The sequence below is a fragment of the Agromyces sp. Leaf222 genome (genome assembly GCF_001421565.1).
GTDB lineage: Bacteria > Actinomycetota > Actinomycetes > Actinomycetales > Microbacteriaceae > Agromyces.
Genome location: NZ_LMKQ01000002.1, coordinates 341,904 through 455,691, shown reverse-complemented (window position 1 = coordinate 455,691; position 113,788 = coordinate 341,904). Strand labels below are relative to the sequence as shown.

Here is a 113,788-nt window from a genome sequence, read left to right as displayed (position 1 = left end):
TTCGCGAGGGCGTTCGTCCTGGACTGCGCACTCGGGTCGTCGTCGACCTCGACGAACTGCGCGAGCATCGTCGAGAACATTCCGGGCACGGCGACCATCACGATCGCCGCGAGCATGAGGCCGCCGATCACCACCCCGGTCCTCAACTTCCTCGACAGTGCCGGCAGCATGCCGACGATCGCCACGAGGAGGCCGAGCAGCGCGGAGCGCGAGGCCGAGATCAGGGTGGCAATGCTGATCAGGGCGAGTGGAAGCAACCGGACGGCGCGCGCGAACGACAGCCGCGGTCCCGGTCTCGTCCGCAAGGCGAACGCGAGCGCGAATGGGAAGACCATGCACAGGAGGGCCGCGTACTCGAGCGGGTTGATCGCGGTGCCCACCGCTCTGACGAACGCTCCTCGAACCTGCGCCCCTCCGGATTCGTTCACGCTCATGCCTGGGATCGTGATCGCGTCGATGATCTCCTGCCCGGTGACGAACTGGGCGAGGCCGAGCACGGCGACCAGCGAGACGACGACCACGAGCACGTTGACGAGTCGGCGGAGTTCCTCGAGCGTGCGGATGCCGTCGACGGCGACGAACAGGACACCGCCCAATGACACGAGCCGCAGCAGGCTCGTCATCGCGGGGCTCACCTGGTCCACGGGCTGGCCGCGCAGCATCGCGGCAGCGAAGCTCACCAGGGCGACCAGCACCAGCCCGGCGAACACCAGCCGGACCGGCTGGGAAGGATGCTCCACCGGGCGGGAGACGACCATGAGTTGATGCACGGCCCACCAGAAGGCGAGCAGCAACCCCCACAGCAGTGACGGCCAACCGAGCGACGCGAGGACCGTGATCGTCAGGCCCGACGGGATGACGCACAGCAGCACCACGTACACGCTCAGCATGAATACGGCGTCGGGCTGCCAGATTCGTCGATTGCCGACGTGCTGACGTGCCGTCCTCCGCTGCGTGGTGCGACTCGAGCTCATGTGCGGGTTCGTGGGTGGTGCTGCGGTCGCGCCGACTGCAGCGCTCGCTCGTGTTCGAGGGCTGTCTCACCTGCGGCGGGCGACCCGGCGGAGATCAGCGGCTCGTCCGGCAGTGGCGGCCCGGGGGCACGTTCGGCGGCGGGGGGTGCCGTCGAAACCCGGTCGAGTGCGCTCGCCCGGAGCCCTTGGGTTCCGCCGTCGGGTTCGCCCGCAGCATCCGCTTCGCCGCCCGCGTCGATCGCTGACGACCGACGGCGTCTGCGCACGCTCAACCCGTCGACCAGCGCGGCGACGACGATCGTGAGGAGGAGACCGCCCGCGAGCGCGATTGCGGCGAACGCGTACCGCGTCTTCTGGATCGTGATGCCCTGCTGGTCGACCGTCAAGGTCGACACGCGGATGCGGCTCCCGGGAGCGATGCCGTCGTCCTCCTGCATCTGGTCGAGCGTGTCCACCGTCTGCTCGATCATCGCCTCGAGGGCACGTCCCGCCTCGGCATCCTGAGCGGCGGTCGCGGTCACGACGATGATCGGACTCACCGTGCTCGGATCGCGCGCGACCTCGATCTCCACGCCCGGGAATCGTTCGGCCATCTCGTTGAGCGTGTTCTCGGATCCGACGGCACGGACGAGGACGTCGGCCGCGAGCGAGAGCCCCGAGATGTAGAGATAGGGGTTACCGTCGTCGGGAAGGCTCACCCGGTCCGGCAACAGGAGCTGGCTCGCCGACCGCTCATAGCTCGGCGGCGTCAGCACGAGGGCGGCCAGCGCGAGACCGAGCGCGATGATGATGCCGGGCAGGGTGATGTACCAGCGTCGGAGCAGGCCCCGCAGCGTCTCGAGTACGTTCATGTTCGCCGCCTCACTCCTCGGTACGCAGAGGGTATCGCGAAGGTATCGGCCCGGCCGCACTTCGCATGGGTTGCTGATGCCCGGTCGGCACGCGCCGCCGCGCCGAGGCCGACCGGCGTTCGAGGAGCACCGACACCCAGGCCCCAAGGATGAGCGCCGCGGCGAGCAGCGCGCCCATCGCGGCGAGCTCTGCGGTCCGTCCCGCCGAGACGTATTCGATCGCTGTCGTGAGCGGCATGACCTCGGTGTGGATGCGCTCGGTCTCCACGGCACCGATCGCGATCTGCTGCGCCTCGGAGATCGCGACGATCTTCTCGAGGTACTGACGCTGTGTCGCCTCGACCCACGCACGATCGGAGCCCACGATCGAGATCGCGATCTCGGCGCGCGGGAAGTTCGCACGCCACTGCGTGCCGTCGCTCGGCACCGAGATGCGGACGTCCTGACGGATGCCCGCCCCGTAGAGCGGCGCACTGTCGCGCGAGTAGCGCTCGGCCGGGCGGCCGTTGTTGATCGACTCGGCGACCGTCGCGGCGAACGAGATGACGGCCTCGTTCTCGAGTCCGTTGCCGGCCGCCAGGGACTCGCCGCCGGGCAGCAGGAATGCCACGACCGGCTTCGTCGAGTAGGTTCCGCCGTCGCGCTCGAGCAGCACGTACGCTCCGGCCGCGACCACGACCGCGAGGAGCATCACGTACCAGCGCCGGAAGATCGCGCGGAACAGCAGGCGAGTGGTCATCGCAGACCTCCCGCGACGACGTGACGATCCGCCCGCCCACCCGACCGCTCGACCAGGTCGACGAGCGACGCCCCGCGTCGGTCCCAGCTGTGAGCTCCGGCGAACTCGCGTCGATCCCGCTCGAGCGCCCGATCATCGCGCGCGGCGAGGGCCAGCTCGACCGCACAGGCGAACGAGGCGGGGCTCGTCTCGACCCGCACGTGCGGCGACGCGAACCACCGCGACGCCGGCAGTTCGGTCGACACCACGCCGACGCCCGCGGCGAGGTACTCGAGGGTCTTCAAGGGCGAGCTCGCCCGATTGAACGGCGTGTCCGCGTACGGCGTCAGCCCGACGCCGATCTCGGCGAGATGGTCGGGCACCTCCTCTCGAGCCACGGCGCCGCGCCAATCGACGAGCGGATGCCCCATCAATCGCGTGAGTTCCGCCGAGAACTCCGGCTGGCGATCGGTGCGCGGGCCGACGAGCCGCAGCGGAATCCCCGCGTCCACGACGGCCTTCAGGTAGGCGAGGTCGAGCCGTTCGTTGAGCTGGCCGATGACGCCGGCGATCGGGAGACGGCCGCGGTCGTGCAGGTCGGCAACCGTCGACGGCGCACCGTTCGGGATGACCGTGACGCGGCGCCCCTCGGTTACGCCGGGCACCAAGGCCTCGATTCGCGCCACGAGCTCTGGGCTCACGACCGCGATGGCGTCGGCCTCGCGGATGTTCCGGTGGAGCATGCGTTCGACGAACCGCCTGCTCACGCCCATCATCGACGCTCCCTCGATCCAATCGTCGGTGACGTACAGCACCCGGGTGAACCTGCCAGAGGACGGGAACCGGGTGAGCGGATTCGCGACGACCACGACTCCCCCGGAGAGGGCTCGCGTCGCACGCGCGAACGAGGCGTGCTGCAACCACCGCGACACCGCCCGCAGCGGCCAACGCGTGACACCGAGGGTCGCGGGCACCTGCACGCGCCTGACGGCGCCGATCGTCTGGAAGGCCGGCGCGGATCCGCGAAGCCAACCGTCCCATCCCGCGCGGTTGGGAGGGTCGAGCCAGATCACGGAACGCGTCCGGGCGATCGCTTCGACGATGAGCCGATCCGTACCGGTCACCTCATCCCATCCGACTCCGGGGAACCACACCAGGGGAACGGGATCGGCGGATGCCGAGTCAGTCGTGCCGCGCATCACGCACCTCGATCCCGGTTGCGTGCGGTGACGGGCCGCGAATTGAAGTCGTCCAGACGTTCACGACCGAGGGCCCGAAGCGCGCGCTTCTCCCCGTAGTATCGCGCGTACCGCGCGAGCGCAACCGACTCGGAGAGCACGGCGGAACCGCTGCCCCGGCCCTCGAGGGCCTGCAGGTAGACCTCGAGTTGAAGGCCGGCGGCGCGCTCGAGCGAGAAGCGCTCGCGCACCGTGCGCAGTCCGAATTCGCCGAGCTCCCGCCGCCGAGCGGGATCGGCGAGGAGCGGCCGCAGTGCATCCCGGAATGCACCCCCGCCTCCCTCGGCACCATCGCCGATGCCGTACCACCCGGTCCAGAGGAAGCCCGCGAGCGACTCCGGCGTGAGCGTCCGCCAGAATCCGCGCTCGCCCTGCACGATGAGCGGCTTGCCGTAGGCGAGGGCGCGCAACGCCGAACCGCCCATACCGAGCGCGACGTCCGCCGCCGCATATGCCGGGCGCGGGTCGTCGAGCTGCCCGGTGATCACCACCGTTCCGTCACCATGCCGTGCGTTGGCCTCGGATGCCGCGGCCTCGATCTCGGCACGCGCAGGTCCGTCCCCGACGAGCACGAGCGAGACGGGCGACAGCTCGCCCTCGGAGCTGTCCCGCCCCACCTCGCCGACGGAACGGATGGCCGTGAGCGTGCCCTCGAGCTTGAGCTCGTGTGCGAACCGTGCGACGGACACGACGACGAGCCGCGAGCCGTCGAGGCCGAACCGTGCCCGGAAGGCCTCGACACCCGGATCGGACGCGATTTCGTTGTGTCCGAGGTCGACGGGAGGTTCGAGGACGTGCACCCTGCGGCGGCCCGCCGTTCGCTCGGCCGCGCCGATCTCCTCGGTGCCGACGACCAGCTCGATGCTTCTCGGGATGAACGTCGGCACCGACATCGACATGACCGTGCCGACCACGGCCGCCTCACGGCCCATCGTCATCGAGAGCACGCCCTCGAGGATCGGCGGCCATTCGTAGCCGTGCACGAGGTCGATGCCCCGATCCCGCACCAGATGCGCGAGCGCGCGCGCGACCGACGGTGACGGACGCTTGCCCGGCGCGGGCGCCTCGACGAACTCGAGTCCGCACGCCTCGATACGCGCGACCAGGGCGCCGGGTCGCCCGAAGACGAGGACCTCGTGGCCGAGGGCACGCACCGCTGCGGCGAGCTCGATCGCATTGAGCTGGCTGCCGCCGATGCCGAGGTCGTGCGGGTAGACGACGATCCTCATGTCAGGGCCTCCGTCGCACTCGGCTCGGCCGTCGGATCTTCGCGCCGACGCCAGGAATGAAGCGCCTCGCGGAAGGCGGAACGATCGAGCGCGGCGGCGAGGACGAACCCGGTGAGCCCGATGACGCCCGAGACGACGCAGGCGACGACTACATCGGCGATGCTCGCCGACACGGCGTAGGTCGCCGCGAGCACCGCGAGGCCGACGGCGAGCGGCACCGAGCTTCGACGCAACGCGGCGCCGAGAGCGACCCCGCCACGGTGCAGACCCCACAGGTAGAGCGGCAGTACGACCACCACGCCGATCACGAGCTGCGCGATGGCGATGCCCGCTGCGCCGGCCCACGACGCGCCGAGCCAGACCGAGGGCACGAGCACCGCGAGCCAGACGACCTGCACGACCAGGATCCATCTCGTCCGGCCCACGACGACGAGGTAGTCGTAGCTCAACTCGAACACGATGCGCACGGCCGCGAAGATCGCGAGCCAGCGCAGGATCGCCGCCGCAGGCAGCCAGCTCTCGCCGTACACGAGCTCGACGATCGGTTCCGCAGCACCCGCGAGCAGAAAGCACACGGGGAGGGCGAGCGCGCAGAGCGCGCGGAAGACGGCGCCGAACGAGGCCGAGAGTTCATCGGGACGATCCTGCATGCGGGCGAACGCGGCGGGCGCCACGGCACGCAGCGGCTGCGAGAACATCGTGACCGGCCAGCTCGCGAGGTTGAACGCGAGCACGTAGTAGCCGAGTACGGTCGCGCCGAGCAGCGCGCCGGCCACGAACTGGTCGGCGTACCCGATCGCGAACACGATGATGCTCGCACCGGCGAGTGGCAGTCCGAACCGCAGCAGCCTGCCGGCGAGCTCTCGGTGCCATCCGAAGCGGTACGGCAGCGGCGAGACGATGAGGAACATCGCGCCGGAGACAACGGTCGCCACGACCCGGCCGATCGCGAGGCTCATCGCCCCCCAGCCGAGCAGGGCGAGCACGATCGAGATGATCGCCCCCAGCCAGGTGTTCACCTGGTCGATGATCGTTCGCGTGCCCTGCCGGAACTCGCGTTGGAGCAGGGCCGCTGGGGTGGCGACGACGCCGTTCACGAGCACGCTGACCAGCATCAGCTGCACGACGGGCGTCGCATCCGGTGCTCCCATCGCCACCGAGAAGCCGGGCGCCGCGACGAAGCCCGCAGCGAAGAACAGCGCGCTGCCGATCACCGAGATGGTGGTGACCGTCGGCGCGATCTCCCGTGGATCGCTCCTCCAGCGGACGATCGCGAGGCTGACGCCCAGCTCATTGAAACTCAGCACCGCGAGCAGCGCGACCATCGCCACTGCGAACGTGCCGAACGCCTCCGGCCCGAGCAGGCGCGCGAGCACGACACCGATGGCGAGCGTCGCGAGCTTGGAGATCGCGGTGTTGGCGAAGCTCCAGAGGAGGGCACGCGAGGCGCCGGGCGGTTTGGGGGCCATCGTCACGCTCCCGATCAGGCCACCGCCGAGATCGTCACGGCGGACGCCAGGGCTCGCACGACGTGAGACTGCTGCTCGGCCGTCAGGTGCGGGTGCATCGGCAGCGACAGGATGTCGCGTGCAGCCGCCTCGGCGACCGGGAACTGCCCTTCGCGGTAGCCGAGCGACGCGTAGGCGGCCGTGAGGTGCAGCGGGGTCGGATAGTGGATGGCCGCGCCGATGCCGGCCCGGCCGAGTTCGGCGAGCACCCGGTCGCGCTCGTCCACGCGCACGACGTAGAGATGCCAGACGTCGTCGTTGCCGGCTCGGGTGGACGGGACCCGGACGCCGGGCACATCGGACAGGAGTTCGCCGTAGCGGGCGGCCGCGGCGCGGCGCGCCGCGTTCCATCCCTCGAGGCGGCGCAGCTTGGCGCGGAGCACCGGCGCCTGCAGTGCGTCGAGACGCGAGTTGATGCCGGCGCGATCGTGCACGTACTTCACCGAACTGCCGTGCGCGGCGTAGTTGCGCACGAAGTCGGCGATCACGGGGTCATCGGTGAGCACCGCGCCCGCGTCTCCGGCGGCACCCAGGTTCTTGCCCGGGTAGAAGCTCGTCGCGGCGACGTGCCCGAGCGCACCGGCGCGGCCGAGCGTCGACGCGGCGCCCTGCGACTGGGCTGCGTCCTCGACGATCGCGAGGCCCTGTCGCGCCGCGAGCCCGACGAGCGCCTCGAGCGGCGCCGTCTGCCCGTAGAGGTGCACGGGCACGATCGCCCTCGTGCGGTGCGTGACCGCCGCCTCGACCGCGTCGGGGTCGATGAGCAGGTGCTCGTCGTCGACGTCGACGAAGACCGGCGTCGCGCCGATGCGGGTCACGGCCTCGGCCGTCGCGATGAACGTGTTCACGGGCACGATGACCTCGTCGCCCGGCCCGATGCCGACGGAGCGGAGGGCGAGTTCGACGGCATCCGTGCCGTTGGCCACGCCGATGCAGTGCTCGACGCCGATGTACTCGGCGTACTCGCGTTCGAATGCGGCCACCTCGGGTCCGCCGATGAACATCGCTCCGGTGAGCTGGGCCTGCCAGACCGGCAGCACCTCATCGGCGATCTCGGCCGACTGGGCCGCGAGGTCGAGGAACGGCACCTTCACGCGGATGTCGGCGCTCATGTCGTCACTCCCAGCTGTCGTGCGGGCACGCCGGCCCAGGTCTCGGATCCGGGCACGTCGGCGAGCACCACGGCCCCCATGCCGACGGTCGCAGCGGGCCCGACGGATGTCCCGGGCCGCACGGACGCGTTCATGCCGAGGTACGCGCCCCGGCCGACGCGCACGCCACCGCCCAGCGCGACCCCCGCCGCGAGCGTCGCGAAGTCGTCGACCAGGCAGTCGTGCGTGATCACGACGCCCGGCATGGCGACGACGTGCGCACCCACCACCGCGTCGGCCGTGATCGTCACGCCGGCGAGGAGGATGGAACCGACGCCGACGGGGCTTCCGGCCGGATTGCGCACCGACGGGTCGATCGCCGTCGCATACCGACCGGCATCGACGCCGAGGCGCGACATCCGCTCGACGATCGCGGCGCGCGCGAGCCCCGAACCGACGCACACGAGCACCTCGGCATCGGGGTACATCGCGACCTCGTCGATGCCGCCGAGCACGGGCGCGCCGGCGATCGTCCGCGGCAGCTCCGCGTGCCGGTCGTCGAGCACGCCGAGCAGGTCGCGGCCCGCCTCGCGCAGCACCGGTGCGACCTCCCGCGCCAGTCCGCTCGCGCCGACGAGCAGGACGGACGGCATCTCAGCGACCCCCGGCTTCGCGGACGACGGCGACGACGCGATCGAGCTCGGCTGCCTCCATCTGGTGGAAGAGCGGCAGGATGAGCGTGTGGTCGGTGAGTCGCTCGGTGACCTCGAGGCTCGCGGTGCCGCCGTCGTGGCCTGCATAGGCGGGCTGGCGGTGGGCGGCCATGATGCCGCGACGGGCGGAGACCCCGGCCTCGGCGAGCGCGACCAGGAGGCCCTCGCGATCGAGCGGGTACTCGTCGCCGACCTCGAGCCACAGCGACTGGAAGTTGCTCGTGCCCCACGCCGGGTCGTCCACGACCCGGATGCCCGCGACCCCGGCGAGCTCGGCACGGTACCGCGCGGCGTTCTCGCGCCGACGGGTCACGACGCCGTCGAGCTTGCCGAGCTGCACGATGCCGACCGCGGCCTGCAGGTCGGTCATGCGGAAGTTGAAGCCGATCTCGGCGTACTCCTCGGGCGGGGAGACGAGGCTCGCATGGCGGGCCGCCGCCGACACGCTCATCGCGTGCTCGCGCAGCCGACGAGCACGTGCGGCCCACTCGGGATTGCTCGTGGTGAGCATGCCGCCCTCGCCGGTCGTGAGGATCTTGCGAGGGTGGAACGACCACGCGGCGAGATCGGCGCCCGCACCGACCGGGCGACCGCGGTAGGTCGACCCGGCGCCGCACGCGGCATCCTCGATGACGACGATGCCCTTCGGGTCGCACAGCGCACGGATCGGGACGAGGTCGACCGGGATGCCGCCCTGGTCGACGACGATGACGGCGCGCGTCGCCGGGGTGAGCGCGGCGGCGATCGTCTCTGCGGTGACGTTGCCGGTCGACGCATCGACGTCGGCGAACACCGGTCGGGCGCCGACGTAGGTGGGCGCGTTCGAGGTCGCGACGAACGAGAAGCTCGGCACGACGACGTCGTCGCCGGCGCCGATGCCCGCGACCACGAGCGCGAGATGCAGCGCGGTGGTGCAGTTCGACACGGCGACGGCCTCTCCGGCCTGCATCGCCTCGGCGAAGGCCAGCTCGAACGCGGCGACCCTCGGCCCCTGCGCGACCCAGCCGGATTCGATCACCTCGGTGACCGCGGCGACCTCCTCGTCGCCGAGCCAGGGCTTCATCACGTTGATCCGCGGCAGCGCGGCGACGCTCATGCGACGGCCACCTGTCGGCCGGCGGCGATCTCGTCGCGCAACGGGGCCCACCACTCGACGAGCTGCCGCAGGCCGTCCTCGAGTCCGATCGTCGACTCGAACCCGAGATCCCGCCTCGCGGCGCCGGTGTCGGCGAGTCGGCGTGCGACGCCGTTGACCGCGCGCTCCGGGCCGTGCTCGACCCCGAGGTCGCTGCCCATCGCCCGCAGGAGCGCCTCGGCGAGCCCCAGCAGGCTCGTCTCGGTGCCACTCGCGATGTTGTAGGTGCCCTCGACGATGTCGCTGCGCGCGGCCAGCACGTTGGCGCGCGCGATGTCGGGCACGCACACGAAGTCCATGGTCTGCTGCCCGTCGCCGAAGATCAGCGGGGGCTTGCCATCGGCGATGCGCTCCATCCACCGCACCAGCACCTCGGTGTAGAGGCCGTGCACGTCCATGCGCGGGCCGTAGACGTTGAAGTACCTGAGCAGCACGTAGTCGAGGCCCTGCATCGCCCGGAAGCTGCGCACGAGGCCCTCGTTGAACGTCTTCGCCGCACCGTAGAGCGTGTCGTTGTTCTCGTGGTGGTGGCGTTCGTCGGTCGGGAACGTCTCGGCCATGCCGTACACCGAGGCGCTCGACGCGGCGATGAGCTTGCCGACCCGGTGCTCCGCAGCCGCCTCGACCACGTTGAACGTGCCGTCGACGAGCACCTCGAGGGCGAGCCGCGGCTCCTCGGCGCATTGCGTGATGCGGATCGCGGCCTGGTGGAACACGACGTCCTTGCCGCGCGTGAGGTCGTGCACGAGGTCGCGGTCGCGGATGTCCCCGTCGACGAGCGTGACGCGGCCGGTCGCGAGCGCGGGTTCGAGGTTCCCGATGCGACCGCGCACGAGGTTGTCGAGCACGTCGACGTGCTCGACGCCGGCCTCGAGGAGCTGGTCGACGAGCGTCGACCCGATCGTGCCTGCGCCACCGGTCACGAAGACGTTCGCACCCTGCAGTTCGGTCATGCCAGCTCTCCAGTCAGTTGAATCGCATCGACGATGGGCACCGCGCCGCCTCCCGATGCGAGGCTCCGGCTCGCGGCCTCGAGCACCGCGAGCACCCGGAGTCCGGCGTCGCCGTCGGTGCGCGGAGCGCGACCGCCGTGGATCGCCGCCGCGAACTCCGACACCATCGCGTCGAGCGCCTCCCGTTCGGTCAGCGCCGGCGCCCAGGTGTCGCCGAGCCGATACGACACGGTCGCGGTCGCACGCTCGATGCGGTCGAGCGCCTGCGTCTGCAGGTCGACGCCGCGGTCGTACACGCTCAGCCGCTGCTGCGGATTGAGGTCGTCCCAGACGAGCGTGCGGCGCGATCCGCCGATGATCATCTGGCGGATCTTGGTCGGGCTCAGCCAGTTGACGTGCACGTGGGCGACGGCGCCGTCGGCGAGGGGCAGCGCAAGGTACCCGACGCAGGCCTTGCCTGCACCGAGGGGATCGCCACCGGTCGCCGCCGCCGACTGCGGCACGAGGCCGCCGGGCAGCACGAAGTCGATGATCGAGAGATCGTGCGGCGCGAGATCCCAGAAGACGTCGACGTCGGGCTGCACGAGTCCGAGGTTCACGCGAACGGAGTCCACGAAGAGGATGTCGCCGAGCTCGCCCGCTTCGATCAGCTCGCGGATCTTCAGCACGGCCGGCGTGTAGCAGTACGTGTGGTCGGTCATCAGCACGAGGCCGGCGGTGCGAGCGGCGTCCACCATCTCCCGTGCCCGCTCGCTCGAGTCCGCGATCGGCTTCTCGACGACGACGTGCTTGCCCGCGGCGAGCGCGGCGAGCGCGATGCCGTGGTGGGTGCGGGCCGGCGTCGCGATGGCGACCGCGTCGATGGCGGGATCGGCGAGCACCTCGTCGATCGAGGATGAAGCGCGGGCGCCGTTGTAGCGCGCTGCGAGAGCCTGCGCGCGCTCGAGGTCGAGGTCGCAGATGGCGGCGAGGCGCCACTGGTCGTTCGCGTGGAAGTTCCGGGCGAGGTTGGGGCCCCAGTACCCGGCGCCGATGACGGCGACGGCAAGGCTGGTCACGAGTTCGGGCTCCTTGGTATGGCATCGGGTTGTCGGAGCGGCACCCGGACCGAGTGGGGTATCGGCCTCCCCCGGGTGTCTTCTGAACGGGGTGGGAGACCCGTCCAGAGTGTGAATACTGACAGGGCGCCAGAGCCACCGCGAGAACCCAGTTCGGGGGGCCGGGAGCTGGCTCCCGCGTGTCGCGGCGGGGCCCGAGCCCGCGTGCCCTCCGATCGGGGGGCTGCGGCGGCGTGCGGCGAGGACTATGACGGACAGTGGGGAGAAAACCCGCTCGCCCCGCCTGCAGTTCCGCCCGATGCTCCGCCCGCTGTTTCGCCCGCAGTTCCGCCCGTTCGCCCTGCGCCCCCGCCACTCGCCCCGCTCCAACCCGAGTCCTGAGGAATCCGCCCGTGACTGCACGAATGACCTCGATTCCCGATGACGGCGAACAGAGGATGCGGCTCCGTCGAGTGTTCGTCGCCGCGGCCGCGGTCGCCGCCCTCCTCGTGCCGCTCGGTCTCACCGCGACTCCCGGCGCGGTCGCCGCTACCTGCGCGAATGCGATCGTCTGCGAGAACGAACTGCCCGGAACCGACCCCGACGTCTGGGACATCACCGGCGCCGGCGACCCGACCATCCAGGGTTTCGCGACCGACATCAGCGTGAACGTCGGTGCACGCGTCGACTTCAAGGTCGACACCGATGCGCACGCCTACACGATCGACATCTACCGCACCGGCTGGTACCAGGGCCTCGGCGCCCGCAAGGTCACGAGCGTCACGCCGAGCGCGCCGTTGCCCCAGACCCAGCCCGAGTGCCGATCGGATGTCTCGACCGAGCTGTACGACTGCGGCAACTGGGCGGTCTCGGCGGGGTGGAACGTACCCTCGACCGCGGTCTCGGGCGTCTACGTCGCGAAGCTCACGCGCACGGACACCGGCGGCGCGAGCCACATCACGTTCATCGTGCGCAATGAGTCGAGCCACTCGAGCATCCTCTTCCAGACCTCGGATCCGACCTGGCACGCGTACAACACCTACGGCGGCTCGGACTTCTACCAGGGTGCGGCGAACGGCCGCGCGTTCAAGGTCAGCTACAACCGTCCGTTCGCGACCCGTGACGGCATCACTGCCCGTGACTTCTACTTCTCGGCCGAGTATCCGATGGTGCGGTTCATGGAGCGCAACGGCTACGACGTGTCGTACTTCTCGGGCGTCGACAGCGACCGCCGCGGATCGCTCCTGCAGAACCACGACGTGTTCCTCTCGGTCGGCCATGACGAGTACTGGTCGGGCGCCCAACGAGCCAACGTCGAGGCCGCGCGCGACGCGGGCGTGAACCTGCAGTTCCTGAGCGGGAACGCCATCTACTGGCGTACGCGGTACGAGCCGTCGACCGACGCTTCGGCGACGCCGTACCGGACGCTCGTCAGCTACAAGGAGACATGGTCGCAGGACAAGATCGACCCGAGTCCCGAATGGACCGGAACCTGGCGCGACCCGCGCTTCGCCCCGCGATCGGCCGGAGCCGACTCCCCCGAGAATGCGCTGATGGGCCAGCAGTACATGGTCAACTACTCCGACCTGGCCGTGACGGTATCGGCGGCGGAGGGCAAGACCAGGCTCTGGCGCGGGACCGACCTCACCGACCAGGCATCGGGCACCACGACCGCGCTGGCGCCGCACACCGTCGGCTACGAGTCCGACGAGGACCTCGACAACGGTCATCGGCCGCCCGGCCTCATCCGGCTCTCGACGACGGTCGGCCAGGTGCCCGAGTACCTGCAGGACTTCGGCAACACCGTCTCGCCCGGCAGTACGACGCACCATGTGACCCTCTACCGGGCGGAGAGCGGTGCGCTCGTGTTCTCTGCAGGCAGTATCCAGTGGACCTGGGGCCTCGACGCGACCCACGACGGCGACGGAGCGCCGGCCGACCCACGCATGCAGCAGGCGCAGGTCAACCTCTTCGCCGACATGGGCGTGCAGGCGGCGACGCTGCAGGGCGGTCTCGACCCGGCGGTCGCGAGCACCGACGCGATACCCCCCACGACCACGATCGACGCACCGGCCTCGGGGCAGCAGGTCGCCAACGGAGCGGTCATCACCGCGACGGGCACGGCTTCCGATGCCGGCGGCGTCGTCGCCGGCGTCGAGGCATCGACCGACGGCGGCGCGACCTGGCATCCCGTGACCGGCACGACCTCGTGGTCGTACCGGTTCGTCGTGCACGGCATGGGCTCTGGATCACTCCTGGTGCGCGCGATCGACGACAGCGCGAACATGGTCGATGCGACCGACGCGTCAACCCTCGCGTACTCGATCACCGGCCCGTATTCCGCGTTCGGCCAGGACAGCCCGGCTCGTGCCGACTCCGGCGACGGCGCGGCCGTGGAGCTCGGCGTGAGGTTCACGCCGCTGGTCGACGGTGCGGTTCGCGGCATCCGATTCTTCAAGAGCGCAGCCAACACCGGGACGCACACCGGCACGCTCTGGGGACCCGACGGCACCGAGCGGGCGAGCGGTGCATTCGTCGGCGAGACCGGGTCGGGATGGCAGACCCTCGAGCTCGCCGAACCCGTGCAGGTCACGGCCGGCACGACGTACACGGCGTCCTACACCGCCCCGAACGGCCATTACGCGGCCGATGACGGCACGTTTACGACGGGGGCCGTCGAGCGCGACCCGCTGCGGCTCTCCGGCGGCTACGGGGCGCCGAAGGCGGGCGTCTACGGTGCCCCCGGCACGATGCCGCTCAGCACCTACGCCGATACGAACTACTGGGTCGACGTGGTCTTCGACACGAGCGACGTCTCGCCGCTCGGCGCGGTGGACCGCTGGCCCCTCCCGGGGTCGGCGAGCGTGCCGACCGACACGGCCGTCTCGGCGACCCTCACGAAGCCTGTCATCTCGCACGAGGTGACGGTCGTCGACGAGATCGGGGGTGAGGTCGACGGCGAGACGGAGTACGACAGCACGACCCGCGAGCTGACGTTCACCCCCGACGAGCCGCTCGACGGATTCGTCACCTACACGGTCCATGTCGCGGCCGCGACCGCCGCGGGATCCTCGCTCTCGGTGGGCGGGACCTGGACGTTCCGCACGGCGAAGCCCGATCCCGTCGACGGCGCATGCCCGTGCGGCATCTTCAGCGAGTCGACCCTGCCCGGCATCCTCGAGGACCCCGACCGCGTCAGCCTCGTGCTCGGCACCGCGTTCACCCCGACGCGCGACGGCGTCGTGACCGGCGTCTCGTTCTACAAGAGCGTGGGCAACGCCGGTCCGCACACCGGGGCCCTCTGGACCGCCGCCGGCCAGCGGCTCGCGACCGGCACCTTCTCCGACGAGATCACGAGCGGATGGACGACCCTCGATTTCGACGAGCCGGTTCCCGTCTCGGCCGGCGTCGAGTACGTCGCGTCATACCGGGCTCCGGCAGGCCGCTACTCGGCGACCGTCGGTGCATTCACCGCTCCGCGCGACATCGGTCCGCTCTCGGTGGGCGCGAACGCGGGCGCCTACAGCTACGACGGGGACTTCCCGGCGTCGCGCAGCACGGCGAGCTACCTGGTCGACGTGGACTTCGTACCGGAGACCACCGAACCGGAGCCGACCCCCACGCCCACGCCGACTCCGACGCCCACGCCGACGCCCACGCCGGGCCCGGGAACCATCCCCGCCGACGCGATCACCCTCTTCGGCAACGTCGAGCCGAGCGTGCCGGCGGCCGACGACGACCCCTCGTCCGTCGCGCTCGGCGTCGCGTTCACCTCGTCCACTGCCGGCAAGGTGCTGGGGGTCCGGTTCTACAAGGGCCCCGGCAACACCGGCACGCACGTCGGCGCGCTCTGGAATGCCACGACGGGAGACCGGCTTGCGAGCGTGACCTTCCAATCGGAGACGGCGACCGGGTGGCAGTCGGCGCTCTTCTCCGCTCCCGTGGCGATCACGGCCGGCACCACGTACGTCGTCTCGTACCTGGCGCCGAACGGCCACTACGCCTACACGTCGAACGCATTCGCGGCGCCGATGACGAGCGGGCCGCTGACCGCACTCGCGGAGGCCAACGGCCGGTACCGGTACGGCGACGGCAGCGAGATCCCCGCGTTCAGCTGGGGACGTTCGAACTACTTCGTCGACGTCATCCTCGAGAAGCCGGCAGCCGTTCCGGCCGCGGTCGTCTCGAATCAGCCGATCGACGGTGCGACGCAGGTCGACCCGGGGGCGAGCCTCTCGGCGACGATCTCCGGCGATGTCTCCGCTGCCCCCGAGCTCCTGCTCAGCGGTCCCTCCGGGGCAGTGGCCGGCACGTCCACGTGGAACACCTCCACGAAGGTCGTCTCGTTCACCCCTGCGGCACCGCTCGCGAACGACACGGAGTACACCGCCGCGGTCCGAATCGCCGGCGCGACCATCGTCGATGGAACGTGGACCTTCGGGACGATCGGCACAGCCGTGACCGGTGCGCTCTTCGGCGCAGCGACCCCGGCCGGCGGCACGTTCGACGACGCGAGCCTCGTGCAGCTCGGCGTGCGGTTCACCACGACGGACACGACGGTCGTCCGCGGCATCCGGTTCTTCAAAGCACTCGGCGACGCAGACGTCCACGAGGTGCGACTGTGGGGCACCAGCACGACTGCACCACTCGCGGTCGCCTCAGCGCCCGACTCGTCGGCCCAGGGCTGGCAGACCGTGCTGTTCAGCAGCCCGGTCACGATCCAGCCGGGCACCGAGTACCGTGCGACCTACCTCACCACGCGCGGACGCTACGTCGCCGAGATCGGCACCTTGGCCGACCCGCTGCAGTCCGGCTCGCTCGTCATGCCCGGCTTCGGGGCGGTCTACGTGTACGGCACCGGGTTCCCGGCGGGCACCTCGCGCCACAACTACTGGGCGGACGTCGTCCTGGGCTGATCGAACGGACCTTGCTCCGCCACCACGCTCCGCCACGCCACGCCACGCCACGCCACGCCACGAGCCTTCGCCGTGTCAGGACGCCCCAGCATCGCCAGCGGCCGGAACGACCGCCACATGGTCGGCCTCATGCCGCCGGGACCACCGGTCGACGGTACGTCCGACGCCTTTCGACAGCGTGTGGGCCGGCTGTTCGACGAGCTTCGTGAATGCGGCGGCCAGAGCGAACGAGAGCGGCACGGACACGAGGATGGCGAGCCACCAGAGGTCCCAGCCGAACGCGTACGAGATCGCGATCATGAGCGGGACATGCACGAGATAGAGGCTGAACGAGAGCCGACCTGTCCATTGGACCGACCGCGACTCGAGAACCCGCCTCGCCGCGCCTGAGCCCATCGAGACGAACACCAGCCCCATGCAGCCGACAATGACGAACCCGCTGAGCACCGTCGTCACCCACGCGAACTCGGGGGCGAGCAGGGTCGACGAGGCTTTGAACGCGGTCATGAGCAGAGTGCTGGCGAGGAGGACGCTCGACCACAGCATCCGGTGCCGCGGAGCGTCGCTCAGCCGCCGGGCCGACGCCATCACGCCATCGATGTTCACCGCCGCCAGCGCCCCGATCAGGAACACCGGGAGGAACTTCAACGGAGAGATGTCCAAGACGACGCCGAGGTCCACCAGCAGGACGGCACCGATGACCGCCGCGATCCACCACCTGCCGACGCGGACGGCGATAAGCACGAAGAGCGGGAGCGCGAGCGAGAACGCCATCTCCCAGGTCAACGACCACAACGGGCCGTTGATCGCCGGCCGCGGGTTGACGAGCGCTGCGGCGGTCACCGCCCCGAGGGGGTCGAACGAGTGGGCGTTGTCGGTCCACTGCCAGGCGGCGATCGGGGTGGGTGCACGAGGCACGACGATGAGGAGGATCGCCGCGAGCACGACGGACACCACGACCGGAAGGTAGAGGCGCAGGATGCGCCGTGGATAGTAGGCGACCCAGTTGTACCGGGGTGTGCGGATCACCGGGAGCGTGAGCACGATGCCGCTCAGCAGGAAGAAGACCAGGACGGCCTGTTCACCGGCGATCAGGATCGAGAGCGGCGAATCGACCAGCCACCAGTACGGCGTGCCGGGAGCCGCCCCTCCCTCGTGGAGCCCGTCGGCCAGGTGCGGCTGCGCGATGAGGAAGGCATGCCACAACAGCACGACGACAGAGGCGAGGCCGCGCACGCCGTCGAGTGATCGAAGGCGCGAACTGTCGAATGAACTCGTCACGGCAGCTTCTCTCGGGTGGTTGGTGTAGCTCCGCGTTCGCCGGACCACCGACGATATCCGCCGTGCGAGCGCGCCGGAATCCCCCGGTTGGGGGTACGAGCCGCTGCCTGCCTGCTCCTCATCGCACGACCGAGGGCGACCACGCGTGCTCGAGGAACAGCGACGGGTCGGACGAGCCGTCGGCGGCGATCGACCAGACGTCGTAGTCGCCCGTCGAGCCGACTCGCGGCAGGCCGTAGAGGAGCGTCTCGTCGTCGAGCCACTCGACCTGGTCGTCGACGTTCCTCGACTCGGGCAGCTCGATGGTCCGGCCGGTTGCGAGGTCGAGCACCGCGACGGTCCATTCGGTCGTCGGTGTCGTGCGCACAATCTGCTTGAAGGCGATGCGCGTGCCGTCCGGCGAGAGCGACGGGCACTCGACGCCGTCGTGGATCGCCTCGAGCGTGCGGTCTCCGAGATCTCCGTGCACGAGCCAGGTGCGCTGCCCCGATGCGCCGGTGGCGTAGAACTCGTCGGTGCCGGGCACGAACGTGACGCCCCAGAAGTTGCGGTCGGCCGCGGCGAACGGCTCGCCGTTCACCGTGAAGGCGAACTCCTCGAGGTTGCCGTGGTCGGTGCCGTCGGAGCCGACCACGGTCGTCGCGGTCGAGAAGCCGATCGTCGCGTATCCGTGCCCGGTCACGAACGCCGTCGAGGCCTGGTAGCGCGAGTCGTCCGAGATGCGCGTCCGGCTGGGGATGCCCGGAAGCGGCGTGCTCCACTGCTCGTCGAACGACGCATCGAGCAGGTCCCACTCGAAGGTGGTGACCACGCCGCGGACCGTGCGCAGGCAGGAGACCGCGTCGGGCGTCGCATCCACTCGGTCGCACACCGCAGCTGACACCTCGCGAGCGGCTCCGGGGTCGTCGGCGGGCACCGCCGCCACATGCCCGTAATCCGAGCCGCTGGCCGTGGTGCGGAACACCAGTTGGCCCGCATCGACCCGTTCGAGCTTCGGGGCGGTGGAGACCGGTGCGCCGGCGGCCTGCTCCTGGTACCGCTCGAGCGCCGAGAGGCCGTACGCGAGCGCACCGCCGATGAGCAGCACCGCGGCGCCGACGACGAGCGCCCACCGCCATCGTGCGGTCACGCCGGGTTCCTGGATCCGCCGACCTCGGCGCCGGCCTCTGCGGCGTCGCGTGCATCGGCGCCATCAGCAGCACCGGCATCGGCGCCATCGTCAGTGCGGCGGAGCAGGATCCACGCCGCCACCGGAATCACGAGCACGAGCACGCCCGCGACGATCCAGAGCGCCTCCGCTCGTCCGAACGAGACCCACAGCAGGCCGAACCCGGTCGCCGCGACGAGCCTGGTGACGGCGACCACGGTCTGCGCTGCCGCGATGCCGCTCGCGCGGGCCGGCGCCGGGGTCGCCTGGCTCGCGAGTGCCGCCAGCACGCCGTCGGTCGACGCGTAGAAGAGGCCGAGGAGCGTCAGGCACAGGATGGTCGTCGCCGGCCCCGCGGCCGGAACCGATGCGATGACGTAGGTGGCGAGCAGCGCGAGATGCCCCGCGACGAACACGCGCCCGCTGCCGACCCGGTCGCTGAGGCGGCCCATCGGCACGGCGAACAGGAGGAATGCGACGTTCGTGCCGACGTAGAGCATCGGGAACCACTGGGTCGCGAACGTGTCGCCGTTCTGCAGCAGGGTGAGGTAGATGAAGCCGTCGCCGATCGAGAGCAGGCCGAACAGGCCGGCGACCACGAGCACCTTACGGAGTCGCGGGTTCGCGAGGTGCCGCCACCGGAACGGCGGCGCGGTCGCCGTCCGCACGGCCCTGGAGGCGTCCGCCGTGCCCGCCTGGCCGGCTCGCGGATGCACGTTCGGCACGAACAGCCCGAGCACGATCACGCCGAGCACCGCGAACGCGAGCGAGATGACGAACACCGTCGAGTACCCGTCGGGGATCACGAGCAGCACGACGAACGCGAGCAGCGGGCCGACGGCCGCGCCGATGTTGTCGAGCATGCGGTGCACGCCGAACGAGCGGCCGAGGTTCGCCGGGTCCGACGACGCCGTGATGAGCGCGTCGCGCGGGGCGGTCCTCGCGCCCTTGCCGAGCCGGTCGGCGACGACGACGGCCGTGATCGCCGCGAAGCCGCTCGCGAACAGCAGCCCGACCCGCGCGATCGCCGAGATGCCGTACCCGAACAGCGCGATCCACTTGGGGTTGTCGCCGCGGTCGGCGGCGTAGCCTGCGGCGATCCGCACGACCGCGCTCACGCCCTGGTAGAGCCCGTCGATCACGCCGTAGGCGACGACCGAGAGGCCGAGGGCGCCCGTGAGGTAGAGCGGCAGGATCGCCGCGGTCGACTCCGACGAGATGTCGGTCAGCATGCTCACGATGCCCAGCGCGATCACGACGGATGACACGCGCGCCGTCGTGCGTCGGCGCGCGCCGCCCGGGTCGACGCCCGTATCCGGGCCGAAGCCCGCATCCGCGTCGTCTGCTGCCTCGCCCGCGCCGTCGCCGTCGCCGCTGCCCTGTGCCTGCACGGCGGCGCGGCGCCGCTCGCGCAGCTCGGAGAACGAGAGGTACATGCGTCAGCCTTCCGCAGGGGTCAGGGTTCCGGAGAGCGTGTACCGGGTGCCCGAGTCCTCCGGCAGCACCGTCACGACGATGGAGTCGCCGCCGCGCACGAACTCGAGCGCCTTGGAGCCGCCGACCGCGGGTGATGCGGTGCCCTGCATGCCGAGCAGGCCGAACTCGACGAGGTAGGCGTCGAGCACGCGCTGGGGCGAGTCCTCGACCGTGGCGTCGAGCGTCACGAGCACGCGGACGCCGTCGGAGGCGACCGCGCTCGTCGTGATCGACGAGTCGTCGAGCACGGGGATCGTGGCGGGGAATCCGTCGACCAGACCGCCCTCGCGCGCGGCCGACTCGGGCAGGTCACCGGCCAGGAGCGGGTGGTACTCGACCGGAGCAGGCAGTCCCGCTTCGGGCTCGACCGGCGGCAGCACCTCGGATTTCGGGCCGCCATCGCCGGGCGACGCCGCTTCGCCATCCGCGCCGCCGGCTCCGTCCCCTGCGCCGTCGCCCCCGCCGTCAACAGCGGGCGCCGACGACGCGGCATCCGTCGCGGCGATCGAGTCCGAGGCAGCGCCGGATGCGAGCCGTTCCATCGTGAACGCCGCGACGACGATGAGCAGCCCGGCCACGAGCGCTCCGATGAGCACGAGCCTCATGTTGCGGGTCATCTCTCCGCCCTCCGGTCGCGCGGCACGCGAGCGCGCGGCGAATCTCGGGTGAGCGTCGCGGGTCGGGTCGGGTCGCGCGCTCGTTGCGCATCGCTCCGCGTGCTCCAACGGTAGATCTCCCGCGCCTCGCCCTCTCCCCCCAGTGCTGGGGGGAGAGCCCGACGTCGCGCCGGCGAGGCCCGACCATCCACCAGGACATGCACCGTCGCATCCTCCGGGGCCGCAGCGTAGGCTCGCCCCATGGCTGCAACGAAACCGGTCACCATCACCATCACCGGCGCGGGCGGCCAGATCGGGTACGCCCTGCTCTTCCGCATCGCGTCGGGCGCGATCCTCGGCCCCGACGTGCCGGTGCGGCTGAACCTCCTCGAGATCCCGCAGGGCGTTCGGGCGGCCGAGGGCGCCGCCCTCGAGCTGCAGGACGCCGCCTTCCCGCTGCTGCACCAGGTCGACGTCTACGACGATGCGTCCCAGGCGTTCGCCGGGTCGAGCCTCGCGCTGCTGGTGGGGGCACGCCCGCGCACGGCCGGCATGGAGCGCGGCGACCTGCTCGCGGCCAACGGCGGCATCTTCGGACCGCAGGGCGAGGCCATCAATGCCGGCGCCGCCGACGACATCCGGGTCGTGGTGGTCGGCAATCCGGCCAACACCAACGCGCTCATCGCGGCCTCGCATGCTCCGGATGTCCCGGCCGAGCGGTTCACGGCCCTCACGCGCCTCGACCACAACCGTGCGCTCGGGCAGCTCGCCGCGACGCTCGGCGCCAATGTCGCCAGCCTGCGCGACGTCACGATCTGGGGCAACCACTCGGCGACCCAGTTCCCGGATGTCTCGCACGCGACGATCGACGGCGAGTCGGTGCCCGCGCTGCTCGCCGCCCGGCTCGGCGGCACCGACACGGCGCGGGAGTGGCTCGTCGACTCGTTCATCCCGCGCGTCGCCAAGCGTGGAGCCGAGATCATCGAGGTGCGCGGATCCTCCTCCGTCGCCTCGGCGGCGAGCGCCGCGATCGACCACATGCGCGACTGGGTGCGCGGCACCGAGGGCGGGTGGACGAGCGCGGCCGTCGTCTCCGACGGCTCGTACGGCGTGCCCGAGGGCCTCGTCTCGTCGTTCCCCGTGGAGTCGGTCGACGGCGCGTGGCGCATCGTGCAGGGGCTGGAGGTCGACGCGTTCGCGCAGCACCGCATCTCGGCCTCCGTCGCCGAGCTCGTCGAGGAGCGCGACGCGGTTCGGGCGCTCGGCCTCATCTGACAGGACCGGTCGCCGCATCCGGATGGCCCACCCGGGGCGGGTTGCACACGGCGGGCGTCCAGTGGCGGCCGACGTAGGCTTGACGCATGGCCAAGCCGATCACGCCCGCGCGTCGCAAGCAGCTCATCGTCGGACTCGTCATGGGCGTCATCGTCGGCCTCGTGATCAGCTTCTTCACGGGCTTCTGGCTCTGGCTCGCCGCCGGCGTGGTCATGGGCCTCGCGACCGGCGCCATCATGAAGCCGCCTACGGAGTAGCGCGCTCCCGAACGTAGGCCTCGATGCCGTCGATCACGCGTTCGAGCCCGAACCGGAAACTGCGCTCGGGGTCGGATGCCGAGCCGTACGCCTCGCCCGCCGCCGTGCCCACGCGACCTGAGATCGGGTAGCGCGAACCGTCCATGATCTCCTCGAGGATCGGCGCGTTTCGCTCCCACCATTCCTCGTCGGTCTCGGCGACGGCCCGGTGCAGGCGCTCGGCGTCGAGGTGGGCACGTGCTGGTCCGCTGACGTACCCCGTGATCAGCGTGATGACGTGGTCCATGTCGAGGTCGTCGAGGCCGAGTCCGTCGATGGCGCGCAGGCTCCACTCCCAGCGATCCGAGACGTTGGGCCCGAGCGGCGGGCGGCTCGTGTCGATCGAGAGCAGCCACGGATGCCGCAGGTACTCGTTCCATGCGAGGTGCGCGATGCGGGCGAGTCGCTCGCGCAGCGGGCCGTCGAGCTCGGGCAGCGCCTGCTCGCCCGCGACCCGGTCGACCATGAGGTCGATGAGCTCGGCCTTGCCCGGCACGTAGGTGTAGACGGACATGGGCTTGAGGCCCAGGCGATCGGCGATGCGTCGCATCGAGAGGGAGTCGACGCCTTCGTCGTCGGCGATCTCGATGGCGGCGTCGACGACGGCGTCGACGCTCGAGCGCTGCTTCGGGCCGCGTGATCCGACGGGGTCGCCGAGCCGATCGCGCCACAGCAGGCGGAGTGTCCGGTCGGGCTCACCTCGCCCGGTGGATTCGGTCGACATGCAGGCCAGCCTACATTCTCCGTATGGTGTACGGTTAATCCCTGCAACTCCGTACGCAGTACGTTGAAAGGAAGCGATGCCTCCCCGACCGGTTCCATCCCGCCCCGCCCTCGAGGCCACCGGACTCCGCAAGCGCTACGCGAAGACCATGGCCCTCGACGGCTTCGACCTGCACGTCGCCGCGGGCACCGTGCACGGACTCCTCGGCCCGAACGGCGCCGGCAAGACCACCGCCGTACGCTGCCTCACCACCCTCACCGACCTCGACGAGGGTTCCGCGATGATCGACGGCATCGACGTGCGCCGCGACCCATCGGCGGTGCGCGAGCGCATCGGGCTCGTCGGCCAGTTCCACGCCGTCGACGAGGCGCTCACCGCGCACCAGAACCTGGTGCTCTTCGCACGCCTCAGCGGGCTCTCGAAGCCGCGCGCGAGGTCGCGTGCCGATCGCCTGCTCGAGGCCTTCGGATTGACGGATGCCGCGAGCCGCGCCGTGTCCGGCTTCTCGGGCGGAATGCGGCGACGGCTCGACATCGCCGCCAGCCTCGTGCTCACGCCGGCCGTCCTGTTCCTCGACGAACCGACCACCGGACTCGACCCACGCGGCCGCGCGACGGTCTGGCAGGCCGTACGAGAGGTCGCGGCGATGGGCACGACCGTGCTCCTCACCACGCAGCTGCTCGACGAGGCCGACCAGCTCGCCGACCGCGTCAGCGTGATGGACCACGGTCGCGTCATCGCCGAGGGCACGCCGTCCGAGCTGAAGCGACGACTCGGCGGCGACCGCATCACCGCGACGTTCGCCGCGGCCGACCTCGACCGTGCCGCGGCCGACCTCGACCGTGCCGCGGCCGTCGTCGCCCGCGCGGTGGGCGCCGAGGCATCCGTCGATCCCGACCGTTCGACCGTCACGGTCGAGGTCGAGAACGGATCGGCCGCCCTCGCCCCGATCGTCCGCGCGCTCGACGCCGACGGCCTCGCGGTCGAGGACCTGGCGCTCCGCCGGCCCACCCTCGACGAGGTCTTCCTGCACCTCACGGGCAGGCCGAGGGCGGATGCCGACGCCGCGACCGACGCCGCCGCACCCGAATCCACCGACCTGGAGGCACGATGACGACCACCGGCACCATCACCGCGAGCGCGGGACTGCGAGACCGCCGACCCAACGCCCTGCGCGAGGGCTGGCTCATCGCCGGGCGCGAAGTCCTGCACTGGGTCCGCGAGCCGTGGGGCCTCGTCTTCGGGCTCGCGTTCAACGTCATGCTGATCCTGCTGTTCGGCTTCCTCTTCGGCGGAGCCATCGAGGTGCCGGGCGGCGGCGACTACATCGCGTTCCTGCTGCCGGGCATGTTCGCGCTCACGATGCTGTTCGGGCTCGAGGGCACGATGACCGCGATGGCCGAGGATGCGAAGCGCGGCATCACCGACCGGTTCCGCTCGCTGCCGATCTCGAGCGCGTCCGTCGCCCTGGGCCGCGCCATCGCCGACCTCGCGAACTCGGCCCTGAGCCTCGGCGTGCTGATGGCCGGCGGGCTCCTCATCGGCTGGCGCCCGACCACCGGACCCGCCGAGATCGCCCTCGGCATCGTGCTGCTGCTCTGGCTCCGGTTCGCCCTGCTCTGGCTCGGCGTCTACCTCGGCCTGAGCTTCCGGGGCACCGGCGCGACGACCGCCGTGCAGGTGCTCGTCTGGCCGATCGGGTTCCTGTCGACGGTGTTCGTCTCGGCGGAGACGATGCCCGGCTGGCTCGGTGCCGTCGCCACCTGGAACCCGGTGTCCGCGACCGCGACCGCGGCCCGTGAGCTGTTCGGCAACCCCACGGGTGTCACGAGCGGATGGATGGCCGAGAACGCCGTGCTCGCGGCATCCGTCTGGCCGCTCGTGATCACCCTGGCGTTCCTGCCGCTCACCGCGACGGCCTACCGGCACCTGCGGCGCTAGCGGGGAGCCGGCCGCGGTCCAGCGGGCAGCGAGAAGGCCGGGTCCCGATCGGACCCGGCCTTCTCGTCGTGACGGCGGCTACCGCTTCTTGCTCTTCTCCGGCACCGGCAGCGTGCCGTCGGCGCGCTTCGCCGCGTAGTACGCCCGAGCCTCGTCCTGACGCTCCTGCTCGGCACCCGACGCGATCTTCGCGCGCAGGTGCTCCGGTCCGTAGCCGAACGCGTCGACGAGGTCCTGGGCGTGCGGACGCAGGCGCTCGATCAGGCGGTCGATGTACGCCGTCACCGACTGCGCGCGCTTCGGCGAGAGCCGGCCGTTGATGAGGTACCAGGCGGCGTGCTGCTCGATGAGTCCCAGCCCGAACAGGTCGCGCACCCACGTCAGCACCTGCTTGGTGCCCGGGTCGGTGACCTTCGCGAGTCCGCGGGTGAACGCCTCCCACTGCAGCAGCTCGGCGTGCGCGCGTGCGGCCTCGATGAGCTCGTTCTGGTTGCGGTTGAAGAGGGCGGCCCCCTCGACCTTCGAGAGCTTGCGGGCCTCGCGCAGCCGGCCGGCGATGTCGGCGATCATCGTCTCGACGCGGTCGGTCAGCATCGAGCGCTGCGTGTCGGCGTCGCGGAGCTCCGCGACCGAGCGCGCGGTCGAGCCGAGGTCGGCGATGTTCTGCCCGAGGCGTCGCAGGCCCGTGCCGTGGTACGCGCGCTCCGCCGTCTGCGAGACGACGTAGCGGGCCATGGCCCCGACATCCGCCTTCGCGAACTGCTTCGAGTAGTCGGTGAGCAGGCGCTTGGCGACCAGCTGGAGCAGCACGTTGTTGTCGCCCTCGAACGTGACGTACACGTCGAGGTCCTGGCGGAGGCCCACGAGACGGTTCTCGGCGAGGAAGCCGGACCCGCCGCAGGCCTCACGGGCCTCCTGCAGCGTCTCGAGCGCGTGCCACGTCGAGAGCGGCTTGAGCGACGCGGCGATCGTCTCGAGGTCCTGGCGGTCGTCGTCGGTGTCGGCCTCGCCGGAGAACACCGCGTCGAACTTCACGAGGAACTCGTCGTGGGCGAAGAACTGCGCGTACGTCGTCGCGAGCTTCGGCAGCAGGCGGCGCTGGTGGCGCTGGTAGTCGAGCAGCACCTCTTCATCGGTCTCGCTGGCGGCGTTGAACTGACGGCGCTGGTTGCCGTAGGTCACCGCGATCGCGAGGGCTGCAGCGGATGCCGCGGTCGCGGCGCCGTCGAGCGAGACGCGACCCTGCACGAGCGTGCCGAGCATCGTGAAGAACCGGCGACCAGGGCTCGAGATGGAGCTCGAGTAGGTGCCGTCCTCGGCGACCGAACCGTAGCGGTTCAGGAGGTTCTCGCGCGGGACGCGCACGTTCGTGAAGTGCAGGCGGCCGTTGTCGATGCCGTTCAGTCCGCCCTTCAGGCCGTCGTCCTCGCCGCCGATGCCCTTGAGGAACCCGCCCTTGGCATTGCGCAGCGGCACGTAGAACGCGTGCACGCCGTGGTTGACGCCCTTCGTGATGAGCTGGGCGAACACGACCGCCGCCGTGCCGTGCACCGCGGCATTGCCCAGGTAGTCCTTCCACGCACCGCGGAACGGGGTGTCGATGACGAACTGCTGCTTCTTCTCGTCGTACGTCGCGGTCGTGCCGATGGCCGCGACATCCGACCCGTGGCCGGTCTCGGTCATCGCGAACGCACCCGGAACCTTCAGCGACATGATGTCGGGCAGGTACGTCTCGTGGTGGTACTCGGTTCCGAGGTGCAGCACCGCCGCACCGAACAATCCCCACTGCACGCCCGCCTTGATCTGGAGGCTGGGGTCGGCGAGCACGAGCTCTTCGAAACCGGCGATGTTGCCGCCGTGGTCTTCGTGTCCGCCGACGGACTTCGGGAAGGCACGATGCACGGCGCCCTGGTCGGCGAGGATCTTCAACTGCCCGAGCACGCGCTCGCGGTGCTCGTCCATCGTCTGGCCCTCGATGCGCTGCAGGTCGGGCTGACCGGCGCGGGTGCGCGCCTCGAGGCGGGCTTCGCCCCAGGTGCCGAGCAGCTGGCGGCCGAGCGACTCGACGTCGATGCGGGGGCCGGCGGGCCGGGGGCCTGCGGCGGGCGCGGGGATCGGGGCCGCGGCCGCTTCACGTGCGGGCGTGGCGGGAACCGTCGCGTCGGCCTTCGCGTCGCGGGCCTTCGCGTCGTTCTTCGTGGTGCGGGATGCCGTGTCAACCATCGTCGGTAACGTCCTTCATATGCGCGGATCAGCTCATTCCACGGTATGACCGGCCTCCGCACGACCCAAGCGCTGCAGACGACGCCGACAAAGGCGCGCGCAGACGGCTCGATCAGGCCTGTGACAATGCTACAAATCGGATGCCGCGCACCTATGCGATGCGCACAAGCACGTTGGGCCTGGCTCAACTGCCGAAGGCTCAGCTACCGAAGAACGCGTTCGCTCGCCTCGACCAGAGCAGCAGCAGCCCGATCAAGGTGACCAGGATGCTCAACCACTCGCCGACCGGGTCGCCGAGGCCGGCGACCGCGATGAACAGCGACGAGATGAGCGAGAGCACCATCACAACCGTCACGATCAGGCGCGCCGCGGTGTTGCCGCCGAGCAGGCCGCCCGCGACGATCACCGTGATCAGGCCGAGGATGATCGACACGACGGCCGCCGTGTAGACCGCTCCGGCGCCGCCCCACTGCGGGTCGACCGCGATCGCGCTCGCCTGGAGGAACTGGATCGTGCCGACGACGATGTCGATCGCGCCTGAGATCCACGCGATGATCGCGACGACGGTGACGCCCGCCGGGCGACCGCTGTGCTGAGCCATGGTGGATCCCCCTCCGCCGGGCCGAACGGCGACGACCGGCTTCCGGATGATCGTAGCGAGCCGGGGCTCCAGAACGGCGGATGCCGCGGACGAGTCGCCCGCGTCATCCGCCGAGTCGGATGGCGACGATCCCCGAGACCGCGCAGAACGTGGCCGTGAGCCGCCACCTGGTGAACGGCTCGCGGAACACGAAGTAGCCGATCACCCCGGCGGCGAGCACCCCCGTCTCACGCAGGGCGGAGACCACCGCGAGCGGAGCCAGCGACTGGGCCCAGACGACGATCGTGTAGGCGGTGAGCGAGAGGATGCCGCCGAGCACGCCCATCGGCGCATGCCGCCGCATCCCTCGGAGCAGTTCCACCCGGTCGCGCGAGAGGACGAGGCAGACGAGCGGAATCGTGACGCCCTGCATGAGGAACAGCCACGACGCGTATCCGAACGGCTCGCCCGAGAGACGCACGCCGATGCCGTCGAGCACCGAGTAGGCGGTGATCGTGACGCCGACCGCGACCGCCATCAGGGTTCCGGTCGGGCCGGCGCGCCCCTTCGGCGACCACGCCAGCGCGAACAGTGCGATCGCGACGACCGCGACCCCCGCGAGCTGGGCGGGCGCCATCCGCTCGCCGAGGAACATCGTCGCGATCAGCGTGATGCCGAGCACGGCGATGCCCCGGGTCAGCGGGTAGGTCCGGCCGAACTCCGACTTCGCGTACGCCGCCGTCAGCAGCACGAGGTAGAGCGTCTGCACGGCGGCCGAGACGAGCAGGTACGGCCAGACCTCCCGCGGCGGGAACGGCAGGACGAGGCATCCGATCGCGCCGGCCACGAGGTAGACCGACCCGATCAGGGCGGACGACACGAGCCGAGCGGGGATCGCCTTCGCGATGGCGTTCCAGGTCCCGTGCAGCAGCGCGGCGCCGAGCACGGCGAGGAGGACGCCGGCGCTCACGCGGCGGAGCCCCGAGGCGCGGCACCGGCCTCCGCACGCCCGTCGTCGGCACGCACGGCGCGCAGCAGCACCGCCTGCTCCGGACGGAGGGCGGGCATCACGACGCCGACCGAAGCGAGCGTCGCACCGCTCAGCTCGAGCGGGCCGGCCTCCCACCATGGAGCGGGGTCGGCCCCGTGGGGCACCCCGCCGACGAGCACGGGCTCGACGAGGTAGCGCGCCTCCGCGTCGAGGCCGGGCAGGCGGATGCGCCCGGGGCTCGCGACCGAGGCGCGCGCGAGCGACACGAACGCGTAGAGCCCCGCCGAGCCGTCCGCCGCGACGACGCCGTTGAGCGACAGCGAGTCGTCGGGGTGGTCGAGTCGCACGAGCACGCCGCCGTGGAGCAGCTCGCGATGCTCCTTGTGCAGCCGGATCCACGCCTCGAGCTCGTCGAGTTCGGCCGCGCTCGCCTGCCGCAGGTCCCATTCGACGCCGAGGTGGCCGAACAGCGCGGTGATGGCCCGGAACGAGAGCGCGTGGAGCCGGTTCGTCGTGTGCGAGGCGCCGGACGCGATGTGGGCCCCCATGAGCTCGGGCGGGACGAGCTGCGTCGTCCACCGGTTGGTCTGCTGTCGATCGATCGGGTCGTTGTTGTCGGAGACCCAGATGCGCTCGGTGCGCTCGAGGACGCCGAGGTCGACCCGGCCGCCTCCCGACGAGCACGACTCGATCTCGAGGCCGGGGTACCGGGACTTGATCTCGTCGACGAGTCGGTAGAACGCGAGCGTCTGCTCGTGGACCCCGGCACGGCCGAACGGCGCCGTGCCGGCATCCACGAGGTCGCGGTTGTGATCCCACTTGATGTACGCGATGTCGTACTCGGCGAGGATCGCGCACATCGCGTCGCGAACGTGGGCGTACGCCTCGGGGATGCCGAGGTTCAGCACCTGCTGGTTGCGCGACTCCACCGGGAGCCTGCCGCCCGTCGACATGATCCACTCGGGATGCGACCGCGCGAGGTCGGAGTCCGGGTTCACCATCTCGGGTTCGAACCAGAGGCCGAACTGCATGCCGAGGTCGCGCACGCGATCGACGAGCGGATGCAGCCCGTTCGGCCAGACGTCGGCCGACACGGTCCAGTCGCCGAGGCCCGCACGATCGCTGCGACGCGCGCCGAACCATCCGTCGTCGAGCACGAAGCGTTCGATGCCGATCGCCGCCGCCCGCTCGGCGAGGTCGACGAGCGTGTCCTCGTCGTGGTCGAAGTACACCGCCTCCCACACGTTGAGCGTGACCGGCCTCGGTGAGCGCGGATGCTGCGTGCGTGCCCTGAGGTGGCGATGCATGCGTCGCGCCGCATCGTCGAGTCCGGCACCGTAGATGCCGTAGACCCACGGGCTCTCGTAGTGCTCGCCCTGGGCGAGGCGCACCTCGCCGGGCAGCAGGAGCTCGCCGCCGCCGAGCAGTTGCTCGCCGCTCAGCACCCGCTCGACCTGGTGCACGTGATTGCCCGACCACGCGGTGTGGACGCCCCAGACCTCGCCGTGGGCGAAGCCGAAGCCCGGCGTGCCCACCGAGAGGATCGTCGCCGCGTCGAGCCCGGTGCGGCCGCGGCGGGCCTCGCGCCGATGCGCGCCGACCGTCAGCGCGCGACGTTGCGGCGCGCGCTCCCCCGCCCAGCGCCCGGCGAAGTCGAGCACCTCGCTCGCGATGGCCGGCGTCGGCAGGCAGAGCATGAGGTCGTCGAGCTGGTAGGCCTCCGCCCCGAGGTTCTGCAGGTCGGCGCGGGTGCGCACGATGCCGGCCTCGCTGAGTTCCACCGTGAGGGTGAGCGACAGCCGGGCGTCGGCGTCGGCCGCGGTCACGACGAGGGTTCCAGCGCCGTGGTCCACCACGGTTCGAGCGGATGCCCCGGCCAGCGGGACACCGTCGAGCGTCACCTCGGTCACGCACCAGAGCGGCGACCACGCGGCGCCGGCCCTCGACCCGCTGACGCCGGGGCGACCCATCCAGCCGCGGGCGTGCTCGGGGAGGATCGAGATCCGAACGGGCACGTCGACCTCGCTCGCGCCGACCGGAAGCACGCCGGTCTCGAGCAGCGCTCGATACGCCGACGGGTCGAGCGCACCGCTGTCGGCGCCCCAGTGCACGACCGCCGGCAGCCCGTTCTCGCCGAGGTCGAGCACGAGGGCGACACCGCCCGCGCGCATCACCAGACCGAAGTCTTCGATCAGTGTCATGTCAATTCCTCTCGAGGGACCCTCGCGATAGTGTTTACGTCACCATGTCGCCCGAATCGAACACTCCGTCTGGACCCGTGCCGCATTCCAGAGCGCGTGCATCGATCATGGACGTCGCCGCGCACGCCGGCGTCTCCGCGCAGACCGTCTCGCGCGTGGCGAACGGCCAGAACAACGTGCGCCCCACGACCCGCGACAAGGTGCTCGCCTCGATGCAGGCGCTCGGCTACCGCCCGAACAGCGCGGCGCGAAACCTCAAGTCCGGCCGGTTCCGGAGCATCGGCTTCGTCACCTTCAACCTCGCGACGCTCGGCAACGAGCGCACGCTCAACGCGGTCGCCGAGGCATCCGAGGCCGCCGGCTACACGACGACCCTGCTGCCGGTCTTCGACCCGACGCAGCTCGACGTCGCCGGTGCGTTCAGTCGACTCGAGGAGCAGGCCGTCGACGGCATCATCCTCGTGATGTCCGCCGAGGTCGGCCCCCTCGACGACCGGAAGTTCACGGCCGGGCTGCCGCTCGTCATCGTCGATTCCGATGCCAAGCTGCCGTACACGATCGTCGACACCGACCAGGAGCAGGGCGCGAAGCTCGCGATGCAGCACCTGCTCGACCTCGGCCACCGCGACATCGCGCACGTCTCCGGACCCGAGAGCTCGTTCTCGTCGCGGCGTCGTACCGTCACCTACGTGCAGACCATGGCCGACGAGAACCTCCCCGCACGCCCCGTGCTCGTGGGCGACTGGAGTGCCGCGTCCGGCCTCGCACTGGGGCGCGAGCTCCTCGCGAGCGGCCCCCCGCCGACCGCGGTCTTCGCGGGCAACGACCAGATGGCCCTCGGCGTCATGCATGCGATCAAGGAACGCGGATGGAGCGTGCCGGGGGACATCAGCGTGGTCGGGTTCGACGACTCCGAGGAGGCGCTGGTCTACTGGCCCTCGCTCACCACGATCCACCAGAACTTCGACAAGGTCGGCAAGAGTGCCACCTCCCTGCTGCTCTCGCTCATCGACGGCGAGCCCGACACCCGGCAGAAGGTCCTCGTCGAGACGCGACTCGTCGTCCGCGACAGCACCGGACCCGTGCGACGCGACTGACGTCGCCCCGACGAGCGCGGCCCGGTTCGATCGCCCGAGCACGCTCATGCCTCGGTCTGGCCGAGCTCGGGGTGCGCGACGAAGCGGGCGCTCGCCGAGACCGCACCGAGGCTCTCGAAGATCAGGAGCTCGTTCTCGCCCGCGCGCACGACGGGCGCCGGCACGTAGAGCGTGCGCTGCGGGCCGCGGCTCCAGTAGCGTCCGAGGTTCACGCCGTTGACCCACACGACGCCCTTGGTCCAGCCGGTCAGCTCGAGCTGGAGGTCGGCCGACGACTCCACCTCGAAGGTGCCGCTCGCGAACACCGGACCCGAGAGCGGGGCGCCACCCGAGAGCGGGGCGCCGCGCCGCTGCGAGCCGGCGCCGGGCCCGGCCGCGAGCCCGGCCGCGAGCGCGGTGCGCACGGGTGCGAGGTCGTCGAGCAGGATCGGGGCGGCCGACCATTCGGTGAGCGGCACGCCGTCGAGGGTCGCGGGCGCGATGAGCCCCTTCGCCTCGCCGAGGCGGGGCCCGTAGTTCACCCCGCCGAGGTTCTCCACGAGCACGGTGAGCTCTCCGCGCGCGTCCTCCGGCAGCGGGAGCACCCGCTCGTGGAGCTCACGGTCGAGCGTGCCGACGAACGCCCCGTCGACGAACACCTGGGCCCGGTCGCGCACCTCGCCGAAGGCGAGCAGCCCGCCGTGCTCGATCTGCGTCGAGTACCGCATGAATCCCCGGATCGAGCCGAACTCCGCGGCGACCGGCAGACGGTCGAAGGGCTGCGACTCGAAGATCGGCACCGACCACAGCGAGGCGCTGCGGTCGAGGAGCACGTCGAGCTCGGGGGCATCCGCTCGTTCGGCCGGCACCTCGTCGGGCACCGGGGCGTACTTCGAGATGACCTCGCGGAAGCGCCAGAACTTCTCGGTCGGCGTGCCGTCCTCGGCGAGCGGCGCGTCGTAGTCGTACGAGGTCGCGATCGGGCGGTACGTGCCCTTGTCGTTCGCGCCGCCCGTGAAGGCGAAGTTGGTACCGCCGTGGAACATGTAGACGTTGACGGATGCCCCGGCCGCGAGCAGTTCGTCGAGCTGGCGGGCGGCGTCCTCCGCCGAGGTCGTGTGGTGGATCTCGCCCCAGCTGTCGAACCATCCGCACCAGAATTCGGAGCACATCAGCGGACCGGTCGGCTGGTGGCGGCGCAGGGTGGCCAGCCGCTCCCCCACCCGCGAGCCGAACGACCCCGTGCGGTGCAGGCCGTCGAGGCTTCCGTTCTCGAGCATCTCGTCGAACGGCTGGTCGACGGTGGTCAGCGGCACGTCGATGCCGTGCTCGCGGGTCAGCTCGGTGAGCCGGCGGAGGTAGTCCTCGTCGGCGCCGTAGGCACCGTACTCGTTCTCGATCTGCACGAGGATCACGGGGCCGCCGAGCTGGACCTGGCGGGGACGCACGATGGCGTAGACCTCGTCGAGGTACTCCCCGATGGCCGCGAGGTAGGCCTCGTCGTGCGATCGCAGCACGATCGCCTCGTCGGCGACGAGCCACGAGGGAAGGCCGCCGTCATGCCATTCGGCGCAGATGTAGGGGCCGGGCCGCACGATCGCGTGCATGCCCTCGGCGTGCACCAGGTCGAGGAATCGCGCCAGGTCGAGCTGCCCGGCGGTGCGGAACTCGCCGCGGGTCGGGGAGTGCTCGTTCCACGGCACGTACGTCTCGATGGCGTTGAGGCCCATGAGGCGCGCCTTGCGGATGCTCTCGCGCCACTGGTCGGGGTGCACGCGGAAGTAGTGCAGCGCGCCGGAGAGCACGCGGTGGGGCGAGCCGTCGAGGAGGAAGTCGGTGTCACCGATGGTGAAGTTGGGCATGCGCTGGTCCTGTATCGAGAAATGGACCGCGGGGCAGCCGCCGTGACGGCGACTGCCCCGCGGGATGATGCGTCCTACTGATTGACCGTGAAGCCCTGCTCGTCGCCGAACTTGACGAGGGTGTCCTGCCACTCGAGGAGCGCCTCGTTCAGGTCGCCGCCCGAGCCGAGCGCCTTGCCGACGGAGTCGGAGAAGACGTTGTTCGCATAGCCCTGGTACGGCAGGTACTGCCACCCGGGCAGGACCGACTCGGCCGAGGCCGCGCCGACCTGGTTCGCCGGCTGGCCGCCGTACGATTCGTACGGGTGGTCGAGCCACTCGGGGTTCTCGAGGTCGGCGATCGTCGACGGGAAGCCGTTCTCGTTCAACAGCGCACGCCCCTCGCCCTCCGCGAGGTACTTCAGGACACCGGCCGCGGCGGCCTTGTTGGCACTCTGCGCGGTGACGGCAAGGCCGCTGCCGCCGTTCTCGGCCGAAGCCGGCTCGCCGTCCCACGTCGGCATCGGAGCGACCTCGAACCGGCCGGCGGGGCCGTAGTCGTCCATGCCGCTGATCATCCAGGAGCCCATGAGCAGGGTGCCGAGCTTGTCCTGGGTGAGCGCCTTGGTCCATTCGTCCGACCAGGTGGACAGGCCGGAGAGCTCGCCGGCTGCGAGGCGCTCGCCCCAGAAGTCCGCGAACTTCTTCGTGCCCTCGTCCTGCAGGTCGATGGTGACGTTCTCACCGTCGGTCGTGAACGGCTGGCCGCCCGACGCCCAGATCATGCTGGTGAAGAAGCCGGCGTCGCCGCTGTTCGCGATGTACGCTTCGGGGTCGGCAGCGTGGATCGCCGCCGAGGCCGTGGCGAACTCGTCCCACGTGGTGGGGGCCTCGGTGATGCCCGCCTTCTCGTAGAGCCCCGTGTTGTAGATCATGACCATGGGGCCGGAGTCCGACGGCATCGCGACGAGCTTGCCCTCGACGTTGACGGAGTTCCACGTCGACGCGGTGAAGGAGCTCTCGTAGCTGTCGAGGCCGTAGGGCGTCAGGTCGGCGAGGGCACCGCCGAGGGTCAGCTGCGGCACCGTCTGGTACTCGACCGGCACGATGTCGGGAGCGCCCTTGCCCGCCTTGACGGCGTTCTGGAGCTTCGTGACGACGGCGTCGGGGTTCTCGAGCTTGACGACGTCGAACGTGACGTTCGGGTACGCCTCGGAGATGGCGTCGGCCTGCGCCTGGGTGTTGTCGCTCCACGTCCACCAGGTGAGCGTGACGTCCTGCGCCAGCGCGGCGTCGGTGTCGGTCTCGCCGCTGTCGGCGCCCGGTGCTGCGCCGCTGCAGCCCGAGAGCACGCCGACGAGCAGCGCACCGGAGCCGAGGACGGCTCCGAGTCGCATCCATCGGCGGGTGGTGTTTCGTTCCATTGCTGTGGTTCCCTTCGCTTGGTGTTCTGGGGTTTGGGGTGCCGGCGTACCGGCTTCGCCGGGCGGGCCGGACTACTTGACGCTCCCGGCGGTCAGTCCCGACTGCCAGTAGCGCTGCAGGTAGAGGAACGCCGCCGAGATCGGGATGACGGTGAGGAGCGAGCCCGTGATGACGAGGTTCGGGATGGCCTGGCCGCCGATCGCGCTCGACTGCGCCGACCACTGGGCGAGGCCGACCGGTAGCGGGTACCACTGCGCGTCGCTCAGCATGATGAGGGGCAGGAAGTAGTTGTTCCAGGTCGCGACGACGGTGAACATCAGCACCGTGATGAGGGCCGGTGCGAGCTGGCGCAGGGCGATCACGAAGAAGATGCGGATCTCGCCCGCGCCGTCGAGGCGTGCGGCCTCGAGCAGCTCGTCGGGGATCGCTTCACGGGCGTACACCCAGACGAGGTAGAGGCCGAAGGCGCTCACCATCGAGGGGATGATCACCGACCAGGGCGTGTTCGTCAGCCCGAGCCCGCTGAAGAGCAGGAACTGGGGCACCGCGAGCGCCGAGGCCGGAATGGCCATCGCGCCGAGGATGATCGCGAACACCCAGCGCCGGCCCGGGAAGTCGTACTTCGCGAGCCCGTAGCCGGCGAGCGTCGCGAACAACGTGGCACCGCCGGCACCCACGACGACGTAGGCCAAGGTGTTGCCGAGCCAGCGCAGGAAGATGCCGTCCTGGTAGGTGAACGTGTCGACGATGTTCTGGAAGAGGGCGAACTCGCCGCTGAACCAGAACGCGAAGGAGTCGTAGAGCGAGTCCATCGTCTTGGTCGAGCTCACGACGAGCCACCAGAGCGGCACGAGGCAGTAGAGCAGCATGACCGTCATCAGGATGCCGAGGGTGATGGAGGCGCGCTTGTGCCGCGGCGTCGCCCGGTCTCGCCTGCCCGGCCGGCGAGCGATCCTGCCGCTCGCGAGCCGGCTCGGCGCCGGCCTGGACCCGACGCCCGATTCGACCGCGCTCATGCCTTCGTCCCGTTCCGGTCGCCGCCGAGTTGGACGAGGTAGGCGACGATCATGGTGATGACTCCCGAGATGATCGCGATCGCGGCGGCGTAGTTGAACTGCGAGCCGGCGAACGACAGGTTGAAGGCGTAGAGGTTCGGCGTGAAGTAGGTGGTGATCGAGTTCGGGGCGATCGTCTGCAGGATCGACGGCTCGTTGAAGAGCTGGAAGCTGCCGATCACGGAGAAGATCGTCGCGATGACGATCGCGCCGCGGATCGAGGGCAGCTTGATCGAGAAGATCGTGCGGAACGTGCCGGCGCCGTCGATCTCGGCCGCCTCGTAGAGCTCCTGCGGCACGGCCTTCAGCGCGGAGAAGAAGATGAGCATGTTGTAGCCCACGAACTCCCACGTGACGATGTTGCCGATCGACGTCAGGATCAGGTTCTCGGCCAGCGGAGAGGGCAGCTGCATGCCGAAGAACCGGTTCAGGTCGGCGACGAGGCCGAACTGCGAGCCGTACATGTAGCCCCAGATCATCACCGCGACGACACCGGGAACGGCGTAGGGCAGGAAGATCGAGAGCCGGTAGAACGGCACCCAGCGCAGCCGCGCACTGTCGAGTGCGAGTGCGGCGAAGAGCGCGAGTCCGAGCATGATCGGCACCTGCACGAGCAGGAACAACGAGACCCGGAGCATGGCCTCCCAGAACTTCGGGTCGACCAGGGCGATGGCGTAGTTCTCGAGCCCGACGAACGAGTTGCCGCCCATGAGCGTCTCGCGGAAGAGCGAGAGGTAGATCGCGTACACCAGCGGCGCGATGAACACGAGCGTGAAGATGAGCATGAATGGCCCGACGAACCACCATCCCGCCCAGTTGCGACGAGCCCGCCTGCGGCGGGTTCCGACGGTGCGGCCGGTCGTGCCCCCGGATGCTGCGCCGGTCGCGGCGACCGTCGCGTACGTCTCGGTGGAGACCCCGGCGGGGGTCTGGGCATGCGCGTGCGCCACGGTCATCCGCGGCCTGCTTCCGCACCTCGGGTGGGCGATGAGTTCGTCATTCGCGTCCGCACTCCTTCGTGAATGTTTGCGTTGCCATCACCGTATACGCGACAATAATGTTTACGCAAACAGAAGCCGGGAACCCGAAGATCACAATGACGTCACGCTCACCGAGACCCGCATGATTCCGGGGCGCACCCCGGTTCCCGACCCTGAGCCCCGTGGTTCACCGCGAGCTGCACCCGCCGCTCGAAGGCACCACGACCCGAGAAGACCCATCCCCGACACCGCAGTTTGGATGCACGCATGATCACCACCGTCCACGTCGTCTTCAAGACGCACCTCGACCTCGGCTTCACCGACACCGCCGCGAACGTCACCGACCGGTACGTGCACGAATACCTCCCCCGCGCGATCGAGCTCGCCGAGGAGCTCGAGCGCCGCGACGGGCCCGCGCGGTTCGTCTGGACCACGGGCTCCTGGCTGATCCACGAGGCGCTCCGGCTCGGCGACGACGGCGAGCGCACCGCCCTCGAGCGTGCGATCCGGGCCGGTCACGTGACCTGGCACGGCCTGCCGATGACGACGCACACCGAGCTCATGGACGCGGGGCTCGTCGAGCACGCCATCGCGATCGGCCGCAGGCTCGACGCCCGCTTCGGTCACGCCACGAGCGCAGCGAAGATGACGGATGTCCCGGGCCACACGATCGGCCTCGTACCCTTCCTCGCCCGGGGCGGCCTCGACTTCCTGCACCTCGGCGTCAACGGGGCCTCCGCGGTGCCCGACGTGCCGGAGTTCTTCGTCTGGCGCGCCCCCGACGGCAGCGAGGTCGTCGTCAACTACGCCCGGAGCTACGGGGCCACCGAGCTCGGGGTGGCCGTGGTGCCCGGCGGCACGGAGGCACTGCACCTCGCGCACACCGGCGACAACTTCGGCCCGCCCCCCGTCGAGGAGGTCGAGGCGCTGTTCGCCGCGCTCCAGGCCGCACACCCGGGCGCCAGGGTGATCGCCTCGACGCTCGACGCCTTCAGCCGCGAGGCGGTCGCCGCCCGCGCGAGCCTGCCGGTGCTCGAGCAGGAGATCGGCGACACCTGGATCCACGGCGTCGCGAGCGACCCCGTGCAGACGGCGCGGCTCCGCGCACTGCTGCGCCTGCGAACGGCATGGGTCTTCTTCGGCGCGCTCGTGCCCGGCACCGAGGAATGCGACGCGTTCAGCGACGGCCTGCTGCTCGCGGCCGAGCACACCTGGGGGCAGGACCTGAAGACCTACCTTCCCGACTACGTCAACTACGAGAAGGGCGACTTCCAGCGGGCCCGCGCGGCCGACGTCGTCGATCCGACGGCGAACCCGCCCGGGTTCGACGAGTACGCCTGGGCCTACTCGGAGCACCCGAGCCCGCAGGGACTCGGTTTCTCGGCGTTCGAGCGCTCGTGGGCCGAGCAGCGTGCCCACCTCGACCGCGCACTCGCGGCACTCTCCCCCGAACGTCGTGCCGAGGCGGATGCCGCGATCGCCGAGACGGCTCCGACCGGCGACGTCTCACCGTCGACGGCCGCACGCAAGGCGATCGACCTCTGGGGCGAGCACAGCGCGGGCGGCTACCGGGTTCGATTCGGCGACGACGGCTCGCTCGTCTCCCTCGTCGACGCCGACGGCACGGAGTGGGCCGGGCCGGAGCACCCGCTCGCCGCCTACCGGTACGAGACGTTCGACGAGCGCGACGAGGCCCGCTGGCTGCGGGAGTACTGCCGCGACCTGGACGAGAACGCCATGTGGGCCGTGCCCGACCAGGCGAAGCCGGGGCTCGCGATCGCCGGAACCCTGCCCGCGACGACGTTCGCGCCGCGCGCGATCTCGGCGGAACGCATCGCCGACGGCGCCGACACCGTGTTCGCCGTGCGGCTCGCGCTGCCCGCGGCGGCGTGCGAGGCCTGGGGCGGGGCACGGGACATCCGCCTCTCCTATCGGTTCCCGGGCGAGCCCGGGCCGATCGAGGTCACGCTCGATCTCCGCGACAAGGACGCCTCCCGGCTCCCCGAGGCGAGCTGGCTCGGGTTCCGCCCACGGGTCGAGCCCGGCGACTGGCGACTCGCGAAGCTCGGGACGGCGGTCGACCCGCAGTCCGTCGTTCGCAACGGCAACCGCAACCTGCACGCCGTCACCGAGGTGACCCACACGGCCGCGCAGGGCTTCTCGCTGCGCCCCGTCGACGCGGCACTCGTCGCCGTGGGCCGCCGCGCGCTCTACCGCTTCGACAACGCGATCCCCGATCCCGGTGACGGGCTCCATGTGAACCTGCACAACAACGTCTGGGGGACGAACTTCACGATGTGGTTCGACGACGACCTCCGGTTCCGCTTCGTGATCGACCTGGGAGCGACGCGATGACCGGGATCGTGACGAGCCCGCCGGTCGTGATGGCGCCGCGCGCCGACGGCTTCGAGGTCGTCTGGGGCGTTGCGCAGCTCAGCCGCGGCTGGCTCGAATGGGACTCGGCCGGCGGTGCACGCGGCACCGTGACGAGCGACGCGTTCGGCATGGTGCCGCAGGGCGACCGGGTGCTGCGAGTCCGGGCCGAGGGCCTGCCCGCGGGCACCGCAGTGCGCATCCGGGCGATCACCGAGACGGTCGGCCCTTCGGGCGCACGCCACGAGAGCGACTGGAAGTCCGTGCGCACGCTGGACGCGGCATCCGACACCGCACGCTTCGCCGTGTGGAACGACACCCACCAGCGCGACGACACCATGCGGGCCCTCCACGAGGCCACGCCCGAGGTCGACGTGCTCGTCTGGAACGGCGACCTGTGCAACGACTGGAAGGACCCGTCGTGGTTCACCACGACGGTGCTGAATCCCGCCGGCCTCGACGTGAGCGCCGGGCGCCCCCTCGCGATCGTCGTGGGCAACCACGACGTGCGCGGCACCTGGGCCTACCAGCTCGAGGACTTCGTCGCCACGCCCGAGGGGCGGCCGTTCACCGCGTTCCGCATCGGGCCGGTCGCGTGCATCGTCCTCCACACCGGCGAGGACAAGCCCGACGCCCACCCGACCTTCGAGGGGCGCGTCGCGTTCGAGCCACTGCGCGCCGAGCAGGCCGAGTGGCTGCGCGAGATCACGGCCCGACCCGAATTCGCGGATGCCCCGTACCGCGTGGTGTTCTGCCACATCCCGCTGCGGTGGATCGACGAGACCGTCGTCGACTACGACGCCGACGGGTACGACTGGTTCAGCCGCATGAGCCGCGATGCCTGGCACGACGCGCTCGTCGAATGGGGCGCCCAGATCGTCGTCTCGGGGCACACGCACTACCAGACCTGGATGCCGGCGACGGCCGAGTTCCCGTACGCGCAGCTCATCAGCGGCGGGCCCGACGCCGACACCGCCTCCGACGAGGCGGCCGCGTGGATCGACGGCGAGGCGAGCCCCGAGGCGCTCGTGCTCACCATGCGCGACCTCGGCGGCCGTGTGCTGCACGAGGTGCGGCTCCCCCCGCTCACCTGAGCGGGGAACGCGAAGGGGCCGGGTCGCTGCTGCGACCCGGCCCCTCCGTCATCCGCCGATCAGGCCAGCGGCTTGCAGAGCAGCGCGTCGGGCACGCCGCCGTGGTTCCAGCGGTAGGTGTACGCCACGCCGGCGATGTACTCGGTGTCCCTGCACTGGCCCTTGTAGTTGCCTGGGGCCCAGTCGCTCGCGGTCGAGCCGCCGCCGGCCGGGCGGTTGTCACCCTGGTCGAACCAGATCAGGCGGCCCTGGCTGGCGGGCAGCGCGGTGGTGCTCGTCGCGCAGACGAGATTCCACATCGCCGCCTTGGTGCCGCCGCCGGTGCCCAGGCTGTAGCCGACGCCGACCTCGCCGGGGTTGCACTGCAGCTTGTCGTACCCCGAGGCCCAGTCGTTCGTGATGTTCCCCTGCCCGCTCTGCACGCGCGGGTTCGAGGTGGCGATGCCGCCGACGTCCGTGCAGAGCGCGCGGTTGGTGCTCCGCGCGATGCCCTGCAGGCGCTGACTGTCGGGGCAGGTGCCCTTCCACTGGCCAGGCGACCAGTCGCCCGCCTGCAGCATGCGCAGCGACGACTGGCTGTCGACGAAGCTTCCACTGCCGAGCATGTTCCAGCGGGCGACGGGCGCGACCTGGCCGGTCTTGCCCGTCGCGTTGACGAGCTTCTTCCACTGCGGGAAGCGCCAGTCGTCGGCGATGCTCAGCTTCGTGCCGTCGGGCTTGTAGGCGAGGAGGGCGTAGCCGTCGACGAACGTGCCGTCGGCCTTCGCCTGCGCCACGAGCGGCCACGCGGCGAAGTCGCTGTCGTTGGCGATGAGGATGTCGGTGAAGTTCGCCCACCAGGCCTTGTCGAGGGCGCCGGTGTCGCTGGCGTGGCCGATGCCGAACTCGCTGAACCACACGGGGGCGGTGTAGTGCTGATTCGCCGTGTTGACGAACGCCGCGGCCCGGTTCACCTCGGCCGCGAGCTCGCTCGCGGTGAGGTCGCGATAGCGGGCATCATGCGTTTCACCGAGTCCGGTGGCACCCGTGTGCTTCGGCCCGGTGTAGGCGTAGATGTGCGCCGCGTAGACGAGCTTGTCCGGATATGGGAGGGCGTTCGAGAGGTTCGCGACGGGCTTGAGGTGCGGGCGGTCGTGGAACAGGCCGTCGAGCGGGATGCCCTGCCAGTTGATGCCCTCCATGACGACGAGCACCTCGGGGTTCGCCTTCTGGATGGCGACGCCGGCGCGCTGGTACGCCTGGTACAGGTCGTGGTCGTCGCCCCAGCCCCAGTTCGCGTCGTTCAGGATGTCGCGCCGCACCTCGTTGCGCAGGTCCATGCCGACCACGCGAGCGTTGTCCTTGTAGCGGGTCGCGAGCATCACCCAGTCGCTGATCCACTTCTCGGTGGTCTGGCTGCTGTTCCACCGCTCGTTGCCGTCGTTGGTGCCGCAGCACCAGTGCGAGGTGGTGGTGTGGTCGTTGAGGATCACCGCGAATCCGTCGGCGGTGAGCGCGGCGACGACCGCGTCGAACACCTGCAGCGGCGTCTTGCCCTTCAGCTGCGGGTTCGCCGTGACCGCGACATCCGGAACCGGCGCCGTCATGCCGAGCATCTCGTTCGAGAAGGACAGGCGGATGCTGTTGATGCCGACGCCGTGGAAGTCGCTCATGAGGGTGGCCATCGGCACCCGATCCAGCCCCATCGGGATGTCGTAGCTGATGCCGCTGTTGTGGTTGGCGGGATCGTTCTTGTCGCCGCTGCCGCTCCAGTGGCCCTGCGCGCCGTCCCAATTGGCGGACTTCAGCTTGAACCGGTCACCGTCGGCGTCGACGACGTAGCGGCCGACGGTGCTGAGCGGCGCCGTCCACGATGCTGCGAGCTCCGGTCCGGTGAGCACGGGCATCTGGTCCTCTGGTGGTGCGGCGCTCGCGGGACTCGCGGGACTCGCGACCGATATCGCGAGCGCCGCGATCGCGAGTCCGACCGCGATCCGAAGGGTACGGTGATGCATTCTGCGAACCTCTCTGTTCTGCCGTGCGTGGCGTCCTGTTGCGCCCGAGATGCCGCCTCAGGCTCCTGACGTCGTCAGGTTAGGGGCGCCGTTCTCGAAATGTCAACGCAAACATTTCTGCTACGGTAACGTAAACATTTCGAGAATACCGGGCACCCCCGGTCGACGATCGGGGGTGCCCGGACGACGCCCACGCGCACCCAGGGGGATCCCGATCGAGCTCGCACCGGAAGCGCCGAGAGGCCACGGACGTTGACGTCCGTGGCCTCTGCAACCGTCGCGAACCGACCGGTGCCGTCCGCGCCTCGCCCCTACGCGCTGCGCTGGTAGACCCGGAAGGCGCGGGTCGCGAGCCAGGCGAGCACCAGCGTGAACGCCGCGAGGTATCCGAGGTGCGACCACACGCTCGCCCAGTCGGGATCGGCCGAGAGGAGCGCCTCGCGCCCGGCGACGACCGCCCATTCGAACGGGTTGAAGCGCGCGACATCCGCGACCCAGCCGGCCGACAGCGACGTGTCCATGAGCGCCGAACTCAGGAACATGAGCGGGATCGTGATGAGCTGCGAGAGCCCGATCAGGATGTTCTGGTCGCGGGCGAGCAACGCCGCCGCGTTCGAGAGCGCCGAGAACGCGGCGGTGAGCAGCATCGCCGCCGCGAGCAGCACGAGCACGCCGGCGAGTCCGCCGTCGAAGCGCGCACCGAGCAGCCACGCGACGCCCAGCACGATGAGCGTCTGCACGAACGTGAGCACCGCCTGGTAGACGAGCGAGGCGACCATGAGCGCGCCGCGATGCGTCGGCGAGGTGAGCAGGCGATCCATGACGCCGCGGTTCATGTCCTCGATGAACGACGTGCCGGCCCACGCGCTGCCGAACAGGGCCATCATCACGACGATGCCCGGCGTGAGGAACTCGAGGTAGTCGGCGCCGCCCGAGAAGCCCGGGATCTCGACGACCGACTTGAAGAGCTGCCCGAACAGCAGGAGCCAGATGAGCGGCTGCACGAGGTTCATGACGACGAACGCCGGAACCCGCACCGCCGCGCGAAGCTGCCGGAGCGTCAGCACCGCCGTGTGTCGGAGGAATCCCGTGCCCGCGCGCGACGGACGTGACGCCGTGCCGCGCGTGGCGGCGCGTGTCGTGGTGGTCGTGGCGGTCATGCTGCACGCTCCTCTGCGGTCGCGGGGCCGTCGGTCGCGGGGCCGTCGGTCGCGGGGCCGTCGATCGTGGGCGTCGCCTGGTCGGTCGCCGAGCCCTCGCTGTGCGCCGACGAGAAGGAACGCCCGGTGTGGGCGAGGTAGACGTCATCGAGGCTCGGCCTCGCGACGGTCGCCGACGCGACCCGCAGCCGCTCGGCGTCGAGCATGGCGAGCGCGAGCGGCAGCGCCTGCCCGCCCTCGTCGGTGCGCGCCCGCACGGTGCGCCCCTCGCGCACCACGTCGCGGAACACCGGGCTGCGCCCGATGAGCGTCAGGGCGCCATCGACATCGGCGGCGTCGAGCAGTTCGAGCACGATGGCGTCGCCGCGGAGCGCCGCCTTCAGCTCTTCCGGCTCGCCCTCGGTCACGACCCGGCCGTTCGCGACGATCGCGAGACGGCTGGCGAGGCGATCGGCCTCTTCGAGGTAGTGCGTGGTGAGCAGCACCGTGGTGCGTTCGTCGGCAGCCATGCGCTCGATCTCGGCCCACATCTCGGTGCGCGCCTCGGGGTCGAGCCCGGTGGTCGGCTCGTCGAGGAAGAGCACGGCGGGGTGATGCATGAGCCCGATCGCGACGTCGAGCTTTCGGGCCATGCCGCCGGAGTAGGTCTTCACCTGGCGTCGCGCCGCAGCGGCGAGGCCGAAGCGATCGAGCAGGTCACCGGCCCGCGACCTCGCATCGCGGGTGCCCATGCCGTGCAGTTGTCCGGCGAGCACGAGGTTCTCGAGGCCGGTGTCCATGGGGTCGGAGACCTGCTTCTGGGCGACGAAGCCGATCGACCGACGCACGTCGGCCGCCCGGCCGCGAACGTCGAAGCCGGCGACGAACGCGTCACCCGAGTCGGCCGCGCTGAGCGTCGCGAGGATCTTCACGGTGGTCGACTTGCCGGCGCCGTTCGGACCGAGGAGCCCGAACACGGTGCCCTCCTCGACGCCGAAGCTCAGCCCGTCGAGGGCGGTGACGGGCGGCTTGCGCCGGCCCTGCGGATAGCGTTTGACGAGGTTCCTGGCCTCGAGGGCCAGCCCCGGTGTCGCGGTGGGCATGCGGTTTCTCCGATCTCAGTCGAGCCCACCCGGTCGGGCAGGCTCTTCGGAGTCGGTTCAGCGCTGGGCGGTACGCTGGCGGCGCGCACTGGTCTCGCGTTCGGCTTCGCACTGAACGACTCGGTTGCGTGGGCGGCTCGGGTGTTGCAGCACTCGGGCCGCCGTCTTCTGATGTCAGGACGCCTGCCGTCTCGGCATCGCCTGTTGTTCATCTCGATAGGTACTGTATCAGATCAAATACCAGACGAGAAGGAATGATTCGGATGCCGCGGTCCCGCCGGGATCGGGCGCGTCGCGCATCGGGATGCCACCGGCCAGCGCACGACGAGCGGGCTCGGTGCGGATGCCCGCGCACCAGCGCACGACGAGCGGGTGCGGTGCGGATGCCCGCTCGCCGCCCGCCCGGCAGAGCGCAGCGCTAGCGCGCCAGGTGCGCGTCGACGACGGCGACGAGCGCGTCGCCGTAGGCCTCGCGCTTCTTCACGCCGATGCCCGAGATGCCGTCGAGCCCGGCGACCGAACGGGGTCGCTCCGTCGCGACCGCGCGCAGCGTGGCATCGCCGAACACGATGTACGCGGGCACGCCCTGCTCGCGGGCCTCGGCGCCCCGCCAGGCGCGCAGCGCCTCGAACAGTTCGGCATCGTCGGGGCTGAGATCGGCTGCGGCCGACGCGGCCTTCGGGCCCCGCCGCGAGGCGGCGCGTTCGGGCTCGGCTCGGAGCATGACGGTGCGCGTGCCCGAAAGCACCTCGTTGCCCGTGTCGGTGACCGAGAGCGTGCCGTACTCGCCGTGGGTCGCGAGCAGTCCCTGCGCGAGCAGCTGTCGCACGATGCCGCGCCACTGCTGCTCGGACACGTCGGCGCCGATGCCCCACGTGGCGAGCGTGTCGTGGCCGTACTGGCCGACCCGCGGGGTCTGCTTGCCGCGGAGGATGTCGATGAGGTGCCCCGCGCCGTAACGCTGACGCCGTTCACGCTCGAGTCGCACGATCGTCGACATGAACTTCTGCGCGGGCACCGTGCCGTCGAGCGCGACGGGCGGCTCGAGGCAGGTGTCGCAGTTGCCGCATGCCTCGCTCGGCTGGCCGAAGTAGGCGAGGAGGTTCTGCCTGCGGCACTGCACGGTCTCGCACAGGGCGAGCATCGCGTCGAGGTGCGACGCGAGACGGCGCCGATGCGCGAGGTCGCCGGGGCTCTCGTCGATCATGCGGCGCTGCTGCACCACGTCTTGCAGCCCGTAGGCGAGCCACGCCGTGGCGGGCAGGCCGTCGCGGCCGGCACGCCCCGTCTCCTGGTAGTAGCCCTCGACCGACTTCGGCAGGTCGACGTGGGCGACGAAGCGCACGTCGGGCTTGTCGATGCCCATGCCGAACGCGATGGTCGCCACGACGACCACGCCGTCTTCGCGGAGGAACCGTTCTTGCGTGCGGCGGCGCACGCCGGCGTCGAGACCGGCATGGTACGGCAGGGCGTTGACGCCGTTCTGGGCGAGGAAGCCCGCGATCTTCTCGGTGCTCGCGCGCGACAGCGCGTAGACGATGCCCGCGACGGGCGTGCCTTCGGCGTCGACGCCCTCGCTGCGCACGAACTCGAGGAGCTGCTTGCGCACCTCCGACTTGGGCGCGATGCGGTACTGGATGTTCGGGCGGTCGAAGCTCGACACGAAGTGCCTGGCGTCTTCGAGCGAGAGTCGCGTCGTGATCTCGCGGTGCGTGGCCTCGGTCGCGGTCGCCGTGAGGGCGATGCGCGGCACGTCGGGCCAGCGCTCGCTGAGCTCGGACAGCGCGAGGTAGTCGGGCCTGAAGTCGTGACCCCACTGGGCGACGCAGTGCGCCTCGTCGATCGCGAACAGCGCGACCGTGCCCTGCTGCAGGAACCGCTTGACCGGCTCGGAGCTCAGGCGCTCGGGCGCGATGTAGAGCAGGTCGAGCTCACCCGCGAGATACGCCCGCTCGACCTCGGCACGTTCGAAGGACTGCTGGCTGGAGTTCAGGTAGGCGGCGCGCACGCCGTTGCGCTGCAGCGCGTCGACCTGGTCGTGCATGAGCGCGATGAGCGGGGAGACGACGATGCCCGTGCCCTCGCGAAGCAGCGACGGGATCTGGTAGCAGAGGCTCTTGCCGCCGCCCGTGGGCATGAGCACGACCGCGTCGCCGCCGCCGGCGACCTGCGCGATGATCTCGGCCTGCTCGCCGCGGAAGCTGTCGTACCCGAAGACCGTGTGCAACGCCTCGTGTGCGCTGTCGAACCGGGCGGGCGCGGCCCGCACCGACTGCGGGTCGATCGGGGCGAGCCGGGCAGGCGTCGACGCGCGTGTCGACGCGGCAGCCGATCGAGGTGCGCCGCGGAAGCCGTCGTCTTCGGGCGGAACCCAGCCGTCATCGGCGGGCGGCGCCCACTCGTCGGCCGGAGGGGCGAACTCGTCGAGCGGCCAGGGCACGCCGTCGTAGGGGTCAGGTTCGGGGTTCCGGCTCACCCGTCGAGTGTAACGAGCACCCCCGACGGGTGAGCCGATCCATCCTCAGGTCGGCGACGAGGCCATCGGCCGGATCGCCCGGCCTCAGTCCCTGCGTCGCACCACGAGCCAGGTCGCGACGCCGGCGACGACGGCCACGAGCACGCCCGCCCCGAGCCAGAGCAGGTCGGTCGAACCGGATGCCGCGGCATCCGCCCCGTCGTCGGCCGCATCGGACGCGTCGTCCGACCCCGACGAACCAGCGCCGGGCTCGGCCGCGCCGGTCGCGTCGCCGCCGCAGGCGGGGGCGTCGGTTCCGGTGCCGAGCTCGGCGCCCTCGGCGGGCTGCCAGTCGAACGTCCACTCCCCCGAGATCGGGTGGCCGTCGGTCGAGACGACCTGCCAGATCACGGTGTACGTGCCGGCCTCGCCGAGGTCGGCGGCGGCCGAGGCCGTCGCACCGTCGATCACGGCGCACCCGTCGCCGTAGTAGAGCCCGTCGGGCCCCTGCACGAGCAGCGCGGCGCCCGTGCCGAGATCGAGCAGTGCATCGTTCGTCGTCAACGAGACGTTTCCGGGCTGCTCGGTCACGACCTCGCCCTTGGCCGGGGTCGTGGAGACGACGGAGTTGTGCGCCGATGCCGACATCGCCGGCACCGCGACGAGCAGAGCGGATGCCGCGACGAGCAGTGCTGCCCCGAGCGCGCCGCGTGCGCGGCGCCGGGCCGGCATCACGCGTCCTTGCGGGTGCGACGTGCCGCGAGCGCGAGCACGATGCCGACGACGCCGACCGCGAGGCCGCCGATGCCGAGCACCCGGGCGACGGTGTCGCTCGAATCCGCGTCTGCCGCGGCATCCGCCTCGTGCTCGTCGCCCTCGGCCGCCTCGTCGGTCGAGCCGCCGTGGTGGCCGCCCGCGACCGCCTCGGTCACCGTGATGCTCGGCGCGGGGTGCTCGGGCTCTTCCTCGCCCGAGACGACGGGCTGGTTCCAGTTCGTCTCACCGGTCTCGCAGGTCTGCAGCACCGGGAACTCGAGCGTCGTGCCCGCGCCGTCCTCGGGCAGCGGCATCTGCAGGGCGATGGTGTCGCGGTAGCCGTCGACGAGGGGCGTGACCGCCGTGTAGACGACCTGGCTCGTGCGCTCGCCGTCGGCGACCTTCTCGATCGTCCAGTTCGGGTTGACGGTGGGCGTGACCGACTGGATCTCGTCGGGGATGTCGACGGTGAGGGTCGTCGTCGGCGATCCCTCGCAGCCGTGCCCGACCGAGAAGGTCAGCACGCTGTAGCTGCCCGCGGCGGTGTCGCTGGGGGTCACGGTGACGTGGGCGCTCGCGGCGAGGGGCGCGCCGAGCGCGAGCAGGGCGCCTCCGACGAGGGCGGACGTGGTGATGGCGGCGGTACGGAAGGTCATGACAGGGGTTTCCTCTTCGTGGGGTGCGCCGACGCCGATGTTCGGCGCAGCGCGATACAGGTGATTCGGAGCCGTCGACCGAGCAGATGCGGAGGCATCGTGCGACTCGGTTCGGGCGTTGCGGCCGGACGTCGGGACGTCAGGCTGCGGCGAATCCCTGCGGCGGCCCGCGGTGCCGCATCGAGGAGAGGTGGAGCAGGCCGACGAGCGCGCGCGGCGCGGCGAATCGGCCACGGGCGCGAGCCATCGCGGCCTTCGGTGCGCGCACCTCGAGCACGGGCATCGACGGGAGCACCGATGCCACGACGAGCGAGGCCGCACCGAGCGCGGCGCGAAGGGCGGCGTCGCCCCGACGGATCGCGAGCACCGTGACGGCGACGGCGACCACGTGGGTCACGAGCATCGAGAGGTCGTAGGAGAACGGTGAGGCGGATGCCGCGCCGAGCGGCAGCGCGAAGGCGGTGTGGTGGTGCGCACCGGCCGTGTGGGCGGCAGCGGTGCCGGCCGCCGTGTTCGCGCCCGACGCCCCGTGCACCGAGTACAGCGCGTGCAGGGCGAACTGGGTGATCGAGACCGCGATGATCGTGCGCGCGGGCGAGAGGCGTGCGCCGACGACCGCGATGCAGAGCAGCGCCGAGAACGCGAACGAGAGGGCGATCGCCAGGGCTCCGGGTGCCGAGCCGCCGCCGACCGTGTGCGAGAGGGCGGCCACGAAGGTCGCGAAGGCGGCGATCACGCCGCCGCGCGCGACGCGGGCCCACCTCGAGGTCATGCGCACCAGCCTAGACGAGGCCCGGCGCGGGGGCGGGCGCCGAGCGCGTCAGGACGAGCCCGGGCGCGCCGAAGGGCGGCGGGCACGAGGCCCGCCGCCCTCCGTCGGATCACCAGGCCAGGACTGGGATCTGGAACATGCGCGAGTCGGTGTACGGCTCGGCGCCGTCGAACGTGGCGCGCAGCAGGTGCACGCCGCGCGACAGCTTCGGCACGGTCACGCTGACGCGACCGTTCTGGGCTGCCGTGAGCTCGACCGTGGCGAGGAGCTTCGACCCGTCGAACACCGAGACGGTGCCGACCGGCTTCGACCCGTCGAGCGCGTAGACCTGCGCCTTGTAGGTCACCGAGCTGCCGGCACGCACGAGCAGCGAGCTCGGCGCGCCGACCGTGATCGTCGTGACCGGAGCCTGCGGCTCGGGCACCTCGACGGTGATCGGCACGCTCACGCTCGTCTTGGTGGAGGCCACCGCGATCTCGAGCGAGGTCGCGCCGCTGACGCCCTCCGGCACCGTGACGGCGAGCGAGGCGCGGCCTCCCTCGTCGGTCGCGGCGACCGGCGTGCGGTCGACCGGCGCGGTGCCGACGGCGATGCCGCCGATCGAGACGGTGACCTGGCCCGCGGCGACCTCGGTGGTGCTGAAGTCGAGCGAGCTCAGCGCGAGGTTCAGCGTCTCGCCGGGCACGTAGGCGGTGCCGTTGGCGGGCGCCGGCAGCACGAGGCCCACCGAGCGCTGCGCCAGGTCGGGCGTCGCCGTCTTGTTCGCGGTGAACCAGTCCACCATCGCCTGCAGGTCGACCTTGCCGGTGTCGGCGCGGCCCGTGCCCTTGCCGAGGGTGAAGAAGTTGTCACCGCCGGCCGCGAGGAAGGAGTTCGCCACGACCTTGTAGTTCGCCGCCGGGTCGAGTTCGACGCCGTTGAGCGAGACGTGGGTCACCCGGGATCCGGCCGCAGCCGTCGGGTCGTAGATGACCTCGAGTCCGGCGTTGACGCCGAGCTTCAGGAACGGACGCGATGCGCCGGCCGGCTGCCACTGCTCCTCGAGCACCTGCTTGACCTGGGCGCCCGTGAGCGTCTGGGTGAAGAGGGTGTTCGCGAACGGCTGCACGTTGGCCGCCTCGCGGTAGGTGACGTTGCCGTCGGGATCGGCGGCACCGGTGCTCTTGAACTTCAGGTCGGTGCGCATGCCGCCCGGGTTCATGAACGCGATGTCGGCCGCGCCGTCCTGCTTGGCCGCCCAGAGCTGCACGTCGGCGACGAAGTTGCCGATGGTCGACTCGGCGCCGCGCGCCTCGACGGTGACGGGGTTGCCGTTCGCATCCGTGCCCGGCATCTGGCCGCGGTTGAAGTCGGCGGTGATGTCGCCGACCTTGACCGCACCGAGCACGTCGGCCTTCGCCTTGGCATCGGCGACGATCGCCGCGACCTCGGGGTCGGCCGGGTAGAGCGCCTTGGCGGGCACCGGCGGGTTCGTCGTCGCGACCGTCATGAGCGGCTTCAGCTCATTGGTGATCGAGACGAGCTCCTTCGTCTTGCCGTCGACCTCGAGCTTCATGAGGCCGAACTGCTCGCCGTACTGGCCGGCCGAGACGACCGGGCGGCCGTCGACGACGTGGTTGTACGGGAGGTGCGTGTGCGCCGAGACGATCGCGTCGACCTCGGGGTCGACTCCGGCCACGATCTTGCCGAACACGGAGCTGTCGGTGACGCTCGCCTTGGCGGCGGTCGTCGCCCCCTCGTGCACGAGCAGGATGAGCACGTCGGCCTCGCCGTTGGCGGCATCGCCGTCGGTGAGGTTCGCGGCCTGCGCGTTCACCGACTCGACGATCGGGCGAACGTCGAGGTCGGCGATGCCCGCGGGGCTGACGAGCGAGTGCAGCTCTTCGGTGACGGCGCCGATGAAGCCCACCGTGACGCCCTCGAAGGTCTGCGTGTAGTACGGCGCGAGCGCCGTCTCGTTCGTGCCCTTGAGGAACACGTTCGAGCTGATGTACTCGAAGTCCGCCTCGCCCTGCACGCGGTCCCGGAGGTCCTTCCATCCCTGGTCGAACTCGTGGTTGCCCGCTGCGCTCACGTCGAGTCCGGCCGCGTTGAGGGCGGCGATCGTCGGCGAGTCCTTCTGGATGAAGGACGTGAACGTCGAGGCGCCGATGAGGTCGCCCGCCGCGGCGAAGACCGTGTTCGGGTTCTCGGCGCGGACCGCGTCTGCGGCTCCCGCGAGCACCGCGGCACCGGCGGACGGGGCCGCCTGCTCGATGCGACCGTGGAAGTCGTTGATCGTCATCACGCTGATGTCGACCACGTCGGTGAGCTTCGAGCTGTCGAGACCGATGACCTGGGGGTCGTGGTCGCTCGAGCGGAAGACCGAGTCGTCGGGCGAGCCGTTCTCGTACTGGCGGTCGCTCCACTCGGGCGAGTTGATCGCCCAGCGGCCGATGCCCGTCACGCCCTGCACGGCCGCGGCGTTGCCGAGCGCGTGGTCGAGCGAGCCGAGCTCGCCGTCGAACGTGTACGTGTACTGGTCGTCGGTGAGTTCGGGGAGCAGGTCGGTGTACCCGGCGCCCGTCAGCACCTGGATCGGGTCCTCCTCGGCGTACGAGTTGAAGTCGCCGAGCAGGAACACCTCGCCCGCCTCGGCGGCGAGCGAGTCGGCGAGGGTCAGGAGCGACTCCGCCTGCGCGACGCGGTCGGCGTTGAAGAAGCCCTGGCCATCGGCCGGCTGGGTGCCGGAGCCGCTCTTCGACTTGAAGTGGTTGGCGACGACCGAGAAGTCGTTGCCGTTCGGCAGTTCGAAGACCTGCCCGATGGGCTCGCGGGCGTTGCCCCAGACGGCCTCATTCAGCACGGTCTGCGCGTCGCCCTTCGGGGTGACGGCGTCGGTGCGGTAGATGATCGCGCTCTGGATGTAGTCGGTCGTCGCTGCAGTGAGCGAGGCCGGCGTCGGGATGTACGCCCAGACGTCTGAACCCTCGGCCTCGTTCAGCGCGGCCACGAGCGTCGCGGTCGCCTCGTCGCGTGCCTCGCCGAGCTTGAACGAGTTCTCGATCTCCTGCAGCGCGACGACCTCGGCGTCGAGTGCGGTGATCGCCTTGACGATCTTCGTCTCCTGCAGCGCGAACTCCTCGGCCGTGGCTGCGCCGCGGGCGTTGGCGTTCTCGCTCGAGAGGGTCGTGAAGTAGTTCAGCACGTTGAAGACGCCGACCTGGATGTCGCCGCCCACCGCGGGTGCGGTCTCGACACGCGGGTTGAGCGTCTCGAACGTGGGCTTCGCGGATGCCGGGCTGGTGCTGTCGATCGGCGCGGTCGGCTGCAGGCGCCAGGCGTCGAAGCCGTAGCTCAGCACGTAGGGCGTCGAGGGCAGGATCACGCGGTCGCCGTTGCGGACGACCTGGTCCTTCGTGAGGTACGGCTGGTCGGCCGGGTGCCCCGCGGAGGTGACGGTCGCGTTCCAGCCGTCGTCGAGCACGAGCAGCCGGCCGCGGTTGGCGGCGGCGATCGCGTTCGCGTCGGCGCCGGCGTCGACCAGCTCGGTGCCCTTGACCGGCAGCGAGTCGCCCGCGGCGAGCCACAGCGAGCCGTAGTTGTAGACCTCGTGCGTGCTCGAGAGCAGGTAGGTGCCGGTGGGTGCGACGAGCATGCTCTCGAGCGCCTCGCGCACGCCGCCGACCGTGGAGTCGGGCAGCGGCTGGGCGTCGGGCACGCCGACGCCTGCGGTGACGACCTCGGCGCTCGCGGCATCCGTCGCCGTGATCTCGGTGAGGCCGAAGTACTCGCTGACCGCGCCGGTGACCTTCACGAGGTCGCCGACCGCGCCGACCGCGGGCATGCCGAAGACGAAGACGCCGTCGGAGACGCCGGGCGTCGTGTCGGGGCCGGGGGTCTGGATCGTCACGCCGTTGTAGCCGCCGGTGCGGTAGTCGGCGGTGATGACGCCCTCGACGGTGACCGTCTTGCCGACGAACGGGCTCGTGTCGGTCGAGCCCTGCACCTCGGCGATGGTCGCGAGCTCGGGGTCGGGCTCGGGCTCGGGGTCGACGACCGCGCCGGAGTTCTGCGGGGTGGGCGTCGCGCTGAACGCGAAGTCCGCGGCGTTGTTGTCGGTGTCCAGGCCGCCCGTGCGGGAGATGCTGCCCGGGGTGGCGTTGGTGCCGGTGTATGCGGCGACCGCGCCCTCGAAGTTCAGGGAGGCTCCGTAGCCGACGTAGTCGACGACGTTGGCCGCGTTGACGATCGAGCCCGTTCCGGGGTTGATCGCGGTCGCGACGTTCGCGAGGAACACCGACCCGGTCGTGCCGCTGGGCGCGACGTCCTTCGACACGTCGGGCGTCGGCAGCGCCGCGCCCGTGGCGCCGTTGCTGTTCAGCCCGATGAGGAAGTACCCCTTCGCGGGGATCGACTTGCTCAGCTCGACGACGCCCGATGCCGCCGGGGCGCCGGTGCTCGTGGCCGACCGGTACTGCAGCGACCAGCCCGCGAGCGAGACGGCCGAGTTCGTCGGGTTGTAGAGCTCGACGAACTTGTTCAGGTACGGCTGGTTGGCACTGCCACCTCGCGCGTACACCTCGTTGATCACCACGCCCGAGCCGTCGGTCGCGGCGAACGCGGGTGGCGCCCCCAACAATCCGACGATCAATGCCCCGGCGGCCGTAGCCGCTATGGCGGAAAGGCGTTGGACGGTACGACCACCCTGCATGACGCTCCCCTGTGTCATTCGATGTGACGTTCGCACTCGGGTTTACGGGAGGCGAACTCCCCCGGCTCGGGGGCCACTTTGCGCGTCAGCCTATGATTCGGCTTGGCTCCTGCCAAGGGGTTGCCGGGAATCATCCGGCCGATTTCACATCGTGTTCACGGGAGATCGCGCAGGCGAGCATCAACCCGTTCCGGCCGTGCTCAGATGAGCGAAATCCGGGCGGGGTCTGGCGTTCTGCAGCCGGTCGTGATTGGGCTCTCGGCAGTCGCCGCGGCATCCGCACCGATACGATGTGGCCTCATGCTGACGGCCGTGTTCTCGCTCACGGGCGCGCTCGTGTTCGGCGCCGCAGACTTCCTCGGCGGGCTCGCCGCGAAGCGCATCAGCGCCCTGCTCGCGACCGCGGTCGCCGCCCTGTCGGGATGCGTGCTGCTCTTCGTCGCGCTGCCCGTGATCGGCGGCGAATGGAGCCCGCACGACGTGGCCTGGGGTGCGATCTCGGGCGCGGTCGGGGCCATCGGCATCGCCCTGCTCTACGCCTGCCTCGCCATCGGGCCGATGAGCATCCTCTCGCCGACGACGGCCGTGGTCTCCGCGATCGTGCCCGTGCTCTACGGGCTCGTGTTCGCGGGCGAGCGCTTCGACGCGATCGGGTACTGGGGCCTCGGCCTCGCGCTCGTCGCGGTACTGCTCGTGGGCTTCGTGCCCGAGCGCGGCGCCGTCCGCCCGTCGCTCCGCGGCATCCTGATGGCCATCGGCTCCGGCGCCGCCATCGGCGGCTTCTACATCGCCATCGACCAGACCTCCGACGAGAGCGGCATCGTGCCGCTGATCCTCAATCGCGGCGTCAACGCGGCCCTCATGTTCGCGGCGGTCGGCGTGGTGGCGATCGTCGCGGCGATGCGAGCTCGGGGGCGCGTCGCTGCCAGTGCCAGCGCAGGTGCCAGCGCCAGCGCCGGCGCGTCGACCGAGCGGATGCCGCGGGCCGGCCGCTCGCCGCTCGCCACCGGCATCCGACTCGCCGTGGCCTGCGGCGTGGTCGACGCCGTCGCGAACGGGCTGCTGCTCTTCGGCATCCGCGCGGGCGACCTCTCGATCGCCGCCGTGCTCGGGGCCATGTACCCGGCCGGAACGATCCTGCTCGCCGCGCTCGTCTTGCGTGAGCGCATCGCCCCCGTGCAGTGGGCGGGGCTCGTGCTCGCCCTCGCCGCTGCGGCGATGCTCGCCATCGCCTGATCTGCTCCGCGCGCTGCTGCTGCGCTGCTGCGCTGCTGCGCGAGAATCGTCGGATGGACGCCGACCGTTTCATGCAGATCCACGACGCCGAGCTGCTCGCCCAGGGCGAGCGCGTGCTCGGCGCCGAGTTCGCCGCGATGAGCCGGCGGGTGCTCGAGGTCACGGAGCTGACGTCGCGCCTGAACGTCCTGCCGTTCGACGACGAGGCGGGCCGGACGCGGCTGCTCGAGCAGATCCTCGGGCGCCCGCTCCCGCCGCGGGTCACGATCTCCCCGCCGTTCTTCACGGACCACGGCCTGCGACTCGAACTCGGCGAGCGCGTGTTCATCAACCAGAACTGCACGTTCCTGGACTACGCCGGCATCCGCCTGGGCGCGGGGGTGATGATCGGCCCGAACGCCACGCTGATCACGATGGGCCACCCGGTCGATCCCGGCGAGCGCCGCCGGTATCTCAGCGGAGCACCCATCGACGTCGCCGAGAACGTGTGGATCGGCGCTGGTGCGACGATCCTGCCCGGCGTGAGCATCGGCCGCGACTCCGTCGTGGCGGCAGGCACGGTGGTGGCCGACGACGTTCCGGAATCGAGCCTCGTCGCGGGGCCGAAGGGAACCGTGCTCCGCCGCTGGTAGGTGCCTGCGGTCGCCTGACTCGGAACAGGACTCAGCGGGCGGCGGGCGCGTGTCGTGACTGTGCTCGGGGCGCCGGCGCGAATCGCGCCTGTTCCGGAGCGCGAGCTACAGCCGCACGACCTCCGTCACGTGCACGATGGCCGTGCCCTCCTCGGCGGAGGCCTCGAGGTCGACCTCGGCGCGGATGCGCCAGTCGTGGTCGCCGGCCGGGTCGTCGAGGATCTGCTCGACACGCCAGACGCCGGCCGCGGCATCCGTCTCGTCGATGACCACGAGCTGCGAAGAGCGGGCCGCGGCACCCGTGCCGAGGTCGTCGTGTTCGGCGTAGTACCGGTCGAGGGCGTCGGGCCAGCCGGCGTCGGGGTCGAGTTCGGAGAGCTCGTCGTCGCGCTCGAGGGCGGCCAGCTGCACGCGACGGAACAGCTCGTTGCGCACGAGCACCGTGAACGCCCGTCGGTTCGTCACGACCGATGGCGGTGCGGGCGGCACGACCGCCGCCTCGTCTTCAGGCAGGTGCGCGCTGGGGTCGACCATCTCGTTCCACTCGTCGACGAGGCTCGAGTCGACCTGCCGCACGAGCTCGCCGAGCCACTCGATGAGGTCGAGCAGCTCCTCGGTCTTCGCGTCGTTCGGCACGGTCTGCCGCACCGCGCGGAACGCGTCGGAGAGGTAGCGCAGCACCAGGCCCTCGCTGCGGGCGAGCTGGTAGAACGAGACGTACTCGCCGAACGACATGCTGCGCTCGAACATGTCGCGCACGACCGACTTCGGCGAGAGCTCGAAGTCGCGCACCCACGGCTGGCTCGACGCGAAGGTCTCGAAGGCCTGGGCGAGCAGCTCGTCGAGCGGCTTCGGCCAGGTGACCTCCTCGAGCAGCTCCATGCGCTGGTCGTACTCGATGCCCTCCTGCTTCATCGCGGCGACGGCCTCGCCGCGCGCCTTGAACTGCTGCTGCGAGAGGATCGGGCGCGGGTCGTCGAGCGTCGACTCGATGATGCTGACGACGTCGAGCGCGTAGTGCCCGGTGCCGATGCCGGTTCCGGGCGCAGCCTCGGGGTCGAGCAGGTCGATCGCGGCGAGCGCGAACGGCGAGAGCGGCTGGTTGAGCGCGAAGTTCGGCTGCAGGTCGACGGTGAGCGCCACCTTCACGCCAAGACCTCCGGCCGCGGCATCCGGCGTCAGCTCGACGACGCCGGCGTCGGCCAGGGTGCGCAGGATGTCGAGGGCGCGGCGTGCGAGCTCGAAGCGGCGCGGGCGCGGCTCGTGGTTGTCGAAGACGAGCGAGCGGATGCCGCCGACGACGTCGCCGCCACGGCCGATCACGTTGATGAGCATCGCCGCGGTGAGCTTCAGCTGCGGGGTCAACGGTTCGGGCTCGGCGGCGACGAGCCGGTCGAAGGACCCCTCGCCCCAGGTGATCTGCCCGGCCGGAGCCTTCTTGCGCACGATGCGCTTGAGCTTCTTGGCGTCGTCGCCGGCCTTGCGAACCGAGACCTCGTTCTCGATCTCGTGCTCGGGCGCGAGCACGACGACGGTGCCGGCGGTGTCGTAGCCGGCCCGACCGGCGCGGCCGGCGATCTGGTGGAACTCGCGGGCGCTGAGCTGGCGCATCTTCTGGCCGTCGAACTTCGCGAGCGCGGTGATGAGCACCGAGCGGATCGGCACGTTGATGCCGACGCCGAGCGTGTCGGTGCCGCAGATCACACGCAGCAGGCCGCGCTGGGCGAGCGTCTCGACGAGGCGGCGGTAGCGCGGCAGCATGCCGGCGTGGTGCACGCCGATGCCCGCGCGCACGAGGCGCGAGAGCGTCTTGCCGAACGCGGTCGTGAACCGGAACCCGCCGATGGCCTCGGCGATCTCATCGCGCTGCTCGCGGGTGACGACCCGGATCGACGAGAGCGCCTGCGCCCGCTCCATGGCCGCGGCCTGCGAGAAGTGCACGATGTAGACGGGCGCCTGCCGGGTCTCGAGCAGTTCTTCGACGGTCTCCTGCACGGGCGTCTTGGCGTACGAGTAGTGCAGCGGCACGGGGCGCTCGACGCCGGTGACGCGCGCGGTCGTGCGACCGGTTCGCCGCTCGAGGTCCTCGGCGATGGCCGTGACGTCGCCGAGCGTGGCCGACATCAGCACGAACTGGGCGCGCGGCAGCAACAGCAGCGGAACCTGCCACGCCCACCCGCGGTCGGGGTCGCCGTAGTAGTGGAACTCGTCCATGACGACCTGGTCGACGTCGGCGTCGGCCCCGTGGCGGAGCGCGAGGTTCGCGAGGATCTCGGCGGTGCAGCAGATGATCGGCGCGTCGGGGTTCACCGAGCTGTCGCCCGTGACCATGCCGACGTTGGCGGCCCCGAAGATGTCGGCGAGCTGGAAGAACTTCTCGCTCACGAGCGCCTTGATGGGCGCGGTGTAGTAGCTGCGGCCCCCGGAGGCGACGGATGCCGCGTGCGCGGCCACGGCGACGAGGGACTTGCCCGTTCCGGTGGGCGTCGAGAGGATCACGTTCGCCCCCGACACGATCTCGATGACGGCCTCGTCCTGCGCGGGGTAGAGCGAGAGTCCCCGGTCTTCGGCCCAGTCGACGAACGCGACGTACATGGCGTCGGCGTCGTACGGTCGCGGCGCGCGCTCGAGCAGGGACTGGGTCATCCCCCGAGTCTGCCGTACGCGACTGCCGGTCGCGTCCGCGCCGGCTCCGGCCAAATGGGGGAGCCGGCCTGCTTCGCGTTTCGGGCGCGAAGCCGGCCGGCTCACGATCGCACCGCGGTGACAGTTCCCCCTGCGGTCCGCGTGCGATCGGTACCAACCTAGAAGGCCCTCGGATGCCGCGCCTCAGTGCCAGCCCTGAGTTCGCGCCGTGCGGCCCGGCGTCGTCAGTCGCGGGCCGACGCCGCGGTGAGCTGGGCGTCGCGTGCGAGCACCTCGACCGTGCGCACGAGCGTGCGGCGACGCGCGGCGACGCGCGCAGGGCCGCCACTGTCATGGCCGGTCACGATGAGCGCGTCGAGGTGCGAGAGCACGGGCCAGGCGTTCACGAGCGAGACGACGGTGAGCAGCAGCTCGGCCGCGGTCGTGTGGTCGACGCCGGGGAGCATCTGGGCGAACCGGTCGACCTTGGTGCGGTGGTACTGCGCGCGCGCCTCGTCGGCCGCGGCGAGCTCGGCGCGCTCGAGGCCCTCCCAGAACACGAGGCGCGGGATGACCCCGTCGACGAGGTGGTGGTCGAACAGCCGGCCGGCGTAGTCGGCGGCGGCCTCCGGGCCCTCGCCGTCCATGGCCACGGCGTCCATCGAGTCGCGCAACCGTGCCCCGAGCACGGCGGCGAACAGGTCGTCCTTCTTGCCGAAGTACTGGTAGATGCGCTCCTTGTTCACCCCTGCGGCGGAGGCGATGCGGTCGATGCGACCGCCGGCGAGCCCGTGCTCGCTGAACTCCGCGGTCGCCGCGTCGAGCAGCAGCCGCTTCGTGCGCTCCGTGTCCCAGGCCATGGCTGGAGTGTAGCAATTCCAACTGGATAGTTGTAAAAACTCGAACGGCGTGCTTCAATAGCAACCATTCAGTTGGACCCAACCGAATGGTTGGACACGAAGGGGCACACGCCATGACCACCACGCAGAACCTCGACCTCACGTCCGTCGCCCCGGCGAGCGCCGCTCCCACCGCGACCGAGCAGGGCGCGGCGGTCGCGGTCGCGCCGACCGCCACGCCGACCACCCCGCCGTCGATCCACGTGCGCGCACTGCTCACCTGGATCGCGATCTTCCCGCTCGTCACGATCGGTCTGACGCTCATCGCCCCCGTCGCCGAGGCCTGGCCGCCGGTGCTCCGCGCGCTCGTGCTCACCGTCGTCGTGGTGCCGACGGCCGTCTACCTCGTGATGCCGCAGCTGCTCAAGGGCCACGGACGCCTCGCGCGTCGCCGTGCCGCACGTCGAGGCTGATCGCGCACGGCCGCCCGCGGCATCCGTCACCCGAACGGGAGGTCAGTGCAGGCCCGGAAATCCGCGGATCGCCCTTGTCGGAGCCGAACGAGCGGGGCTAGTTTCAGATCGACCTGCACCGACCGCGCCCGCGAGCCCAGGAGCCTGCCATGCGTCTCTCACCACTCCCCGAACCCGACGACGCCGCAGACACCGCAGAAGCCGAGGCCGCAGCGGGAGGCGAACCCGAGGCCTTGACCGAGGCCGCAGCCACAGCAGAAGCCGAAGCGGCGGCCGGAGCGGCACCCCATCCCGACGGCAGCTACGACGCCGCCCTCGTGCTCGTGCACGGCATGGGCGAGGCGTTCCGCAGCCAGATCCTGCTCGAGTGGGCCGAGCCGATCCTCGCCCGCATGGACTGGATGACCCGCGAGCGCATCTACGGCGCCGACGACACGTACGGGGTGCAGCTCGACGCATCCGACCTCTCCGGCGACGCCCCGATCGTCAGCGCGACCGTGAAGTTCCCCAAGCGCCGCGACCCGAACGGGCCGGCGGACGCACCGGTCGAGCCCGTCACGAAGCGCATCGCGATCATCGAGGCCCGGTGGGCCGAGTCGTTCGTGCCCCTCGGCACCGCGCAGATCTTCCGCTGGGCCGCGCCGTTCATGTGGCGCGCGATCATCCGGATGCTCCGGCTCTTCTGGGCGACGATGGTGCTGCTGCCCTGGTACACGCTCATCGAGCACCCGCGGGTCGAGCGCAAGCGCCTCGCACTGCGGTCGTACGTGCTCACGTTCCTGTTCGACCTCGTGCGGCTCATCGTCGGATTCGCGGTCTTCCTGCCCGTCGCCGCATTCGTGTTCCTGCTCGCCGTCGTGCTCACGCCCGTGCTGCCGCTGATCAGCCCGCTGCTGCTGATCCCGGCGTTCAAGAAGGCGGCGGGCGACGTGATCCAGGGGCTCGCGGGCTCGATCGGCGACGTCACCGCCTGGAAGGAGACGCCCGTTCGTGCGAGCGCGATGCGCCTCGTCGTGCGCGACGCCGTTGCCAGGGCGAAGTCGCTCGTCGGCGACGGCGACGTGCACGTGTTCGCGCACTCGCAGGGCGCCGCGGTCTCGACCTTCACGCTGTTCGAGGAGATGGACCCGCACGCCTTCAACGTGCGGCAGCTGACGACCGTCGGCGCTGCTGTGAGCCTGCTCGGGCGCGAGAAGTGGCGAGGCCGCACCGACCCGTACACGCCGGTGCAGAACTGGATCGACCGCCGCAGCGGACAGGATCGCCCGGTCGAGTGGGCCAATCACTGGGCGATCTGGGATCCCTTCTCGGCGGGCCCCATCGCCGACAAGACCGGCAAGGCGCGCCAGCGCTGGCGCGCGTCGTACTTCCCGCGCCGGGCGGGCGACGCGTTCGGGCCCGAGGAGCACGCCGTGCACAACGTGAGCCAGCCGTTCCTCGACCACTCGTACTACTACAAGAACACGCTCCAGGTCGTCGAGCCGACGGTCCGCAACCTGCTCGGCCCCGAGCTGCCCGGCCCGTCGCGCGAGGTCGCCTACATCGAGAACCGCCTGAACGTCATCAACAAGAAGTCGCTCGGCACCAACATGATCGCCGCGGTCGTGATCGCGGTGCTGCTGCCGGGCCTCACGGCGGTCTCGGCGTTCCTCGCCTCGGCCGTGACGACCGTCGCCGGATGGTTCGCCTCGATCGGCGACGTGTTCAACGGGGCGGATGCCGCACCCGACGTCGCGAGCAGCGTCGGGTTCCTGCACGAGGCCGGGCACCTCACGGGCTGGGGCTGGGTCATCGCGTCGGCGCTCGTCGCGGCCCTGCTGATCTGGATCAACCAGGTGATCACCGGATACGTCGAGCGCACGCTCATCTGGGACCGTTGCCCGCTTCCGGTGGGCTGGTGGCTCGCGCTCACGAGCGTGCCGCGACTGGTCTACGTCGTCGGCGCGGCGGTCGTCGTCTGGTTCTCGGTCGAGCAGTGGGCGCCGGTCGCCCCCGAGTGGCGCATCTGGCTCGGGGCGGCGTTCGTCGTCGTCGCGGCGTTCGCGTTCCTCGAGGCGCGATTCGCGCCGGCGCCCGTGGTGGTTCCGGCCCGCACGCGAGCCGAGGAGATCGCGATCCTCCAGACCGGCGAGGCGGCTCCCCTCTCGCTTCGCCTGGCGCGCCGGAGCGACGCCTACCGCGACAACCTGAAGGCCAGGCAGAAGGCCCTCGACCCGCAGGGCTGGTGGGCGAAGATGTGGGCGCGCTCGTTTCACCACTGGCCGCAGCAGGACGAGCAGCCCGAGGTCGGTCCGGCGCCTTCGGCGGGAGTGCCTACGCGCGCGTGACGCCGAGGTCGCGCAGCCCCGCGACCGCCCGGTCGACGATGTCCTCGACGGGGGCGTCGACGTCGACCACGAGTCCGCGTTCGTCGTCGGCGAGGGCTTCGAGCGTCGCGAGTTGCGAGGCGAGCAGGCTCGGCGGCATGAAGTGCCCCGTGCGACCCGCGGCGCGGGCGGTGAGCACGGCGTCGTCGGCGTGCAGGTGCACGAAGCACGTCGTGGGGGCCTGGGCTCGCAACCGGTCGCGGTAGCCGCGGCGCAACGCCGAGCATGCGACCACGAGGCCGGATGCGTCGGCCGACGCCAACTCGAGTCCGACGATGTCCAGCCAGGGCCACCGGTCGTCATCGGTGAGCGGCACGCCGGCACGCATCTTCTCGACGTTCGCCTCGGGGTGCAGGTCGTCGGCGTCGCGGAACGGGGCACCGAGGCGATCGGCGATCTGCGTGCCGATCGTCGACTTGCCGACGGCGGAGACACCCATGACGACGATGAGCGGCACGTGATGGGTCATCCCACCATCTTGCCTGCGAAGGCATCCGTTTACTGGCAGGATTCTTTACCATGTCGAACGAAGTCCGGGCCGCCCGCTGGTCGCTGCTGGTGCAGTTCGCGCTGTTCGGCCTCATCATGTCGTCGTGGCTCAGCCGCATGCCCTCGATCCGCGAGGCGCTCGACGTGAACGCCGCCCAGCTCGGCGGACTGATGGTCGTCGGCGGCCTCGGATCGCTCGCCGGTGCGCTGACCATCGGCGTCATCGTCGCCCGCTTCGGCAGCCGAACGGCGCTGCTCGGCGGCACGATCGGCAACGTGCTCGGGTTCGGTGCGATCGCCTTCGCCACCGCGAGCGGCGACGTGCGCTTCTTCATCGCCGGCGCATTCGTCAACGGATTCTGCGGCGCACTCGTGAACGTGCCGATCAACACGAACGCGGCCGAGGTCGAACGTCGCATCGACAAGGCGATCCTGCCCCACTTCCACGCCTGCTTCTCGATCGGCGCCGCGCTCGGCGCGCTCGTCGGCGCGGCGTTCGCGACCATGCAGGTGTCGATCACCGCGCAGATCCTCGTCGTGCTCGCGGCCGTGACGCTCACCCGGCTCGCCCTGCTGCGCCCGGCGACCGCGCTCACCCTGCACGTGCCGATCATGACCGAGACCGGTTCGGTCTCGGTGGCGGCGACGAGGCGACGGCACCGCGGCGCGGTCGCGCAGGCGCTCGGCGCCTGGCGGGAGCCCCGCACGCTGCTGCTCGGCGTCGTGCTGCTCGCCGCCTCCCTCGCCGAGGGCTCGGCGACGAACTGGCTGTCGCTGGCCGTCGTCGACGGCTTCGCGACCGTCGAGGCCGCCGGCGCGCTCGCGTACGGCACCTTCGTCGGCGCGATGACGGTGTTCCGGTTCCTCGGCTCGCCGCTCATCGACCGCTTCGGCCGGGTCGCCGTGCTGCGCGTCTCGGGCATCGCGATCTTCACGGGCGTGCTGGTCTTCGTCTTCTCGCCGAGCCTCGCCACCGCGTGGATCGGCGTGCTGCTCTGGGGGTGCGGCGCGGCGCTCGGCAATCCGATCGCGATCTCCGCGGCATCCGACGACCCCGCGCACGCGGGCCCGCGAGTGGCCGTGGTCACCTCGTTCTCGACCGTCTCGGCGCTCGCGGCTCCCCCGCTGCTCGGCCTGCTCGCGAGCGAGGTCGGTGCCCGCAACGCGATGCTCGTGGTCGCCGCCGTCGCGGTCGTCAGCTTCTCGGTCGCAGCCCAGGCCAGGCGTCAGCCGGTGCCGGCACTCGTCGACTGACCCGCAGCATCGCGCGGCGACGTCAGCCGAGCAGCAGCGCCACCGCGAGCAGCACCGGCACCGCGCCGATCGTGGTGATGAACACGGTGTCGCGGGCGACGATCTCGGCGGTCTCGTAGCGCTGGGCGAAGACGAACACGTTCTGCGCCGTCGGCAGGGCGGCGAGCACCGTCACGGCGTAGAGGTCGATGCCCTCGAGCCCGAACACGAATCGGCCGAGCGCCCACGCGGCGACCGGCATCGCGACGAGCTTCAGCGCCGAGGCGAGCAGGACGTCGCGGCGGCCGGTGCCCGGCTCCAGCAGGCGCTGCCCGTGCAGCGAGAGGCCGTAGGCGATGAGCATGAGCGGCACCGCGGCATGGCCGATGAGCTCGATCGGGTCGAGCACGATCGGGGGCAGCTCGATGCCGGAGACCGCGACGAGCACGCCGAGCAGCGAGCCGATGATGATCGGGTTGCCGAACGTCGAGCGCAGGATCATGGGCACCGAGGTGCGCCCCTCGACCTTCGCGCCGAGCACGGCGAGCGCGATCGGCACGAACACGAGCAGCTGCAGCAGCACCACGGGCGCCGAGTACGCGGCATCCCCCAGCATGTAGACCGCGATCGGGATGCCGAAGTTGTTGCCGTTGACGTAGCCCGACGAGAGCGACCCGATCACGGTGCGTGCGGCGCCACGACGCCAGACGAGCAGCGACACGACCGCGAACGCGGCCATGACCGCCACGGCGACGATCGCCGAGACCGGCAGCAGCACCGAGAACAGCGCGCCGACATCGGCCGTCGCGAGCACCGAGAACAGCAGGAACGGCGCGAGCACGTTGAAGTTCAGCTGCGCGAGCACCGGGCGGGCGCTCGGGCCGAGCACGCCGAGGCGGCCGGCGAGCCATCCGACGAACACCGCGAGGGCGATCACCGCGAACCCGGTGAAGATGCCGATCACGCGCGCGAGCCCTGCGTCGGGGGCCTGCGCGCGTCATCCATCGCCTTCGACCCTACTCGCGCGGTCCGCGGCTCCCCGCACGGAACCCGAGGCGACGGACCTGCCATCCGGGCTGGCCACCGGCCGGGTGCCCGACCTAGGCTCGAAGCGCACGCGGAAGTCGAACGGGGCGGGGAGACGATGTCCGGAGCAGGCGAGCACACGCGCGACCGAGAAGGCCACGACGACCGGGGGCCCGCGGCATCCGTGCCCTTGGAGCTCGTCGACCGGTGGTGGCGGGCGGCGAACTACCTGAGCGTCGGGCAGATCTACCTCATGCGCAACCCGCTGCTCGACCGCCCCCTCGAGGCCGATGACATCAAGCCCCGCCTGCTGGGCCACTGGGGAACCTCCCCCGGGCTCAACCTCGTCTACGCGCACCTCAACCGCGCGATCGTCGAGCGCGGAACCCGGATGCTCTACGTCTGCGGCCCTGGCCACGGCGGGCCCGCGATGGTCGCGAACACGTGGCTCGAGGGCACCTACTCCGAGCTCTTCCCCGCCATCACGGCCGATCGCGACGGCATGCAGCGGCTCTTCCGGCAGTTCTCGTTCCCGGGCGGCATCCCGTCGCACGCGGCGCCCGAGACGCCCGGCTCCATCAACGAGGGCGGTGAGCTCGGCTACTCGCTCATGCACGCCTACGGCGCCGCGCTCGACAACCCCGGACTCGTGGTCGCCTGCGTCATCGGCGACGGCGAAGCCGAGACCGGGCCCCTCGCCACGAGCTGGCGCGGGCACGCGTTCCTCAACCCCGTCACCGACGGCGCGGTGCTCCCGATCCTGCACCTGAACGGCTACAAGATCGCGAACCCGACGCTGCTCGCGCGCATCCCCGAGTCCGAGCTCGTGGACTTCTTCCGCGGCAACGGCTACGAACCGCTGCTCGTCACGGGCGGTTTCGACGGCGAGGACCCGGCCCTCGTGCACGCGCGCCTCGCCGATGCCGTCGACGTCGCGCTCGAGCGCATCGACGCGATCCGGGCGGATGTCGCGACGGGCGCGTTCGATCGCAACGCACCGCACTGGCCGGCGATCGTGCTGCGCACCCCCAAGGGCTGGACCGGCCCGAAGGTCGTCGACGGCGTGCAGGTCGAGGGCACGTTCCACGCCCACCAGGTGCCGCTCTCGGAGGTGCGCGAGAACCCCGAGCACCTCGCGATGCTCGAGGCCTGGCTCCGCTCGTATCGGCCCGAGGAGCTCTTCGACGGCGACGGCCGGCCGGTCGCCGAGCTCGATGCGCTCCGGCCGCGCGGCGAGCTGCGCATGAGCGCGACGCCGCTCGCGAACGCCGGCGTGCGGCATCCGCTCGACCTGCCCGACACGGTCCCGTTCGCGGTCGAGGTCTCCCCCGACGCGCGCGGAACGACGGATGCCGCGACCACCGTGTTCGGCCGCTGGCTGGCCGAACTGCTGCGCGCCAACCCCGACGACGCCCGCCTCTTCGGGCCCGACGAGGTGCTCTCGAACCGGCTCGGCGCCGTGTTCGAGGTCACGTCACGGGCATGGGCCGGTGAGCTGCATCCGCTCGACGAGCACCTGGCCCGCGAGGGGCGCGTCATCGAGGCCCTCAGCGAGCACCTCATGCAGGGCATGCTCGAGGGCTACCTGCTCACCGGACGCCACGGGCTCCTCACGAGCTACGAGGCGTTCATCCACATCGTCGACTCGATGTTCAACCAGCATGCCAAGTGGCTGGAGTCGGCCGGCGAGGTGGCCTGGCGCGGCGACCTCGCCTCGCTCAACTACCTGCTCTCGTCGCATGTGTGGCGTCAGGACCACAACGGCTTCTCGCACCAGGACCCCGGATTCCTGAACGTGGTCGTCAACAAGCAGGCCGATGTCGTGCGCGTGTACCTGCCGCCCGACGCGAACACCCTGCTCGCCACGATGCGGCACGTGTTCGCCACGACGAACCGGGTCAACGTCGTCGTGGCCGGCAAGCAGCCCCAGCCGCAATGGCTCGGTGCCGACGAGGCCGACGCCCACGTCGAGGCGGGCCTCGGGGTGTGGGCGTGGGCGGGCAACGAGCCCGGATTCGATGCGGCCGACCCCGCGGCATCCGTTCCCGACGTCGTGCTCGGCTGCGCGGGCGACGTGCCGACCATCGAGGCGATCGCCGCCGCGCAGCTGCTGCGCGAGCGCCTGCCCGGCCTCGCCGTTCGCGTCGTCAACGTCGTCGACCTCATGCGGCTGCAGGATCCGTCGCACCACCCGCACGGGCTCGACGATGACGCCTTCGACGCGATCTTCACCCGTGAGGCGCCGGTGATCTTCGCGTTCCACGGCTATCCGACGCTCGTGCACCAGCTCGCCTATCGGCGCACGAACCATCGCAACCTGCACGTGAGGGGTTTCATCGAGCGGGGCACGACGACCACGCCGTTCGACATGCTGCACCTGAACGACCTCGACCGGTACCGGCTCGCGCTCGACGTGATCGAACGGGTGCCCGGGCTCGCCGGCCGACCGGGTGTCGCCGACGTGGCCGACGAGTGGCACGCGATGCGCACGGCGGCGCGCGAGCACGCCTACGAGCACGGCGAGGACCCCGAGTGGATCACCGGGTGGGCGTTCCGCGCGTCCTGACGCGTGTCGCGGCTGCGGCGCGCGCGGCCGGCGTCACCAGCGGGCGTGCACCTGGGCCCGGATGCTGCGGTCGTAGAGCTCGCGCACCGAGGCGTCGAACGAGGCGGGGAGCTCGAGCGAGCCGGCGGCCGCGTTCGCGCGCGCCTGGTCGACGTTGCGCGCACCGGGGATCACCGAGCTGACGCCGGGCTGGGCGGCGATCCACGCGAGCGCCACCTGGGCGGCCGTGGCATCGGGCGCCGCGGCCCGCGCGAGCTCGGTGAACTCGGCCGCGGCGGCGACGCCGGTCTCGTAGTCGACGCCCGAGAACGTCTCGCCGACGTCGAAGGCCTCGCCGTGGCGGTTGAAGTTGCGGTGGTCGTTCGCCGCGAAGACGGTCTCGTTCGTGTACCGCCCAGAGAGCAGGCCGCTCGCGAGCGGCACGCGCGCGATGATGCCGACGCCGGCCTCGACCGCGGCGGGCAGCACCTCGTCGAGCGGCTTCAGCCGGAACGCGTTGAGGATGATCTGCACGCTCGCCACGTTCGGGCGGGCGATCGCGGTCAGCGCCTCGTCGACACGCTCGACGCTCACGCCGTAGGCGCCGATCGATCCGTCGGCGACGAGTGCGTCGAGCGCGTCGAACACGGCGTCGTCGCCGTAGACCGAGGTGGGCGGGCAGTGCAGCTGCACGAGGTCGACGGTCTCGACCCCGAGGTTCGCGCGCGACCGGTCGATCCACGCGCGGAAGTGCTCGGCCGAGTAGCTGTCGTGCTCCTGCCGCAGGCGCCGCCCCATCTTCGTGGCGACCGTGACGCCGGCATCGGGGTTGGCGCGCAGCCACGTGCCGATCAGCGACTCGCTGCGGCCGTCGCCGTAGACGTCGGCCGTGTCGAAGAACGTGACGCCGGCCTCGTGCGCGGCGTCGAGCACGGCGAGCGCGTCGGCCTCGTCGACGTCTCCCCAATCGGCGCCGAGCTGCCAGGTGCCGAGTCCGATGACCGAGACCGAGCGGCCGGTGCGGCCGAGGGTGCGACGCTGCATGAAGTCCTCCAGGGGTGTGCGGTGACGAGGGTCGCGGTGACGGATGCCGCGGGCGGCCGTCGTGATCCGCGGCCGCGTTCCGAGCCTACGCCGCGCCGCGGCATCCGCCCGGCGTTCGATGCTGCCCCCGGAGCGGGGCGGCCGGATGCCCGCCGCGCTCAGGACGCCTTGGCGGGGTGGAACCTCGTCGCCGACCACGCGTCGGCGATCGCGCTCACCTTCGTGTCGCGCCAGCCGCTCTCGCGGAGCGCGCTGCGCACCGCGGTGTCACCGGGAGCGGTGGTCCGGCGGCCCTTGCCGTGCACGATCCACACGGGCGAGGCGACGCCGCATTCGCGGAACCACACCGGGAGCGATTCGAGCTCGTCGCGGTCGCGCACGACCACGACCACGAGCTCCGCCTCGAACGGCGGCACGCGCGTGGCGTCGGCGAGCGCCGCCTCGAGTTCGGCGACGGGCAGTTCACCGCGCACCGCGACCGTGCGGCCCGCGGCGATGCCGAGCTTCTCGGCGAGGGTCGGCGGCTCGGCGGCCAACGCGTCGGCCCATGCGGATGCCGCGGCCCCGAGCCGGAACCGGTACGTGTCGCCCTGTGCGACGAACGAGACGACCCCGTCTGCGGCCTGCACCTGCGTCATCGCGGCCCGCGGCAGGCGTGCTCGACGCTCGCCTGAGACCTCGAGTCCGCCCGACTCGAGGTGGAGCGTCACGGCGGCCACCCCTTCGTCGCCGATCCAGGTCGCTCGAGCTTGTCTTCCCATGCAGAAATCCCCCCGGTTCATGATCGTCTCCCGGCCCGCGCGACGCAATGCCCCCGAACGGATGTGACCCCGATCGCGGCAGGCGCCGGGGCCGGTCCGTGCGTCTGCGCCTGCGCGCTCAGCCGACGGCGTCGGGAATCGGCACCGCACGACCGCTGACCGTGATGCCTCCGGTCGGCGGGATGTCGACGACGAGCTCGCCCGGGCGGCCGACGTGACGGCCCTGCTCGATGACGACCCTGGCGGGCGGCGCAACGGCGCCGATCGCGCGCAGGTAGCCGCCGACGGATGCCGCGGCCGAGCCCGTCGCGGGGTCTTCGGTGATGCGGCCGACCGGGAACAGGTTGCGCGCCTCGAAGCGGAGCGGGCCGGCGGCATCCGCCTGCGCCAGGGGATGCAGCACCGTGATCGTCGCGGGCCACCCCTGTTCGTCCATGAGGGCGCGCACGGCGGCCGGATCGAACGCGAACCCGTCGAAGGCGCCCGCCTCGTCGATGACGAGCACCGGGTGCCAGTTGCCCGCGAACGCGAGACGCGGCGGCAGCGAACGCGAGAGCGCGGCCGCATCGAGGCCGAGCAGGTCGAGCACCCGCTCGAGCGTCGACGCCTCGAACTCGGCCAGGTCGGTGCCGACGCTCGTGAAGGCCGCCGTGATGCCGCCGGCGCCCTGCAACGTCACGATCTCGATCGGTCCGACGGGTGTGGCGAACCGCAGCGCACCCGTCGCCGACCGCTCGGCGAGCGCGACCGCCGTGGCCACGGTGGCGTGCCCGCAGAAGGGCACCTCGGCGATCGGCGAGAAGTAGCGCAGCCGGTACGCATCGCCGTCGCGGCCCGTGACGAAGGCGGTCTCGGCGAAGTCGACCTCGGCGGCGATGCGCTGCATCTGCGCATCGCTCAGGTCGCTCGCGTCGAGCACCACGCCCGCCGGATTGCCGCCATCGGGGCGGTCGGTGAAGGCGGCGTATCGCAGGATCTCGGGCGTGCTGGTCACCACATGATCGTCGCACGTCGCGCGGCGCACGTCGCGCGGCGACCGCGACGACGGAGCAGACGAGCGGATGCCGCGGGCCGGCCCCATGCGATGGGGCGCGCGCCGCGGCATCCGCTCGTCTGCGCCGTTCGTCAGGCCTGCTGCTCCTGCTCGGCGCCGAAGCGCTGTCGCGCCTCGACGGGGATGAGGGGATGCGCGGCCCTGGCCTTGAGCTGCTGCACGGCCCACGTGTTGCCGTCTGGGTCGGCGAACCCGAAGAAGGTACCGCCGTCGCGTTCGTCGAAGACGGTGATCGGGCCGGCGTCGACCCCGCGCTCGATGAGCTCGGTGCGCGCGGCCTCGGCGTCGGCGACGACGAGCTGCACGCCGCGCAGCGAGCCCGGCGCCATCTCGCCCTGCGAGGGGAGGTTGCCGATCACGATCGAGCAGCCCGAGCCGCGCGGGGTGAGCTGCGCGACGTGCATGTGCTCGTTGACGGTCTCGTGGTCGAGCTCGAACCCGACCCGGTCGCGGTAGAAGGCGATCGAACGGGCGAGATCGGCGACCGGCACGATGACGACTTCGAGGGTCCAGTCCATGGTGTGCTCCTGTGGTTGCGGTCTTGGTGTGGTGTCGGAGGCGGCCGCCGAACGCGGCGGCCGGCGGCTCAGTCGGCGACGATCGCGTCGAGCCGCTGGTAGCCCTCGGTCAGGCCCTGCTCCATGTTCGAGGCGATCATGCCGTCGCGGGCCTCGAGGCTCGGGTAGGTCGAGTGGATGCTGAGGCGCGTGCGCCCGCCGCCCAGGTCTTCGAAGGTCATCGCCTCGACCGCGACGACGTCGGGGAACCCCTCGTACTCGAAGGTCTGGATGGCGAACTCGTTCTCGCGCACCGTGTGGAAGGTGCCGTTGAACGCGTACGCCTCGCCCGCCGGGTCGACGTGCAGGTAGCGGTAGCCGCCCTGCGAGACGAAGTCCCAGCGTTCGACCTGCATGTCGTAGCCGTTCGGCCCGAGCCAGCGCTTGACGATCTCGGGGTCGCGGTGCGCCTCGAACAACGCGCTCACCGGCGCGTCGAACTCGCGCACGATGTCGATGAACGGCAGGCCCTCGGGGGCGCTGATGGTCACGGGGTTGGTGGTGGTGGTCATGATTCCTCTGCCTTGCGTGCGGGGTCGGCGGTGGCGCCGGCCTCGGATGGTGCGGCATCCATGCCGCGATCGGTGGCGAGCAGCGCATCGAGCGAACGGAACTGCTGCTCGTGGATCAGCCGGTAGCGGTCGATCCACGCGGTGAGGGCTTCGAGCTGCGCAGGCGCGAGGTGCACCGGGCGACGCTGGGCGTCGCGCGTTCGCGTGACGAGCCCGGCGTGCTCGAGCACCTGGATGTGCTTGGACACGGCCTGCTTGCTGATCTGGAAGGGCTCGGCGAGGTCGTTGACCGTCGCCGGGCCACGGCTGAGCCTCGCGATGATGCCGCGTCGCACCGGATCGGCCAGGGCCATGAAGGCCCGGTCGAGCCGGTCGTCGGCACCGGGGTCGAGGATCATCCGCGTATCCAACCTTTCGCTTGATCAACTACTTGATTGACTAAGAGTACGACGGCCACCGCACAGCGTCAAGCGTTCATCGAGAATCCCTCGCATCTCCGCGGCATCCGGAGCAGAATCGACGCTGGACGACCACGACCGACGACGATCTGGAGCACACCATGCCCGTCACGCTCAACCCGTACCTCAACTTCCGGGGCACCGCCCGCGAGGCGCTCGAGTTCTACCACGCGATCTTCGGCGGCACGCTGAACATCAGCACGTTCGCGGACTTCCAGGCCTCGCAGAACCCGGCCGAGGCCGACCTCGTGATGCACGGCCAGATCGACGGGCCGAACGGCCTCACGATCATGGCGGCCGACGTGCCCGAGCACATGGCCTACACCGGCATCACGGGCGTCTCGGTCTCGATCTCCGGAGACGACGACGCGACGATCCGCGGCTACTGGCAGCAGCTCGCCGAGGGCGCGACGGTGCAGCAGCCGCTCGAGGTCGCCCCGTGGGGCGACGCGTTCGGCATGCTCGTCGACCGGTTCGGCGCGAGCTGGCTCGTGAACATCTCGGGCGCGGCGGCGTAGCAGTTCGGCGCCCGACTCAGGCAGGCGGCCTCGATTCAGGCGAACGTGCGCGGTTCAGGCAGGATCCGGCGAGATCATCCTGACCCGGCGACTTCTGCCTGAATTCCGGATGCCGCGCGCAGGCCGATCGCCGGAATCAGGCCGACGCGACCGGCAGCACGGCGCCGTGCAGCGCCTCGACGACGGGGGCGAGTTCGGGCTGGGCCTGCGCCTCGGCGAGCACGCGCTCGAGCGTCTCGTCGTGGATCGGCCGCGCCCGTTCGTAGAGCGCCCGACCCGCATGCGTGAGCTCGGTGTAGATGCCCCGCCGGTCGTCGGCGCAGAGCACGCGCGTGAGCAGCGAGCGGTCTTCGAGGCGGTTCACGAGCCGGGTCGTCGCACTGGGACTGAGGGCCGTGGCCCGGGCCAGTTGCTGCATGCGCATGTGCCAGCCGTCTTGACGGCTGAGCGCGTCGAGCACGGTGTACTCGACGACCGAGAGGTCGACGGATGCCGCGAGCGACCGCTCGAGCTCGCTCTCGATCAGGCCGTGCAGTGCGGCGAGCGTGCGCCAGCCGTGCGCGCGCACCTCGACGGCGTCGTCGGCGATGCCCATGTCGTCTCCAGGAGGTCGGTTTGCGGGTCGGCTCGGAGCCGGTCGAAAGTAGTTGCTTGCGCTAGGTATTTGCGTGTGCAACTATTGATCCTGCGTTCGCAATAGTCGGCGCTTGCAACTACTTCCCACCACTGTACAGGAGAACCTCGCATGCCACTCGGACTGCTCGCCCTCGCGATCGGAGCCTTCGGCATCGGCCTCACCGAGTTCGTCATCATGGGGCTGCTGTCAGACCTCGCGGCCGACTTCGGCGTCTCGGAGGCCGCGGCCGGCTGGTTCATCTCGGGGTACGCCCTCGCCGTCGCCGTCGGCGCGATCGGCCTCACCGCCGCTGCGACCCGACTCCCCCGCAAGCCCGTGCTCATGGGCCTGCTCGGCCTCTTCATCGCGGGCAACGCCATCTCGGCGCTCGCGCCGACCTACGAGGCCATGATGGCCGGGCGCATCGTCGCCGCGCTCTGCCACGGCGCGTTCTTCGGCATCGGCGCGGTCGTCGCCGCCGACCTCGTCGCCCCCGCGAAGCGCGCCGGCGCCATCGCGATCATGTTCACCGGCCTCACCGCGGCCAACGTGCTCGGCGTGCCGTTCGGCACCTTCCTCGGGCAGCAGTTCGGTTGGCGATCCACGTTCTGGGTCATCTCGGCGATCGGCGTGCTCGCGCTCATCGGCATCGCCGTGCTCGTGCCGAGTACCCGACCCGACGGAGCCGCCGCACCGAGCCTCCGCCGCGAGCTCGGCGCGTTCCGATCCGGCCAGGTCTGGCTCTCGCTCGGCGTCACCGTGCTCGGCTTCGGCGGCATGTTCGGCGCGTTCACGTACATCGCCTACACGCTCACCGAGGTCAGCGGGTTCGCCGCCACCGACGTGCCCTGGCTGCTCGTGCTCTTCGGCGCCGGCCTCGTCGTCGGCAACTGGATCGGCGGCAGGCTCGCCGACCGGTCGATCGACGGAACCCTGCTCGGCTTCATCGCCACGCTCGTCGTGGTGCTCGCGCTGCTCGGCTGGCTCGCGACATCCCCCGTCGCCGTCATCGTGCTGCTCGTGCTCATGGGCGGATTCGGCTTCGGCACCGTGCCCGCGCTGCAGAGCCGGGTCATGCGCTACGCCGAGCAGGCGCCGACGCTCGCCTCCGGCGCGAACATCGCGGCGTTCAACGTCGGCAACGCGCTCGGCGCCTTCGCCGGCGGCCTCGCGATCTCGGCCGGCCTCGGCTACACCTCGCCCATCTGGGTCGGCGCGCTCATCACCGCGGCCGCGCTCGTCGTCATGGTCGTCGCCTGGGCCACGGCTCGTGCCGGTGCACCGTCGACCGAGCGAGCGGATGCCGCACCGCGGGCAACGACCTCGACCGGCTCGCTCGCGACGTCCGCGCACTGACGCACCGCTCGAAGACCACCCCTCGATCCCCGCACCCCGTCCCGGAAGGACCACCATGACCACCGTGCCCACCATCACCCTGAACAACGGCGTGCGGATGCCGCAGCTCGGCTTCGGCGTCTTCCAGGTGCCCGACGACGAGACCGCCGCGGCTGTGACCACGGCCCTCGAGGTCGGCTACCGCAGCATCGACACGGCCGCCGTCTACGGCAACGAGGCCGGTGTCGGACGCGCTCTCGCCGAGTCGGGCCTCGCGCGCGACGAGCTGTTCGTGACGACGAAGGTCTGGAACTCCGACCAGGGCTACGACGAGACCCTGCGCGCGTTCGACGCGAGCGCCTCGAAGCTCGGACTCGAGCAGCTCGACCTCTACCTCATCCACTGGCCGACGCCTGATCGCGGCCGCTACCTCGACACGTGGCGCGCCCTCGAGCGGCTGCTCGCCGACGGACGCACCCGCGCGATCGGCGTCTCGAACTTCGAGCCCGAGCACCTCGAGCGGCTCATCGCCGCGAGCGGCGTCGTGCCCGCCGTCAACCAGGTCGAGCTGCACCCGGCCATGGCGAACCGGGCCGTCATCGCGGCCGGCGCGAGGCACGGCATCGCGACCGAGGCGTGGAGCCCGCTCGCGCAGGGCGCCGTGCTCGGCGAGGCGTCCGTCGTCGAGATCGCCGACCGCCACGGCCGCACCCCCGCGCAGGTCGTGCTCCGCTGGCACCTGCAGCAGGGGCGCATCGTCATTCCGAAGTCGGTCACGCCCGGCCGCATCGCCGAGAACTTCGACGTGTTCGGCTTCGAGCTCACCGCCGACGAGCTCGCCGCGATCGACGCCCTCGACCGCGACGGACGCACCGGACCCCACCCCGCCGAGTTCCACACGGCCTGACCTTCGACCACACACCCTCGACTACGAAAAGAACGGAACACCCATGAGCGACATCCTGATGATCGTCACCGCCGCGACGAGCCTCACCATGAAGGACGGCAGCGAGCACCCCACCGGCTTCTGGGCCGAGGAGCTCGTCACCGCCCACCGCGCCCTCGTCGCGGCCGGCCACTCCGTCACGATCGCGACGCCCGATGGCGTCGCCCCCACCGTCGACGCCGTCAGCCTCGACCCGTCGCAGACGGGCGGCGAGGCGAGGGCCCGCGAGTTCGCCGACTACCTCGAGGTGATCGCGGGCGAGCTCTCGTCGCCCGTGGCGATCGCCGACGTCGACGCGGCCGACTACGCCGCGATCGTGCTGCCCGGCGGCCACGGCCCCATGTCCGACCTCGCGTTCGACGCCGCAACCGGTCGGGTGCTGGTCGCCGCGAACGAGGTGGGCGCGGTCATCGCGCCCTTCTGCCACGGTCCGGCCGCCCTGCTCTCGGCGCAACTCGCCGACGGCACGTTCGCGTTCGCCGGCCGCCGCCTGACCGTCTTCACCGACGACGAGGAGCGCACGGGCGGCACGGGTGAGAACACGCCGTGGTTCGTCGAGACCCGCCTGCGCGAGCGAGGCGCCGTGATCGACTCGGCAGCCCCCTGGAGCGACCACGTCGTGGTCGACGGCAACCTCATCACCGGCCAGAACCCGCAGTCGAGCGCCTCGGTCGCCCGCCGCGTGCTCGACGCCCTCGCCGCGCACGGCTGACCGACAGGCGCAGACGACGGATGCCGCGGCGCCGCGCTCGTCGTGAGCGCCGCGCCGCGGCATCCGTTCGTGCGATCGGCCGGGGCCGACCGTCGTCGCGTCAGTCGAAGAGCTCGGACAACCAGTTGTCCTTCTTCTTCTTGCGGTAGTAGCCCTGGTCGCCGTGTCCGCGATTGTCGTAGCGGTTGTCGTAGGACTGCTGCCCGTAGGCCGGCTGCTGAGGCGGCTGGTAGACCGGTTGCGCCGGGGGCTGGTAGGCGGGTGCTGCGGGCGCCGTGGGGGCCGCGCCGAAGTCGCCTGCGGCGCGTTCGATGATCTTGTCGAGCTCGCCTCGGTCGAGCCACACGCCACGGCACGTCGGGCAGTAGTCGATCTCGATGCCGCTGCGCTCGCTCATCACGAGCACGGCTCCGTCATTGGGGCACTGCATTTGGGGGCTCCTCGGTCGGGGGTGCAAGGGGTCTCGAGGTGAGCCTAGGGAGCGAAGCTCCGAAGTCGCCCAGACCTCGCCCGCCCGCGCCGTCTCGCGCCGGCCGCCGATGCCGCAAAGCCGCTCAAGGCGCGTCTCGGGTGCGTGCGTCACGCATTCCGCCCGGAAACAGAACGAGCGGATGCCCCGGCGCGAGCCTCACGAAGAGGCGGGCGACCGTGGCATCCGCTCGTCGACCGGCGCGAGGCGCCGATCAGAGTGTGCGAGAACTACGCGATGACGCGGATGTTCTCGGCCTGCGGACCCTTGGGTCCGCGGGCGGTGTCGAATTCGACCTTCTGGTTCTCGTCGAGCGAACGGTAGCCGTCCGACGCGATCGCGCTGAAGTGCGCGAAGACATCGGCGGTGCCGTCGTCGGGAGCGATGAAGCCGAAGCCCTTGTCGGCGTTGAACCACTTGACGGTTCCGGTAGCCATGTTGTATTCCTTCATTCAAATCCGCCTCACCGAGGCGAGTGCGGTGTGCACGGCCTGAGCCGTACGGGTTCCGGTTGCGATGTCCGCCACCGGAAGTTCTGGATCGAATCGGTTCCCCGGTTCGTGTGGTCAGCTCCTTCGGAACTGATTGACCATCGGACAGTCGAACGGGTCTCGGGCCGAAAGCCCGACCTCGTTCAGGTACCGAATGACGATGCCATACGACTGTACCAGTGTGGTCTCAGTGTACGGAACGCCGAGCGTCGCGCAGTGCTCACGGACGATCTCACGGGCTTTCGCCAGGTGCGGACGCGGCATGTTCGGGAAGAGGTGGTGCTCGACCTGGTAGTTCAGGCCGCCGAGGAGCGTGCTCGCCCACAGCCCGCCCGAGATGTTGCGCGAGGTGAGCACCTGCTTCGAGAAGAAGTCGAGCTTCGAGTCGGCCGGGATCAGGGCCATGCCCTTGTGGTTGGGCGCGAACGATGCGCCCATGTAGACGCCGAACACGGCCATCTGCACGCCGATGAAGGCGAACGCCATGCCGAGCGGCAGCACCCAGAAGAGCGCGCCGAAGTAGACGATGAAGTGCACGGCGATGAGGCTGAGCTCGATCCAGCGGCCCTTGACCGGGCGGCGCTCGGTCAGCGTGGCGATCGAGCGCATGTGCAGGTTGATGCCCTCGAGCGTGAGGAGCGGGAAGAACAGGTAGCCCTGCTTGCGCGTGATCGCGGCGAGCAGGCCCTTCTGCTTGGCGGCATCGGCCTCGGTGAACGAGATGGTGTCCCACTCGATGTCGGGATCCTTGCCGATCTTGTTCGGGTTGGCGTGGTGACGCGTGTGCTTCGTCATCCACCACGAGTAGCTGATGCCGACGACGCCGGCGGCGAGGATGCGGCCGACCCGGTCGTTGGCCGGACCCGACTCGAGCACCTGGCGGTGCGACGCCTCATGGGCGAGGAACGCGAACTGCGTGAGGATCAGGCCGAGCGCGCCGGCCATGAGCAGCTGGAACCATGAGTCGCCGAGCAGGATGAACCCCGTGATGACGCCGCCGAGTGCCAGCGCGAGCGTGGTGACGAGTGCCGCGTAGAACCAGCGGGTGCGGGCCAGGAGGCCGGACTCGCGGACGACACGGGAGAGGGCGGTGAAACTGCGCGTGACATCCGCGGAGCCGGTGCGGGGCTTCGTAGCCCGAATCGCACCGAGGGATTCGGTGTGAGAGATGGCAGGGGTCCCAGTCGTCGTCGACTTCCCAGCCGGGGATGCACGGGCGAACACCCGTTGAAGATGCTCGAACGCTATGGGCTGAGCATGTGAAAGCGCTGGGAAAAGACGCGCATTATATGCCTCCCGCGGCATCTATCCGCGCACACTTCGCCCCGCACGCCGAGCTCGCGCGTGGCCGGACCCCGATCGATCCGTGCGAATCGGTGCGGCGCGACCGGCCGACTGCAAGACTGGGCTGATGCGCATCATCGCCACCGGGGGATCCGGAAAGCTCGGTCGTACGGTCGTCTCGACCCTCCGCGACGAGGGCCACGAGGTCGTCAACCTCGATCAGCACGGCGAGCGCGGCACGCTCGTGCGGGTCGACCTCACCGACTTCGGGCAGGTGATCGACGCCATCGCCGGGGTCGATGACCAGCACGACGGCGCCGACGCCATCGTGCACCTCGCGGCGATCCCGGCCCCGGGCCTGGCGAGTGATGTCGCGACGTTCCGCAACAACATGCTCGCGACGTTCAACGTGCTGCAGGCGGCCAGGCGACTCGGCATCACGCGCATCGTGATGGCCTCGAGCGAGACCGTGCTCGGCCTGCCGTTCGACGTGCCGCCGCCCTACATCCCCGTCGACGAGGAGTACCCCGCTCGACCCGAGTCGACCTACTCGCTCGTGAAGCACCTCGAGGAGACGATGGCGATCGAGCTCGTGCGGTGGAACCCCGAACTCTCGATCACGGCGCTGCGCTTCTCGAACGTCATGGACCCCGACGACTACGCCGCCTTCCCGGCGTTCGACGCCGACCCGATGCTGCGCAAGTGGAATCTCTGGGGCTACATCGACGCGCGCGACGGCGCCCAGGCCGTGAGCCGAGCGCTGGCGGTCGGCGCACCCGGCTTCGACCGGTTCGTCATCGCGGCCGCCGACACCGTGATGTCGCGACCGAACGCCGAGCTCGTGGCCGAGGTGTTCCCTGGCGTCGAGGTGCGCGGCGACCTCGGCACGAACGACACCCTGCTCTCGATCGACAAGGCCCGCCGCCTGCTCGGGTTCGAGCCCGCGCACTCGTGGCGCGACCACGTCGAAGCGGATGCCGCAGCCGGGCGCTGACCCGACCGGCACCGCCAGACCCGCTCGCCGGCCGACCGGCGCGCCCGACCACCGCGGCCGGCTCACGGCGGGGACGATGCCCCGCCGAAACGACGAACGCCGCCGTCCCACGTGCGTGGGGCGACGGCGTTCGGTGATGCGAACGTCGCGGATCAGAGTCCGCGGATGTTCTCCGCCTGCAGGCCCTTGGGGCCCTGAGCGACCTCGAACTCGACCTTCTGGCCCTCATCGAGCGAACGGTAGCCGTTGCCCGTGATGGCGCTGAAGTGCGCGAAGACGTCGGCCGAGCCGTCGTCCGGAGCGATGAAGCCGAAGCCCTTTTCGGCGTTGAACCACTTGACGGTTCCGGTTGCCATACTGCTGTCCTTCTGTCTTGCGGGCCGCACGTGCGGACCCGATGCGATCGACTGTCGATCGCGACTTCGACGACTCGGTGCCGTCGAAGTTGGGTCGAGGGGCGAATGCGCTACGGCATCCGTTCTCTCTAATCGGGTCATGCCACGCGGAAAACCGCCTCCGGGCAATCAGTTCAAATCACGGGCGAGCGCCCGCTTGATGGAGGAATCGTGGGTTCAGCCTACCGGGTTCTGCCCGAGAGTACAGAGCCGTATATCACTTCGTGATATACGGGGTAATCCGCGCGGTTCTGTGAACCTGCCCGCCCGGTTCTGTGAACATGCTCCGGATGGCGCGCGGAAGCCCGCGGTCGGGTGGAGAATCATGGGATGAACCGCCGCCCCCTGCGATTCGCCGCCCTTGCGCTGACGCTGGGCGTGCTCTGGCTGACCATCGGCCCCGCCCCCTGGAGCACGTCCGGGCACGAGGTCGACGGCGGCGTGCTGAATCCGGCGGCGTGGACCTCCGACGTCACCTGGTCGACCGGGTACTTCAGCGAGATGGCGTTCAACGTGGCCATGTTCGTTCCGGTCGGCGTGCTCGCCGCGTTGCTCATCCACCGTCGCCGGTGGCCGCTGGCCTTTGCCGCCGGGTTCGCGCTCACGACGTTCATCGAGCTCGTGCAGCTCCTGCTCCCCGACCGCGTCTCCGATCCGCGCGACCTCGTGATGAACACCCTCGGCGCGAGCATCGGGGTGGTTCTCGTGATGGCCGCACGCGGGGTCCGGCGCGCGGCGGCGGTCGCATCCGGCCCGGCGATCGAGCAGGCTCCCACCATCGGATCGGATGCCGCGACCGCGCCCGCCGCCGCGGCATCCGCTCGGTCGACGTCGACCTCGACGGCCACGACGAAGATGCCGTTCGACGAGCTCGTCGGCTCGGGCGACCGAGCGGCCTGACCCGCCGACTACAGTGGGCTGGTGCCCACCCAGCCCCCGCTCGACGCGCCTGCGACCGCGCCTCGGTACGGTGCGCTCGCCCTCGTCGGCGCAGCGGGCGGACTCCTCTCGGGCGCGTTCGGCGTCGGCGGCGGCATCCTCATGGTGCCGCTGCTCATCGTGGCCGCCGGCATGGACCAGCGACGGGCCACCGCGACCTCGCTCGCCGCGATCGTACCGGCCTCGATCGCCGGGTCGATCACCTACCTCGCGAACGGGCAGGTCGACCTCGTCGCCGCCCTCTTCGTCGCGCTCGGCGGCATCATCGGCTCCTGGTTCGGCGCCTGGCTGCTGCGCCGGCTGCCCATCGTGTGGCTTCGGTGGCTGTTCATCGCCCTGCTCGTCGGGGTCGCCGTGCGCATGCTGCTCGTCGTGCCCGAGCGCGGCGGCGGCCACGTCGGCTTCGACCTGCTGCCCGATCTCGCCCTCTTCGCGCTCGGCATCGCCGTGGGCATCGCCGCCGGCCTGTTCGGCATCGGCGGCGGCGCGATCATGGTGCCGGCCTTCATCGCGTTCTTCGGCATGGGCGACCTGATGGCCAAGGGCACCTCGCTGGCGGTCATGATCCCGACGGCCATCAGCGGCACGGTCTCGAACAGCAGGGCGAAGCTCGTCGACCTGCGCGAGGCCCTCGTCGTCGGCATCGCCGCGACCCTCGCCTCGTTCGCCGGCGTCGCGATCGCCTTCGTGCTCTCACCCGAGTGGTCGGCCCGGCTCTTCGCGGCGTTCGTCGTGATCGCGGCGGTGCAGCTCGCCGTGCGTGCGATCCGCGCCCAGCGCCGCAGCGCCTCGGAGCGCGGGTCCGATGCGGCTCCCGATCCGGGGGTGGCGCATGACTGAGGCACGACGAGCCGCCGGGTGGTACGACGACGAGCAGGATGCCGCGGCACTCCGGTACTGGGACGGCGCCTCGTGGACGCCGCACACCACGGCGCGCCCCGACGCCGAGCCGGCCGAGCTCGCCGCCTCGGCCGCCTCGGAGTCGGTCTCGATGGGCGTCACGGCGATGCGCGGCACCGGCCTCCGGGGCGGCGCGAACCGTGATGCCGCGGCCCGGAACACCCCGGCCCGCGATGCCCTCGGCGCCCCGCCTGCCTCACCGGCTCCGCATGCGGGCAGCATCACGTCCGTTCCCCTCGACACGCTCGTCGACGACTTCTCGATCAGCGAGATGACGAGCGCGCGCTCGGCCGCTCGGCCCTCGATGACCCCGGTCGCGGCGAGCGCGGCCCCGATCGCGATGGCGCCTCCGACCTTCGCGGCGGCCCCGTCGTTCGCGACCTCGCCGGCACCGGCGATGCCGGTGAGACCGGCCGCTCCTGCGTCTCCTGAGCCGTTCTCCGGGATGCCGTCCGTGCCGAACGAGGAGACGACGGTGCCGCTGCCGCCCACGGGGTTCGTCGCGGCATCCGGCACCAGGTCGAAGGCCGATGGGCGCGTTCCCGCACCTGCGGCAGGCCGATCGTTCGTGATGATCTGGCTGTTCGCCCTGCTGCTCGGGTCGCTCGGCGTCGACCGCTTCGCCCTCGGCAAGCCGGGCACCGCTGTGGCGAAGCTCCTCACGGCCGGCGGTCTCGGCGTCTGGACGCTCGTCGACCTCGTGCTCGTGCTGGCGGGCGCCCAGCGCGACCGCGACGGCCTCCCGCTCGCCGGATACGAGACGCACCGTCGCCTCGCGTGGATCGTCTCGGGCACGGTCGCAGGCCTCGGCGTGCTGCTGGGCATCGCCACGATGATCGGCTTGGCGAACCTCGCCGCGAGCCTCGGCCAGGTCCGCGCCTTCTGACAGACTCGTGATGGCGCACCCGTCGCCCGCAGTTCGCGCTCGGTGCGCTGATGATCGCCGTCGTCGTCAGCTTCATCCTCGGGGATGCCCGGGCACGCAGACTGCGGAGAGCCGAGACGGCGCGACCCGCTGCCGAATCGGCGCCCGCCGCGACGGCCGAGTCGGCGTCGTAGGCTGCGCCCATGAGATTCGAGTTCACGGCCCCGCTCTGGGAATGGACGGCCCGAGCCGAGTGGTACTTCGTCACGGTTCCCGATGAGGCCTCGGCCGACATCCGCGAGATCCCGCGCCCGCCGCGCGGGTTCGGATCGGTTCGCGTGCGTGCGAGCGTCGGGGGCTCGACCTGGACGACGTCGATCTTTCCGGACTCGTCGGTCGGATGCTACGTGCTGCCGGTCAAGAAGGCGGTGCGGGTGGCCGAGGGGCTGCAGGAGGGCGGTGACGTCGGCGTCGCGCTGACCGTGCTCGACCTCTGATCGCGACCGCGCCGTCGCGGCTCAGGACATGAGGTCGCGCAGCAGCTCGCCCCATTCGAAGCCGCAGTCGCGGCAGTCGAACAGGAGGTCGCCGTCGCTCAGGGTGAACGCGTCGGCCACGCGCGCGGCGTCCGAGCCGCAGCGCGGGCAGAGCTCGTGCGCCGCCTCGGGCACCAGGGTCTGCTGCATCTGCTTCGTCATGGCTGACACGGTACGCGCGGCATCCGACATCGCCCGATGCACACGCCAGTGCCGGGCACTCGCACGGCGCGAGCCTGGCCCGAGCCGGGCGCGACCCGGCCCTGCCGGCCTCAGCCCGCGGTGCGGCGCCGCGACGGGATGCGGTGGCTGGCGGTGACCTCGCGCGTGCGCCGCAGCGGCACCGCGACGTCGTCACGGCGCTGCGCCACGCGCACGAACAGGAAGTCGACGAGCGCGAGTTGCGCGATGCGGCTCGACATCGCGCCCATGCGGTACGACGATTCGCGGGCCCGGGTGGTGAGCACGAAGTCGGCGAGCTCGGCGAGCGGCGAATCCGGCGAGTTCGTGATCGCCACGGTCGTCGCGCCGGCGTCGCGGGCGACCTCGAGCGTGTGGTTGGTCTCGGCCGTGAGGCCGGAGTGCGAGATGCCGATCGCGACATCCGTCGGCTTGCGCAGGGCGGCGCTGACGAGGGCGAGGTGCACGTCGACCGAACACGCCGCCGAGATGCCGATGCGCCCGAGCTTCTGCTGCAGGTCCTGCGCGGTGAGGCCGCTCGCGCCGAAGCCGTAGAGGTCGACGTGGCCCGCACCGATGATGGCGTCGACCACGCCGTCGAGGACGACGGTGTCGAGCCCCTTGACCGTCTGCTCGATCGCGAGCACCTCGTGGAACGCGATCTTGGCCACCACGTCGTCGGCCGAGTCGTCGGCGCCGATGTCCGAGTCGGCGAGGCCGAAGCGGTCGCGCTCGGCGGCCTCGCGGCTCAGCGCGCCGGCGACCTCCATGCGGAACTCGCGGTAGCCGCTGTAGCCGAGGGTCTGGCAGAAGCGCGCGACCGTCGAGAGCGAGGTCTTGCAGACCGTCGCGAGCTCGGTGATGGTCAGGTCGACGACGATGCCGGGGTCGGCGATGATCGCGTCGGCGACGCGGGCCTCGGCCGAGCTGAGGCGCGGCAGGGCCTGCCGAACCTCGGAGAGCACGTTCGCCGACATCAGATGGGGACCCTTCTCATCGCGCCGCCGGCTCGCCCGGTGCGGCACCGCGGTTCACGCTGGAGATAGCATCCCGCAGCACGCCGTGCTCGGCGGCGAGGCGCGCGAGCGCGACTTCGGCGTCGACCCCGGTGAGGGTCACGAGGATCGCGCCCTTCACGCTGCCGCCGGCCGATTCGAGGGCAGCGGAGGCCGCGGCGGCATCCGCCCCGGTCGCCTGCATGACGATGCGCTCGGCGCGGGCGCGCAGCTTCGCGTTGGTGGCCTGCACGTCGACCATGAGGTTGCCGTGCACCTTGCCGAGCCGCACCATCGCGATGGTCGAGATCGCGTTCAGCACGAGCTTCTGCGCGGTGCCGCCCTTGAGCCTGGTGGATCCGGCGACGATCTCGGGCCCGACCACCGTCTCGATGGCCAGGTCGGCGGCCCGGCCGATCGCGGAGTCGCGGTTGCATGCGAGGCCGACGGTGAAGGCGCCGAGTTCCCGCGCGTACTCGATGGCGCCCACCACGTAGGGCGTGCGGCCCGAGGCCGAGATGCCCACGAGCGCGTCGGCCGCGGTGAGCCCGATCGCGGCGAGGTCGGCGGCACCGCGCCCGGCGTCGTCCTCGGCGTTCTCGACCGCCGAGCGCAGGGCGGTGTCGCCGCCGGCGATGACGCCGACGACGAGCGCGGGGTCGGTGCCGAACGTCGGCGGGATCTCGCTCGCGTCGAGCACCCCCATGCGACCGGCGGTGCCGGCGCCGAGGTAGACGAGCCGTCCACCGGTGCGGAGCCGTGCGACGATCGCGTCGATCGCGACCGCGATCTGCGGCATCACCTCGGCGACGGCGGCGACCGCGGCGGTGCTCTCGTCGAGCATCGCGGCGACCTGCGCCTCGGCCGGCATGAGGTCGAACTCGGCGTGCGCGTCGTTGACGCCCTCGGTCGAGAGGTCGGCGAGCAGGTCGCGCAGTTCGACGTGCTCGGCGGTGGGCTTCGGTGCGGACCAGGTCATGGTGCTCCCCCGGTTTCAGTGCTGGCGATGGTGCGTGCGGTGGCCGGCGCGGTGATGCCCGCGGTGGTTCGGGCGGCGTCGCCCGAGATGGTGACGGATGCCACGCCCACGAGCGGCGCGGGCGGGTCGAGCGGTCCGCGGCCGGGGGTGATGCGCCCGGCCACGCGCGCGGCGACCGTCGAGAGGGCGACAGGCACGCCGTGCCGGCTGAAGTACCCCAGCAGGGCGAACATCAGCGACTCCTTGAAGGCCGGGTCGATGCCGCGCTCGGCGCTCGAGACCACCCGGATGCCGCGCTCGGCCGCGAGCACGCGCAGGCGTTCGAGCAGCACCGGGTTGCGCGCGCCGCCGCCGGAGCAGATCAGGGTGGCCGCGGCATCCGGGATCGCCTCGACGACCGTGCGGGCCGTGAACTCGGTGAGCGTGGCGACGAGGTCCTCTGGGGAGATGGAGCCGACACCCGATGTCGTGAGTGCGTCGTCGACGACCCCGAGGTCGAACGTCTCGCGGCCCGTCGACTTGGGCGGCACCGCGGCGAGGTACGGATGCCGCAGCAGCGCGTCGAGCAGCGGCTCGCGCACCCGCCCGGCCGCCGCGAGGGCGCCGTCGCGGTCGAACGCCTCGGCGCCGCCGGAGTGCCGGGCCACGACGGCGTCGATGAGCCCGTTGCCCGGACCGCTGTCGAACGCGAGCACGTCGCCACCGGGATGCACGAGCTGCACGTTCGCGATGCCGCCGAGGTTGACGGTCGCGATCACCCGATCTGCGGCGGTCGCCTCACCGGCGAGCCAGGCGCGATCGAAGAACGCCATGAGCGGGGCGCCCTCGCCACCGGCCGCGATGTCGGCCGCGCGCAGATCGGAGAGCACGGGCACGCCCGTGAGCTCGGCGATCCAGGCGGGCTCACCGAGCTGCAGGGTTCCGCGGGCGTGTCCGCGCTCGGTCCAGTGGAAGACGGTCTGCCCGTGCGAGGCGATCAGGTCGGGCGTCGTGCCCGAATCGCGGATGCCGCGGGCGGCCGCCTCGGCGAAGGCCTGCCCGAGCAGGGTGGTGAGCTCGGTGAGCTCGCCGACGGTCGTCGCCTCGCCGGCGGAGACGGCGAGCACGCGTTCGCGGAGCGCCGGGTCGAAGTCGTGCGTCGCGGCGTGGATCGGCGTCAGCACGAGGTCGACGGGGGCGGAGGCGACCGCGACCCCGGCCTCGGCCTCGGCCTCGGCCCCGAACTCGGACCCGGACTCGATCCGTCGATCTTCGCCCTCGACGCCGGTCGCAAGGGCGAAGATCGACGGATCGAAGGGTGAAGCGGAGCCGGGTTCCGATCTCGTACCCGTCTCGACGACGATCTCGACGACGGCGACGTCGATGCCGTCGACCGAGGTGCCGGACTGCAGCGAGAGCACGATCACGCGGAGACCTCCGACCCTGCGGCGGCCTCGTTGCCCTCGGCGAGCACGATGGCGGCGGCCTCCGCGGCGAGGCGGCTCGCGGCACGGGTGCGCACCGCGGCGAGCGGGAGCGGCCCGCCCGGCACGCCCGCGTCGACGACCACGGCGTCGGGCCGGAGCCTCGCGACGTTCGCGATGCGGTCGCGCTGGGGGCCGTCGGCGCCCACGCGGTCGGCGAGCACGACGAGCGGGCCGGAGCCGGGCACGGCGGCATCGCCGCGCAGCACCGGGCCGCCGGCGGCGAGCGCGGACTCGACGAAGTCGCGGTCGCTCGCGACGGCGAACGTCGACCGGCCGCGGATGTCGAGCACCGTGCGCGGAGCGGGCATGGGCGGGAAGCCGCCGTCGATCGTGATCGCCGCACGCGCGACGGCCGCGGCGTCGGCAGGCTCGAAGCCCTCGGCCGGCTCGAAGCCGCCCAGAGGGCCGGGCGTGCCGCCGGGGCCCGAGGCGCGAACCCCCGCGCCACGAGCCCCGACGGGCGCCCCGACCGCGGCAGCCCCGGGCTCGCCGGCGCCGCCGGCCCCGGCCGCCGCGAGCGACGCCGCAAGCGCACGCACCCGCGCCGCTGCGCGCTCGAGCACGACGACCGGCAGCGTGCCGTCGTCGACGGCGGCCAGGATCGCCCGCTGCACCTCGAGGAAGTCGCGCGCGTCCTGGTCGGGCGCCGCGGCCGCCCCGAGGTTCGTGGGGTTGCTGATGCAGAGCAGGTCGGCACCGGCGAGCAGGGCCTGCACGGCGCCGGGGCCGGCCCCGACGGACTCGCGCACCGCGGCCATGTCGAGCGCGTCGGTGACGATGACGCCCTCGAAGCCCATGGCCCGCAGGCGCCCGAGCGCGAGCGGGTTCAGCGTCGACGGCGAATCGCCCCACGCCGGCACGACGACGTGCGCGGTCATGATCGCGAGGACGCCCGCGTCGACGAGCGCCTGGAACGGCGGCAGGTGCGTGCGCTCGAGCTCGTCGAGGTCGATCTCGAGGGTCGGCATCGCGAGGTGCGAGTCGAGGTGGGTGTCGCCGTGGCCCGGGAAGTGCTTGGCCGCGGCGGCGGCTCCGGCGAGGCGGATGCCGCGGGCCTGGGCGATCGCGTGGGCGGCGACGAGCTCGGGCCGGTCGCCGAACGAGCGCACCCCGATCACCGGATTGCGCGGATCGGTGTTCACGTCGGCCACGGGCGCGAGCACGACGTTGGCACCGACGGCGAGCGCGCGGCGGGCGAGCTCGGCGCCGACCGCCTCGGTGATCGCGAGGTCGTCGACGAATCCGAGCTGCGCGGCCCCGGGCAGGGTCGACCCGGTGGCCGACTCGGCGCGGGTGACGTTGCCGCCCTCCTCGTCGATGCCCACCACGAGCGGGCGGTCGCGGTCGCGCAGGTCGGCGGCCAGTGACATCCGCTCGCCCTCGTCGCCCAGGTTGTGGGCGAACAGCACGAGGCCGGCGAGGCCGCCCTCGTCGAGCTCGCGGCGGAACAGATCCGGGATGCCTCGGCCGAGGAACCCCGGCCAGAGCACCCCGCCCACCAGTCCCCTGATGGTGGGATCGTCCACGGCGGTCACCCCTTGACCGCGCCGGCAACCAGGCCGCTCGACAGGCGACGTTGGACGATGACGAAGAAGACCATGACCGGGACGGTGATGATCGTGGACGCGGCCATGATGTAGCCCCACTCGTTGGTGTGCTCGCCGAAGAACTGCTTGAGGCCGATGGCCACCGTGTAGTTCTCGGACGCGCCGCCCAGCAGGGTCATGGCGAAGATGAACTCGTTCCACGCCGTGATGAACGAGAAGACCGAGGTCGCGACGAGACCGGGCATCACGAGCGGCAGCAGCACCGAGCGGAACATGCGGCCCCAGCTCGCGCCGTCGAGGTAGGCGGCCTCCTCGAGCTCGACCGGAACGGCGGCGACGAAGCCGCGCAGCATCCAGATGCCGAACGGCAGCGAGAGCGCGACGTAGACGACCATGAGGCCGAGCAGCGTGTTCAGCAGCTGCAGGTCGCGCACCTGCACGAACAGCGGGATGACGAGCGCCTCGAGCGGCACCATCTGCACCACGAGGATCATGAGCAGCATCGACGTGCGGAACTTGAAGCGGAAGCGCGCGACGGCGACCGAGGCGAGCAGGGCGAGGATCGCACTCGCGAGCACCGTGACCACGGCCACGATCGCCGAGTTGCGCAGGTACACGTCGAACCCGCCGTCGGTGAGCACGTACTCGAAGTTCGCGAGCGACCACTCGCGCGGCAGCAGGGTCTGCCCGCCGGCGCCGGCCTTCGCGTCGAACGCGCTCGAGAGCATCCAGAACGCGGGGAACAGCGTGAAGACGAGGAGCAGCACGACGAGCACGGCCTTGCCGGCCGCCGCGCGGGTCTTGCGGCCCGAGCGACGCGATGCGGGGATGCGCCGGTCGGACCCCGGTGTCTCGGGAGGAAGGGCTCCGGATGCCGCGGGCGTGGTGGTCGGGGCGGGCGTGAAGGTGCTCACAGCTCGTCCTCCTTCAGCATCGTGCGCACGTAGATGACGGTGATGATGAGCAGCAGCACCGTGAGGAGCACCGCGATGGCCGAACCGAACCCGTACCGGTTCTGCCCGAACGACTCGACGTACGACCAGACGCCGAGGTTCAGCGCCTCGCGATTGGTGCCCGCGCCGCCCGGCATCAGGTAGACCTGCGCGAACACCTTGAAGTCCCAGATGGTCGACAGGATGATGACGACGCTGAAGACCTGGCGGAGGTTCGGCACGATCACCTGGAAGAAGCGGCGCCACGGACCGGCGCCGTCCATCTCGGCGGCCTCGAGCATCTCCTTCGGCACGCCGAGGAGCCCCGCGAGGATCGTGATGGCGACGAACGGGAAGCCGTGGTGGATCACGTTCAGCAGCACGATCGCATAGAAGCTGTAGCGGTTCGTGAACCAGTTGACGGGCTCGTCCTGCAGCCCGAGGGCCTGGAGGGTCTGGTTGAAGATGCCACGGTCGGCGTCGAAGATCCACACCCAGACGTAGGTGCCGGTGACCGCGGGCATGGCCCAGGCGATCATGATCGCGCTGCCGACGACGGTGCGCCAGAACCCGCCGAGCGACGCCATCAGCACGGCGACGCCGGTGCCGAGCGCGACCGTGCCGGCGACGGCGAACACGGCGAAGCCGACGGTGTTCGGGAGCACGACGCTCCAGAGCGTCGGGTCGGCGAGGATCTCGCCGTAGTTGGCGAGGCCGATCCAGTTCGGTTCGCCCGAGACGATCTCGCGCAGGCCGTAGTCCTGCAGGGACAAGAGGAACACCCGGATGAGCGGCCAGAGCAGCAGCACGGCCAGCACGGCGAGCGCGGGCGCGAGCAGCAGCCACGGCCGTGAGGAGGCGATCAGCCGGTTGCGGTGCACTGGGCCGCCGCCCGGCCGGGGGGTCGTGCCCCCCGGCGCGGGCGTCGGAGCCTGGATCGTGGTCGACACCTGGTCAGTTGCCGTTCATGATCTCGTCCATCTCCTTGGCAGCGTCGGAGGTGGCCTGTTCGACCGTCTTCTGCCCGGAGAGGATCGCCTGGATGGCGGTGTTCGTCGTCTTCTTGGCCTGCACCGCGCCGAACGTCGGCGTCACGGGCACCGTGCCGCCGCCCTCGACGAGCTGCGTGGCGAAGGGCGCGACGAGCGGGTCGTCGGAGGCCATCGTCTCGGTCAGCAGCGACTGCTGGCCCGGGAAGTAGCCCGACTGCTCGCCCCACTGCTCGGCGAACTCGCCCGTGGTCATCATCTTGATGAACGACCAGGCGAGGTCGGTGTTCTCGGCGGTGCTGAACATCGACAGGTGCGAGCCGCCGAGCACCGACGGGGCGATGCCGCCGTCCTTGCCGGGGATCGGCGTCGCGGCGAACTTGCCCTCGAGTTCGGCGTTCTTCTCGATGATCGCCGACGGCGTCCACGAGCCCATGAGGGCCATGGCGACGTTGCCCTGGGCGAAGTTGTCGAGGACGTCGGTCTCCTTCCAGGTGGTCGCGCCGGCCGACGAGAAGCCGTGCTCGGTCGCGAGGCCGGTGTAGAAGCCGATGCCCTCCTGCGACTCGGGGCTGGCCATGCCGGACTCCCAGGCGTCGCCGTTCTTCTCGGAGATCTCTCCCCCGGCACCCCAGACCCACGGGTACACGCCGAACTCGGCGTCACCGGGCACCGCGAACGCGAGCATCTCGGGGTGGGCGGCCTTGATGGCGTCGCCCGCGGCGACGATGTCGTCCCAGCTCTTCGGGGCCTCGAGGCCGAGCTCGTCGAAGATGTCGGAGCGGTAGACGAGCGAGCGCACACCGGCGTACCAGGGCATGCCGTAGAGCTCGTCGTCGTAGGTGCCCGCCTCGACGAGGCCCTCGACGAGGTCGTCGCCCAGGTTCTCGTCGGCGACGAAGTCGCCGATCGGCTCGAGCGCGCCGGCGTCGGCGAACTCGGCGGTCCAGGTGGTACCGGTCTCGGCGACGTCGGGGGTGGTGCCGCCGGCGATCGAGGTGACGAAGCGGTCGTGGGCGTCGGCCCACTGCACGAACTCGACGTTGAGCTCCGCGCCGGTCTCCTCGGTGAACGCGTCGCCCACCTCGTCGAAGAACGCCTCGGAGTCGGGGTTGGTGCCCTCCATGATCCAGACGTCGAGCGTCTGGCCCTCGGCATCCGACCCGTTGCCGTCGTTCGACCCGCCCGCACAGGCGGTGAGCCCGAACACGGCCGTGGCGAGCACGGCGACGGGCAGCAGTCGCTTCTTCATAGATGCCTCCTCATTGATGGATCTGTCGTGGACGTCGTGCGGGTGCCGTGGGCGACCCGGAACGTGACTCTGGAAGTAGTATTCGTGAACGATGCATTGTTTGCAAGTTCTTTCCAAAGTCGTGACCGACTCGAAACCCGCCCGTCACGGAGGCGGCGGCCGTGGCGACGGCCGTAGAGACGGCCGTAGGCTCGGCTCGTGACCAGCGCCGCGAGCGGAGACCGCGCAGCCGAGCGCGCACGAGGTCGATGGGTGCTCGGCATCGACGTCGGCGGCACCGGGTCGCGGGCCGCCCTCGAACCGCTCGACGCCCCGTTCGGCAATGACCGACGCCTGCTCGAGGGCGGGCGCGTCGCCGTGGCATCCGCCGGCTCCACCGTGCTCGACGTGGCCGCAGCGCTCGTCGAGGCGACGACCCGCGAGTGGCCGGATGTCGCGATCACGGCCATCGGCGTCGGCGCCACGGGCCTCGCCTCGCTCGTGTCGGCTCCGGATGCCGCGATCGGGCGGTTCCGGGCCGCACCCGACGCGCCCGTGCCGGTCGCCCTCGCCGTCGACGCCCTCACGGCCCACCTCGGCGCGTTGGGCGGCCAGGCCGGGGCCGTCGTCGCCGTCGGCACGGGGGCCATCGCCCTCGGCACCGACCTCGACGCCGTCTGGCGACGCGTCGGCGGCTGGGGCCACCTCTGGGACGACCGGGGCTCGGGCGTCTGGGTCGGCATCGAGGCGCTGAAGGCGGCGATCCGCACCCACGACGGCGTGACGACGGATGCCGCGGCGCTGCTCTCCGCGGCCGAATCCCGGTTCGGGCCGGCGCCGACCTGGCCGGGCGAACTGCTCACCCGGGCCGACCGCGCGGGCGTCATCGCCGGGCTCGCGCGCGAGGTCGCCGCGCTGGCCGCCGACGGCGACGCCGCGGCATCCGCCATCATGCGCACCGCCGGAACCGAGGTGGCCTCCACGCTCGTCGCCGCCCTCGACCCCGAGCTGCCGCGGCGCGCGTCGTGGACCGGCGGCATGTTCGGGGCGGCCGGCGCCTACCGCGACGCCTTCGAGGCGGAGTTCGCGCGCCTCGCGCCCGGAGCCGACCTGCACGCGCCGCTCGGCACGCCGCTCGACGGGGCGGTGCGGCTCGCCCGGCTCATCGCGGCCGGTGACGTGCCGGCGCAGCATCCGCCGTTCGTCTGGCGCTGACGGGCCGAACGGGCCGAACGCGCCGCCGTCGCACCGGAGCCATCAGGCTCGCGCGAGGATCGCCCCGACGTCGACCCCGCGCGGCAGCGCCCCGTACTGCGCACCGCCCTCGCGGCCGAGTCGCGAGCGCACGAACGCCTCCGCGACCGGCGGCGGCGCGTACCGCAGCATGAGCGACCCCTGCAGCACGAGGGCCAGCCGCTCGGTGAGCTCGCGGGCGACGGATGCCGCGGCATCCGGGCTCATCGTCGCGACCTCTCGCACGAGCGCCACCGTCTCGGCGAGCGCGTCGTCGAACACCCGGTTCGCACCCGTGGCGGCCCCGACCTCGGCGAAGAACGCCTCGAACGCATCGGGCTCACGGGCCAGCACGCGCAGCACGTCGAGCGCGATGACGTTGCCAGAGCCCTCCCAGATCGCGAGGAGCGGCTGCTCGCGGTAGCGGCGCGCGAGCGGGAACGCCTCGGTGTACCCGTTGCCGCCGAGGCACTCGAGCGCCTCGGCCGCGTGTCCAGCACCGCGCTTGCAGACCTGGTACTTCGCCACGGCGGTCGCGAGGCGCCGGAAGGCCTGCTCGGCGGCCTCTGCATCGTCGTCGTAGGCGCGGGCCAGCCGCATCGCCGTGAGCGTCGCGGCCTCCGACTCGAGCGCGAGGTCGGCGACGACGGCCCGCATAGCGGGCTGGTCGACGAGCAGTGACCCGAACGCGCAGCGGTGCCGCACATGCCACGTCGCCTCGGCGACCGACTGCCGCATTCCCGCCGCCGTGCCGATCACGCAGTCGAGGCGGGTCCGCGTGACCATCTGCACGATCGTCGCGACGCCGCGCCCCTCTTCGCCGACGAGCCACCCGCTCGTGCCGTCGAGCTCGATCTCGCTCGACGCGTTCGCCCGGTTGCCGAGCTTGTCCTTGAGGCGCTGGATGCGGAACACGTTGCGCTCCCCGCCCGGCAGCACGCGCGGCACGAAGAAGCAACTGAGCCCGCTCGGCGCCTGCGCCAGCACGAGGAACGCGTCGCTCATCGGGGCGCTGCAGAACCACTTGTGGCCGGTGAGGCCGTACTCGGCGCCCCATCTGCCGTCGCCCGCGCCACGGCGCTCGGCCCGCGTCGTGTTCGCGCGCACGTCGGAGCCGCCCTGCTTCTCGGTCATCGCCATGCCCATGAGCGCGCCCGGCTTGCCCGGCACCAGGTCGGGCTCGTAGTCGCGACTCAGCAGCCGCGGCATCCATTCGTCTCGCAGGGCGGATGCCGCGTGCTCGAGCACGGGCACGGCGGCGTGCGTCATCGACACCGGGCAGGCGTGACCCGGCTCGACCTGCGCGAAGAGGAGGAACGCCGCGGCGCGATCGACGTTCGCCCCCGGCCCCGGATCGGCGGCTGCCGACGTGTGCGCGCCCACCGCCACCGCCTGCGCGATGATCCGGTGGTAGGCGTCGTCGTACTCGACCTCGTCGACGCGTCGGCCCCAGCGATCGTGCGTGTGCAGCACGGGCGCATGCGTGTTCGCGCGCTCGGCGTCGCGCTGGAAGGCGGCCGAGCCGACGAGACGTCCGATCGCGTGCGGGTCGGACGCCGCGTGACCGCCGGCCGCCGGACCGTCGGGGTCTTCGCAGCCTGCGGGTCCGGGGCCCGCGGTCGACCTGCCCCACCGGGCGACCGCCTCGACGAGCGGGACGTTCTCGGCGAACTCGTCGACGTCGACGCGCGGCGGAACCTGGTTGGCGACCTCGTGGGTGCTGATCATCTTCGACCTCCACGCCCATTCTGCTCGCGGGTCGCCGTCGGCGGCAGCCGCTAGCGTTGGCGCATGGCCGAGACGAGCGCGGGGATCCTGCTGCACCGACGGCGCGACGCGGCATCCGACCCCCGTGACGTCGAGGTGCTGCTCGGGCACATGGGCGGGCCGTTCTGGCGCGGCCGCGACGAGGCGGCCTGGTCGCTGCCGAAGGGCACCTTCACCGACGAGGCGCCGATCGACGCGGCGAAACGGGAGTTCGCCGAGGAGCTCGGCAACCCGGCACCCGACGTGCCGTACGTCGAGCTCGGCGTGTTCCGGTACACCTCGGGCAAGACGGTCGCGGTGTTCGCGGGCGAGGCCGACTTCGACGCCGCGCACATCGAGAGCAACACGTTCGAGCTCGAGTGGCCGCCGCGGTCGGGCCGGCGCCAGTCGTTCCCCGAACTCGACGTCGCGGCGTGGGTGCCGATCGACGAGGCGCGCCTGCGCCTGGTCAAGGGCCAACGCCCGGCGCTCGACGCCCTGCTCGCGCACCTCGGCCTCGGCTGAGGCCCAGCGGCACGAGGTCGTCGGGCGAGTGTCGGTGGCACGCGCGAGACTGAGTGCGCCCTGATCGGGCGGTGAATCCAGGCCGGTGTTCGCCCTCCGAGAACGAGGCGGGCGAAGCTCCCGCTCGGCTTGCCTCCGCAAGGGTCGCATGCGAGGCTGTAACGCTGCGCGAGGCCCGGGGGTGGGCCTTGCACGCGCCATCCGCCGATTCGCTGCGGTGCGAGTCGCGCCGCGGCATCCGATCGACCACCCGCCCTCACCGCCGCACCGGAGATGCCATGCTCGCAAAACTCCTCGTCCGTTATCTGAAGCCCTACGTGTGGTTGCTCGTCGGAGTCCTGGTCTTCCAGATCCTCTCCGCGATCGCCACGTTCAACCTGCCCGACCTCAACGCCAAGATCATCGACAACGGCGTCTCGAAGGGCGACACCGAGTACATCTGGTCGACCGGCGCCGTCATGCTGCTGATCTCCCTCGGGCAGATCACCGCATCGATCATCGCCACGTACTTCGCCGCGAAGGCCGCCATGCGGCTCGGCCGCGACATCCGCAACGACGTGTTCGAGAAGGTCAGCGCCTTCTCCGAGCGCGAGGTCTCGAAGTTCGGCCCCGGCTCGCTCATCACCCGCAACACGAACGACGTGCAGCAGGTGCAGATGCTCGCCATGATGGGCGCGACGATGCTCGTCACCGCCCCGATCCTGGCCATCGGCGGCATCTACTTCGCCCTGCGCCAAGACGTCGGCCTCGGCTGGATCATCGCCGTCGCCGTGTCCGTGCTGCTCGTCATCGCGATCCTCATCATCAGCCGCATGGTGCCGCTGTTCCGCAGCTTCCAGCACAAGCTCGACAACGTGAACCGCATCATGCGCGAGCAGCTCACGGGCGTGCGCGTCGTGCGCGCCTTCGTGCGCGAGCCCATCGAAGAGGAGCGCTTCCGCGGCGCGAACACCGACATCATGATCGTCGGGCGCCGCGTCGGCTCCCTGTTCGTGCTGCTGTTCCCGCTCTTCATGCTCGTGCTCAACGTCACGATCGTGGGCGTCGTCTGGTTCGGCGCCTTCGCCGTCGACTCCGGCGACGCGCAGATCGGCACGCTGTTCGCCTTCATGCAGTACGTGATGCTGATCCTCACCGGCGTGCTCATGGCGAGCTTCATGACGATCATGATCCCGCGTGCCGCCGTCTCGGCCGACCGCATCGCCGAGGTGCTCGACAGCACGAGCACGCTCCTGCGGCCGACGAACCCCGTCACCGAACTGCCCACCCCGGGCACCATCGAGCTGACGGATGTCTCGTTCACGTACCCGGGCGCCGAGCACCCCGTGCTCGACGGCATCAGCTTCGCCGCCGCGCGCGGCGAGACCGTGGCCATCGTCGGCTCCACCGGCGCCGGCAAGACCACGCTCGTGTCGCTGATCCCCCGCCTGTTCGACACCACCGGCGGCTCCGTCGCGGTCGGCGGCGTCGACGTGCGGCAGGCCGACCTCGACGTGCTCTGGAACTCCATCGGCCTCGTGCCGCAGCGCCCGTTCCTCTTCACCGGCACCGTCGCGTCGAACCTCAGGTACGGCCGTGAAGAGGCCACCGACGAGGAGCTCTGGCACGCACTCGAGATCGCGCAGGGTCGCGACTTCGTCGAGGAGATGGAGGGCGGGCTCGAGGCCCGCATCGCCCAGGGCGGCACCAACGTCTCGGGCGGCCAGCGCCAGCGGCTCGCGATCGCCCGCGCGATCGTGCACCAGCCCGACGTGCTCGTGTTCGACGACTCGTTCTCGGCACTCGACCTGACGACCGATGCGAACCTGCGGCACGCGCTCTGGCGCGAGCTGCCCGAGGTGACGAAGATCGTCGTCGCCCAGCGCGTGTCGAGCATCACCGATGCCGACCGCATCATCGTGCTCGACGATGGCGCCATGGTCGGCGTCGGAACCCACGAGCAGTTGCTCGAGACATCCGACACCTACCGCGAGATCGTCGAATCCCAGCTCGGAGCGGAGGCAGCCCGATGACCACCGAACCCACCATGCCCCAGATCTCTGAAGAGGAGAAGTACGAGCTCGAGCTCGCCGAGCAGGCCCGCCTGAACTCCGGCGACTGGGACAGCGTCGCACCGGGCAAGGCCTCGAAGTTCGGGCCCAGCTTCCGCCGGCTCATCGGCCTGCTGAAGCCGCACGCGCTCGCATTCACGTTCGTCTCGATCCTCGGGGCGGCCGGCGTCGTGCTCGCCGTGATCGCCCCCAAGGTGCTCGGCGAGGCCACGAACGTGCTCTTCGCGGGGGTCATCGGCGGGCAGCTGCCCTCCGGCATGACCAACGCGCAGGCGGTCGAGTTCCTCCGCGCCGACGGCCAGGACGACCTCGCCAACATCGTCGCGACGGCCGGCGCCGTGCCAGGCGAGGGAATCGACTTCGTCAAGCTCAGCCAGATCCTCATCGTCGTGCTGCTGCTCTACGTGGTCTCGGCGATCCTCACCTGGGTGCAGGGCTACGTCGTCAACGTGATCATGGTGCGCACCATGTGGCGCCTGCGCGAAGACGTCGAGGCCAAGCTCAACCGACTGCCCCTCAGCTACTTCGACAAGGTGCAGCGCGGCGAGCTCATCTCGCGCGTCACGAACGACATCGACAACATCACGCAGACCATGCAGCAGTCGCTCTCGGGTGCCATCACCGCGGTGCTCACCGTGGTCGGCGTGCTCATCATGATGTTCTCGATCTCGTGGCAGCTCGCGATCGTCGCGCTCGTCTCCCTGCCGCTCATGGCCGTGATCTTCGGCGTCATCGGCCCGAAGTCGCAGAAGGCGTTCGGCATCCAGTGGCGCAAGGTCGGCCGACTGAACGCCCGCGTCGAGGAGTCCTTCTCGGGCCACGCGCTCGTCAAGGTGTTCGGCCGCGAGGCGGACTCGCACGCGAAGTTCAAGGCCGAGAACGAGGAGCTCTACGAGGCCTCGTTCAAGGCGCAGTTCCTCTCGGGCATCATCATGCCGGGCATGATGTTCATTGGAAACCTCACCTACGTGGGCATCGCGGTGCTCGGCGGCCTCATGGTCGCGAGCGGCCAGCTCCGACTCGGTGACGTTCAGGCGTTCATCCAGTACTCGCAGCAGTTCACCCAGCCCCTCTCGGAGCTGGGCGGCATGGCCGCGGTCGTGCAGTCCGGCACCGCCTCCGCCGAGCGCGTGTTCCAGCTGCTCGACGCCGACGAGCAGGACCCCGACGCCGCAAACGCGCCGAAGCCCGCCGAGGGCGACGGCACGATCGAGTTCGACCACGTGTCGTTCTCGTACGCGCCCGAGCACCCGCTGATCCGCGACCTGTCGTTCCGGGTCGAGCCCGGGCAGACGGTCGCGATCGTCGGCCCGACCGGCGCCGGCAAGACGACGCTCGTGAACCTCATCATGCGGTTCTACGAGCTCGACGGCGGGCGCATCCTGCTCAACGGCCAGGACATCGCCGAGCTCACGCGCCGCGACATGCGCGCGAAGACCGGCATGGTGCTGCAAGACCCGTGGCTGTTCGCCGGATCGATCCGCGAGAACATCCGCTACGGCCGCGAGTCGGCGACCGACGACGAGATCCTCGACGCCGCTCGGGCCACCTACGTCGACCGGTTCGTGCACTCGCTGCCCGACGGATACGACACGGTGCTCGACGAAGAGGCGTCCAACGTCTCGGCCGGTGAGAAGCAGCTCATCACGATCGCGCGAGCGTTCGTGGCGCAGCCTTCGGTGCTCATCCTCGACGAGGCCACCTCGTCGGTCGACACCCGCACCGAGCTGTTGCTGCAGCACGCGATGGCGGCGCTCCGCGAAGGACGCACGTCGTTCGTGATCGCGCACCGCCTGTCGACGATCCGCGACGCCGACCTCATCCTCGTGATGGAGCACGGCGACATCGTCGAGCAGGGCAGCCACGACGAGCTCATCGCTCGCGAGGGCGCGTATTGGCGCCTCTACAACTCGCAGTTCGAGCAGGCAGCGGCCGACGTCGACGCCGAGCAGGCGATCGCGCAGGGCCAGGGTCTCGACCCGGCGCTCGTCGGTGCGCAGACCGGCTCCTTCGAGGCGGTCGACGGCGAGCGAGGGACGCCCGCGACCGACGCGTAGCGGCCACCGCACGACACGAGGGCCCGGGTACGACATCTTCGGATGCGGTACCCGGGCTCTCGTGTTCCACGGTTCGCCCGGCAGGGCGAGCACACCGCGGCGCGACCCGCCGACCATCGCGGGCGTGGGCCCGCGCGTGGCGCCGGCATCGCCGGCAGGCGCGGACCCGCACGGCGTCAGGCCAGGGTCGTGGCGCCGAGCGCGGCGTAGACCGCCCGCGTGTACGCGTCGCTGCGGGGCGAGCCGATGATGCCCGGCGACATCCGGTTCATGACGTAGGCGAACGTCGTGCGGCGCTCGACGTCGTTGATGACGATCGACCCGCCCCAGCCGCCCCAGAACGCGACCCGGCCCTCGGGGATCCACGGCGTGCTCGCCGGATTCGACACGGCGAATCCGAGCCCGAAGCGGAGCGGCAGCCCGAGCACGAGGTCGACGTTGTCGGTGTGCTCCGCGAAGATGCGATCGATCGTCGCGGGCGAGAGCAGGCGCACGCCGTCGAGTTCTCCGCCGTTCGAGACGAGGGCGTTGAGGCGGGCCACCGAGCGGGCGTTGCCCTGCCCGCCGGCGCCGCCGACGCCCGCGGCGCGCCACTCGCGCGTCCAGGTGACCTCGGCGTCGAGCGGTGGTCCCGTGTAGGTCTTGAAGGCCGGGGAGTCGGGCGGGATCGCCGAGAAGTCCAGCGTCCCCTGCGGCGGCACGACGTTGCTCACGCGGTGATCCTCAGACTCGGGCAGGCCGAGCCAGAAGTCCGCGCCGAGCGGGCCGGCGAGCTCCTCGGCGACGAACGCGCCGAGCGAGCGTCCGGTGATGCGGCGCACGAGCTCCCCGACGAGGTGGCCGTAGTCCAGCAGGTGATAGCCGGATGCCGCGCCCGCCGGCCACCACGGCGGCTGCGACGCAAGACGGGCCGCCGCGGCATCCGCATCGAGGATGTCGGCGCCCGTGATGGGCTGCGCCCACCCCGAGACGCCCGAGGTGTGCATGAGCACGTGCTTCACGAGCACGCCCTCCTTGCCGGCCGCGGCGAATTCGGGCCAGTAGTGGGCGACGGGCTGCTCGGGGTCGAGCTCGCCGCGGTCGATGAGCACGAGCGCGGCGAGCGCGGTGACGGTCTTCGAGATCGACCACACGTTCGTGATCGTGTCCCGCTGCCATTCGCGCTGCTGCTCGGGATCGGCCCAGCCGCCCCAGAGGTCGACGACGGGCTCGCCGTCGACGATCACGGCGAGCGACGCGCCGAGTTCCGCACCCGACGCGAGCCGGCGTTCGAACTCATCGCGGAGGCCGGTGAAGTCGTCGTGCACGTGTCCGTGGATCGGTGCAGCACCGGGCGCGGTCGCAGCGCCGGTGCCGGGCGAGGGCGCAGCGCCGGCGCCGGGCGCGGGCGCGGAACCGTCTACAGGAAGGGGAAGGCTCATCGTCGAGGCTCCTCTGGTCGAGTCGTCAGCCGTGTCGAACGAAGTGTTCAGGGCTCGATTCGCGAGCATACCGCGCGGTCGGTATGCTTGTCACGCGCGGCGTCGTCACGACCCGCCGGGCACGTCGAGGAGGACGCGCATGCAGATCACGGGAGCGGTGCTCGAGACATCCGGAGCCGAAGCGCCATTCGCGCGGTCGCGCCCGTTCACGGTCGGCACGCTCGAGCTCGACCCGCCCGGCACAGGCGAACTGCTCGTGCGCATCGAGGCCGCGGGCGTCTGCCACTCCGACCTCAGCGTCGTCGACGGCAACCGGCGGCGGCCGACGCCCATGCTCCTCGGCCACGAGGCATCCGGCATCGTGGAGCAGGTCGGCGTCGGCGTGACGGATGTCGCGGTCGGCACGCGCGTGGTCATGACCTTCCTCCCCCGCTGCGGCGCCTGCCCCGAATGCGCGAGCGACGGACGCCTGCCCTGTCGCACGGGCAGCGCGGCGAACGCCGAGGGCACGCTCGTCGGCGGCGGCATCCGCCTGCACCGCGACGGCGAGACCGTGCACCACCACCTCGGCGTCTCGGCGTTCGCGAGCCACGCGGTGGTCAGCCGCACGTCGGTGGTGCCGGTCGACGATGACGTGCCGGCCGAGGTCGCCGCACTGCTCGGCTGCGCGGTGCTCACGGGCGGCGGCGCCGTCATCAACGCGGGCCGGCCCGCGCCGGACAGCCGCGTCACGGTCGTCGGCCTCGGCGGGGTCGGCATGGCGGCCCTGCTCGTCGCCGTCGCGCTCGGCCACGAGGTGATCGGCGTCGACGCGCTGCCCGCGAAGCTCGAGACGGCCATGAGCCTCGGCGCGAGCGCGGCCTACGCGCCCGACGAGGCGGTGCGCGCGGCATCCGGAACCGACGCCGGCAGCCGCGCCGGCACCGGCACCGGCACGGGCCCCACCAGCCCAGCGGATGCCGCGGCGCGGGCACCCCTCGTCATCGAGGCCGCCGGCTCGGCGAGGGCGTTCGAGACCGCGTTCGCCCTCACCGCACCCGGCGGCACCACGGTGACCGTCGGCCTGCCGGCACCCGACGCCCGCGCGACGCTCTCGCCGCTGACGCTCACCGCCGAGGCGCGCACCGTCATCGGCAGCTACCTCGGATCGGCCGTGCCCGCGCGTGACATCCCGCGCTACGTGGAACTCTGGCGCGCGGGACGCCTGCCCCTCGAACGTCTCGTGTCGTCGCGCATCCGCCTCGACGAACTCGACACGGCCATGGATCGCCTCGCCGCAGGCGGGGAACTCCGACAGCTCATCACGCTCGGCTGACCCCGCTCCGGCAGGCCCCGCCGAACCACCCCACGAAAGGAACGACGCATGACCCGCACCGCCATCGTCACCGGAGCCGCGCGCGGCATCGGAGCCGCGACCGCCCGCCGACTCGCCGCCGACGGTTATGCCGTCGCCGTGCTCGACCTCGACGCGGCATCCTGCGCCGAGACCGTCGCCGCCATCGAGGCCGACGGGGGCCGCGCGATCGCGGTCGGCGCGAACGTCGCCGACTCGGCCGCCGTCGCGGCTGCCGTCACCCGCGTCGCCGACGAGCTCGGGGCGCCGACCATCCTCGTGAACAACGCCGGCATCCTGCGCGACAACCTGCTCTTCAAGATGACCGACGACGACTGGGACGCCGTGCTCGGCGTGCACCTGCGCGGCGCGTTCCTCATGACGAGGGCCGTGCAGGCACACCAGGTCGAGGCGAAGTGGGGCCGCATCGTGAACCTCTCGAGTACCTCGGCGCTCGGCAACCGCGGCCAGGCCAACTACGCCGCCGCGAAGGCCGGCATGCAGGGCTTCACGAAGACGCTCGCGATCGAGCTCGGCCGCTACAACGTGACCGCGAACTCGGTCGCTCCCGGCTTCATCGCGACCGACATGCTGCGCCAGACGGCCGAGCGCATGGGCATCACGAACGAGCAGCTGCTCGAGGGCGCGGCCAAGGAGATCCCGGTCGGCCGCGTCGGCCAGCCAGAGGATGTCGCGGCCGCCGTGTCGTTCTTCTGCTCGGATGCCGCGTCCTTCGTCTCGGGCCAGGTGCTCTACGTGGCGGGCGGGCCGAAGGCATGAGCGCGACGCCCGTCTCCCCGCTCCGGCTCGCCTCGCCCGCCGACCTGCTCGACGCGGTCGGCACGGCCATCGGCCCCGGCGCCTGGTTCGAGGTCGACCAGGCCCGCATCGAGCGGTTCGCGGATGCCACGGACGACCACCAGTGGATCCACGTCGACGTCGAGCGGGCCGCCGCCGGACCCTTCGGCGCCCCGATCGCTCACGGGTTCCTCACGCTGTCGCTGCTCACCGCGCTCGCCACCCCGCTGCTCGAGGTCGACGGCGTCGCCATGGGCGTGAACTACGGCTTCGAGAAGGTGCGGTTCCTCCAGCCGGTCACCGCCGGGTCGTGCGTGCGAGCCGTCGGGACGCTCGCGTCGGCCGAGCGCACCGGCAGCGGCATCCGGGTGGTGCAGGACCTCACGGTCGAGATCGAGGGCTCCGACCGCCCGGCGCTGATCGCCCAGTGGGTGACGCTCATCGTGCCGGCGAGACCGCCGGTCGAGTAGCGCGCGACGCAGGAGCACGCGTATCGAGACCCAACCCGAACGGGCCTCGATACGGCTGCTCGCTCCGCTCGCGGCCTACTCGACCGGCGAGGCCACGGCTCGAGTAGCGCGCGACGCAGGAGCACGCGTATCGAGACCCAACTCGAACGGGTCTCGATACGGCTGCTCGCTCCGCGCGCGGCCTACTCGACCGGCGAGACCGGCGGACGCGCCTACACGCGCTCGAGCACGAGGGCCATGCCCTGGCCGCCGCCGACGCACATCGTCTCGAGGCCGTAGCGGCCGCCGGTCGCGGCGAGCCCGTTGATGAGGGTGGACGTGATGCGGGCGCCGGTCATGCCGAACGGGTGTCCGACGGCGATCGCGCCGCCGTGCACGTTCAGGCGCGACTCGTCGATGCCGAGCTCGCGCGCCGACGGGATCACCTGCGCCGCGAACGCCTCGTTGAGCTCGACGAGGTCGATGTCGTCGATCGAGAGACCGGCGCGAGTGAGGGCCAGGCGCGAGGCCTCGACGGGTCCGAGGCCCATGATCTCAGGCGAGAGTCCGCTGACCCCGGTGGAGACGATACGGGCGAGCGGCTGCAGGCCGAGCTCGTCGACGATGCGGTCGGAGACCACGACCACGGCGGCCGCGCCGTCGTTGAGCGGGCAGCAGTTTCCGGCGGTCACGGTGCCGTCGGGGCGGAACACCGGGTCGAGCCCGGCGAGCGCCTCGATCGTGACGCCGGCGCGCGGGCCGTCGTCGGCCGAGACCACCGTGCCGTCGTCGAGCGTCACGGGGGTGATGTCGTTCGCCCAGAATCCAGAGGCGATCGCGGCCTCGGCGCGCTGCTGGCTGCGGGCCGCGAAGGCGTCCTGCTCGTCGCGGGTGACGCCGCGGAGCTCCGCGACGTTCTCGGCCGTCTGGCCCATGGCGATGTACGCGTCGGGCAGCAGCCCGTCGAGACGCGGGTCGCGCCAGGGGCGCAGGCCCGCGGCATCCGCCCCACCTGCTGCCCGCGCCTCGGTGCGCGCGATGGCGTCGTCGAAGCGGGCGTTCGTGAGCTTCGCACCCGGGATGTAGTCGCTCGAGCCGACGCCCATGTTCGAGACCGACTCGACCCCCGCCGACACGAACACGTCGCCCTCGCCAGCCTTGATCGCGTGGAACGCCATGCGCGTGGTCTGCAGGCTCGACGAGCAGTAGCGGTTGACGGTCGTGCCCGGCACGCCGTCGAGGCCGAGCAGCACGGCAACGATGCGGGCCATGTTCATGCCCTGCTCGCCGCCCGGCATGCCGCAGCCGAGCATGAGGTCCTCGACGCGGGTCGGGTCGAGCCCTGGCACCTTGGCGAGCGCGGCTTCGACCATGCGCGCGGTGAGGTCGTCGCCGCGGAGGCCGGCGAGCGACCCCTTGCGGGCGCGGCCGATGGGCGAGCGGGCGGTGGCGACGATGTAGGCCTCGGTCATGCGGCGGTCTCCTCAGGCGTGGGTTCTCGGGTCGGGTGGGGTGGGCGAGCGGATGTCGCGGGGCGGCGTCGCTGGTCGAGTAGTGGCGGAGCCGCGTATCGAGGCCTGTGCGGTTGCTGGTCTCGATACGGCGCCGGGGCGCCTACTCGACCGGCATCCGCTCGCTCAGACGAACGCGGCGATGCCCGTGATGGCTCGGCCGACGATGAGCGTGTTCATGTCGTAGGTGCCCTCGAAGGTGTAGACGGCCTCGGCGTCGGCGAAGAAGCGTGCGGCGCCGTGGTCGAGTTGGATGCCGTTGCCGCCCATGAGCTCGCGGCTGCGGGCGACGACCTCGCGCATCTTCTTCGTGGCGAAGGCCTTGGCCATGGCCGAGTGGTGGTCCTTCTGGGCGTCCTCGTCGAGCATCTCGCTCACCCGCACGCAGAGCGCGATCGACGCCGTGATGTCGGCGAGCGAGTCGGCGAGCTTCTGCTGCACGAGCTGGAACGAGGCGATCGGCTTGCCGAACTGCACGCGGGTCTTCGTGTAGGCGAGGGCGGCCTCGTAGGCGCCGACGGCGACGCCGATCGCCTGCCACGCGACATCCGCTCGGGTCAGTCGCAGCACGATCGCGACGTCGCGGAAGCCGTGGATCTGCTGCAGCCGGTCGGACTCGGGCACGATGACGTCCTCGAGCACGATGTCGGCGTTCTCGACGGCGCGGAGCGACTGCTTGCGCTCGATCTTCGTGGCGGTGAAGCCGGTGGCGGGCTGGCGCACGAGGAAGCCCTTGACCTGGTCGTCGGCCGTGTCGCGCGCCCAGATGACGACGACGTCGGCGAAGGTCGCGTTGCCGATCCAGCGCTTGGCGCCGTTCAGCACCCACTCGTCGGTGCCGTCGGCGGTCGTGCGACGGGTCGCGGTGGTCTCGAGGCCCTTCGCGGTGTCGGAGCCGTGCAGCGGCTCGGTGAGCCCGAACGCGCCGATGAGCTCGCCCCGGGCCATGGGCGCGAGCCACTCGTGCTGCTGCTCGGGCGAGCCGCCGACGGCGATCGCGTTCATCGCGAGACCGGAGTGCACGCCGATGAAGGTCGCGGTCGACGGGTCGACGCGGGCGATCTCGAGGGCGACCCAGCCGCGGTAGACGGCGGAGTTCTCGAAGTGCGCGACCTCGGGGATGCCCGAGCCGAAGAGCCCGAGCTCGGCGAAGCCCGGAATGAGGTGGCGGGGGCTCGTCGTCGCCTCCCACCGGTCGTCGGCGCCGGGGCGCACCTCGCGCTCGAGGTAGTCGCGGATCTCGGCGACCGAGGCCTGCTCCACGGGGGTGAGCCGGCGCATGAAACCGTAGAAGTCGGCGTCGAGCACGGCGGCCGGGGTGCCGGCCGTCACGGCGCCTGCGGTCGCGCCGGCTGCGTCGTCGGAAGGGCTGCCGGCAGTGGACTGCGGGTCGAGTGTGAGCGTCATCGCTTCTCCGTTCGTCGGTGAACACGTCCACTATGCATCATTTTCCAGAATGTTGCATGTGAATCCTCGAAGGAGGGTTAGAGTTCCGGCATGCCGACGACGACCGGAACCACCCACGAGATCGCCGAGGTGGGCCTGCGTGCCGCACCCTCGTGGCTCTCCGAGCGCCTCGCCGACGGCGCCCACGCCGACGCGGTGCGCGCCTTCGAGCTCGCCCGTGAGACCTTCATCAGCGGTCGGCGCATCGACATGGGCTCCCTCGCGACGACCCTCGGCGTCGACCGCACGTCGCTGTTCCGCTGGGTCGGCAACCGCGATGCCCTGCTCAGCGAGGTGCTGTGGTCGCTCGCCGCGCCGACGCTCGTGCTCTCGGAGCACGCGACCGAGTCGCTGCACGGCGCAGAGCGCGTCGCCGAGCAGCTGTCGAGCTTCGCCGGGGCGCTCATCAGCGCCGACTACTTCCGCGACTTCCTGCGCCGCGAGCCCGCCAGGGCACTGCGCCTGCTCACCACCACCGAGAGCGAGATCCAGCGCCGCTACGTCGCCACGGCGCGCTGGCTCGTCGAGCGCGAACTCGGCGATCGCCCGCTCGGCGGCGCCATCTCCACCGACGAACTCGCGTACCTGCTCGTGCGCGTCTCGGAGTCGTTCACCTACGCCGACCTCATCGCGGGCGACACCCCGAGCGAGGCTCGCGCACGGCGCGCGTTCCGCATCCTGCTCCGGGCGGACTGACGGGTGCCGACGATGACGCACCGACCCGAGCGCCGCCCGTTCACCACGCGCTGGAACGACAACGACCAGTACGGGCACGTGAACAACACCGTCTACTACGAGGCCATGGACACGGCCGTGAACACGTGGATGATCGAGCACGCCGGCCTCGATCCGCTCGGCGACGAGCCGATCGGGCTCGTCGTGTCATCGAACTGCGAGTTCCGCGCGTCGGCGTCGTTCCCCGAACCGCTCGAGGTTGCGATCGGCGTCGAGCGCCTGGGCTCGTCGAGCATCACGTGGTCGCTCGGCATCCACCGCGCAGGCGAGACGGAGGCGATCGCCGAGGGCCGCTTCGTGCACGTGTTCGTCGATGCGGCGACGCGTCGGCCGGTGCCGATCCCGGGCGGCATCCGTTCCGAGATCGAGGCCCGCCTGCTCGCCTGAAGGCACCGGTTGAGCGGATGCCGCGGCATCCGGTTCCCGAACATACCGACCGCGCGGTATGCTGTCACGACGAGCCGCTCACGTGCTCGGGTACGCACCGCAGGTGCGGGCACCACGGCGGTGCCGGAAAGGCGATCGACGATGACCGACACCCCAGGGCTGAACCTCGCGGGCTTCTCCGAGTGGCTCTCCGAGGCGCACCCCAATCTCGTCGGCGGCCCGGCCGAGGCGCAGACCGCGACCCTCATCGCCGGGGGGCGCAGCAACCTCACCTATCGCGTCGACGGCCCGCGCGTGCCCCTCATCGTGCGGCGCCCGCCCCTCGGCCACGTGCTCGCCAGCGCCCACGACATGGGCCGCGAGCACCGCGTGATCAGCGCGCTCGCGGGGTCGGGCGTGCCGGTGCCGCCCGCGGTCGACCTCGTCGACGACACCGAGGCGGCCCGCGTCACGGGCACCCCGTTCTTCGTCATGCACGTCGTCGACGGCGTCGTGCTCGCGAGCCCGCGACAGAACGCCGACTACACGGCATCCGGGCTGCACGGGCTCGGGCTCGAGTTCGCCGCGACCCTCGCGCGACTGCACACGCTCGACGCGGCATCCGTCGGCCTCGCCGACTTCGGCCGCCCCGACGGCTACCTCGACCGGCAGCTGCGCACCTGGCGGCGGCAGCTCGAGGCATCCCGCAGCCGCGAGCTGCCCGAGCTCGACCGGCTGCAGCAACGGCTGGAAGAGCGGATGCCGCCGGCGGGCGACATCCGCAGCGGCATCGTGCACGGCGACTACCGTCTCGACAACGCGATCATCGCCGGACCGGCCGACGCGCCCCGCATCGCGGCGATCCTCGACTGGGAGATGGCGACCCTCGGCGACCCGCTCGTCGACCTCGGCATGCTCGGCATGTACTGGAACATCGCCTCGCTCGCGCCCGATGCCGTCGGCCTCACCCGCAGCGCCGTCGACCCCGCTGCCGGGTACCCCGAGTTCGACGAACTCGTCGACCACTACGCGCAGGCCGCCGGAATCCGCACCCCCGACCTCACCTGGTACCGGGCGTTCGCGGCCTACAAACTCGCCGTGATCCTCGAGGGCATCCACTACCGCTACCGCCAGGGGCAGACCCTCGGCGAGGGCTTCGACCGCATCGGCCAGCTCGTCGAACCGCTCGCGAGCACCGGGCTTGGCCACACCACCGATTCGACCACCACGAACTCGACCACCACGAACTCGACCACCACGGGAGTCTGACGCATGGATTTCAGCCACGACCAGCGCACGCTCGACCTCATCGACCGGGTCGAGGCTTTCGTGCACGAGCGGGCGATCCCGGCCGAGCGGGTGCTCGACGAGCAGCTCGCCGCGACGCCCGGCGAGTGGCGGTTCCGGCCCGTCGTCGACGAACTGCGCACGGCCGCCCGCGCCGAGAGGCTGTGGAACCTCTTCCTCCCCGGCGAGCGCGGGGCGGGCCTGACGAACGTGCAGTACGCGCCCCTCGCCGAGGCCACGGGCTGGTCGCCGCGGCTCGCGCCCGTCGCCTTCAACTGCGCCGCACCCGACACCGGCAACATGGAGGTGCTCGCCGACTTCGGCACGCCCGAGCAGCAGGCCGAGTGGCTCGACCCGCTGCTCGGGGGGCAGATCCGCTCGTCGTTCTGCATGACCGAGCCGGATGTCGCGTCCAGCGACGCCACGAACATCGCCACCCGCATCCGTCGCGATGGCGACTCGTACGTCATCACCGGCCGCAAGTGGTGGTCGACGGGCGCGATGAACCCGGATGCCGCGATCTTCATCGTCATGGGGCAGACCGACCCCGATGCCGAGCGCCACCGTCGGCAGTCGATGATCCTCGTGCCCCGCGACACCCCCGGAGTGCGCATCATCCGCCCGCTCACCGTGTTCGGCTACGACGACCGCGACCACGGCGGCCACGCCGAGATCGCGTTCGACGACGTGCGCGTGCCCGCGACGAACCTCATCGCCGGTGAGGGCGAGGGGTTCGCGATCGCGCAGGCCCGCCTCGGGCCCGGACGCATCCACCACTGCATGCGCGCCATCGGCATGGCCGAACGCGCCCTCGCCCTCGTGCAGGAGCGCGCGAACACCCGCGTCGCGTTCGGCCGCCCGCTGGCCGAGCAGGGCGTCGTGCGCGAATGGGTCGCCGAGTCCCGCATCCAGGTCGAGTCGCTGCGCCTGCTCGTGCTGAAGACCGCCTGGCTCATGGACACCGTCGGCAACCGCAAGGCGATGACCGAGATCCAGGCCATCAAGATCGCCGTGCCCCGCGCCGTGCAGCAGATCCTCGACCGCGCCATCCAGCTCTTCGGCGCCGCCGGACTCTCGAGCGACCAGCCCCTCGCCGAGATGTTCGCCGGCGCCCGCTCGCTGCGCCTGGCCGACGGCCCCGACGAGGTCCACCTCAACGCCCTCGGCCGCGCCGAGCTGAGGGCGCCCCGCCGCTGACGTTCTTCGGCGTCGACGCCGAGCCCCGCACCATCAACGACGATGAAAGGAACCGCCCCCATGTCCCCCACCCCCAGCGCGCCCGCGCACACCCACCCCGCCGACCCTGCCGTCGACGGCGACGGCTTCGGCACGCTCTCGGTCGCGAGCATGCTCGCCGAGTCCGCCGTCCGCACGCCGGCCCGCGCCGCGCTGCACTTCATGGGCCAGACCATCGACTACGGCACCCTCTGGGACCAGAGCCGCGCCTACGCCGGCGCCCTGCGCGACCGCGGCATCGGCCGCGGTGACCGGGTCGCGATGCTCGTGCCCAACGTGCCCGACTTCGCCCGCGTCTACTACGCCGCCCTCGCCCTCGGCGCGGTCGTGGTGCCCGTGCACCTGCTGTTCAAGGCCGAGGAGATCGAGTACGTGCTGCGCGATTCTGGCGCCGACGTGCTCGTCGCCGCGGGGCCGCTGCTCGGCGAGGCCGTGCCCGCCGCGACGGCCGCAGGCGTGCCGCTCATCACGGTGCTCACGCCGCCCGTCGAGGCCGGCGGGCCGGACCTCCCTCGACTCGAGGCGGAGGCCGCGGCATCCGCCCCCATCGACCGGCACGTGTCGGTGCGCCCGACGGATGCCGCGACGATCCTCTACACGAGCGGCACGACGGGCACGCCGAAGGGCGCCGTCGGCTCGCACCTCGCGATCGTCGAGCAGGTGCACTGCGCGCTCATCGACGCGTTCGACATGCGCGCCGACGACGTCGTGTTCGGCGGGCTGCCGCTGTTCCACACGTTCGGGCAGACCGCCGTGATGAACATCGCGTTCCGCAAGGGCGCGTCGATCATCCTGCTGCCGAAGTTCGACCCCGACCAGGCGCTCGAGCTCATGAACGCGCACGGCGCGACGGTGTTCACGGCGGTGCCGACGATGTTCGTGGGCATGGTCGAGGCCGCCCTGCGCTCCGAGGCGCGGCCGCCGCTGCGCTACGCCGTCTCGGGCGGGGCGGCGCTGCCCGTCGCCCTGCTCGAGGCGTTCGAGCGCGCGTTCGGCGCCGAGGTGCACGAGGGCTACGGCCTCACCGAGACCTCGCCGACGGTGTCGTTCAACATGGTCGGCGAGCCGATCCGGCCGGGCACCGTCGGCCGCGCCTACTGGGGAATCGACGCCGCCATCGCCGACTCCGAGGTCGAGGGGCGCATCGCGTTCCTCGAGGAGCCCGGCGCCCTCGGCGAGATCGTCGTGCGCGGCCACAACCTCTTCAAGGGCTACCTCGGGCGACCGGATGCCTCGGCCGAGGCCGTCGTCGACGGCTGGTTCCGCACGGGCGACCTCGGCACGATCGTCGACGGGATCATCACGATCGTCGACCGCAAGAAGGACATGATCGTGCGCAACGGCTACAACGTGTACCCCACCGAGGTCGAGGCCGTCATGATGCGGCATCCGGATGTCGCCATGGCCGCCGTCTTCGGCATTGCCGACGACACGCACGGCCAGGAGGTGCACGCCGCGGTCGTCGCCCTCGACGGGCACGAGGTCGACCCCGAAGCGCTCGTCGCCTTCACCAAGGAGCGGATCGCCGCCTACAAGTACCCGCGCGTCGTGCACGTCGCCGACTCGCTGCCCCTCGGCGGCAGCGGCAAGGTGCTGAAGCGCCAACTCGTCGAGCAGTACTCCCCCGAGGCGGTGCGCCAGGCGAGGTGATGCGCGGGCGGCTGCGCGGCGGCGTGCGTTCGGGCGGGTGCGGGTCGGTGCGGGTCGGTCGCAGGCTCGATCGCTCGCAGAGCCGATCACCCTGCCTCGCCTGGAGCGGATGACGTACCCTCACCGAGAATGCTCGCGGGCGGGTCTTACGGGAATCGCGACGGGCCGAGCCAGCGTGTCACCCATCGCGATGGCATGCGCGGCCAGTGCGGCCCCGGGGAGGACCGGCTATTGCGGCCTGGTGGCTCCAAGTACGGTCAGCGGACCCTCGTCGGGGGTCGGGGGCTCGAAGTGATCGAAATACTCGGCCGCGAGGTCCGCAGCGAGTGCGTAGTCGTCCGCGTGCTCATGGCCGCGTGCCTGCATCCGTTCAAGCGCAACTGCTCGTGGCGTCGCGAGGTAGATCGTTTCGGGTACCACTCCGAGCGGTCGCAGCAGGTCACGATACGCGAGGCGAGATCGTCTCGACCAGAGCGAGAAGTCGACGACAACATCGACACCGGCCTTGACCAGTGCGACGAGGCGGTCACGGAGTTCCCGCTCGATCTCTTCATGTACCTCGGCCGGGAGAGGCATCACATGGATCCCACGTCGCCAGGCTTCCCGGTCGAACGAGAGGCGGGTCATGCCCTTCGCTTCGAGTTCTCTGGCGACGGTCGATTTTCCGGATCCCGCCGGCCCGCACATCAGAACGACCCTGCTCACCCGCTCGACTCTAGTTCCATCACCGATAGCGGATGCGCTTGCTGACGTCCGATCACGGACCGGCTTGGCTGAGTCATTCGATCACGATCTCGACGGGCATGTTGCCCTGGGTCGCGTTCGAGTAGGGGCAGACCTGATGCGTTGCGTCGACCAGTGCTCGGGCGGAACCTTCCGCAATGTGCTCGGGCAACTCGACCCGAAGGACAGTTGCAAGTGTGAAGCCCGAGCCGCCCACCCTTGGAACCAGGCTCACTTCCGCGGTGACTGCCACGTCCCGCGTGTCGATCGCCATGCGCTTCGCCACTATCCCGAGCGACGTCGAGAAGCAGGCTGCGTACCCCGCAGCGAACAGCTGTTCTGGATTCGTCCCCTCACCAGTACCGCCCATCTCCTTCGGCATGGCGAGCATGACGTCGAGCCGGCCGTCTGATGTGACGGCACGGCTGTCCCGTCCCGAAGACGTGGCCACGGCGGTGTATATCGCGTTCATGGGGTAGCTCCTCAAGCTGTATTGGCAGCAACTTAGTTGTACACAACTCAAATGTGTGCTGTCAAATTGACGTAAGATGCTCCCCATGGGAGTCCTGCCCGATGATCTAGCCTGCTTTGCGGTGCATGTCGCTGCACGAGAGCTCGACAACGCCTACCGGCCCGCGCTGCGCGAGTTGGGGCTCACTTACCCGCAGTACATGGCCATGCTCGTGTTGTGGGATCGCGATCCACAGACGGTCAAAGAACTCGGCGCCGCGCTGCGATTCGACTCTGGCACGCTGTCACCGCTGCTGAAGCGGCTCGAGGCGGCCGGTTTCGTGACGCGCGAGCGCAGCACCACCGACGAGCGATCCGTGCTGGTGCGCCTGACCACACCAGGCCGCAAGCTCGAGGAACGGGGGAAGGATCTCGTGGCAAAGGTCTTCAGCACGTTCCACTACAGCGATCGCGATGCCGACCATCTGCACGAGGAGATGCGCAAGCTCGTCGCCGCCCTTGATGAACGCGCCGCGGAGTTTGTGCCCGGAGCGCGAGGATGATGAGGTCTTCGTCGCTCGAGGAGAGCAGGCGGGCCGAGCTGTTCCCAGTCCATTCGAGTGCCGGACGAACGTTCCACCACGTAGACGCGGGGTAGAGACCCGACGTCACAAAGCGCGGGCGTGTGCCGCGCAGAGGTATCGGGCAGCGAATGCAGCTCGTTCTCGTTCGACAACGGCTGGGTCCGCGTGCCATTCCACGTCCAGTGCGCTGGTGAGGTCGTCGGTAGGGCCGCCGAGTCCTGGCGTGCAGGTATGGCGAGTAGTCGATGTTCCCGGTGTCGGGATCCGTTCGATCCGGAGTGCTCGCCGTGAGACTTCTTGTCTGAACAGGTTTCTCGATTGGTGTCGGATTCGCGCGGAGTCGTTCGTTGACTTCATGAACGGCCCCCAACGTGGGTGCCGAAGTCATGGAGAACCAGGCAAATGAAACTTACGACGATCACGCAGCTCACTCTTGACGGAGTAACTCAGGGCAACGGCGGCCCAACTGTTGAAGACCTCGAGGGAGGATTCGAACGCGGCGGATGGGCGAG

General features: G+C 71.0%; 98 protein-coding genes (2 of these 98 only partly in view). 37 read left to right on the top strand and 61 right to left on the bottom strand.

Annotated features, from left to right (window positions below; genetic code table 11):
• From ASE68_RS16915 to ASE68_RS16865, 11 genes are all read right to left on the bottom strand, one after another.
• Positions 1-890 carry the 5' portion of an O-antigen ligase gene (locus tag ASE68_RS16915; RefSeq protein WP_055862350.1) on the bottom strand. It extends 415 nt beyond the left edge of the window, so only the first 890 of its 1,305 coding nucleotides appear in the window; its start codon is at positions 888-890; its stop codon lies off the left edge, out of view.
• 80 nt (positions 891-970) lie between these two features.
• On the bottom strand, positions 971-1,825 hold the full coding sequence (locus ASE68_RS16910; RefSeq protein WP_055862348.1) for a hypothetical protein: 855 nt from the start codon (positions 1,823-1,825) through the stop codon (positions 971-973).
• Positions 1,826-1,835: 10 nt separating this feature from the next.
• On the bottom strand, positions 1,836-2,564 hold the full coding sequence (locus ASE68_RS16905) for a hypothetical protein (protein ID WP_055862346.1): 729 nt from the start codon (positions 2,562-2,564) through the stop codon (positions 1,836-1,838).
• Entirely contained in the window at positions 2,561-3,742 is a 1,182-nt protein-coding gene (locus ASE68_RS16900; RefSeq protein WP_055862344.1) for a glycosyltransferase, read from the bottom strand. Before ASE68_RS16900 ends, ASE68_RS16905 begins: the two co-directional genes overlap by 4 nt.
• Positions 3,742-5,010 (bottom strand): glycosyltransferase family 4 protein, encoded by a 1,269-nt coding sequence (locus ASE68_RS16895; RefSeq protein WP_055862343.1) that lies wholly within the window; start codon positions 5,008-5,010, stop codon positions 3,742-3,744. The genes ASE68_RS16900 and ASE68_RS16895 overlap by 1 nt, the downstream gene beginning before the upstream one ends.
• Positions 5,007-6,479, bottom strand: a complete 1,473-nt coding sequence (locus tag ASE68_RS16890) for a lipopolysaccharide biosynthesis protein (protein ID WP_200921771.1) — start codon at positions 6,477-6,479, stop codon at positions 5,007-5,009. The genes ASE68_RS16895 and ASE68_RS16890 overlap by 4 nt, the downstream gene beginning before the upstream one ends.
• A 14-nt stretch (positions 6,480-6,493) precedes the next feature.
• Entirely contained in the window at positions 6,494-7,630 is a 1,137-nt protein-coding gene (locus ASE68_RS16885) for a DegT/DnrJ/EryC1/StrS aminotransferase family protein (RefSeq protein ID WP_055862341.1), read from the bottom strand.
• On the bottom strand, positions 7,627-8,262 hold the full coding sequence (locus ASE68_RS16880) for a NeuD/PglB/VioB family sugar acetyltransferase (protein ID WP_055862339.1): 636 nt from the start codon (positions 8,260-8,262) through the stop codon (positions 7,627-7,629). Before ASE68_RS16880 ends, ASE68_RS16885 begins: the two co-directional genes overlap by 4 nt.
• Before the next feature lies 1 nt (position 8,263).
• The gene (locus tag ASE68_RS16875) at positions 8,264-9,418 is read right to left on the bottom strand and encodes a DegT/DnrJ/EryC1/StrS aminotransferase family protein (RefSeq protein ID WP_055862337.1); all 1,155 of its coding nucleotides are present in this window, start codon (positions 9,416-9,418) and stop codon (positions 8,264-8,266) included.
• A complete protein-coding gene (locus ASE68_RS16870; RefSeq protein ID WP_055862333.1) occupies positions 9,415-10,410 on the bottom strand; it encodes an NAD-dependent epimerase/dehydratase family protein in 996 nt (331 codons plus the stop codon). Before ASE68_RS16870 ends, ASE68_RS16875 begins: the two co-directional genes overlap by 4 nt.
• Complete coding sequence (locus ASE68_RS16865) at positions 10,407-11,468, bottom strand: Gfo/Idh/MocA family protein (protein WP_055862331.1); 1,062 nt, start codon at positions 11,466-11,468, stop codon at positions 10,407-10,409. The genes ASE68_RS16870 and ASE68_RS16865 overlap by 4 nt, the downstream gene beginning before the upstream one ends.
• Positions 11,469-11,860: 392 nt before the next feature.
• Here ASE68_RS16865 and ASE68_RS16860 point away from each other — a divergent pair, with 392 nt between their 5' ends.
• Positions 11,861-16,363 carry a DUF4082 domain-containing protein gene (locus ASE68_RS16860; protein ID WP_157421736.1) on the top strand — a complete coding sequence of 1,501 codons (4,503 nt, stop codon included), beginning with the start codon at positions 11,861-11,863 and terminating at the stop codon, positions 16,361-16,363.
• Positions 16,364-16,438: 75 nt separating this feature from the next.
• On the opposite strand, the gene ASE68_RS16855 is transcribed toward ASE68_RS16860, so the two are convergent.
• The 4 genes from ASE68_RS16855 to ASE68_RS16840 form a co-directional block, all read right to left on the bottom strand.
• Positions 16,439-17,644: an acyltransferase gene (locus tag ASE68_RS16855; protein WP_162238293.1), complete on the bottom strand. Its 1,206-nt coding sequence runs from the start codon at positions 17,642-17,644 to the stop codon at positions 16,439-16,441.
• A 118-nt stretch (positions 17,645-17,762) separates the two neighbouring features.
• Positions 17,763-18,773, bottom strand: coding sequence for a hypothetical protein (locus tag ASE68_RS16850; RefSeq protein ID WP_235481079.1), 1,011 nt, complete (start codon positions 18,771-18,773; stop codon positions 17,763-17,765).
• Complete coding sequence (locus ASE68_RS16845) at positions 18,770-20,227, bottom strand: MFS transporter (protein ID WP_200921770.1); 1,458 nt, start codon at positions 20,225-20,227, stop codon at positions 18,770-18,772. The genes ASE68_RS16850 and ASE68_RS16845 overlap by 4 nt, the downstream gene beginning before the upstream one ends.
• A 3-nt stretch (positions 20,228-20,230) precedes the next feature.
• Positions 20,231-20,884 (bottom strand): hypothetical protein, encoded by a 654-nt coding sequence (locus ASE68_RS16840; protein WP_055862325.1) that lies wholly within the window; start codon positions 20,882-20,884, stop codon positions 20,231-20,233.
• Positions 20,885-21,124: 240 nt separating this feature from the next.
• Between ASE68_RS16840 and ASE68_RS16835 the strand changes: the two genes are divergently transcribed.
• Together ASE68_RS16835 and ASE68_RS20355 are read left to right on the top strand one after the other, a co-directional pair.
• Positions 21,125-22,138, top strand: coding sequence for a malate dehydrogenase (locus ASE68_RS16835; protein ID WP_055862323.1), 1,014 nt, complete (start codon positions 21,125-21,127; stop codon positions 22,136-22,138).
• Between the two features lie 86 nt (positions 22,139-22,224).
• Positions 22,225-22,395: an HPP family protein gene (locus tag ASE68_RS20355; protein ID WP_157421735.1), complete on the top strand. Its 171-nt coding sequence runs from the start codon at positions 22,225-22,227 to the stop codon at positions 22,393-22,395.
• Here ASE68_RS20355 and ASE68_RS16830 read toward each other — a convergent pair.
• Positions 22,385-23,158 (bottom strand): TetR/AcrR family transcriptional regulator, encoded by a 774-nt coding sequence (locus ASE68_RS16830; RefSeq protein WP_055862319.1) that lies wholly within the window; start codon positions 23,156-23,158, stop codon positions 22,385-22,387. The two genes, ASE68_RS20355 and ASE68_RS16830, sit on opposite strands and share 11 nt — an antisense overlap.
• Before the next feature lie 76 nt (positions 23,159-23,234).
• On the opposite strand from ASE68_RS16830, the gene ASE68_RS16825 reads away from it, so the two are divergent.
• Both ASE68_RS16825 and ASE68_RS16820 read left to right on the top strand, forming a co-directional pair.
• Complete coding sequence (locus tag ASE68_RS16825) at positions 23,235-24,272, top strand: ATP-binding cassette domain-containing protein (RefSeq protein ID WP_055862317.1); 1,038 nt, start codon at positions 23,235-23,237, stop codon at positions 24,270-24,272.
• A complete protein-coding gene (locus ASE68_RS16820) occupies positions 24,269-25,099 on the top strand; it encodes an ABC transporter permease (protein ID WP_055862315.1) in 831 nt (276 codons plus the stop codon). Before ASE68_RS16825 ends, ASE68_RS16820 begins: the two co-directional genes overlap by 4 nt.
• Positions 25,100-25,177: 78 nt before the next feature.
• Here the strand turns inward: ASE68_RS16820 and ASE68_RS16815 are convergent, their stop codons facing one another.
• The 4 genes from ASE68_RS16815 to ASE68_RS16800 all read right to left on the bottom strand — a co-directional run bounded on the left by ASE68_RS16815 (position 25,178) and on the right by ASE68_RS16800 (position 31,094).
• The gene (locus ASE68_RS16815; RefSeq protein WP_082462437.1) at positions 25,178-27,322 is read right to left on the bottom strand and encodes an acyl-CoA dehydrogenase; all 2,145 of its coding nucleotides are present in this window, start codon (positions 27,320-27,322) and stop codon (positions 25,178-25,180) included.
• Between the two features lie 199 nt (positions 27,323-27,521).
• Complete coding sequence (locus tag ASE68_RS16810; protein WP_055862314.1) at positions 27,522-27,923, bottom strand: hypothetical protein; 402 nt, start codon at positions 27,921-27,923, stop codon at positions 27,522-27,524.
• Between the two features lie 103 nt (positions 27,924-28,026).
• Positions 28,027-28,872 (bottom strand): DMT family transporter, encoded by an 846-nt coding sequence (locus tag ASE68_RS16805; RefSeq protein WP_055862311.1) that lies wholly within the window; start codon positions 28,870-28,872, stop codon positions 28,027-28,029.
• The gene (locus ASE68_RS16800; RefSeq protein WP_055862308.1) at positions 28,869-31,094 is read right to left on the bottom strand and encodes an alpha-galactosidase; all 2,226 of its coding nucleotides are present in this window, start codon (positions 31,092-31,094) and stop codon (positions 28,869-28,871) included. The genes ASE68_RS16805 and ASE68_RS16800 overlap by 4 nt, the downstream gene beginning before the upstream one ends.
• 107 nt (positions 31,095-31,201) lie before the next feature.
• On the opposite strand from ASE68_RS16800, the gene ASE68_RS16795 reads away from it, so the two are divergent.
• Positions 31,202-32,191 carry a LacI family DNA-binding transcriptional regulator gene (locus ASE68_RS16795; protein WP_235481076.1) on the top strand — a complete coding sequence of 330 codons (990 nt, stop codon included), beginning with the start codon at positions 31,202-31,204 and terminating at the stop codon, positions 32,189-32,191.
• A gap of 44 nt (positions 32,192-32,235) precedes the next feature.
• Here ASE68_RS16795 and ASE68_RS16790 read toward each other — a convergent pair whose 3' ends face one another.
• The 4 genes from ASE68_RS16790 to ASE68_RS16775 form a co-directional block, all read right to left on the bottom strand.
• Positions 32,236-34,032 carry a beta-galactosidase family protein gene (locus ASE68_RS16790; protein ID WP_055862305.1) on the bottom strand — a complete coding sequence of 599 codons (1,797 nt, stop codon included), beginning with the start codon at positions 34,030-34,032 and terminating at the stop codon, positions 32,236-32,238.
• Positions 34,033-34,106: 74 nt separating this feature from the next.
• Complete coding sequence (locus ASE68_RS16785; RefSeq protein ID WP_067879268.1) at positions 34,107-35,435, bottom strand: extracellular solute-binding protein; 1,329 nt, start codon at positions 35,433-35,435, stop codon at positions 34,107-34,109.
• 72 nt (positions 35,436-35,507) lie between these two features.
• Positions 35,508-36,452, bottom strand: coding sequence for a carbohydrate ABC transporter permease (locus ASE68_RS16780; protein ID WP_055862301.1), 945 nt, complete (start codon positions 36,450-36,452; stop codon positions 35,508-35,510).
• Positions 36,449-37,447: a carbohydrate ABC transporter permease gene (locus ASE68_RS16775; RefSeq protein WP_082462436.1), complete on the bottom strand. Its 999-nt coding sequence runs from the start codon at positions 37,445-37,447 to the stop codon at positions 36,449-36,451. Before ASE68_RS16775 ends, ASE68_RS16780 begins: the two co-directional genes overlap by 4 nt.
• A gap of 291 nt (positions 37,448-37,738) precedes the next feature.
• On the opposite strand from ASE68_RS16775, the gene ASE68_RS16770 reads away from it, so the two are divergent.
• Complete coding sequence (locus ASE68_RS16770) at positions 37,739-39,826, top strand: DUF5054 domain-containing protein (RefSeq protein WP_055862299.1); 2,088 nt, start codon at positions 37,739-37,741, stop codon at positions 39,824-39,826.
• A complete protein-coding gene (locus ASE68_RS16765) occupies positions 39,823-40,938 on the top strand; it encodes a metallophosphoesterase (RefSeq protein WP_055862296.1) in 1,116 nt (371 codons plus the stop codon). Before ASE68_RS16770 ends, ASE68_RS16765 begins: the two co-directional genes overlap by 4 nt.
• Before the next feature lie 59 nt (positions 40,939-40,997).
• Here the strand turns inward: ASE68_RS16765 and ASE68_RS16760 are convergent, their stop codons facing one another.
• From ASE68_RS16760 to ASE68_RS16725, 8 genes are all read right to left on the bottom strand, one after another.
• Positions 40,998-42,932, bottom strand: a complete 1,935-nt coding sequence (locus tag ASE68_RS16760) for a glycoside hydrolase family 5 protein (RefSeq protein ID WP_055862294.1) — start codon at positions 42,930-42,932, stop codon at positions 40,998-41,000.
• A gap of 311 nt (positions 42,933-43,243) precedes the next feature.
• Entirely contained in the window at positions 43,244-44,092 is an 849-nt protein-coding gene (locus ASE68_RS16755) for an ABC transporter permease (protein WP_055862292.1), read from the bottom strand.
• On the bottom strand, positions 44,089-45,174 hold the full coding sequence (locus ASE68_RS16750; protein ID WP_082462435.1) for an ATP-binding cassette domain-containing protein: 1,086 nt from the start codon (positions 45,172-45,174) through the stop codon (positions 44,089-44,091). The genes ASE68_RS16755 and ASE68_RS16750 overlap by 4 nt, the downstream gene beginning before the upstream one ends.
• A 418-nt stretch (positions 45,175-45,592) precedes the next feature.
• Entirely contained in the window at positions 45,593-47,650 is a 2,058-nt protein-coding gene (recQ, locus tag ASE68_RS16745; protein ID WP_055862291.1) for a DNA helicase RecQ, read from the bottom strand.
• 84 nt (positions 47,651-47,734) lie between these two features.
• Positions 47,735-48,361, bottom strand: coding sequence for a copper resistance CopC family protein (locus ASE68_RS16740; protein WP_055862289.1), 627 nt, complete (start codon positions 48,359-48,361; stop codon positions 47,735-47,737).
• A complete protein-coding gene (locus ASE68_RS16735) occupies positions 48,361-49,041 on the bottom strand; it encodes a YcnI family protein (protein ID WP_055862286.1) in 681 nt (226 codons plus the stop codon). The genes ASE68_RS16740 and ASE68_RS16735 overlap by 1 nt, the downstream gene beginning before the upstream one ends.
• A 139-nt stretch (positions 49,042-49,180) precedes the next feature.
• Positions 49,181-49,813, bottom strand: coding sequence for a hypothetical protein (locus tag ASE68_RS16730; protein ID WP_055862284.1), 633 nt, complete (start codon positions 49,811-49,813; stop codon positions 49,181-49,183).
• A gap of 109 nt (positions 49,814-49,922) precedes the next feature.
• On the bottom strand, positions 49,923-54,431 hold the full coding sequence (locus ASE68_RS16725; RefSeq protein WP_055862282.1) for an ExeM/NucH family extracellular endonuclease: 4,509 nt from the start codon (positions 54,429-54,431) through the stop codon (positions 49,923-49,925).
• Between the two features lie 375 nt (positions 54,432-54,806).
• Between ASE68_RS16725 and ASE68_RS16720 the strand changes: the two genes are divergently transcribed.
• Both ASE68_RS16720 and ASE68_RS16715 read left to right on the top strand, forming a co-directional pair.
• Entirely contained in the window at positions 54,807-55,742 is a 936-nt protein-coding gene (locus tag ASE68_RS16720) for an EamA family transporter (protein WP_055862280.1), read from the top strand.
• Between the two features lie 53 nt (positions 55,743-55,795).
• Complete coding sequence (locus ASE68_RS16715) at positions 55,796-56,374, top strand: sugar O-acetyltransferase (protein ID WP_082462433.1); 579 nt, start codon at positions 55,796-55,798, stop codon at positions 56,372-56,374.
• 105 nt (positions 56,375-56,479) lie between these two features.
• On the opposite strand, the gene ASE68_RS16710 is transcribed toward ASE68_RS16715, so the two are convergent.
• Both ASE68_RS16710 and ASE68_RS16705 read right to left on the bottom strand, forming a co-directional pair.
• Positions 56,480-59,020 carry an RNA helicase gene (locus tag ASE68_RS16710; RefSeq protein ID WP_055862278.1) on the bottom strand — a complete coding sequence of 847 codons (2,541 nt, stop codon included), beginning with the start codon at positions 59,018-59,020 and terminating at the stop codon, positions 56,480-56,482.
• A 224-nt stretch (positions 59,021-59,244) separates the two neighbouring features.
• Entirely contained in the window at positions 59,245-59,859 is a 615-nt protein-coding gene (locus tag ASE68_RS16705; RefSeq protein ID WP_055862276.1) for a TetR/AcrR family transcriptional regulator, read from the bottom strand.
• A gap of 113 nt (positions 59,860-59,972) precedes the next feature.
• Here ASE68_RS16705 and ASE68_RS16700 point away from each other — a divergent pair, with 113 nt between their 5' ends.
• Positions 59,973-60,311, top strand: a complete 339-nt coding sequence (locus tag ASE68_RS16700; RefSeq protein WP_055862274.1) for a hypothetical protein — start codon at positions 59,973-59,975, stop codon at positions 60,309-60,311.
• Between the two features lie 149 nt (positions 60,312-60,460).
• Positions 60,461-62,638 carry a hypothetical protein gene (locus tag ASE68_RS16695; RefSeq protein ID WP_055862272.1) on the top strand — a complete coding sequence of 726 codons (2,178 nt, stop codon included), beginning with the start codon at positions 60,461-60,463 and terminating at the stop codon, positions 62,636-62,638.
• Here the strand turns inward: ASE68_RS16695 and ASE68_RS16690 are convergent.
• Complete coding sequence (locus tag ASE68_RS16690; protein ID WP_055862270.1) at positions 62,625-63,146, bottom strand: gluconokinase; 522 nt, start codon at positions 63,144-63,146, stop codon at positions 62,625-62,627. The genes ASE68_RS16695 and ASE68_RS16690 overlap by 14 nt on opposite strands.
• Positions 63,147-63,196: 50 nt before the next feature.
• On the opposite strand from ASE68_RS16690, the gene ASE68_RS16685 reads away from it, so the two are divergent.
• The gene (locus ASE68_RS16685) at positions 63,197-64,420 is read left to right on the top strand and encodes a sugar MFS transporter (RefSeq protein WP_055862268.1); all 1,224 of its coding nucleotides are present in this window, start codon (positions 63,197-63,199) and stop codon (positions 64,418-64,420) included.
• A gap of 22 nt (positions 64,421-64,442) precedes the next feature.
• Here ASE68_RS16685 and ASE68_RS16680 read toward each other — a convergent pair whose 3' ends face one another.
• Positions 64,443-65,363 carry an AEC family transporter gene (locus ASE68_RS16680; protein WP_055862266.1) on the bottom strand — a complete coding sequence of 307 codons (921 nt, stop codon included), beginning with the start codon at positions 65,361-65,363 and terminating at the stop codon, positions 64,443-64,445.
• Positions 65,364-65,543: 180 nt separating this feature from the next.
• Between ASE68_RS16680 and ASE68_RS16675 the strand changes: the two genes are divergently transcribed.
• Positions 65,544-67,991 (top strand): phosphoketolase, encoded by a 2,448-nt coding sequence (locus ASE68_RS16675; RefSeq protein ID WP_082462432.1) that lies wholly within the window; start codon positions 65,544-65,546, stop codon positions 67,989-67,991.
• Between the two features lie 33 nt (positions 67,992-68,024).
• On the opposite strand, the gene ASE68_RS16670 is transcribed toward ASE68_RS16675, so the two are convergent.
• From ASE68_RS16670 to ASE68_RS16645, 6 genes are all read right to left on the bottom strand, one after another.
• Positions 68,025-69,014: an aldo/keto reductase gene (locus ASE68_RS16670; protein ID WP_055862264.1), complete on the bottom strand. Its 990-nt coding sequence runs from the start codon at positions 69,012-69,014 to the stop codon at positions 68,025-68,027.
• 158 nt (positions 69,015-69,172) lie between these two features.
• Positions 69,173-69,775: a hypothetical protein gene (locus ASE68_RS16665; RefSeq protein WP_157421734.1), complete on the bottom strand. Its 603-nt coding sequence runs from the start codon at positions 69,773-69,775 to the stop codon at positions 69,173-69,175.
• A 118-nt stretch (positions 69,776-69,893) separates the two neighbouring features.
• Positions 69,894-70,769, bottom strand: a complete 876-nt coding sequence (locus tag ASE68_RS16660; protein WP_369800093.1) for a PhzF family phenazine biosynthesis protein — start codon at positions 70,767-70,769, stop codon at positions 69,894-69,896.
• Positions 70,770-70,900: 131 nt separating this feature from the next.
• Positions 70,901-71,347 carry a VOC family protein gene (locus ASE68_RS16655; protein ID WP_055862260.1) on the bottom strand — a complete coding sequence of 149 codons (447 nt, stop codon included), beginning with the start codon at positions 71,345-71,347 and terminating at the stop codon, positions 70,901-70,903.
• Positions 71,348-71,415: 68 nt separating this feature from the next.
• The gene (locus ASE68_RS16650) at positions 71,416-71,898 is read right to left on the bottom strand and encodes an SRPBCC family protein (protein WP_055862258.1); all 483 of its coding nucleotides are present in this window, start codon (positions 71,896-71,898) and stop codon (positions 71,416-71,418) included.
• Entirely contained in the window at positions 71,895-72,296 is a 402-nt protein-coding gene (locus ASE68_RS16645; RefSeq protein WP_055862257.1) for a helix-turn-helix transcriptional regulator, read from the bottom strand. The genes ASE68_RS16650 and ASE68_RS16645 overlap by 4 nt, the downstream gene beginning before the upstream one ends.
• A 161-nt stretch (positions 72,297-72,457) precedes the next feature.
• On the opposite strand from ASE68_RS16645, the gene ASE68_RS16640 reads away from it, so the two are divergent.
• Entirely contained in the window at positions 72,458-72,874 is a 417-nt protein-coding gene (locus tag ASE68_RS16640) for a VOC family protein (RefSeq protein ID WP_055862255.1), read from the top strand.
• Positions 72,875-73,010: 136 nt separating this feature from the next.
• Here ASE68_RS16640 and ASE68_RS16635 read toward each other — a convergent pair whose 3' ends face one another.
• The gene (locus tag ASE68_RS16635) at positions 73,011-73,469 is read right to left on the bottom strand and encodes a MarR family winged helix-turn-helix transcriptional regulator (RefSeq protein WP_055862253.1); all 459 of its coding nucleotides are present in this window, start codon (positions 73,467-73,469) and stop codon (positions 73,011-73,013) included.
• A 150-nt stretch (positions 73,470-73,619) separates the two neighbouring features.
• Here ASE68_RS16635 and ASE68_RS16630 point away from each other — a divergent pair, with 150 nt between their 5' ends.
• Genes ASE68_RS16630 through ASE68_RS16620 form a run of 3 tightly spaced genes read left to right on the top strand, consistent with a single transcriptional unit; the run spans position 73,620 to position 76,483 of the window.
• Positions 73,620-74,846: an MFS transporter gene (locus ASE68_RS16630; RefSeq protein WP_055862252.1), complete on the top strand. Its 1,227-nt coding sequence runs from the start codon at positions 73,620-73,622 to the stop codon at positions 74,844-74,846.
• A 55-nt stretch (positions 74,847-74,901) separates the two neighbouring features.
• On the top strand, positions 74,902-75,732 hold the full coding sequence (locus tag ASE68_RS16625) for an aldo/keto reductase (protein ID WP_055862250.1): 831 nt from the start codon (positions 74,902-74,904) through the stop codon (positions 75,730-75,732).
• A 43-nt stretch (positions 75,733-75,775) separates the two neighbouring features.
• Positions 75,776-76,483 carry a type 1 glutamine amidotransferase domain-containing protein gene (locus ASE68_RS16620; RefSeq protein WP_055862247.1) on the top strand — a complete coding sequence of 236 codons (708 nt, stop codon included), beginning with the start codon at positions 75,776-75,778 and terminating at the stop codon, positions 76,481-76,483.
• A gap of 100 nt (positions 76,484-76,583) precedes the next feature.
• On the opposite strand, the gene ASE68_RS16615 is transcribed toward ASE68_RS16620, so the two are convergent.
• The 3 genes from ASE68_RS16615 to ASE68_RS16605 all read right to left on the bottom strand — a co-directional run bounded on the left by ASE68_RS16615 (position 76,584) and on the right by ASE68_RS16605 (position 78,667).
• A complete protein-coding gene (locus tag ASE68_RS16615) occupies positions 76,584-76,913 on the bottom strand; it encodes a zf-TFIIB domain-containing protein (RefSeq protein ID WP_055862245.1) in 330 nt (109 codons plus the stop codon).
• A gap of 269 nt (positions 76,914-77,182) precedes the next feature.
• On the bottom strand, positions 77,183-77,389 hold the full coding sequence (locus tag ASE68_RS16610; protein WP_055862244.1) for a cold-shock protein: 207 nt from the start codon (positions 77,387-77,389) through the stop codon (positions 77,183-77,185).
• A gap of 129 nt (positions 77,390-77,518) precedes the next feature.
• Positions 77,519-78,667: a fatty acid desaturase gene (locus ASE68_RS16605; RefSeq protein WP_369800092.1), complete on the bottom strand. Its 1,149-nt coding sequence runs from the start codon at positions 78,665-78,667 to the stop codon at positions 77,519-77,521.
• Positions 78,668-78,854: 187 nt separating this feature from the next.
• Between ASE68_RS16605 and ASE68_RS16600 the strand changes: the two genes are divergently transcribed.
• Entirely contained in the window at positions 78,855-79,721 is an 867-nt protein-coding gene (locus ASE68_RS16600; protein WP_055862627.1) for an NAD(P)-dependent oxidoreductase, read from the top strand.
• 152 nt (positions 79,722-79,873) lie between these two features.
• Here ASE68_RS16600 and ASE68_RS16595 read toward each other — a convergent pair whose 3' ends face one another.
• Positions 79,874-80,077 carry a cold-shock protein gene (locus tag ASE68_RS16595; RefSeq protein WP_055862240.1) on the bottom strand — a complete coding sequence of 68 codons (204 nt, stop codon included), beginning with the start codon at positions 80,075-80,077 and terminating at the stop codon, positions 79,874-79,876.
• Between the two features lie 369 nt (positions 80,078-80,446).
• Here ASE68_RS16595 and ASE68_RS16590 point away from each other — a divergent pair, with 369 nt between their 5' ends.
• From ASE68_RS16590 to ASE68_RS16575, 4 genes are all read left to right on the top strand, one after another.
• The gene (locus ASE68_RS16590) at positions 80,447-81,016 is read left to right on the top strand and encodes a VanZ family protein (protein WP_055862238.1); all 570 of its coding nucleotides are present in this window, start codon (positions 80,447-80,449) and stop codon (positions 81,014-81,016) included.
• Between the two features lie 21 nt (positions 81,017-81,037).
• Positions 81,038-81,895: a sulfite exporter TauE/SafE family protein gene (locus ASE68_RS16585; RefSeq protein WP_055862237.1), complete on the top strand. Its 858-nt coding sequence runs from the start codon at positions 81,038-81,040 to the stop codon at positions 81,893-81,895.
• On the top strand, positions 81,888-82,841 hold the full coding sequence (locus tag ASE68_RS16580; protein WP_162238292.1) for an NINE protein: 954 nt from the start codon (positions 81,888-81,890) through the stop codon (positions 82,839-82,841). The genes ASE68_RS16585 and ASE68_RS16580 overlap by 8 nt, the downstream gene beginning before the upstream one ends.
• A gap of 182 nt (positions 82,842-83,023) precedes the next feature.
• Complete coding sequence (locus ASE68_RS16575) at positions 83,024-83,317, top strand: DUF1905 domain-containing protein (protein WP_055862233.1); 294 nt, start codon at positions 83,024-83,026, stop codon at positions 83,315-83,317.
• A 21-nt stretch (positions 83,318-83,338) separates the two neighbouring features.
• On the opposite strand, the gene ASE68_RS16570 is transcribed toward ASE68_RS16575, so the two are convergent.
• The 8 genes from ASE68_RS16570 to ASE68_RS16535 form a co-directional block, all read right to left on the bottom strand.
• On the bottom strand, positions 83,339-83,518 hold the full coding sequence (locus ASE68_RS16570; RefSeq protein ID WP_055862230.1) for a hypothetical protein: 180 nt from the start codon (positions 83,516-83,518) through the stop codon (positions 83,339-83,341).
• A 110-nt stretch (positions 83,519-83,628) separates the two neighbouring features.
• Positions 83,629-84,513, bottom strand: a complete 885-nt coding sequence (locus ASE68_RS16565; protein WP_055862228.1) for a MurR/RpiR family transcriptional regulator — start codon at positions 84,511-84,513, stop codon at positions 83,629-83,631.
• 16 nt (positions 84,514-84,529) lie between these two features.
• Complete coding sequence (gene murQ / locus ASE68_RS16560) at positions 84,530-85,510, bottom strand: N-acetylmuramic acid 6-phosphate etherase (RefSeq protein ID WP_055862226.1); 981 nt, start codon at positions 85,508-85,510, stop codon at positions 84,530-84,532.
• A complete protein-coding gene (locus ASE68_RS16555; RefSeq protein ID WP_055862224.1) occupies positions 85,507-86,916 on the bottom strand; it encodes an anhydro-N-acetylmuramic acid kinase in 1,410 nt (469 codons plus the stop codon). Before ASE68_RS16555 ends, murQ begins: the two co-directional genes overlap by 4 nt.
• Positions 86,913-88,502, bottom strand: a complete 1,590-nt coding sequence (locus ASE68_RS16550; protein WP_055862625.1) for a glycoside hydrolase family 3 N-terminal domain-containing protein — start codon at positions 88,500-88,502, stop codon at positions 86,913-86,915. Before ASE68_RS16550 ends, ASE68_RS16555 begins: the two co-directional genes overlap by 4 nt.
• A gap of 5 nt (positions 88,503-88,507) precedes the next feature.
• The gene (locus ASE68_RS16545; protein WP_235481096.1) at positions 88,508-89,299 is read right to left on the bottom strand and encodes a carbohydrate ABC transporter permease; all 792 of its coding nucleotides are present in this window, start codon (positions 89,297-89,299) and stop codon (positions 88,508-88,510) included.
• A gap of 134 nt (positions 89,300-89,433) precedes the next feature.
• Complete coding sequence (locus tag ASE68_RS16540; RefSeq protein ID WP_235481094.1) at positions 89,434-90,336, bottom strand: carbohydrate ABC transporter permease; 903 nt, start codon at positions 90,334-90,336, stop codon at positions 89,434-89,436.
• Positions 90,337-90,409: 73 nt separating this feature from the next.
• Complete coding sequence (locus ASE68_RS16535) at positions 90,410-91,696, bottom strand: sugar ABC transporter substrate-binding protein (RefSeq protein WP_055862220.1); 1,287 nt, start codon at positions 91,694-91,696, stop codon at positions 90,410-90,412.
• Positions 91,697-91,894: 198 nt separating this feature from the next.
• Here ASE68_RS16535 and ASE68_RS16530 point away from each other — a divergent pair, with 198 nt between their 5' ends.
• Entirely contained in the window at positions 91,895-92,890 is a 996-nt protein-coding gene (locus ASE68_RS16530) for a BadF/BadG/BcrA/BcrD ATPase family protein (RefSeq protein ID WP_235481069.1), read from the top strand.
• 42 nt (positions 92,891-92,932) lie between these two features.
• Here ASE68_RS16530 and ASE68_RS16525 read toward each other — a convergent pair whose 3' ends face one another.
• Complete coding sequence (locus ASE68_RS16525; protein WP_055862214.1) at positions 92,933-94,636, bottom strand: acyl-CoA dehydrogenase family protein; 1,704 nt, start codon at positions 94,634-94,636, stop codon at positions 92,933-92,935.
• A gap of 63 nt (positions 94,637-94,699) precedes the next feature.
• Here ASE68_RS16525 and ASE68_RS16520 point away from each other — a divergent pair, with 63 nt between their 5' ends.
• The 3 genes from ASE68_RS16520 (at position 94,700) to ASE68_RS16510 (ending at position 99,287) form a co-directional block, all read left to right on the top strand.
• On the top strand, positions 94,700-95,179 hold the full coding sequence (locus tag ASE68_RS16520; protein ID WP_055862211.1) for an NUDIX domain-containing protein: 480 nt from the start codon (positions 94,700-94,702) through the stop codon (positions 95,177-95,179).
• 278 nt (positions 95,180-95,457) lie between these two features.
• The gene (locus tag ASE68_RS16515) at positions 95,458-97,191 is read left to right on the top strand and encodes an ABC transporter ATP-binding protein (RefSeq protein WP_055862208.1); all 1,734 of its coding nucleotides are present in this window, start codon (positions 95,458-95,460) and stop codon (positions 97,189-97,191) included.
• The gene (locus ASE68_RS16510) at positions 97,188-99,287 is read left to right on the top strand and encodes an ABC transporter ATP-binding protein (RefSeq protein WP_082462430.1); all 2,100 of its coding nucleotides are present in this window, start codon (positions 97,188-97,190) and stop codon (positions 99,285-99,287) included. The genes ASE68_RS16515 and ASE68_RS16510 overlap by 4 nt, the downstream gene beginning before the upstream one ends.
• A 176-nt stretch (positions 99,288-99,463) precedes the next feature.
• Here the strand turns inward: ASE68_RS16510 and ASE68_RS16505 are convergent, their stop codons facing one another.
• Positions 99,464-100,708 (bottom strand): serine hydrolase, encoded by a 1,245-nt coding sequence (locus ASE68_RS16505; protein WP_082462461.1) that lies wholly within the window; start codon positions 100,706-100,708, stop codon positions 99,464-99,466.
• Positions 100,709-100,847: 139 nt separating this feature from the next.
• On the opposite strand from ASE68_RS16505, the gene ASE68_RS16500 reads away from it, so the two are divergent.
• From ASE68_RS16500 to ASE68_RS16490, 3 genes are read left to right on the top strand one after another with little or no spacing between them, the layout of a single operon-like run.
• On the top strand, positions 100,848-102,023 hold the full coding sequence (locus ASE68_RS16500) for an alcohol dehydrogenase catalytic domain-containing protein (RefSeq protein WP_055862205.1): 1,176 nt from the start codon (positions 100,848-100,850) through the stop codon (positions 102,021-102,023).
• 48 nt (positions 102,024-102,071) lie between these two features.
• A complete protein-coding gene (fabG, locus tag ASE68_RS16495; RefSeq protein WP_055862202.1) occupies positions 102,072-102,821 on the top strand; it encodes a 3-oxoacyl-ACP reductase FabG in 750 nt (249 codons plus the stop codon).
• Positions 102,818-103,309, top strand: a complete 492-nt coding sequence (locus ASE68_RS16490; protein WP_055862200.1) for a MaoC family dehydratase — start codon at positions 102,818-102,820, stop codon at positions 103,307-103,309. The genes fabG and ASE68_RS16490 overlap by 4 nt, the downstream gene beginning before the upstream one ends.
• 212 nt (positions 103,310-103,521) lie before the next feature.
• Here the strand turns inward: ASE68_RS16490 and ASE68_RS16485 are convergent, their stop codons facing one another.
• The gene (locus tag ASE68_RS16485; RefSeq protein WP_055862198.1) at positions 103,522-104,760 is read right to left on the bottom strand and encodes an acetyl-CoA C-acetyltransferase; all 1,239 of its coding nucleotides are present in this window, start codon (positions 104,758-104,760) and stop codon (positions 103,522-103,524) included.
• A 165-nt stretch (positions 104,761-104,925) separates the two neighbouring features.
• Positions 104,926-106,206, bottom strand: a complete 1,281-nt coding sequence (locus tag ASE68_RS16480; RefSeq protein WP_082462429.1) for an acyl-CoA dehydrogenase family protein — start codon at positions 106,204-106,206, stop codon at positions 104,926-104,928.
• Positions 106,207-106,296: 90 nt separating this feature from the next.
• On the opposite strand from ASE68_RS16480, the gene ASE68_RS16475 reads away from it, so the two are divergent.
• From ASE68_RS16475 to ASE68_RS16455, 5 genes are all read left to right on the top strand, one after another.
• Positions 106,297-106,941 (top strand): QsdR family transcriptional regulator, encoded by a 645-nt coding sequence (locus tag ASE68_RS16475; protein ID WP_055862195.1) that lies wholly within the window; start codon positions 106,297-106,299, stop codon positions 106,939-106,941.
• A 12-nt stretch (positions 106,942-106,953) separates the two neighbouring features.
• Complete coding sequence (locus ASE68_RS16470; RefSeq protein ID WP_055862192.1) at positions 106,954-107,367, top strand: thioesterase family protein; 414 nt, start codon at positions 106,954-106,956, stop codon at positions 107,365-107,367.
• Between the two features lie 141 nt (positions 107,368-107,508).
• Positions 107,509-108,615: a phosphotransferase family protein gene (locus ASE68_RS16465; protein WP_055862189.1), complete on the top strand. Its 1,107-nt coding sequence runs from the start codon at positions 107,509-107,511 to the stop codon at positions 108,613-108,615.
• A gap of 3 nt (positions 108,616-108,618) precedes the next feature.
• The gene (locus tag ASE68_RS16460) at positions 108,619-109,830 is read left to right on the top strand and encodes an acyl-CoA dehydrogenase family protein (protein ID WP_055862185.1); all 1,212 of its coding nucleotides are present in this window, start codon (positions 108,619-108,621) and stop codon (positions 109,828-109,830) included.
• Positions 109,831-109,890: 60 nt separating this feature from the next.
• A complete protein-coding gene (locus ASE68_RS16455; protein ID WP_082462428.1) occupies positions 109,891-111,519 on the top strand; it encodes an AMP-binding protein in 1,629 nt (542 codons plus the stop codon).
• 228 nt (positions 111,520-111,747) lie between these two features.
• Here ASE68_RS16455 and ASE68_RS16450 read toward each other — a convergent pair whose 3' ends face one another.
• On the bottom strand, positions 111,748-112,224 hold the full coding sequence (locus ASE68_RS16450) for an ATP-binding protein (RefSeq protein ID WP_235481067.1): 477 nt from the start codon (positions 112,222-112,224) through the stop codon (positions 111,748-111,750).
• A 73-nt stretch (positions 112,225-112,297) separates the two neighbouring features.
• The gene (locus tag ASE68_RS16445; protein WP_055862182.1) at positions 112,298-112,714 is read right to left on the bottom strand and encodes an organic hydroperoxide resistance protein; all 417 of its coding nucleotides are present in this window, start codon (positions 112,712-112,714) and stop codon (positions 112,298-112,300) included.
• A gap of 85 nt (positions 112,715-112,799) precedes the next feature.
• Here ASE68_RS16445 and ASE68_RS16440 point away from each other — a divergent pair, with 85 nt between their 5' ends.
• The gene (locus ASE68_RS16440) at positions 112,800-113,255 is read left to right on the top strand and encodes a MarR family winged helix-turn-helix transcriptional regulator (protein WP_157421733.1); all 456 of its coding nucleotides are present in this window, start codon (positions 112,800-112,802) and stop codon (positions 113,253-113,255) included.
• A gap of 423 nt (positions 113,256-113,678) precedes the next feature.
• Positions 113,679-113,788, top strand: partial view of a dihydrofolate reductase family protein gene (locus tag ASE68_RS16435; protein WP_055862180.1) — the beginning only. 502 nt of this gene lie beyond the right edge of the window; only the first 110 of its 612 coding nucleotides appear in the window; the start codon lies at positions 113,679-113,681; its stop codon lies off the right edge, out of view.

What these genes read in the sequence shown, in the direction of transcription:
- ASE68_RS16910 (WP_055862348.1), bottom strand. Translation starts at nt 1,825, where the DNA reads ATGAACGTACTCGAGACGCTGCGGGGCCTGCTCCGACGCTGGTACATC.
- ASE68_RS16905 (WP_055862346.1), bottom strand. Translation starts at nt 2,564, where the DNA reads ATGACCACTCGCCTGCTGTTCCGCGCGATCTTCCGGCGCTGGTACGTG.
- ASE68_RS16900 (WP_055862344.1), bottom strand. Translation starts at nt 3,742, where the DNA reads ATGCGCGGCACGACTGACTCGGCATCCGCCGATCCCGTTCCCCTGGTG.
- ASE68_RS16895 (WP_055862343.1), bottom strand. Translation starts at nt 5,010, where the DNA reads ATGAGGATCGTCGTCTACCCGCACGACCTCGGCATCGGCGGCAGCCAG.
- ASE68_RS16890 (WP_200921771.1), bottom strand. Translation starts at nt 6,479, where the DNA reads ATGGCCCCCAAACCGCCCGGCGCCTCGCGTGCCCTCCTCTGGAGCTTC.
- ASE68_RS16885 (WP_055862341.1), bottom strand. Translation starts at nt 7,630, where the DNA reads ATGAGCGCCGACATCCGCGTGAAGGTGCCGTTCCTCGACCTCGCGGCC.
- ASE68_RS16880 (WP_055862339.1), bottom strand. Translation starts at nt 8,262, where the DNA reads ATGCCGTCCGTCCTGCTCGTCGGCGCGAGCGGACTGGCGCGGGAGGTC.
- ASE68_RS16875 (WP_055862337.1), bottom strand. Translation starts at nt 9,418, where the DNA reads ATGAGCGTCGCCGCGCTGCCGCGGATCAACGTGATGAAGCCCTGGCTC.
- ASE68_RS16870 (WP_055862333.1), bottom strand. Translation starts at nt 10,410, where the DNA reads ATGACCGAACTGCAGGGTGCGAACGTCTTCGTGACCGGTGGCGCAGGC.
- ASE68_RS16845 (WP_200921770.1), bottom strand. Translation starts at nt 20,227, where the DNA reads ATGTACCTCTCGTTCTCCGAGCTGCGCGAGCGGCGCCGCGCCGCCGTG.
- ASE68_RS16840 (WP_055862325.1), bottom strand. Translation starts at nt 20,884, where the DNA reads ATGACCCGCAACATGAGGCTCGTGCTCATCGGAGCGCTCGTGGCCGGG.
- ASE68_RS16835 (WP_055862323.1), top strand. Translation starts at nt 21,125, where the DNA reads ATGGCTGCAACGAAACCGGTCACCATCACCATCACCGGCGCGGGCGGC.
- ASE68_RS20355 (WP_157421735.1), top strand. Translation starts at nt 22,225, where the DNA reads ATGGCCAAGCCGATCACGCCCGCGCGTCGCAAGCAGCTCATCGTCGGA.
- ASE68_RS16830 (WP_055862319.1), bottom strand. Translation starts at nt 23,158, where the DNA reads ATGTCGACCGAATCCACCGGGCGAGGTGAGCCCGACCGGACACTCCGC.
- ASE68_RS16825 (WP_055862317.1), top strand. Translation starts at nt 23,235, where the DNA reads ATGCCTCCCCGACCGGTTCCATCCCGCCCCGCCCTCGAGGCCACCGGA.
- ASE68_RS16820 (WP_055862315.1), top strand. Translation starts at nt 24,269, where the DNA reads ATGACGACCACCGGCACCATCACCGCGAGCGCGGGACTGCGAGACCGC.
- ASE68_RS16815 (WP_082462437.1), bottom strand. Translation starts at nt 27,322, where the DNA reads ATGGTTGACACGGCATCCCGCACCACGAAGAACGACGCGAAGGCCCGC.
- ASE68_RS16810 (WP_055862314.1), bottom strand. Translation starts at nt 27,923, where the DNA reads ATGGCTCAGCACAGCGGTCGCCCGGCGGGCGTCACCGTCGTCGCGATC.
- ASE68_RS16800 (WP_055862308.1), bottom strand. Translation starts at nt 31,094, where the DNA reads ATGACACTGATCGAAGACTTCGGTCTGGTGATGCGCGCGGGCGGTGTC.
- ASE68_RS16795 (WP_235481076.1), top strand. Translation starts at nt 31,202, where the DNA reads ATGGACGTCGCCGCGCACGCCGGCGTCTCCGCGCAGACCGTCTCGCGC.
- ASE68_RS16790 (WP_055862305.1), bottom strand. Translation starts at nt 34,032, where the DNA reads ATGCCCAACTTCACCATCGGTGACACCGACTTCCTCCTCGACGGCTCG.
- ASE68_RS16785 (WP_067879268.1), bottom strand. Translation starts at nt 35,435, where the DNA reads ATGGAACGAAACACCACCCGCCGATGGATGCGACTCGGAGCCGTCCTC.
- ASE68_RS16780 (WP_055862301.1), bottom strand. Translation starts at nt 36,452, where the DNA reads ATGAGCGCGGTCGAATCGGGCGTCGGGTCCAGGCCGGCGCCGAGCCGG.
- ASE68_RS16775 (WP_082462436.1), bottom strand. Translation starts at nt 37,447, where the DNA reads ATGACCGTGGCGCACGCGCATGCCCAGACCCCCGCCGGGGTCTCCACC.
- ASE68_RS16770 (WP_055862299.1), top strand. Translation starts at nt 37,739, where the DNA reads ATGATCACCACCGTCCACGTCGTCTTCAAGACGCACCTCGACCTCGGC.
- ASE68_RS16765 (WP_055862296.1), top strand. Translation starts at nt 39,823, where the DNA reads ATGACCGGGATCGTGACGAGCCCGCCGGTCGTGATGGCGCCGCGCGCC.
- ASE68_RS16760 (WP_055862294.1), bottom strand. Translation starts at nt 42,932, where the DNA reads ATGCATCACCGTACCCTTCGGATCGCGGTCGGACTCGCGATCGCGGCG.
- ASE68_RS16755 (WP_055862292.1), bottom strand. Translation starts at nt 44,092, where the DNA reads ATGACCGCCACGACCACCACGACACGCGCCGCCACGCGCGGCACGGCG.
- ASE68_RS16750 (WP_082462435.1), bottom strand. Translation starts at nt 45,174, where the DNA reads ATGCCCACCGCGACACCGGGGCTGGCCCTCGAGGCCAGGAACCTCGTC.
- ASE68_RS16740 (WP_055862289.1), bottom strand. Translation starts at nt 48,361, where the DNA reads ATGCCGGCCCGGCGCCGCGCACGCGGCGCGCTCGGGGCAGCACTGCTC.
- ASE68_RS16735 (WP_055862286.1), bottom strand. Translation starts at nt 49,041, where the DNA reads ATGACCTTCCGTACCGCCGCCATCACCACGTCCGCCCTCGTCGGAGGC.
- ASE68_RS16730 (WP_055862284.1), bottom strand. Translation starts at nt 49,813, where the DNA reads ATGACCTCGAGGTGGGCCCGCGTCGCGCGCGGCGGCGTGATCGCCGCC.
- ASE68_RS16720 (WP_055862280.1), top strand. Translation starts at nt 54,807, where the DNA reads ATGCTGACGGCCGTGTTCTCGCTCACGGGCGCGCTCGTGTTCGGCGCC.
- ASE68_RS16715 (WP_082462433.1), top strand. Translation starts at nt 55,796, where the DNA reads ATGGACGCCGACCGTTTCATGCAGATCCACGACGCCGAGCTGCTCGCC.
- ASE68_RS16710 (WP_055862278.1), bottom strand. Translation starts at nt 59,020, where the DNA reads ATGACCCAGTCCCTGCTCGAGCGCGCGCCGCGACCGTACGACGCCGAC.
- ASE68_RS16705 (WP_055862276.1), bottom strand. Translation starts at nt 59,859, where the DNA reads ATGGCCTGGGACACGGAGCGCACGAAGCGGCTGCTGCTCGACGCGGCG.
- ASE68_RS16700 (WP_055862274.1), top strand. Translation starts at nt 59,973, where the DNA reads ATGACCACCACGCAGAACCTCGACCTCACGTCCGTCGCCCCGGCGAGC.
- ASE68_RS16695 (WP_055862272.1), top strand. Translation starts at nt 60,461, where the DNA reads ATGCGTCTCTCACCACTCCCCGAACCCGACGACGCCGCAGACACCGCA.
- ASE68_RS16690 (WP_055862270.1), bottom strand. Translation starts at nt 63,146, where the DNA reads ATGACCCATCACGTGCCGCTCATCGTCGTCATGGGTGTCTCCGCCGTC.
- ASE68_RS16685 (WP_055862268.1), top strand. Translation starts at nt 63,197, where the DNA reads ATGTCGAACGAAGTCCGGGCCGCCCGCTGGTCGCTGCTGGTGCAGTTC.
- ASE68_RS16675 (WP_082462432.1), top strand. Translation starts at nt 65,544, where the DNA reads ATGTCCGGAGCAGGCGAGCACACGCGCGACCGAGAAGGCCACGACGAC.
- ASE68_RS16670 (WP_055862264.1), bottom strand. Translation starts at nt 69,014, where the DNA reads ATGCAGCGTCGCACCCTCGGCCGCACCGGCCGCTCGGTCTCGGTCATC.
- ASE68_RS16665 (WP_157421734.1), bottom strand. Translation starts at nt 69,775, where the DNA reads ATGGGAAGACAAGCTCGAGCGACCTGGATCGGCGACGAAGGGGTGGCC.
- ASE68_RS16655 (WP_055862260.1), bottom strand. Translation starts at nt 71,347, where the DNA reads ATGGACTGGACCCTCGAAGTCGTCATCGTGCCGGTCGCCGATCTCGCC.
- ASE68_RS16650 (WP_055862258.1), bottom strand. Translation starts at nt 71,898, where the DNA reads ATGACCACCACCACCAACCCCGTGACCATCAGCGCCCCCGAGGGCCTG.
- ASE68_RS16645 (WP_055862257.1), bottom strand. Translation starts at nt 72,296, where the DNA reads ATGATCCTCGACCCCGGTGCCGACGACCGGCTCGACCGGGCCTTCATG.
- ASE68_RS16640 (WP_055862255.1), top strand. Translation starts at nt 72,458, where the DNA reads ATGCCCGTCACGCTCAACCCGTACCTCAACTTCCGGGGCACCGCCCGC.
- ASE68_RS16635 (WP_055862253.1), bottom strand. Translation starts at nt 73,469, where the DNA reads ATGGGCATCGCCGACGACGCCGTCGAGGTGCGCGCGCACGGCTGGCGC.
- ASE68_RS16630 (WP_055862252.1), top strand. Translation starts at nt 73,620, where the DNA reads ATGCCACTCGGACTGCTCGCCCTCGCGATCGGAGCCTTCGGCATCGGC.
- ASE68_RS16625 (WP_055862250.1), top strand. Translation starts at nt 74,902, where the DNA reads ATGACCACCGTGCCCACCATCACCCTGAACAACGGCGTGCGGATGCCG.
- ASE68_RS16620 (WP_055862247.1), top strand. Translation starts at nt 75,776, where the DNA reads ATGAGCGACATCCTGATGATCGTCACCGCCGCGACGAGCCTCACCATG.
- ASE68_RS16615 (WP_055862245.1), bottom strand. Translation starts at nt 76,913, where the DNA reads ATGCAGTGCCCCAATGACGGAGCCGTGCTCGTGATGAGCGAGCGCAGC.
- ASE68_RS16610 (WP_055862244.1), bottom strand. Translation starts at nt 77,389, where the DNA reads ATGGCTACCGGAACCGTCAAGTGGTTCAACGCCGACAAGGGCTTCGGC.
- ASE68_RS16600 (WP_055862627.1), top strand. Translation starts at nt 78,855, where the DNA reads ATGCGCATCATCGCCACCGGGGGATCCGGAAAGCTCGGTCGTACGGTC.
- ASE68_RS16595 (WP_055862240.1), bottom strand. Translation starts at nt 80,077, where the DNA reads ATGGCAACCGGAACCGTCAAGTGGTTCAACGCCGAAAAGGGCTTCGGC.
- ASE68_RS16590 (WP_055862238.1), top strand. Translation starts at nt 80,447, where the DNA reads ATGAACCGCCGCCCCCTGCGATTCGCCGCCCTTGCGCTGACGCTGGGC.
- ASE68_RS16580 (WP_162238292.1), top strand. Translation starts at nt 81,888, where the DNA reads ATGACTGAGGCACGACGAGCCGCCGGGTGGTACGACGACGAGCAGGAT.
- ASE68_RS16575 (WP_055862233.1), top strand. Translation starts at nt 83,024, where the DNA reads ATGAGATTCGAGTTCACGGCCCCGCTCTGGGAATGGACGGCCCGAGCC.
- ASE68_RS16570 (WP_055862230.1), bottom strand. Translation starts at nt 83,518, where the DNA reads ATGACGAAGCAGATGCAGCAGACCCTGGTGCCCGAGGCGGCGCACGAG.
- ASE68_RS16565 (WP_055862228.1), bottom strand. Translation starts at nt 84,513, where the DNA reads ATGTCGGCGAACGTGCTCTCCGAGGTTCGGCAGGCCCTGCCGCGCCTC.
- murQ (WP_055862226.1), bottom strand. Translation starts at nt 85,510, where the DNA reads ATGACCTGGTCCGCACCGAAGCCCACCGCCGAGCACGTCGAACTGCGC.
- ASE68_RS16535 (WP_055862220.1), bottom strand. Translation starts at nt 91,696, where the DNA reads ATGAAGAAGCGACTGCTGCCCGTCGCCGTGCTCGCCACGGCCGTGTTC.
- ASE68_RS16525 (WP_055862214.1), bottom strand. Translation starts at nt 94,636, where the DNA reads ATGATCAGCACCCACGAGGTCGCCAACCAGGTTCCGCCGCGCGTCGAC.
- ASE68_RS16520 (WP_055862211.1), top strand. Translation starts at nt 94,700, where the DNA reads ATGGCCGAGACGAGCGCGGGGATCCTGCTGCACCGACGGCGCGACGCG.
- ASE68_RS16515 (WP_055862208.1), top strand. Translation starts at nt 95,458, where the DNA reads ATGCTCGCAAAACTCCTCGTCCGTTATCTGAAGCCCTACGTGTGGTTG.
- ASE68_RS16510 (WP_082462430.1), top strand. Translation starts at nt 97,188, where the DNA reads ATGACCACCGAACCCACCATGCCCCAGATCTCTGAAGAGGAGAAGTAC.
- ASE68_RS16505 (WP_082462461.1), bottom strand. Translation starts at nt 100,708, where the DNA reads ATGAGCCTTCCCCTTCCTGTAGACGGTTCCGCGCCCGCGCCCGGCGCC.
- ASE68_RS16500 (WP_055862205.1), top strand. Translation starts at nt 100,848, where the DNA reads ATGCAGATCACGGGAGCGGTGCTCGAGACATCCGGAGCCGAAGCGCCA.
- fabG (WP_055862202.1), top strand. Translation starts at nt 102,072, where the DNA reads ATGACCCGCACCGCCATCGTCACCGGAGCCGCGCGCGGCATCGGAGCC.
- ASE68_RS16490 (WP_055862200.1), top strand. Translation starts at nt 102,818, where the DNA reads ATGAGCGCGACGCCCGTCTCCCCGCTCCGGCTCGCCTCGCCCGCCGAC.
- ASE68_RS16485 (WP_055862198.1), bottom strand. Translation starts at nt 104,760, where the DNA reads ATGACCGAGGCCTACATCGTCGCCACCGCCCGCTCGCCCATCGGCCGC.
- ASE68_RS16480 (WP_082462429.1), bottom strand. Translation starts at nt 106,206, where the DNA reads ATGACGCTCACACTCGACCCGCAGTCCACTGCCGGCAGCCCTTCCGAC.
- ASE68_RS16475 (WP_055862195.1), top strand. Translation starts at nt 106,297, where the DNA reads ATGCCGACGACGACCGGAACCACCCACGAGATCGCCGAGGTGGGCCTG.
- ASE68_RS16470 (WP_055862192.1), top strand. Translation starts at nt 106,954, where the DNA reads ATGACGCACCGACCCGAGCGCCGCCCGTTCACCACGCGCTGGAACGAC.
- ASE68_RS16465 (WP_055862189.1), top strand. Translation starts at nt 107,509, where the DNA reads ATGACCGACACCCCAGGGCTGAACCTCGCGGGCTTCTCCGAGTGGCTC.
- ASE68_RS16460 (WP_055862185.1), top strand. Translation starts at nt 108,619, where the DNA reads ATGGATTTCAGCCACGACCAGCGCACGCTCGACCTCATCGACCGGGTC.
- ASE68_RS16455 (WP_082462428.1), top strand. Translation starts at nt 109,891, where the DNA reads ATGTCCCCCACCCCCAGCGCGCCCGCGCACACCCACCCCGCCGACCCT.
- ASE68_RS16445 (WP_055862182.1), bottom strand. Translation starts at nt 112,714, where the DNA reads ATGAACGCGATATACACCGCCGTGGCCACGTCTTCGGGACGGGACAGC.
- ASE68_RS16440 (WP_157421733.1), top strand. Translation starts at nt 112,800, where the DNA reads ATGGGAGTCCTGCCCGATGATCTAGCCTGCTTTGCGGTGCATGTCGCT.